This window comes from Pinisolibacter aquiterrae (assembly GCF_019160155.1).
GTDB classification, from domain to species: Bacteria; Pseudomonadota; Alphaproteobacteria; order Rhizobiales; family Ancalomicrobiaceae; genus Pinisolibacter; species Pinisolibacter aquiterrae.
Genome location: NZ_JAFNIH010000018.1, coordinates 170157 through 252582 on the forward strand (window position 1 = coordinate 170157; position 82426 = coordinate 252582).

The 82426-nt window shown below is 68.7% G+C and carries 80 protein-coding genes, 2 tRNA genes and 1 pseudogene (1 of these 83 running past the window's edge); 40 read left to right on the forward strand and 43 right to left on the reverse strand.

Annotation, left to right across the window (positions count from 1 at the left end; genetic code table 11):
• Nucleotides 1-183: the 3' portion of an HP1242/YdcH family protein gene (locus tag J3S89_RS03835; protein WP_217926150.1), read on the forward strand. 75 nt of this gene lie to the left of the window's left edge; 183 of the gene's 258 nt are visible here — the last part of the coding sequence; the start codon falls outside the window, past its left edge; the stop codon is at nucleotides 181-183.
• Between the two features lie 23 nt (nucleotides 184-206).
• Here J3S89_RS03835 and J3S89_RS03840 read toward each other — a convergent pair whose 3' ends face one another.
• The 15 genes from J3S89_RS03840 to J3S89_RS03910 all read right to left on the reverse strand — a co-directional run bounded on the left by J3S89_RS03840 (nucleotide 207) and on the right by J3S89_RS03910 (nucleotide 9529).
• The gene (locus J3S89_RS03840; RefSeq protein WP_217926151.1) at nucleotides 207-800 is read right to left on the reverse strand and encodes a phage tail tape measure protein; all 594 of its coding nucleotides are present in this window, start codon (nucleotides 798-800) and stop codon (nucleotides 207-209) included.
• A gap of 18 nt (nucleotides 801-818) precedes the next feature.
• The gene (locus J3S89_RS03845) at nucleotides 819-980 is read right to left on the reverse strand and encodes a phage tail assembly chaperone (RefSeq protein WP_217926152.1); all 162 of its coding nucleotides are present in this window, start codon (nucleotides 978-980) and stop codon (nucleotides 819-821) included.
• On the reverse strand, nucleotides 980-1396 hold the full coding sequence (locus tag J3S89_RS03850; protein ID WP_217926153.1) for a gene transfer agent family protein: 417 nt from the start codon (nucleotides 1394-1396) through the stop codon (nucleotides 980-982). The genes J3S89_RS03845 and J3S89_RS03850 overlap by 1 nt, the downstream gene beginning before the upstream one ends.
• A gap of 14 nt (nucleotides 1397-1410) precedes the next feature.
• Nucleotides 1411-1824, reverse strand: coding sequence for a phage major tail protein, TP901-1 family (locus tag J3S89_RS03855; protein WP_217926154.1), 414 nt, complete (start codon nucleotides 1822-1824; stop codon nucleotides 1411-1413).
• A gap of 19 nt (nucleotides 1825-1843) precedes the next feature.
• Nucleotides 1844-2245, reverse strand: coding sequence for a DUF3168 domain-containing protein (locus J3S89_RS03860; RefSeq protein WP_217926155.1), 402 nt, complete (start codon nucleotides 2243-2245; stop codon nucleotides 1844-1846).
• On the reverse strand, nucleotides 2242-2577 hold the full coding sequence (locus tag J3S89_RS03865) for a phage head closure protein (protein WP_217926156.1): 336 nt from the start codon (nucleotides 2575-2577) through the stop codon (nucleotides 2242-2244). Before J3S89_RS03865 ends, J3S89_RS03860 begins: the two co-directional genes overlap by 4 nt.
• Nucleotides 2574-3149 carry a head-tail connector protein gene (locus J3S89_RS03870; RefSeq protein ID WP_217926157.1) on the reverse strand — a complete coding sequence of 192 codons (576 nt, stop codon included), beginning with the start codon at nucleotides 3147-3149 and terminating at the stop codon, nucleotides 2574-2576. Before J3S89_RS03870 ends, J3S89_RS03865 begins: the two co-directional genes overlap by 4 nt.
• A gap of 145 nt (nucleotides 3150-3294) precedes the next feature.
• Entirely contained in the window at nucleotides 3295-4566 is a 1272-nt protein-coding gene (locus J3S89_RS03875) for a phage major capsid protein (protein WP_217926158.1), read from the reverse strand.
• Between the two features lie 7 nt (nucleotides 4567-4573).
• Nucleotides 4574-5176, reverse strand: coding sequence for an HK97 family phage prohead protease (locus J3S89_RS03880; RefSeq protein WP_217926159.1), 603 nt, complete (start codon nucleotides 5174-5176; stop codon nucleotides 4574-4576).
• 1 nt (nucleotide 5177) lies between these two features.
• Nucleotides 5178-5315 carry a hypothetical protein gene (locus tag J3S89_RS03885; RefSeq protein ID WP_217926160.1) on the reverse strand — a complete coding sequence of 46 codons (138 nt, stop codon included), beginning with the start codon at nucleotides 5313-5315 and terminating at the stop codon, nucleotides 5178-5180.
• Nucleotides 5316-5334: 19 nt separating this feature from the next.
• The gene (locus tag J3S89_RS03890; RefSeq protein ID WP_217926161.1) at nucleotides 5335-5523 is read right to left on the reverse strand and encodes a hypothetical protein; all 189 of its coding nucleotides are present in this window, start codon (nucleotides 5521-5523) and stop codon (nucleotides 5335-5337) included.
• Nucleotides 5520-6650, reverse strand: coding sequence for a phage portal protein (locus J3S89_RS03895; RefSeq protein WP_230488942.1), 1131 nt, complete (start codon nucleotides 6648-6650; stop codon nucleotides 5520-5522). The genes J3S89_RS03890 and J3S89_RS03895 overlap by 4 nt, the downstream gene beginning before the upstream one ends.
• A gap of 141 nt (nucleotides 6651-6791) precedes the next feature.
• Complete coding sequence (locus J3S89_RS03900) at nucleotides 6792-8045, reverse strand: DNA-packaging protein (protein ID WP_217926235.1); 1254 nt, start codon at nucleotides 8043-8045, stop codon at nucleotides 6792-6794.
• A gap of 79 nt (nucleotides 8046-8124) precedes the next feature.
• Complete coding sequence (locus tag J3S89_RS03905) at nucleotides 8125-8610, reverse strand: hypothetical protein (RefSeq protein ID WP_217926163.1); 486 nt, start codon at nucleotides 8608-8610, stop codon at nucleotides 8125-8127.
• 388 nt (nucleotides 8611-8998) lie between these two features.
• Nucleotides 8999-9529 carry a YcgN family cysteine cluster protein gene (locus J3S89_RS03910; protein WP_217926164.1) on the reverse strand — a complete coding sequence of 177 codons (531 nt, stop codon included), beginning with the start codon at nucleotides 9527-9529 and terminating at the stop codon, nucleotides 8999-9001.
• Nucleotides 9530-9634: 105 nt separating this feature from the next.
• Here J3S89_RS03910 and J3S89_RS03915 point away from each other — a divergent pair, with 105 nt between their 5' ends.
• The 3 genes from J3S89_RS03915 (at nucleotide 9635) to J3S89_RS03925 (ending at nucleotide 13205) form a co-directional block, all read left to right on the forward strand.
• Nucleotides 9635-11926 (forward strand): transglycosylase domain-containing protein, encoded by a 2292-nt coding sequence (locus J3S89_RS03915; RefSeq protein ID WP_217926165.1) that lies wholly within the window; start codon nucleotides 9635-9637, stop codon nucleotides 11924-11926.
• 158 nt (nucleotides 11927-12084) lie between these two features.
• Complete coding sequence (locus J3S89_RS03920; RefSeq protein ID WP_217926166.1) at nucleotides 12085-12657, forward strand: DUF1214 domain-containing protein; 573 nt, start codon at nucleotides 12085-12087, stop codon at nucleotides 12655-12657.
• Nucleotides 12654-13205 carry a DUF1254 domain-containing protein gene (locus J3S89_RS03925; RefSeq protein WP_217926167.1) on the forward strand — a complete coding sequence of 184 codons (552 nt, stop codon included), beginning with the start codon at nucleotides 12654-12656 and terminating at the stop codon, nucleotides 13203-13205. The genes J3S89_RS03920 and J3S89_RS03925 overlap by 4 nt, the downstream gene beginning before the upstream one ends.
• A 29-nt stretch (nucleotides 13206-13234) precedes the next feature.
• Here J3S89_RS03925 and J3S89_RS03930 read toward each other — a convergent pair whose 3' ends face one another.
• Complete coding sequence (locus tag J3S89_RS03930) at nucleotides 13235-14038, reverse strand: hypothetical protein (protein WP_217926168.1); 804 nt, start codon at nucleotides 14036-14038, stop codon at nucleotides 13235-13237.
• Nucleotides 14039-14522: 484 nt separating this feature from the next.
• Between J3S89_RS03930 and J3S89_RS03935 the strand changes: the two genes are divergently transcribed.
• Nucleotides 14523-15806, forward strand: a complete 1284-nt coding sequence (locus J3S89_RS03935; RefSeq protein WP_217926169.1) for a DUF2336 domain-containing protein — start codon at nucleotides 14523-14525, stop codon at nucleotides 15804-15806.
• Nucleotides 15807-15814: 8 nt separating this feature from the next.
• Here J3S89_RS03935 and J3S89_RS03940 read toward each other — a convergent pair whose 3' ends face one another.
• The 3 genes from J3S89_RS03940 to J3S89_RS03950 are packed head-to-tail and all read right to left on the reverse strand — an operon-like array spanning nucleotide 15815 to nucleotide 19086.
• Entirely contained in the window at nucleotides 15815-16204 is a 390-nt protein-coding gene (locus J3S89_RS03940; protein WP_217926170.1) for a DUF1491 family protein, read from the reverse strand.
• Between the two features lie 19 nt (nucleotides 16205-16223).
• Nucleotides 16224-17264 carry a peptidoglycan-binding domain-containing protein gene (locus J3S89_RS03945; protein WP_217926171.1) on the reverse strand — a complete coding sequence of 347 codons (1041 nt, stop codon included), beginning with the start codon at nucleotides 17262-17264 and terminating at the stop codon, nucleotides 16224-16226.
• 1 nt (nucleotide 17265) lies between these two features.
• The gene (locus J3S89_RS03950) at nucleotides 17266-19086 is read right to left on the reverse strand and encodes a sensor histidine kinase (RefSeq protein WP_217926172.1); all 1821 of its coding nucleotides are present in this window, start codon (nucleotides 19084-19086) and stop codon (nucleotides 17266-17268) included.
• 332 nt (nucleotides 19087-19418) lie between these two features.
• On the opposite strand from J3S89_RS03950, the gene J3S89_RS03955 reads away from it, so the two are divergent.
• Together J3S89_RS03955 and J3S89_RS03960 are read left to right on the forward strand one after the other, a co-directional pair.
• Nucleotides 19419-19853: a DUF5330 domain-containing protein gene (locus tag J3S89_RS03955; RefSeq protein WP_217926173.1), complete on the forward strand. Its 435-nt coding sequence runs from the start codon at nucleotides 19419-19421 to the stop codon at nucleotides 19851-19853.
• A gap of 134 nt (nucleotides 19854-19987) precedes the next feature.
• Nucleotides 19988-20416: a SufE family protein gene (locus J3S89_RS03960; protein WP_217926174.1), complete on the forward strand. Its 429-nt coding sequence runs from the start codon at nucleotides 19988-19990 to the stop codon at nucleotides 20414-20416.
• Nucleotides 20417-20432: 16 nt separating this feature from the next.
• On the opposite strand, the gene J3S89_RS23030 is transcribed toward J3S89_RS03960, so the two are convergent.
• Together J3S89_RS23030 and J3S89_RS03970 are read right to left on the reverse strand one after the other, a co-directional pair.
• Complete coding sequence (locus J3S89_RS23030) at nucleotides 20433-21266, reverse strand: DUF6456 domain-containing protein (protein ID WP_230488937.1); 834 nt, start codon at nucleotides 21264-21266, stop codon at nucleotides 20433-20435.
• Nucleotides 21263-21676 carry a helix-turn-helix domain-containing protein gene (locus J3S89_RS03970; RefSeq protein ID WP_338020044.1) on the reverse strand — a complete coding sequence of 138 codons (414 nt, stop codon included), beginning with the start codon at nucleotides 21674-21676 and terminating at the stop codon, nucleotides 21263-21265. Before J3S89_RS03970 ends, J3S89_RS23030 begins: the two co-directional genes overlap by 4 nt.
• 222 nt (nucleotides 21677-21898) lie before the next feature.
• On the opposite strand from J3S89_RS03970, the gene J3S89_RS03975 reads away from it, so the two are divergent.
• Nucleotides 21899-22306, forward strand: a complete 408-nt coding sequence (locus tag J3S89_RS03975; RefSeq protein ID WP_217926176.1) for a hypothetical protein — start codon at nucleotides 21899-21901, stop codon at nucleotides 22304-22306.
• A gap of 37 nt (nucleotides 22307-22343) precedes the next feature.
• Here J3S89_RS03975 and J3S89_RS03980 read toward each other — a convergent pair whose 3' ends face one another.
• Complete coding sequence (locus J3S89_RS03980; protein WP_217926177.1) at nucleotides 22344-22763, reverse strand: Ros/MucR family transcriptional regulator; 420 nt, start codon at nucleotides 22761-22763, stop codon at nucleotides 22344-22346.
• A 653-nt stretch (nucleotides 22764-23416) separates the two neighbouring features.
• Between J3S89_RS03980 and J3S89_RS03985 the strand changes: the two genes are divergently transcribed.
• Nucleotides 23417-25534: a S9 family peptidase gene (locus J3S89_RS03985; protein WP_217926178.1), complete on the forward strand. Its 2118-nt coding sequence runs from the start codon at nucleotides 23417-23419 to the stop codon at nucleotides 25532-25534.
• Nucleotides 25535-25652: 118 nt separating this feature from the next.
• On the forward strand, nucleotides 25653-27431 hold the full coding sequence (locus tag J3S89_RS03990; protein ID WP_217926179.1) for a B12-binding domain-containing radical SAM protein: 1779 nt from the start codon (nucleotides 25653-25655) through the stop codon (nucleotides 27429-27431).
• A 104-nt stretch (nucleotides 27432-27535) separates the two neighbouring features.
• Here the strand turns inward: J3S89_RS03990 and J3S89_RS03995 are convergent, their stop codons facing one another.
• The 5 genes from J3S89_RS03995 to J3S89_RS04015 form a co-directional block, all read right to left on the reverse strand.
• Nucleotides 27536-27739, reverse strand: a complete 204-nt coding sequence (locus tag J3S89_RS03995; protein WP_217926180.1) for a YgaP family membrane protein — start codon at nucleotides 27737-27739, stop codon at nucleotides 27536-27538.
• Nucleotides 27740-27846: 107 nt separating this feature from the next.
• Nucleotides 27847-28575, reverse strand: coding sequence for a Crp/Fnr family transcriptional regulator (locus tag J3S89_RS04000; protein WP_217926181.1), 729 nt, complete (start codon nucleotides 28573-28575; stop codon nucleotides 27847-27849).
• 31 nt (nucleotides 28576-28606) lie between these two features.
• Complete coding sequence (locus J3S89_RS04005; RefSeq protein ID WP_217926182.1) at nucleotides 28607-29233, reverse strand: response regulator; 627 nt, start codon at nucleotides 29231-29233, stop codon at nucleotides 28607-28609.
• 158 nt (nucleotides 29234-29391) lie between these two features.
• On the reverse strand, nucleotides 29392-29991 hold the full coding sequence (locus tag J3S89_RS04010) for a superoxide dismutase (protein WP_217926183.1): 600 nt from the start codon (nucleotides 29989-29991) through the stop codon (nucleotides 29392-29394).
• Between the two features lie 142 nt (nucleotides 29992-30133).
• Complete coding sequence (locus tag J3S89_RS04015; RefSeq protein WP_217926184.1) at nucleotides 30134-31000, reverse strand: branched-chain amino acid aminotransferase; 867 nt, start codon at nucleotides 30998-31000, stop codon at nucleotides 30134-30136.
• 239 nt (nucleotides 31001-31239) lie between these two features.
• Here J3S89_RS04015 and J3S89_RS04020 point away from each other — a divergent pair, with 239 nt between their 5' ends.
• Complete coding sequence (locus J3S89_RS04020) at nucleotides 31240-31902, forward strand: haloacid dehalogenase type II (RefSeq protein ID WP_217926185.1); 663 nt, start codon at nucleotides 31240-31242, stop codon at nucleotides 31900-31902.
• Between the two features lie 92 nt (nucleotides 31903-31994).
• On the opposite strand, the gene J3S89_RS04025 is transcribed toward J3S89_RS04020, so the two are convergent.
• Nucleotides 31995-33353, reverse strand: a complete 1359-nt coding sequence (locus J3S89_RS04025; RefSeq protein WP_217926237.1) for an esterase-like activity of phytase family protein — start codon at nucleotides 33351-33353, stop codon at nucleotides 31995-31997.
• A 157-nt stretch (nucleotides 33354-33510) separates the two neighbouring features.
• Here J3S89_RS04025 and J3S89_RS04030 point away from each other — a divergent pair, with 157 nt between their 5' ends.
• The gene (locus tag J3S89_RS04030; protein ID WP_217926186.1) at nucleotides 33511-34545 is read left to right on the forward strand and encodes a CorA family divalent cation transporter; all 1035 of its coding nucleotides are present in this window, start codon (nucleotides 33511-33513) and stop codon (nucleotides 34543-34545) included.
• Here J3S89_RS04030 and J3S89_RS04035 read toward each other — a convergent pair.
• The 4 genes from J3S89_RS04035 to J3S89_RS04050 all read right to left on the reverse strand — a co-directional run bounded on the left by J3S89_RS04035 (nucleotide 34535) and on the right by J3S89_RS04050 (nucleotide 39028).
• Nucleotides 34535-34960 (reverse strand): hypothetical protein, encoded by a 426-nt coding sequence (locus tag J3S89_RS04035; protein ID WP_217926187.1) that lies wholly within the window; start codon nucleotides 34958-34960, stop codon nucleotides 34535-34537. The genes J3S89_RS04030 and J3S89_RS04035 overlap by 11 nt on opposite strands.
• 11 nt (nucleotides 34961-34971) lie before the next feature.
• Nucleotides 34972-36357, reverse strand: coding sequence for a M20/M25/M40 family metallo-hydrolase (locus J3S89_RS04040; RefSeq protein ID WP_217926188.1), 1386 nt, complete (start codon nucleotides 36355-36357; stop codon nucleotides 34972-34974).
• A gap of 14 nt (nucleotides 36358-36371) precedes the next feature.
• Nucleotides 36372-37898, reverse strand: a complete 1527-nt coding sequence (locus tag J3S89_RS04045) for a helicase HerA-like domain-containing protein (RefSeq protein WP_217926189.1) — start codon at nucleotides 37896-37898, stop codon at nucleotides 36372-36374.
• 119 nt (nucleotides 37899-38017) lie between these two features.
• A complete protein-coding gene (locus J3S89_RS04050) occupies nucleotides 38018-39028 on the reverse strand; it encodes a purine-nucleoside phosphorylase (protein ID WP_217926190.1) in 1011 nt (336 codons plus the stop codon).
• A 463-nt stretch (nucleotides 39029-39491) separates the two neighbouring features.
• On the opposite strand from J3S89_RS04050, the gene J3S89_RS04055 reads away from it, so the two are divergent.
• Together J3S89_RS04055 and J3S89_RS04060 are read left to right on the forward strand one after the other, a co-directional pair.
• Nucleotides 39492-39959 (forward strand): hypothetical protein, encoded by a 468-nt coding sequence (locus J3S89_RS04055; RefSeq protein ID WP_217926191.1) that lies wholly within the window; start codon nucleotides 39492-39494, stop codon nucleotides 39957-39959.
• A gap of 167 nt (nucleotides 39960-40126) precedes the next feature.
• Nucleotides 40127-40531 carry a DUF4332 domain-containing protein gene (locus J3S89_RS04060; protein ID WP_217926192.1) on the forward strand — a complete coding sequence of 135 codons (405 nt, stop codon included), beginning with the start codon at nucleotides 40127-40129 and terminating at the stop codon, nucleotides 40529-40531.
• 152 nt (nucleotides 40532-40683) lie between these two features.
• Here the strand turns inward: J3S89_RS04060 and J3S89_RS04065 are convergent, their stop codons facing one another.
• Nucleotides 40684-41397: a helix-turn-helix transcriptional regulator gene (locus J3S89_RS04065; RefSeq protein WP_217926193.1), complete on the reverse strand. Its 714-nt coding sequence runs from the start codon at nucleotides 41395-41397 to the stop codon at nucleotides 40684-40686.
• Between the two features lie 411 nt (nucleotides 41398-41808).
• Here J3S89_RS04065 and J3S89_RS04070 point away from each other — a divergent pair, with 411 nt between their 5' ends.
• The 8 genes from J3S89_RS04070 (at nucleotide 41809) to J3S89_RS04105 (ending at nucleotide 53970) form a co-directional block, all read left to right on the forward strand.
• A complete protein-coding gene (locus J3S89_RS04070; RefSeq protein WP_217926194.1) occupies nucleotides 41809-43638 on the forward strand; it encodes a methylmalonyl-CoA mutase family protein in 1830 nt (609 codons plus the stop codon).
• Nucleotides 43639-43771: 133 nt separating this feature from the next.
• On the forward strand, nucleotides 43772-45934 hold the full coding sequence (scpA, locus tag J3S89_RS04075) for a methylmalonyl-CoA mutase (protein ID WP_217926195.1): 2163 nt from the start codon (nucleotides 43772-43774) through the stop codon (nucleotides 45932-45934).
• A gap of 154 nt (nucleotides 45935-46088) precedes the next feature.
• On the forward strand, nucleotides 46089-46712 hold the full coding sequence (locus J3S89_RS04080) for a DUF1131 family protein (RefSeq protein WP_217926196.1): 624 nt from the start codon (nucleotides 46089-46091) through the stop codon (nucleotides 46710-46712).
• A gap of 446 nt (nucleotides 46713-47158) precedes the next feature.
• Nucleotides 47159-48100, forward strand: coding sequence for an NADH-quinone oxidoreductase subunit B family protein (locus tag J3S89_RS04085; protein ID WP_217926197.1), 942 nt, complete (start codon nucleotides 47159-47161; stop codon nucleotides 48098-48100).
• A gap of 1 nt (nucleotide 48101) precedes the next feature.
• Nucleotides 48102-49631, forward strand: coding sequence for a nickel-dependent hydrogenase large subunit (locus tag J3S89_RS04090; RefSeq protein ID WP_217926198.1), 1530 nt, complete (start codon nucleotides 48102-48104; stop codon nucleotides 49629-49631).
• A complete protein-coding gene (locus tag J3S89_RS04095) occupies nucleotides 49628-50116 on the forward strand; it encodes a hydrogenase maturation protease (protein ID WP_217926199.1) in 489 nt (162 codons plus the stop codon). Before J3S89_RS04090 ends, J3S89_RS04095 begins: the two co-directional genes overlap by 4 nt.
• On the forward strand, nucleotides 50109-52832 hold the full coding sequence (locus J3S89_RS04100; protein ID WP_217926200.1) for a sensor domain-containing protein: 2724 nt from the start codon (nucleotides 50109-50111) through the stop codon (nucleotides 52830-52832). The genes J3S89_RS04095 and J3S89_RS04100 overlap by 8 nt, the downstream gene beginning before the upstream one ends.
• A gap of 151 nt (nucleotides 52833-52983) precedes the next feature.
• A complete protein-coding gene (locus J3S89_RS04105) occupies nucleotides 52984-53970 on the forward strand; it encodes a zinc-dependent alcohol dehydrogenase family protein (RefSeq protein WP_217926201.1) in 987 nt (328 codons plus the stop codon).
• 14 nt (nucleotides 53971-53984) lie between these two features.
• On the opposite strand, the gene amrS is transcribed toward J3S89_RS04105, so the two are convergent.
• Genes amrS through amrB form a run of 3 tightly spaced genes read right to left on the reverse strand, consistent with a single transcriptional unit; the run spans nucleotide 53985 to nucleotide 56429 of the window.
• On the reverse strand, nucleotides 53985-55061 hold the full coding sequence (gene amrS, locus J3S89_RS04110; protein WP_217926202.1) for an AmmeMemoRadiSam system radical SAM enzyme: 1077 nt from the start codon (nucleotides 55059-55061) through the stop codon (nucleotides 53985-53987).
• Nucleotides 55058-55669 carry an AmmeMemoRadiSam system protein A gene (gene amrA, locus J3S89_RS04115; protein WP_217926203.1) on the reverse strand — a complete coding sequence of 204 codons (612 nt, stop codon included), beginning with the start codon at nucleotides 55667-55669 and terminating at the stop codon, nucleotides 55058-55060. Before amrA ends, amrS begins: the two co-directional genes overlap by 4 nt.
• Nucleotides 55635-56429: an AmmeMemoRadiSam system protein B gene (gene amrB / locus J3S89_RS04120; protein WP_217926204.1), complete on the reverse strand. Its 795-nt coding sequence runs from the start codon at nucleotides 56427-56429 to the stop codon at nucleotides 55635-55637. The genes amrA and amrB overlap by 35 nt, the downstream gene beginning before the upstream one ends.
• A gap of 350 nt (nucleotides 56430-56779) precedes the next feature.
• Here amrB and meaB point away from each other — a divergent pair, with 350 nt between their 5' ends.
• Together meaB and J3S89_RS04130 are read left to right on the forward strand one after the other, a co-directional pair.
• Nucleotides 56780-57874, forward strand: coding sequence for a methylmalonyl Co-A mutase-associated GTPase MeaB (gene meaB / locus J3S89_RS04125; RefSeq protein ID WP_217926205.1), 1095 nt, complete (start codon nucleotides 56780-56782; stop codon nucleotides 57872-57874).
• Nucleotides 57875-57888: 14 nt separating this feature from the next.
• Nucleotides 57889-58491, forward strand: a complete 603-nt coding sequence (locus J3S89_RS04130; RefSeq protein ID WP_217926206.1) for a pyroglutamyl-peptidase I — start codon at nucleotides 57889-57891, stop codon at nucleotides 58489-58491.
• Nucleotides 58492-58632: 141 nt separating this feature from the next.
• Here J3S89_RS04130 and J3S89_RS04135 read toward each other — a convergent pair whose 3' ends face one another.
• Nucleotides 58633-59115 carry a MarR family winged helix-turn-helix transcriptional regulator gene (locus tag J3S89_RS04135; RefSeq protein WP_217926238.1) on the reverse strand — a complete coding sequence of 161 codons (483 nt, stop codon included), beginning with the start codon at nucleotides 59113-59115 and terminating at the stop codon, nucleotides 58633-58635.
• 103 nt (nucleotides 59116-59218) lie between these two features.
• Between J3S89_RS04135 and J3S89_RS04140 the strand changes: the two genes are divergently transcribed.
• Nucleotides 59219-60055, forward strand: a complete 837-nt coding sequence (locus J3S89_RS04140; RefSeq protein ID WP_217926207.1) for an EamA family transporter — start codon at nucleotides 59219-59221, stop codon at nucleotides 60053-60055.
• Nucleotides 60056-60070: 15 nt separating this feature from the next.
• Here the strand turns inward: J3S89_RS04140 and J3S89_RS04145 are convergent, their stop codons facing one another.
• Complete coding sequence (locus J3S89_RS04145) at nucleotides 60071-61090, reverse strand: asparaginase (protein ID WP_217926208.1); 1020 nt, start codon at nucleotides 61088-61090, stop codon at nucleotides 60071-60073.
• Between the two features lie 119 nt (nucleotides 61091-61209).
• Between J3S89_RS04145 and J3S89_RS04150 the strand changes: the two genes are divergently transcribed.
• From J3S89_RS04150 to J3S89_RS04160, 3 genes are all read left to right on the forward strand, one after another.
• Nucleotides 61210-61470, forward strand: coding sequence for a hypothetical protein (locus J3S89_RS04150; RefSeq protein ID WP_217926209.1), 261 nt, complete (start codon nucleotides 61210-61212; stop codon nucleotides 61468-61470).
• A gap of 409 nt (nucleotides 61471-61879) precedes the next feature.
• Entirely contained in the window at nucleotides 61880-65329 is a 3450-nt protein-coding gene (gene pyc / locus J3S89_RS04155) for a pyruvate carboxylase (protein WP_230488939.1), read from the forward strand.
• A gap of 292 nt (nucleotides 65330-65621) precedes the next feature.
• Nucleotides 65622-65930 carry a hypothetical protein gene (locus tag J3S89_RS04160; RefSeq protein ID WP_217926211.1) on the forward strand — a complete coding sequence of 103 codons (309 nt, stop codon included), beginning with the start codon at nucleotides 65622-65624 and terminating at the stop codon, nucleotides 65928-65930.
• Between the two features lie 46 nt (nucleotides 65931-65976).
• Here the strand turns inward: J3S89_RS04160 and J3S89_RS04165 are convergent, their stop codons facing one another.
• Entirely contained in the window at nucleotides 65977-67299 is a 1323-nt protein-coding gene (locus tag J3S89_RS04165) for an ATP-binding protein (protein ID WP_217926212.1), read from the reverse strand.
• Entirely contained in the window at nucleotides 67296-68015 is a 720-nt protein-coding gene (locus J3S89_RS04170; RefSeq protein WP_217926213.1) for a response regulator, read from the reverse strand. The genes J3S89_RS04165 and J3S89_RS04170 overlap by 4 nt, the downstream gene beginning before the upstream one ends.
• Before the next feature lie 234 nt (nucleotides 68016-68249).
• On the opposite strand from J3S89_RS04170, the gene J3S89_RS04175 reads away from it, so the two are divergent.
• The gene (locus J3S89_RS04175) at nucleotides 68250-68717 is read left to right on the forward strand and encodes a hypothetical protein (RefSeq protein ID WP_230488940.1); all 468 of its coding nucleotides are present in this window, start codon (nucleotides 68250-68252) and stop codon (nucleotides 68715-68717) included.
• A gap of 16 nt (nucleotides 68718-68733) precedes the next feature.
• Here J3S89_RS04175 and J3S89_RS04180 read toward each other — a convergent pair.
• Nucleotides 68734-68808, reverse strand: a tRNA-Gln gene (locus J3S89_RS04180).
• Between the two features lie 204 nt (nucleotides 68809-69012).
• On the opposite strand from J3S89_RS04180, the gene J3S89_RS04185 reads away from it, so the two are divergent.
• Nucleotides 69013-69089: transfer RNA gene (locus tag J3S89_RS04185), tRNA-Pro, on the forward strand.
• A gap of 278 nt (nucleotides 69090-69367) precedes the next feature.
• Here the strand turns inward: J3S89_RS04185 and J3S89_RS04190 are convergent.
• Both J3S89_RS04190 and J3S89_RS04195 read right to left on the reverse strand, forming a co-directional pair.
• The gene (locus tag J3S89_RS04190) at nucleotides 69368-70699 is read right to left on the reverse strand and encodes an RNA-dependent RNA polymerase family protein (protein WP_217926214.1); all 1332 of its coding nucleotides are present in this window, start codon (nucleotides 70697-70699) and stop codon (nucleotides 69368-69370) included.
• Between the two features lie 704 nt (nucleotides 70700-71403).
• Nucleotides 71404-71979: a hypothetical protein gene (locus tag J3S89_RS04195; RefSeq protein ID WP_217926215.1), complete on the reverse strand. Its 576-nt coding sequence runs from the start codon at nucleotides 71977-71979 to the stop codon at nucleotides 71404-71406.
• A gap of 32 nt (nucleotides 71980-72011) precedes the next feature.
• On the opposite strand from J3S89_RS04195, the gene J3S89_RS04200 reads away from it, so the two are divergent.
• The 10 genes and pseudogenes from J3S89_RS04200 (at nucleotide 72012) to J3S89_RS04245 (ending at nucleotide 81967) form a co-directional block, all read left to right on the forward strand.
• Nucleotides 72012-72563: a hypothetical protein gene (locus tag J3S89_RS04200; RefSeq protein WP_217926216.1), complete on the forward strand. Its 552-nt coding sequence runs from the start codon at nucleotides 72012-72014 to the stop codon at nucleotides 72561-72563.
• Nucleotides 72564-72752, forward strand: a pseudogene (locus tag J3S89_RS04205) (RES domain-containing protein); the annotation flags it as partial.
• 181 nt (nucleotides 72753-72933) lie between these two features.
• On the forward strand, nucleotides 72934-74061 hold the full coding sequence (locus J3S89_RS04210) for a hypothetical protein (protein WP_217926217.1): 1128 nt from the start codon (nucleotides 72934-72936) through the stop codon (nucleotides 74059-74061).
• Entirely contained in the window at nucleotides 74058-74456 is a 399-nt protein-coding gene (locus J3S89_RS04215) for a hypothetical protein (RefSeq protein WP_217926218.1), read from the forward strand. Before J3S89_RS04210 ends, J3S89_RS04215 begins: the two co-directional genes overlap by 4 nt.
• On the forward strand, nucleotides 74453-75508 hold the full coding sequence (locus J3S89_RS04220; RefSeq protein ID WP_217926219.1) for a site-specific integrase: 1056 nt from the start codon (nucleotides 74453-74455) through the stop codon (nucleotides 75506-75508). The genes J3S89_RS04215 and J3S89_RS04220 overlap by 4 nt, the downstream gene beginning before the upstream one ends.
• A 144-nt stretch (nucleotides 75509-75652) precedes the next feature.
• Nucleotides 75653-77395: a type I restriction-modification system subunit M gene (locus J3S89_RS04225; RefSeq protein ID WP_217926220.1), complete on the forward strand. Its 1743-nt coding sequence runs from the start codon at nucleotides 75653-75655 to the stop codon at nucleotides 77393-77395.
• Nucleotides 77392-77766, forward strand: a complete 375-nt coding sequence (locus J3S89_RS04230; protein WP_217926221.1) for a hypothetical protein — start codon at nucleotides 77392-77394, stop codon at nucleotides 77764-77766. Before J3S89_RS04225 ends, J3S89_RS04230 begins: the two co-directional genes overlap by 4 nt.
• A complete protein-coding gene (locus J3S89_RS04235; RefSeq protein ID WP_217926222.1) occupies nucleotides 77763-79088 on the forward strand; it encodes a restriction endonuclease subunit S in 1326 nt (441 codons plus the stop codon). The genes J3S89_RS04230 and J3S89_RS04235 overlap by 4 nt, the downstream gene beginning before the upstream one ends.
• Nucleotides 79085-80188 carry a Fic family protein gene (locus tag J3S89_RS04240; RefSeq protein WP_217926223.1) on the forward strand — a complete coding sequence of 368 codons (1104 nt, stop codon included), beginning with the start codon at nucleotides 79085-79087 and terminating at the stop codon, nucleotides 80186-80188. Before J3S89_RS04235 ends, J3S89_RS04240 begins: the two co-directional genes overlap by 4 nt.
• A 411-nt stretch (nucleotides 80189-80599) precedes the next feature.
• Complete coding sequence (locus tag J3S89_RS04245; protein ID WP_217926224.1) at nucleotides 80600-81967, forward strand: type I restriction endonuclease; 1368 nt, start codon at nucleotides 80600-80602, stop codon at nucleotides 81965-81967.
• The last annotated feature ends 459 nt before the right edge of the window (nucleotides 81968-82426 follow it).

Sequence of the window (82426 nt, forward strand, 5' to 3'; positions counted from 1 at the left end):
GTCGATGGAAAGTTCTCCAAGGCCGTACAGAGCTACGGTGAAGTCAACCTCGAGATCCTGCGGATCGAAAACGAACTCGAGACCGCTTCGGATGAACACCTCGAGACGCTGAAGAAGAAACGACTCCACCATCTCGACATCATTCAGCAGGCTCTCCAGCCGATCGAACACACCGGAACCTGAGCCCCTCCTCGTTGGGTCCGGTGTCAGAGCCCGCGCCGTCCCCGTCCGACGGCGCGGGCCAACATACTCGTCACCTGCGCCTCCGATCGGCGGAAGCTCGCCGCATCGGGGGCCGTGACGTTGAAGGTGACGTTGGTGGTCGCCCCGCCGCCCTGGGCGGCGACCCCGAGACGCCCGTCGGCGCCGCGCGTCAGAGGCAGGATCGCCTCCGCGCCCGCCTCCCCCATCAGTCCGGTTCCGCCGCGCAGCGGGAAATAGGTCGGCGAGGACACGACGCCCCCGCTCGCGAAGGGCGTGACGCGACCGCCGGTGAAGACGCCGCCGTCGCGGAAGCCGAAGGCCCCGGTCAGGGACGACATCAGCGACGTCAGGCCCGATCCGAACGCCGAGGTGAGAGGGGCGAGCGCCGCGTCGAGCGCCCTGCTCGACAATCTCTCGACGATGCCGCGCAACACGCCGTCGAGCGACTTCCCCTGCACCACCGCGCCCTTGAAGGCGGTGGAGAGCGACGAGCCGACGGTCTTGGAGAGATCGTCGAGCGAGCTCAGGCGATCGGCGAGCGAGGCGCCGGCGGCATCGAGTTCGGCGAGTTGGTCGGTGGCGTCGGACGTGGACATGGCGGACCTCCGGGAGGATCAGGCGGACGCGTCGGGAAAACGGCGCATCAGGCGGTCGAGGGTGGCGCGGTCGGGGCCGAGGCCGGCACGCGGGCCGCCGAGGGCGGCGGCGAGTTCGCGCGGGGTCATCGACCAGAAGGCGGCCGGCGCCAGCCCCCAGCGGGTGAAGGCGAGACGCATCACGTCGTCCCAGGGGAAGGCGGCTCGACCGCCCCCGGGACCGACCGAGGGGACGGCGCGCCCTCCCCGGCCCGAAGCCCCTCCCCGGCCGCCCCCCCCACCGGCTCGTCGCCGCCGAAGGTGACGGCGAGGAGATCGGCGACCACGGCGGCGGCGCCGACGAGGCCACCGTCGATGCGCAGGGCGAGAACCTCGGCCTCGGTGGTCGGCGTGCCGCCACCGGAGAGGCCGGCGGCGAAGACACGGGCGACGTCGCGGGCCTTGAGGCGACCCGAGGCGAAACGTTCGGCGAGGCTCGCGAGATCGTCGACGGCGAAGGCCGCCTCCAGCTCGCAGAGCGCCCCGAGGGTCAGGCAGAGGACGCGCGGGCGACCGTCGACGATCGCCTCGACCTCGCCGCGGCGGCGATTGGCCATGGCTTCCCCTCCCCTCAGATCGCGGTGAAGGTGAGCGCGCCGGCCGATTCCAGCGTGAGATCGAAGGTCAGTTCGCCGTCGTGGGCGCCGGTGAATTCCAGCGCCGCGATCAGGAAGGCGCCCTGGATCACGCCGAAGTCGGGCAGTGCGATCTGCCAGGTCTTGAGCGCGCCGGCGAAGAAGGTCGACCGCACGGCCGCGTCCGAGGCGGCATCGCGGAAGACACCGGACCCGGAGACGTGGGCGCGGCGGACCCCGGCGCCGGAGAGGAGCTCGCGCCAGCGATCGGCGCTCTCGGTGGTGGTGACGTCGACCGCCTCCTCGGAGAAGGCGAGACGGCGGGTGCGCAGGCCGGCGACGGTGACGTAGACGCCGGTGCCGGTGTCGTCGAGCTTGAGGAGGAGGTCCTTGCCTCTCTGAACGGCCATGTCGGGGGTCCTCTTCGGATCAGGTGGGTTCGGTCAGCGCGACGAGGCGCACCACTGCCTCGGCGGTGCGGCGATCGCGCAGGATCCGCGTCTCGGAACTCTCGCGGCGCAACAGCACGACGCGGCGCCCGGCGGGCGCGAGCGCGGCCGCCGCCAGCACGGTCTCGGCCCGCTCGGCGAGCCGCGCCGCCTCGGCGCGGCCGCCCTCGCGAGAGGCGATCCGCAGCGCGAGCCGGGTCTCCTCGAGAGCCGCGTCGAGGCCGGAGCGGTCGCGGCTCGTCACGTCGTCGAGGACGAGGTGGGGGAAGCCGGGATCGCGCGGCGCGGCATCCCAGATCCGGCCGCCGAGCGCGGCGGAAAGGGTCGCATCGGCGCGCAGCGCGGCGAGCACGGCGGCGCCGAGCGCGAGTGAGGCACTCATCGGTTCTCCTCCTCGGCGTCGATCACGAGACGGGCGCGGCGCTCGTCGGGATCGCGCACGGCGACGAGGCGAAAGACGCGATCGGCCTTGCGCAGGCGGTCGCGGCTCGTGAGATCGTCGCGGAAGCGGATCTCGATGCGGTGAGTGACCCGGCCGCTCATGCCGCCGCCGACCTCGGCCTCGCCGCCCGAGAGCGGCTGCAGCGCGGCGAAGAGCCATCCGTCGGCGGTCCACACGGTCTCACCGTCGGGGCCGAGCGAGGCGCGCTCGAGGGTCAGTCGATGGCGCAGCGCACCGATCGGACGGGCCGAGAACGATCCGGCGCCGGTCATGCCAGCCTCATCACGCGATAGGGCGCGACCAGCGCCTCGAAGGCGTCGGCGACCGCCGAGGGGACGATGCCGAAGCCGGCGCCCTCGCGATTCTCGAACCAGCGCGCCACCAGCATCATGATCGCCAGTCGCAGCGGCTGCGGCACGGCGACGCCGGAGGGGCCGTAACCGGCGACGACGTCGATCTCGATGCCGTTGAGCGGGCGGCCCGGGGCGGGGCCGGTGCCGAGCAACCGGAGCCGCGCCGGCACGCTCGCCGCGTCGAGCGCCCAGGCGGCCGGGGCGAGCGTCGTCGGCTCGCCGTCGGCGTCATAGACGACGATCTCGACGATCGAGCGGACCGGGGCGACCGGGAGATCGATCGACCCGTCGGCCGGCCAGTCGTCGCGATAGACGCGCCAGGTCTGATCGATCAGGACGCGGCGGATCGCCGTCTCGACCTGGAGACGGGCGGCGACGATCAGGGCGGAGACGTAATCGTCGTCGTCGGATCCGGCGAGACGCAGATGGGCCTTGGCCTCCTCGAGCGAGACGGGCTCGAGGGTGGGCGGTGCGAGCAACGACACGGTCATCGGGGACCTCGACGTGACAGGACGAAGACGAAGAGAGGGGCGGCCCGGCGGGGCCAGGGAGGAGAACACCGCCGGGCCGCGACGGCACGGGGCCTTCGCGGTCGATCGAACGTGGGACGGGAGGAGGCGTCCGACCGACGGGCGGTCAGGCCGTGCCGAACTTCAGGAGCTTGATGGCCTCGAAGTCCTGGACCCCGCCGCCGACGCGCTTGGTGGTGTAGAAGAGCACGTAGGGCTTGGCGGAATAGGGATCGCGCAGGACGCGGACCCCGAGCCGGTCGACCACCAGATAGCCGCGGCGGAAGTCGCCGAAGGCGATCGGACAGGCGTCGGTGGCGATCGCCGGCATGTCCTCGGCCTCGACCACGGGGAAGTTCATCAGGGTCGCCGGCGACCCGGCGACGGCCGGCGGCTGCCAGAGATAGTGGCCCTGGGCGTCCTTGAGCTTGCGGATCTCGCCCTGCGTCTTGCGGTTCATCACCCAGGTGGCGTTCTGGCGATGGCCGGCCTTCAGCGCGTAGACGAGATCGACCAGCTTGTCGGAGGGGTTGGCGGTCGGCAGGCCGCCGGCGACGCCGGTGGCGACGTAGCCGAGGCTGCCCCAGGCCCAGGACGAATTCTCGACGCGGCCGTAGGCCATGAAGCCCTTGGGCTTCGACACGCCGTCGCCGGTAACGAAGGCGGCGCCCTCCTGTTCGGCGAAGGCCTGTTGCACCTCTTCCGCGATCCACGCCTCGACGTCGATGGCGGCGTCGTCGAGGAGCGCCTGGGTCGCGGCCGGCATGGCGTAGAGTTCCATGGTCGGGAAGGCGAGCTGCTGCAGGGTCTGAGTGGTGGTCTGAGCGCGGGCGCCGGTCTCCGCCACCCAGCCGACGGTCGCGCCGACCGGCGAATAGGGCTTGTTGAAGACGCTGCTCGAGACCTGGCGATTGCCGGCGATGGCGCGGATCGGCGAGATCTGGGCGAGGCGCATGGTCACCGCGCGCTCGAGCTCGGCCGGGGCGACGTAACCGCCGTCGGCGGCGGTGCCGACCGACAGGGACTTCGCCTCCAGCCGGTCGAGACGGCCGACGGCGCCGGAGCGGATGTAGCCCTCGAAGGCGGCCTTGTGCTCGCTCGCCACGATCGCCTCGCGGCCGTCGAGGCCGAGACGGGGCCGGGCCTGCTTCAGGGCGAGATCGTCGGCGCGGCGGCGGCTCTCGTCCATGGCGCGGTCGAGACGGGCGAGCTTCTCCTCGATCAGCGGATCGGCGGCACCGCGCCGCTCGATCTCGGCGAGACGACGGTCGTTCTCGTCGCGCCACTGTTCGAATTCGCTCATGAAGGTGCCGAAGGCATGGTTCACGTCGGCGTTGGGCGTCGGCGACGCCTTGGTCTCCGGCGCGGGTTCGTTCGCGGACATGTCGAAGTCGGTCATGGAAGGATCACCTCGGGGTTCTGAGAAGGGCGGCGGCGCGCCGGATGGTCGCCGCGAGGGCGGCGGGGGGAAGGTCGAGGACGGAGCGGGGGACGAGGTCGCGATGCGCCGACGCGCCGGCGAGGCCGCGCGCGGCCTCCACCGACGCCACGCGGGCGGCCGGCTGCATCGGGAAGGTCACGAGCGAGATCTCCCAGAGGTCGACCTCGGCGAGGCGGCGGATGCCGGAGCGGGCGTCACGGCGGCCCTTGACGGTGCGAAAGCCGATCGACAGGCCGTCGAGGACGCCGGCGCGCATCAGCGCCAGCGCCTCGCGACCGCGCGCGACCTCGGTGAGGATGCGGCCGCGCACGAAGAGGCCGCGGGCATCCTCGCGAATGTCGAGCCAGCGGCCGATCGGCTCGGCCGGGTCGTGATGCCAGAGCATCTTGACGCCGGCCGCGCCGCGCCGGGCGAGCGTCGCGCGGAACGCGCCGGGCTCGACGACGTCGCGGGCGAGGTCCTCGACGCCGAAGAGGCAGGCGTGTCCGGTGAAGGTTCCGTCGGCGTCGACGGAGGCGAGATCGACCGCGAGGCGTTTGACCTCGGGGCCGGCGAGCGGCTGCGTCATGTCACACCTCGCGGACACGAGGGGTGGCGAGGCGCGGCGAGCGGGCGGCGAGCGCGGCGACGAAACGGGCGAAGACGGCGCGATGATCGGGACGCGCGACGGCGCTCCCGTTCGCGAGACGAGCGATCCAACGGGTCATGGAACATCCTCGATGTGGGTCAGTCGGGATCGGCGAAGAGGCGCTCGAGGCGGGCGATCTCGGTGACGAAGTCCTCGAAGCGGCGGTTGGAGGCAGCGATCTCGCGCAGCGCCCAGACCAGAAGGCCGGAGGCGCCGCTCGCCCAGAGGAACAGGGCGAGATGGCCGAGATCGCCGCGCTCGACGAAGGTGGCGGTGAGGTCGGTCACGTCGGCAACCCCGGTTCGGCGGTCGCGCGCGGGCCGTAGCCGCAAGCCGAACGCTTCTCGTCCTCGGTGAGGAAGTCGGCCTTGCCGACCCGGCTCCACAGCGCCTCCCGGTCGGTCGACATGGCGTCGACCTGATCGGTGTCGAAGGAGAGGCGCAGATCCTCGGCCCAGAGCGGCGCGAGCCAGCCCTGCAACGCGGCGGCGGTGCGGACGACCAGCGGCAGCACGGTCAGGCGCCAGAAGGCGCGATTGGCCTCGGCATAGTTGGAATAGGTGTTGTCGCCGGGAATGCCGAGCATCATCGGCGGCACGCCGAAGGCGAGCGCGATCTCGCGCGCCGCCTCGCGCTTCGCCTCGATGAAATCCATCTCCTTCGGCGAATAACCCATCGCCTTCCAGTCGAGCCCGCCCTCGAGGAGGAGCGGCCGGCCGGCGTTGGCGGCGCCCTGGAACCCCTCCTCCAGCTCCTTCTTGAGCCGTTCGAACTGCTCGTCGGAGAGATTGGCGCCAGTGTCGGCGCGATAGACGAGCGCGCCCGAGGGCCGGGCCGAATTGTCGAGCAGGGCCTTGGTCCAGGCGGAGGCCTGATTGTGGATGTCGAGCGCGGTCTGCGCCGCCTCGAGCGGGGCGAGACCATAATGGTCGTCGAGCGGATGGAAGGTCTTCAGGTGCAGGATCGGCGGGGGGCCGTCGGGATCGGCGCGAAAGCGCACGCTGCGCTCGCCGGTGCCGTAGTCCCAGCCGTCGGGCCAGCCGTCGGCGCCGACCCGCACCTTCATGCGGTCGGGGCGCAGGGCGTAGAGTTCGCGCGGGACCCCGTCGACGACGACCAGCTCGATCCAGGCGTTGCCGGCGACGAGCAGGTGGCCGTAGACCTCCTCGAGGAAGGCGGGTCCCGCCTGATGCGGATTGGGCCGAGCGAGCAGCGACAGCATGGAGTGGCTGGTGACCTCGTTCTCCTCCTCGTAGAGGGTCCAGGGCACCGAGGCGGCGGCCTCGCCGATCAGACGCACGGCGCGATGGACGATCGGATTGCGGACGTAGCCGGCGCGGGCGAGCGCGGCGTAGTCGCGCGGGGTCCACACCGGCTGGCCGAAGGATTGCCAGGCGACCCAGGGTCCGGTCATCGAGGCGCGGGTCTCGGGCGGGGCGATCGGCGCGGCCGGGATCGGTCCGCCGCCGGGGGTGACCCGACGCCGGAGGCGGGAGAACAGGGACATGGGGAACCTCTCGAATGTCGCGAACGAGGGATCGCGGCCGGGCCGCCGTCAGAGATTGCGCACCTTGGGGCGGCCTCGCCCCTCGAGCATCAGGGCGGTGAGCGCCCAGACCAGGGCGTCCATTCGGTCGGGCGAGCGGCCGGACGACAGGCCCTCGGGGCCGAAATCGCAGAGTTCGTCCTCGAGTTCGGAGAGCGGCCCGACGTGGCGGACGCGGCCCTGCTGATAGAGCGCGGCGACCGGCTCGGCGCGCAGCCATTTGCCGCGCGTCGCCCGGACCGGCTTCACCGGCACCTCCGGGGCGACTTCGCGCAACACCGCCTCGACCATCTCGCCGCCCTGATTGACCTCGACCACCAGGGCGTCGGCCTCCAGCGTCTCGAAGAGCGCGACCGCGCGCGCCGCCCAGTCGGTCGGGCGCAGGCCGCGCGCGGTGGCGTCGGCCAGGACGTGACCGATGCCGGTCTCGCTCACCCCGGCGGCGACGATGCCGCAGGCGTCCGCCTTGGGGCCGGAGGTCGCGGGCGGGTCGACGGCCACGACGATGCGGGTCATCGGCGGGGCGGCGTCGAGGCGCAGGCGATCGATCTCGTCGCGCCGCCACAGGGCGTCGTCGCGATCCTCGATCAGCTCGCCGTCGAGCTCCTGGCGCCCGAGCCGGGTGCCCTGATAGCGGCCGACGACCGTATCGAGGAAGCGCGGCGCCAGATTGAAGGCGTTGGCGCGGGTCGAGGCGCGCGCCACCACGCAGGCCGGATCGGCGACCAGCCGTTTGACCAGCGGCACCGGGCGCGGCGTGGTGGTCGCGACCTGACGCGGGGCGTCGCCGAGGCGCAGACCGAACTGCAACATGTCCCAGACCTCCTCGGCATGGCGCCATTTGGCGATCTCGTCGGCCCAGGCGATCTCGAACTGGGGGCCGCGCAGGGCTTCCGGGTCTTCCGACGAGAAGGCCTGCGCCACCGCGCCGTTGGGCCATTCGAGCCGCCTGAGCGACGGTTTCCAGGTCGGCCGCTCGGCGCGGCGATGGATCCGCAGGAGGCCGGAGACCCCCTCGATCATCACGTCGCGGACGTCGGCGAAGGTCTCGCCGACCAGGGCGATACGGCCGGCGGGGCCGTCGGCGAAGGGCGGTCGCCCGAGCGCCAGCGCCTTCACCCATTCGGCGCCTGCGCGCGTCTTGCCGGCGCCGCGTCCACCCAGCAGCAGCCAGGTGGTCCAGTCGCCGGCGGGCGGCAATTGATCGGGGCGGGCCCACAAGGACCAGTCGTCGCGGAGACGATCGTGCTCGGTCGGGCTCATGGCGAGGGCGGCGAGATCCAATTCGTCGCGCTCGTCGCAGGCCCTGAGCGCGGCGCGAAGCCGCCCAGTAAGGTCGATCTCACTCGGCGCGGCGGAGACTTTCGAGGCGGCGCGCGAGGTCGAGACGGAACGCATCGATGTCGGGCTCCGGTTCGGTGGTGTCGCGGCCGGCCTGTTTCTCGAGGCCGATCAGAAGTTCGAGCGTGCGGGCGAGCGCGCCGAGGGTGCGCGCGTCCTTTTCCTCGAGGCTCGCCGGAGCGGCGCCGTCGAAGCGGCGCTCGACCTCGGCGATCTGGCGTTCGACCGCCCGGAACAGGCGGGCGACGAGCGTGCCGCGATCGAGCGGCTCGGTGGATTTCGCCGCCGTCCCCGGTTCGGCCCCGCGCCGTCGCGGCCAGGCCTCGCGGCGGGCGCGGCGCCAGATCCGTTCCGGCGTCACCGCATAGGCGCGGGCGATGGCGGCGACGGCGAGGTCGGATCCCTCGTAGGCGGCGCGGATCTCGTTCCAGGGCGGATCCGAGGGCGAAGACGGCGGGTCGAAGGGATCACTCGTATCGGCGGTCACGCGCGGTCCAACTCGTCTCGTCGACGCGCGGCGGCGCGACGCCGGGCCCGGTCGGAGCCCCGCGTCCTGCGCGAGCCTCGACGCGGCGACCGGATCGCGCATCCTGCGGGCATCGATGTGAAGGGGTCGATTTCGAGAGGTCGAAGTCGGGTTCGATCGGAGACGGCCCGACCCGCGGCGGCGAGCCCCGTGGTGCGGGCGCCGGCTACCGGCGAGATCCCACCGGAGGGCGAAGCCTCACCGGAGGGAGGAGCCCCGCCCCACCGACACGTCTGCGATCATGAGGAAAGCATGCCCGCCGAGCGTGACGCCGTCAAGCCTGCAACCCGATTTCAAGGCATAAATTCCTATCGCCGAGTCCAGCCTCGTCTCCGATCTGTTGAAATCGTTACGGTTTCTTCGGCGCGGCGGCCGGGCGCGGCGGCGCCGGATCCTCGCCCGGCCAGTCGCAGAGGTGGTCCTCGTAGCCGTCCTCGGGGATATTTTCGTCGGATATCACACGGCCACGCACCGAAATCCCGACGCGATGGATCATGTCCGGGTCGCCGCACACCAGCGGATGCCACCACGCCAGATCCTTGCCGGCGGCGAGGACGCGATAGGCGCAGGTCGGCGGCAGCCAGGTGTAGGTCTGGGTGACCACCTCCTCGACGTCGAGCTCGACGCAGTCGGGCACGAAATCGTGACGGTTCGGGTAGGACGAGCACAGGCAGGTGGTCGAATCGAGCAGGCGGCAGGCGACGTTGGTCCAATAGATCTCGCCGGTCTCCTCGTCCTCGAGCTTGTTGAGACAGCAGCGGCCGCAGCGATCGCACAGCCCCTCCCACTCCTCGCGGGTCATCTCATCGAGGCGCTTGGTCTTCCAATAGGGCTCGGTCACGGTCGTCGGTCTTTCTCGCGGAGGTCGGGGACGGCGCATGCGTCGCCCCTCGACCGAGGCATGCCGATTGCTTAAGATCTCGTCAACCATTTCGACCGTCCCGCGCCGGGACGATCGACACCGCCACGACACGGGACAGCCCCCTTGGCCGAGGATCGTCCGCCCTCCGTTACCCCGATCGAGCCTCCCGACGCGCCGCCGCCGGAGGGCGGTGAACCGCCGCGTCGCGATCTCGGCCGGCGCCTGCGCAACGCCGCGCTCGCCGCCGACGCTTGGCTCGACACGACGATCTGGAAGACCATCGACGGGGTCGCGGCCGGTTATCGCCGGCTGACGGTGGCGATGCGGGCCTTCCGGGTGCGCGGCGTCGCGCGCGGCTTCTTCGAGGTGGCCGGCGACGGGGTGACGCTGGGGACCGGCGGCCTCGTGGCGATGCTGGCGCTCGCCATTCCCGCGCTCGAGATCACCAAGACCGACTGGCGCGCCAATGCCGACTATGCCGTGACCTTCCTCGATCGCTACGGCAGCGAGATCGGTCAGCGCGGCATCCTGCTCAATGATTCGGTGCCGCTGTCCGAGTTTCCCGATCACCTGATCAAGGCGCTGCTCGCCACCGAGGACCGGCGCTTCTTCGAGCATTTCGGCATCGACGTGCTCGGCACGATGCGGGCGATCATCGCCAATCTGCGTCACCAGCAGGTACGCCAGGGCGGTTCGTCGCTGACCCAGCAGCTCGCCAAGAACCTGTTCCTCTCCAACGAGCGCACCTTCGATCGCAAGATCAAGGAGGCCTTCCTGGCGATCTGGCTCGAGACGCACATGAGCAAGCAGGAGATCCTGAAGCTCTATCTCGACCGCGCCTACATGGGCGGCGGCACCCACGGGGTGGCGGCGGCGAGCCAGTTCTATTTCGGCAAGTCGGTGCGCGACATCGATCTCGCCGAGGCGGCGATGCTCGCCGGCCTCTTCAAGGCGCCGACCAGCTACGCCCCGCACGTCAACCTGCCGGCGGCCCGCGCGCGCGCCAACGACGTGCTCTCCAACATGGTCGCCGCCGGGTTCCTCACCGAGGGTCAGGTGCTGGCGGCGCGGCGCCATCCGGCGACGCCGGTCGACCGGACCCGGACCTATTCGCCCGACTATTTCCTCGACTACGCCTTCCAGGCGATCCGCGACATGGCGCCGGCGGAACATTCGCTGGTGGTGCGCACCTCGCTCGACGTCGGCATCCAGAAGAAGGCCGAGGAGACGGTCGAGAACGCCCTGCGCCAGAACGGCGAGGAGCTCGACATCTCCCAGGCGGCGGCGGTCTTCATGACCCTGGACGGCGCCGTCCGGGCGATGGTGGGCGGGCGCGAATACGGCGCCAGCCAGTTCAACCGCGCCACCGACGCCGCCCGTCAGCCGGGGTCGTCGTTCAAGCCCTACGTCTATTTCGCCGCTCTCCTTTCGGGCAAGAAGCCGAACACGATGGTCACCGACCAGCCGATCTGCATCGGCAACTGGTGCCCGAAGAACTACGGCGGCAGCTATTACGGCCGGGTCTCGCTGACCGAGGCGATCGCCCGTTCGCTCAACTCCATTCCCGTCCAGCTCGCCCAGCAGGTCGGCCGCGAGCGGGTCGCCGACGTGGCGCGCGCCTTCGGCATCGATCTGCCGAAGAAGCCCGACTGGCCCTTCGTGATCGGCTCGGTCGAGGTCCACATGATCGACCACGTCGCCGGCTTCGCGACCTTCGCCAACGGCGGCTACCGGGTCCATCCGACGCCGATCGAGCAGATCACCGCGCGCGCCGACGGCCGCGTGTTGTGGGATCGCGCGCTCCATGCGCCGCCGCCGGAACGGATCTTCCCGCAGGACAAGATCGCCGAACTCAACTCGATGCTGAACTACGCCGTGGAGAACGGCACCGGCCAGCGCGCCAAGCTCGACGGCATTCCCGCCGGCGGCAAGACCGGCACCACCCAGTCGTCGCGCGACGCCTGGTTCTGCGGTTTCACCGGCAATCTGGTCGGCGCGGTGTGGGTCGGCAACGACGACTACCGGCCGATGGAGCGGGTGACCGGCGGCATGGTGCCCGCCCCGATCTGGCACGACGTCATGACCTATGCCCATCAGGGTGTCGAACTGAAACAGGCGCCCGGCTTCCCGGCGCCCCGGCGCGGGGTGCCGGTGGCCGCGAGCGGCGCCGGTGGTCTCGGCGCCCCGGAGCGGTCGTCGGCGGCGGAGCGGCCGCGTCCGCTCTCGGTCAAGGCGACCGGCACGATCGAGGATCTCACCGGCCGGCTCCAGGCGGCGCCGCCGATCTCCCGTCTCGAGGGTGGGCCGCAGCGTTCGGGCGCGCTGGCGCCGCTCGGCGGCCGGTCGACCCTCAGGATCGCCTCGCCCGGGTCGGGCTGGCGGGCGAGCGGGGACGTCCGGGTGCTGACCCGATGAGCGGGCGACGCTCCCGGCATTGACGCGAGGGAGCGCGGCGAAGAGGATCCGATCGGCCGAAGCGGCACGATTCCGTCCGGCGGCCACCGCTTCGGCCGCCGATCATTCCAGGCTCGCGAGCGTCGGCGAGCGCGTCCCCTCCGGCGAAGGTACGGACTTTGCGCTTTCTCCTGTCCCTTCTCCTCGCCATGGCCCTCAGCCTCGTCCTGGGGATCGGCTCGGCGTGGTTCATGCTCGCGGCGCCGCGAACCGGGACGGTGACGGTCGGCGGCTGGCGCGCGCTGCCGACGATCGACGCGGCCACCGCCGATCCCTACGTGCGGGCGCGGGTGGCGCGCACCGGCGAATTCGGCATGGGCGCCGGCGAGGGGCTGACCTTCGTCGCCGATGCCGACACCGCCGGCCGAACTCTCGAGGGGCGCTGCACCTATGTGCTCACCGGCGTCTCGCCGGCGGCGCGCCTGTGGACGCTGACGGCGAGCGACGCGAGCGGCCATCCGGCGCGCTCGCCGATCGGCCGCGCCCATCTCGACAGCCGCAGTCTGCTGCGCGACGGCGAGGGCCGTTTCCAGGTCGCGCTGTCGGCGACGGCCCGGCCGGGCAACTGGCTGCCGAGCCCGACCCATGGCGAGGTGGTGCTGACGCTCCGGCTCTACGACACGCCGATCACGCTCGCTTCCGACCGCGCGCTCCCGAGCCTGCCGACGATCGAACGGGAGGTCTGTCGATGATCGGGAAACTGGCGATGTGGCTCGCCGGCGTGGCGATGATGGCGGGCATCGTCCATATCGCCACGGTGTTCGGCGTGCCGCGCTACGCGGTCAACGACCCGTGGGAGGAGATCGCCCGTTTCGGTCCCGACGGGGCCTTCTCGATCCTGCCGCCGATCGGCGCCGAGGGACGCCTGCCCGGTCTCGATCCGGCGATGGCCCAGGCGACCTGCCGCTTCGTGCTCGACAAGGGGCCGATCCGGATCAAGGCGACGCCGCCGGACGTCTATTGGTCGCTGTCGCTCTACGACCGGCGCGGCCTGCACGTCTGGGGCTTCGACAATCGCGGCGCCGGGCAGAAGGCGGCCGACGTGCTGGTCGCCGACGAGGTCCAGGTGGCGCAGTTGCGGGAGAACCCGCCGGAGGAATTCGAGGACGTGGTGATCGTCGACTGGAAGGGCCGCGAGGGGATCGCCCTCTTCCAGATCTTCCGTCAGCAGCCGTCGATGGAGGCGGAGATCGGCAAGGCGTTGAAGGACGCCGAATGCCGCTCGGCGCCGCTCGGCTGAGTGACGGTCGAAACTTCACGCGTTCGGTATCACTTCTGCGGCACGACCTCGTGGATGCCGGCGCCCTCGCCGTAGCGCGAGCGGCGGGTCGGGCCGGCGACGCGGCGCGTCTCGGCCGGGAAATCGGCCTCGGCTTTCTCGATCGCCTGCCGCAGAGCGCCCCAGGTCTGGTTCGCCTCCCACAGACGATCGGACGGGGTCTCCACCATGATGCGGTCGATCGCCATGCGATAGGCGGCGAGGCGGAAGCGCAGCGCCCGCCAGGTCCAATCGACGACGCGGGCGTTCTCCTCGATGCGGGCGGTGGCGTCGCGCAACTCCTCCGCCGCCACGTCGTGACGGCCGTCGACCGCCCGCAGGCGCAGCTGGTCGTCCTGACGGACGCGCCGCGCCTCGTCCCAGAAGGGGCCGACGAGGCCGGTGTCGGCGCGCATGTCGGCGAGCAGTCGGTTCCACCGCGCCTCGCTGGAGCGGAACGGATCGCGGCGCAGATAGGCGTAATAGCCGCCCGGCTCGAAGCGGGAATCGATCTCCGGCAGGATGCGCGTGCGCTGCGCCTCGACCAGCCGGTTGCCGAACCAATCCTCGACGTGAGGGGCACGAACCAGCGCCCAGGCGCGATCGCGCAGGGTCGCCTCGCGATCGGTGCGATTGAAGTCGGAGACGAGTTCGCCGCGTCCGTGGCGGGCGACCGTGTCGCCGAGGAAGGGCATCACCCGGTCGTCGAGCGTGTTGGGTTTGGCGCGACCGAAGTCGCCGGTCTCGCGGGCGCAGGCCCCGAGCCCGACGGCGAGGAGGAGAAGGGCGGCGACACGGATCGGAGCCACGATCATGGGCGCGCCTCCCCGGCCGCTCGCAACACGGACGAGCCGCCCCCACGGCGGCCCGGTCCTCGATGTCCGCCGCGGGCACGGCGGGGTTCTCGCCTCAGCGCCCGCCGCGACGACGCGGAGAGCGCGGTCTCCGATCGGTCTCGACGCCGGTCCCATCGGTGGCGGGATCCTCCCACCGTTCGATGCGAACCCCGGTGAAGAGCACGATCTCGCCCAGGCGGTCCGAACGATCGGCCCGGGCCGGACGGATGCGGCGGCGTAGAGTCGCCAAGTTCACGACGTCTCCCATCGATCTCTCCTCGTGAGCCCAGGGCGTGGGAGGAAGGCATGAGCGCGTCGCCCGGAGGGCGCGCGTCGAACGCGAACGCGGGGAGCGGTCCGATCTTCCGCTCGTTTCGATCCATGCGCGATCATGGTTAAGAGAGCGTTAACCGCTCACGCCGATAGTGGGTCCGACGCCATTTCCGCTGCGACGAGACCCGCGATGCATCGTTCCGAGCCTGTGGTTCCCAACGCCGACGACCACGCCGTGCCCCGGCGCGGTCCGCACGACATGCTCGCCGACGTGGTCGACCTCTATCTGCGCGCGCCGACGCACGACAAGGGCGAAATCCGCGCCTTCGCCGCGCTCGTCGACGGCCTCCTCGACGCCGCCGTCACCCCGGCGCGCCGACGCGTCTCGATCGCGCTCTCCAAGCGCCCGGACACGCCGCCGGAGATCGCGCGCCGGCTCGCCATGGACTCGATCGAGGTGGCCGAACCGATGATCGTCGAATCGCCGGTCCTCACCTCCTCCGATCTGGTCGAGATCATGCGGCGCGGCCCCGAACACGTGCGCTGCGTCACCCGCCGGCTCGATCTCGCCCCCGACATCGCCGCCGTCCTCGTCGACAGCACCGTGACCGGCCCGACCCGGCCGGTGATCGTGCCGGCCAAGCGTCGCCGCGACGAGATCGCCGCCGCCCCCGCCGCGACGTCCTCCCCCCTTTCGGCGCGCGCGCCCGCCCCGGTGACGGACGCCCTCGACGGCGCCGACGCGGTGGAGCCGACGCCGGCTCCGGCCGTCGAGGCCCGCGTTCGTCTCACCCCGCCGCCCCTCTTCGACGTTCCGGTGCGCCCGATGCCCAAGACGACCGAAACCTCTCCGACGGTTCCCGCTCTCGACCGTTCGCCCGAACGGCTCGAGCGCGCCGAGACGACGTCCGCCTCGCGCAAGGGCCACGCCTTCGTGGCAATGACCTCGGCCGGCCGCTGGCGGGCGCTGCAGAGCGCCGCGCTGGAGACGGCGACGCGGACCGGCCCGGCGCGCGGCGGCGTGCGCGAGCCCGGCCTTCTCGGCGATCGGCTGCTGCGGGCGGCGACGGCGGAAGACGCCTCGGTCCTGGCCGAGGCGCTGACCGAGGCGCTCGGGCTCGAGCGCGGCCTCGTCGACGCGATCCTGGCGGAGCCGAGCGGCGAGGCGCTGGCGGTGGTGCTGGTCGCCTGCGGCATCGGCGAGATCCGCGCCACCTCGGTCCTGCTCCACCATCTCGGCCCGGCGGCGACGCTCGGGATGCTCCAGGATCTCGCCGCCCTGGTCGAGCGGACACCGCGCCGCGTCGCGGAACATCTGGTCCTGTCCTGGCGCGAGGATCGTCTCGCCCGTCGCGCCGGCGCACTGCGCCAGAGCGACGCGGCCGAACGGCGCGAGGCGGCGGGAACCCCGCGCGAGGCGGGCACCGGCGAGACCCGGATCGGTGCCACCGACGGCGCCAGCCGCCGCGCCTGAGGCGCGGCTCACATCTTCGGCGGCCAGACCGGGCGTTCCGGCGGCGGCGCGCGCGGATCCACCGGCGGCGGCTCGATGAAGGAGCGGCCGTCGCGATCCTCCACCTCGACCACCCACAGATCCGAATCGAACCGTGCCTCCCGGTCGATGCGCGTGCCGACCTCGGCGGCGGGCGCGCCGGCGAGCACGGTCTCGAAGCGCCGGTCGTCGGCGTCGGCGGTGCCGACCTCGCTCTGCGGCCGGGGGACGTGCAGATCGACGGTGCCGTCGAGACGGTCGACGACGACCCAGATCGCCCCGGCGGTGGCGTCGCCGCGTCGGCGCACCAACGCGGCCGCGCCGGCGGCGAAGGCGCGGCGGATCAACGCCGAAACCCAGATTTCCGAGGCGACGCGCATGGGCGGATCCCTTCGCCGATCAGCGCCGATGGCCCGCGACGGCGAGGGCCAGACCCGAGACCAGCCGTTCGCTCGGGCGTCCGGTGGCCGGCCAACCGTTGTCGGCCTCGAAGCGGCGGGCGGCGGAGGCGGAACGGTCGTCCCAACGGCCGTCGGCCTTGAGCGGGCCGTAGCCGGCGGCGATCAGGTTGCGCTGGATCTTCTGGAGGCGCGCCTCGCCGCCGGGCGCGAGCGGCTCGCGGGCGGCGCGGCGGATCGATCCGGTGAAGACCGGCGCCTCGATCTCGGCCTCGACCGTCGGCAACGTGCCATAGGCCTCCGGCGAGACCGGATGGGCGACGGCGTCGGCGGTGGCGATGCGCATCGAGGGCGTGTCGGAGGCAAAGGCGACCGGCTCGACCGGAAGGCCGCTGCCGGGCTGCGGCTGCGGCGCGGCTTCCACCCGGCGGCCGGGGGGCGGCGTCGAGGCGGTGGTGGCGGCGTCGCCGGGATGGAGGGCGCGGGCGGCGGCGAGCAGCAGGTCGCTCGGCTCGCCGGTCTGGGGCGCGCCGAGGCGCCGCTCGAAGGCGCGGATGGCCTCGGCGGTGGCAGGACCGAGGACGCCGTCGATCGGACCGGCATAGAGGCCGTGATCGCGCAGCGCCACCTGGAGATCGCGCAGGGCGCCCGGCTGTTCGACCGCCGTCATCGGCCGCGGTCGCGGCAGGACGGCGGGCGGCGTCTGGGCCGGGGCGGCGGCGGCCGGCGTCGCTTGCGCGGGCTGGGCGACGGGGGCGAGCGGCGCCGGCTGCGGCAGCGGGATCGCATTCGAGCCGGTGGTGGCCGGACCGTCGACGAGCCGGGTCTGGAACCAGGGATGGGGGTGGCGCTTCGGCTGATTGCCGAGGGCATTGCCGGCGATGACGCCGATCATCACCACCGAGAGGAAGATGCCGCCGGTGGTGACGGGGTGGCGCAGCGCGGCCTCGGCGACGCGGATGGGCAGGCTGCCGGCGGGGGTGCCGCGACCGGCGGGCTGGTCGTCCCAAGTGCGGGCGGTGGGGCGGGCGGATCTCGTCATGTCAGGCGCGTTTCTGCTCGAGGGGGCGCGATTCGGCGGCGACCGGGGTGATCAGATCGACCACGCGCGGAGACACGACGGGGACGCTCGCCTCGCTCGGATCGAGCGGCAGGCGGATGGTCACGCAGGTGCCCTCGCCGAGCCGGCTCTCGATCTTCATGGTGCCGCCGTGCAACTGGGTCAGTCCCTTGACCACCGACAGGCCGAGCCCGGTGCCCTCGTGGCGGCGGTCGTAGCCGGAATCGGCCTGGACGAAGGGGGTGCCGAGGCGGCGGATGTCCTTCTCGGAGATGCCGATGCCGGTGTCGCGCACGAAGATCGCGACGTGGTCGCCGTCGACACGGGCGCCGAGCGTGACGGTTCCCGCGCGGTCGGTGAACTTCACCGCATTCGAGAGGAGATTGATCAGGATCTGCTTGCAGGCGCGGCGGTCGGCGCTCAGTTCCGGCAGGTTCTCGGGCACCTGCAGGGTGAGGCGCAGACCACGCTCCTCCGCCTGCAGCGACATGAGCTGACACACGCCCTCGAGCAGCGGGCCGAGATCGAAGGGTTCGGCGACGACGTCGAAGGTGCCGGTCTCGATCTTCGACATGTCGAGGATGTCGTTGACCACCTGGAGCAGGTGATTGCCCGAATCGTGGATCAGATCGACGTATTCGCGCTGACGCGGATCGCCGAGCGGTCCGAAGATCTCGGCGCTCAACATCTCGGAGAAGCCGATGATGGCGTTGAGCGGGGTGCGCAGCTCGTGGCTGACGTTGGCGAGGAACCGGGTCTTGGCCTGGCTCGCCTCCTCCGCCGTCTCGCGGGCGCGCAGGAGTTCCTCCTCCTGGGCCTTGCGATCGGTGATGTCGCGGGTGACGGCGACGACCTTGGCGGAGCCGATCAGCGGATCGCGGGCGTCGAGCGGGCGGCAGCGCAGCTCGAGCCAGACCCAGCGGTGACGGCCGTTCTCGTCGTCGATCCGGGCGCGGAATTCGACTTCGGCGGCGCGGCCACGGGTGGCGGCCTCCGAAAGGGCGGTGAGATAGGCCGGGCGATCGCCGACATGGATCATCCGGAAGAGACCGTCGCCGCGCAGGCTGTTGGGCGCGACCCCGAGCACCCGCTCGACGGCCGGCGTCACGAAGACGATGTCGCCATCGGCGCCGTGGCCGGTGACGATGTCGGAAATGTTCTCCGCGACGAGGCGGAAGTGATGGGCGCGCCGCCGGGCGACCTCGTCGCCGGCGCGGGAGACGATCTCCATGCGCAGCGCCAGACCGCCGGCGTAGATGATCGCGAGACCGGGGATGAGCACCTCGAGGGCGCGGGCGCCGCCGCCGACCGGAGTCGGCAGGGCGCCGGCGAAATCGATGCCGGCCACGCCCGCGAAGGCGATCAGCGCGAAGGCGAAGGCGATGCGGGTGACGTCGCGGCGGCCGGACAGGGCCGCCTCCATCGGCACGACGCCGAGGGCGAAGAGCGCGTAGGAGGCGATGCCGCCGGTGAAGAGCGCGATCCAGGCGAGGACCAGCGCCGACACCGCCGCCGAGGCGACGTGGGCGCGGCGCAGCTCGCCGCCGTGCGCGACCCAGAGCGCGATCGGCGCCGGGGCGACGAGACCGATCAGCGCCACCGATTCGACCAGTCCGGTCGGCCCGGCCAGCACCAGCCACACCGGCAACAGGCCGAGCGCGGCGAGACCGGCGAAGAGATTGGCGGCGATGAAGGCTCTGTGACGGCGCCATTCGAGGCCGTCGCCGGCGACGCGCTGGGGCACGAGCCCATCGACGAAGCGCTCCAGATGCGCGAAGGGGCCTTGATGACGATACTCGGTCACTCGATCAACTCACCACTGAAGTGGGCCGGCCCTCCGACGGAGCGTCGACGGGGGCATGATGGCATCGCCGACTTAACAGCCTGTTGAGGGCCGGGGGATCGCGCGCCGAGGCGATCGCGCCAGAGCGGAAGAACGGCCGGAGCGAACCGAATAATCGTCCGACCCCACGACCAATCGTCGTCATGGTGAACGGCGAGCTAACGAAACCACCCGCTTTTTCGCTCAAATTCGAGGTTTCGGCTGAACCCGACCTTCAATCGTCTCCGCTAGGGTGATCCTCGAAGCGACGTCCGGGTCTTCCCCCGCGTCGCCGGTCTCCGGGGAGGCAACTCATGTTCTTTCTTCTTCGCGCCGCCTTCTGGCTCTCCTTGGTGGTGCTGCTGATTCCGGCCGATCCGTCGGAGACGGCGCGGCCGGGCGCCGCGCGCTCGGTCTCGACCTTCGAGGCGATCGGCGCGGCGCAGTCGACCTTCGAGGATCTGCGCGGCTTCTGCTCGCGCAATCCGAACGCCTGTGAGACCGGCAAGACCGCGCTCGACGGCTTCGGCGCCAAGGCGCGTACCGGCGCGCGCTGGGTCTACGAGCAGCTCGACGGCCGCGAACGCGACACCACCGGCTCGACCCCGAGCGAGGCCGCCGCCGCTCCGGCCGCCGCCGCGCCCGCTCATGCCGCCGCGACGCCGGCCCACGGCGCGCCGGCCGCCGCGCTGCCGGTTCCCCTGCGCGCCTCGATCGTGCCGATGCCGGCGCCGCGCCCGCTCTCCTGAGCCGCCCCTCGCCTTCCCCGCACGCCCTCTGCCCCCCGTCGGATCCTCGTCCGGCGGGGTCTTCGTTTCGATCGACGGTTTTCGAAGGGCCGCGCGGTCGTTATAGAGGAGCGAGCGAAGGGGAGGCTCGAGCCTTGGCGAGCATCGACGACATTCTGGCGGATTTCGACGTCATCGACGACTGGGAAGAGCGCTATCGCTACGTGATCGAACTGGGCAAGGCGCTGCCGCCGCTCGACGAGGCCGATCGGACCGACGCCAACAAGGTGCGCGGCTGCGCCTCGCAGGTGTGGCTGGCGACGCGCGTCGAGACCGATCCGGACGGCGTCCCGCGCCTCACCTTCAGCGGCGATTCGGATGCCCATATCGTCAAGGGACTGGTCGCGGTGATGCTGGCGATCTACTCCGGCCGCACGCCCGACGAGATCCTCGCCCTCGATCCGGAGCCGATCTTCACCGCCATCTCGCTGCGCGACCACATCACCCCGCAACGGGCGAACGGGGTCAACGCGATGATCGAGCGGATCCGCGCCGACGCCCGCGCGGCCGGCGCGGGCGCCTGATCTCGTCGATCGACGCTCAGTCGGGCGTCGCGCGCGAGGCGGACGGGCGATGGTCGCCGCTGCCCCAGGCGCGCAGGCGACCGGATCGATCGGCGCCACGGGCCTCGTCGCCGAGGCCGTAGTGATCGGCGAGGCGGCCGAGGGCGATGTCGAGCACCACCTTGGCGGACCGGACCGGCCAGCGGCGATCGCTCTCCACCTCCTCCAGGCCCTTCAGAAAGCAACAGACGTCGAGCAGGACCCCGGCGAGATCGGCACCGGCGGCGTCGAGCGCGCGGTGGACGCGTTCGCGCGCCGCCAGCGCCCGGTCGGTCAGATCGGCGAGACCACCGGCCCCCGCGTTTCCGGCCTGAACCCGGCCGCTCGACCAGTTCGAGGTCATCGTCGGCATCATCCGGGCGAGGGTGAAATCGGCGCGCAACCGCTCGCCGGCGGCGACACGGGCGGGCGACAGATAGGCTCGGCCGGAGCGATCGCGGCGGCGCGCGAGCCAGGCGAGCGGGCTCTCGGCGCGATCGACGACGATCGGATCGCCGCCGGAGACGGGGGCGACGTCGCCGTGCTGGAGGCGAAAACCGTCGACTTCGCCGAGGCGCCGTCCGCGCCGTGCCCGCGCCCGGCCCGCCGCGGTGAGGACGACCCGATCGGCGGGGTCGCCGTCGAGACGGATCAGCCCCTCGGCGATCAGGTCCGCCATCTGGTCCGGCTCGAACCGCATGCGGCGCAGGCCGTTCGGGCCGGTGAGGCGGATCGTGGCGCCGTCGCCCCCCTCGAGGTGGCCCTCGGAGGTCTCCAACAGGTCCAACAGGCGCGCGACGCGGCGCCCGGATCGGGTTTCGGACGTGGTCATGCCTGGCCCTCCAGACTGGCGACGAAGTCGTGCCAGAGGTCGGCGGAGGCCTCGATGGCGCTGATCACCCGATCGATGTGGGGGTCGTCGCGTTCCTCCTCCACCACCCGGCAGGCATGGGCGACGGTGGTGCGGTCGCGGCCGAAGCGGCGGCCGACCTCGCTCAGAGAGAAGCGGAACCAGACGTGGGCGACGTACATCGCCACCTGACGCGCGAAGGCGACCGGCGCATGGCCGCGGGTGACGCCGCGCAGATCCGGGACCGTCACGCCGAAGGCGCGCGCCACCAGCGCCTCGAGGAGCCGGCAGCTTTCGGCGCGGCGATCGACGTCGGTGCGCGGGGCGAGCGGCCGGCGGTTGCGTCTCCGCTCGCCGGGAAGCCGGCTGCGACATGGTCGTGAGACCGACACGGATCCGCGTCGATCGATCGAAGTGGGCTGCATGACGATCCCCCCGTCGCGAGAGATATAGGAATAAATACCTCTCGATTATCGGCGGCGCGGAGGGGGTGGGGATAACTGAAGATATATATGGTGAATTTCACCAATTTCTCGTTGCGGTGAGATCGGGTCGAGTTGTCCTCGGTGGGGTCGCATGGGGCGACACTCCTCCTCGAACACGAGGAGACCACCATGACCCGTCCCACGACCGATGTTTCCGACCGCCCAACGTCCCTCGACGAGCCGCCCGTGTGGCGCGCGGGCGAGCGCGAGCGGATCCTGCCGCGCCTCGTCCCGGTCACGCCGGGCGAACTCGCCGATCGCTCGCGCGAGGGACGCGCCCGGATCCTCGACCGGGTGGTTCGCGCGCTCGGCTCGGAGCGGCGGCGCGGCCGGGCGCGGCACTGGAGCTACAGTCTCGACCGGCACGTCGGGCTGATCCGGGCGTTGGCGGCGGAGGCCGATCTGTGGCGGCGCGAGAGCGGCTCGCCGTGGTGGCCGGGGCGCGCCGGAGGGCGGCCGCGCCCGTCGCGGAGCGCGGCGGCGGAGAGGCGTGCGCCGGCACGCCTGCCCGAAGACGCGAAACGCCGCGGATCGTGAGATCCGCGGCGCTCGAAGGCAGTCGAGGAGAGGTCGCTCAGCGCGCGCCGCGACGACGCTGCTGGCCGAGGCCCATCTTCTTGGCGAGATCGGAACGCGCCTGCGCATAGTTCGGGGCGACCATCGGATAGTCGGTCGGCAGACCCCACTTCTCGCGGTACTCTTCCGGAGTCATGTTGTACTGCGTGCGCAGATGGCGCTTCAGCGACTTGAACTTCTTGCCGTCCTCGAGACAGACGATGAAGTCCGGGTTGACCGACTTCTTGACCGGAACCGCCGGCTTCAGCGGCTCGGGCATCGGCTCCGGGGCGACGCCGGTGGAGGTGCGCTGCAGGGCACCGTAGACCTCGGCGATCAGGCCCGACAACTCGGCCGCAGGGACCGTGTTGTTGCTCACGTAGGCCGACACGATGTCGGCGGCCAGATCGATGAGGTTGCTGTTGGCGGTATCGGTCATCTTTCACCTTCTTGCCTGAGGCGATGCCTCGGGTCGGCCGGTCGGGCCGGGATTCATCGGCGAACTCGGCTTGATGCTCCGAAACGTGGGCATCAACTCCCGTAGTCGTTGATTGAATCACGGCCCTCGTAAATCGATTTCTTCGTATAGGCAGAGTTTTCGAGAAGCACAAGATGTCGCGCCGATTTTTATTTCAGATCGGCAGTCGACCACCTGCCGACGCATGTCCGCCTTGCATGGAAGCACAGCCGAACGGGCACATGAGGCGAGCAACACGGCGAAAAATGTGAACCAGGACCACCATCGTCGATCACGTTGTGGTGTGATTCACGACGAATCGATCCGATCCGGGGCGAATTTCCTCGGTTCGTCGCGGGGTCGTCGGGTGACGCGACGTCGCGCCCGGCGAGTGCGATTGTCGTCGCGGTCGTCGCGACCTAAAGTCCCGCGTCGCGGCATCGTGCCGCGCCGGGGACGCCCCCCGTCGAACGGATGCGGCGGCAGGATCGGCCGCGCGGATCCCGAGTAACGCTCGAGATCCGTGGAGTATCGCGCCGCGCGGTCGCGATCATCCGCCACCGCCGGCGACGGGACGATGTCCCCACGCGTCGACGAACCCGCTCTCGACCTCGCATCGGATCACGAAGCCCATCATGACCTTTCCCCGCCTCGCCCCCGCCTCGGCCCCGACCTGCCCCGCCCGGGACACCAGCCGCACCCTGCACGGCCGGGTGATCCATGACGAATACGCATGGCTGCGGGCCGAGAACTGGCAGGAGGTGATGCGCGATCCCGCCGCGCTCGCCGCCGACATCCGCGCCCATCTCGACGCCGAGAACGCGCACGCCGCCGCCGCCCTGACCGAGACCGAGGCGTTGCAGGCGCTGCTCTTCGAGGAATTGAAGGGGCGCATCGAGCAGGACGACAGTTCGGTTCCGGCCAAGGACGGCGCCTTCGCCTATGCGGTGCGCCACGTGCCGGGCGGCCAGCATCCGATCCACGTCCGTACGCCACGTGACGGCGGCGCCGAGGAGATCCTGCTCGACGGCGACGCGCGCGCGGCCGGCAAGGCCTATTTCCGGCTCTCCGGCGTCGCCCATTCGCCCGATCATCGCCGCCTCGTCTGGGGCGCCGACGAGAACGGCTCGGAATATTTCACGCTGCGCGTCCGCGATCTCGCCGAGGGCCGCGATCTCGACGACGTGATCGAGGCGACCGGCGGCGACGTCGCCTGGGCGGCCGACGGCGAGCACTTCTTCTATGTCGCCGTCGACGACAATCACCGGCCGTCCAAGGTCTTCCTCCACCGCGTCGGGACGGCGGCGAGCGCCGACGTCCTCGTCTACGAGGAGGCCGATCCCGGCTTCTTCGTCGGGCTCGGCAAGACGCTCTCCGGCCGCTTCGTCCTGATCGCGATCCACGATCACGAGACCTCGGAGGTCCGGGCGATCGAGGCGAGCGACCCGTCGGCGCCGCCGCGTCTGGTGGCGCCGCGCGTGACCGCGGAGGAATACGACGTCGAGCACGTCGGCGACGTCTTCACCATCCTCACCAACGGCGGCGGCGCCGAGGACTTCCAGATCGTGACGGCCCCGGTCGAGGCGCCCGGCCGCGAGAATTGGCGCCCCCTGGTCGCCCACGCGCCGGGTCGGCTGATCCTGTCGCAGACCGCCTATCGCGATCATCTGGTCCGGCTGGAGCGGGTCGAGGGGCTGCCGCGCATCGTCGTGCGTCGTCTCGCCGACGGCGCCGAACATGCCATCGCCTTCGAGGAGGAGGCCTATTCGCTCGGGCTCTCGGGGGGCTTCGAATTCGCCACCACCGAGATCCGCTTCTCCTATTCCTCGCCGACCACGCCGGCGCGGATCTACGACTACGACATGGAGAGCCGCGCGCGGACCTTGCGCAAGGAACAGCGGGTGCCGAGCGGCCATGATCCGGCGGCCTATGTCGCCGCGCGCGTGTTCGCGCCGACCGCCGACGGCGAGACCGTGCCGGTCACGCTGCTGCGCGCCCGCGCCACGCCGCTCGACGGCACGGCGCCGCTGCTCCTCTACGGCTACGGCGCCTATGGCATCAGCATTCCCGCCGCCTTCTCCACCACCGCGCTGTCGCTGGTCGATCGCGGCTTCGTCTACGCCATCGCCCACATTCGCGGCGGCAAGGACAAGGGCTTCCGCTGGTATGCGCAAGGACGGCGCGAGGCCAAGACCAACACGTTCGACGACTTCGTGGCGAGCGCCCGCCACCTGATCGCCACCGGCGTGACCCGGGCCGACCGGATCGTCGCCCAGGGCGGCTCGGCCGGCGGCATGCTGATGGGGGCGATCGCCAATCGGGCGCCGGAACTCTTCGCCGGGATCGTCGCCGAGGTGCCCTTCGTCGACGTGCTCGCGACGATGTGCGACCCGACCCTGCCGCTGACCCCGCCGGAATGGCCGGAATGGGGCAATCCGATCGAGGACGAGGCGGCGTTCCGCACCATCCTCGGCTACAGCCCCTACGACAACGTCGAGGCGAAGGCCTATCCGCCGATCCTGGCGCTCGCCGGGCTCACCGATCCGCGCGTCACCTATTGGGAACCGGCGAAGTGGATCGCCCGGCTGAGGGCGCGGGCGAGCGGCGGGCCGTTCCTTCTGAAGACCAACATGGACGCCGGCCACGGCGGCGCCGCCGGCCGTTTCGATCGGCTGAAGGAAGTGGCTCTGATCCAGGCCTTCGCGCTCGCGGTGACGCAAGGTCGGGCCGAGACCGCCGATCCGACCACTTGAGCGTTGCGCCTGCGGGCGATCCGAGACACAGTCGCCCCACGAAGGGCTCCATCGAGCGCCGTCGGCAGCGATCTTCGGCGGATCGCCCGAGGCCGCGCGCCGAGCGGAAGGAAACCGCATGACGCGATACGACATCCATCTGATCAAGCCGACGCGTTACGACGACGACGGATATCCGTTGCAGTGGTACCGCTCGCTGATCCCGTCGAATTCGCTCGCCTGCGTCGCCGGGCTGGTGCACGACGCGATCGCGCGCGAGGCGCTCGGGGCGAACGTCGAGCCCCATGTGCACATCGTCGACGAGACCCACACGATGGTCGATCCGGACCGGATGATCGCTCGCCACAGGCAGGGCGGCGGGCGCACCGTCGTCTTCCTGGTCGGGGTCCAGTCCAATCAGTTCCCCCGCGCGGTCGACATCGCGCGGCCGCTCCGGGCCGCCGGCATTCCCGTGGCGATCGGCGGTTTCCACGTCTCCGGCTGCGTGTCGATGCTCGACGAGATGCCGGCCGATCTGAAGGAGGCGCAGGCGCTCGGCATCTCCTTCTTCACCGGCGAGGCCGAGGAAGGGCGCATCGACGAGGTGCTGCGCGACGGTTTCGACGACGCGCTGAAGCCGATCTACGACCATCTCCCCGACGCGCCCGGGCTCGCCGGCCAGCCGACGCCGTTCCTCGAGGCGGACGAGATCCGGCGCAACATCTCCGCCTATGCCAGTCTCGATCTCGGCCGCGGCTGTCCGTTCGAGTGTTCGTTCTGCTCGATCATCAACGTCCAGGGCCGCAAGAGCCGGTTCCGCACGCCCGACGATCTCGAGAAGATCGTCCGCGAGAACGCCGCCAACGGCATTTCGCGGTTCTTCCTGACCGACGACAACTTCGCCCGCAACAAGAACTGGGAAGCCTTCGTCGATCGTCTGCTGCTCCTGCGCAAACAGGGGCTGCGGGTGCGCATGGCGGTGCAGGTCGACGCGCAGGCGCACAAGACGCCGCGTTTCATCGAGAAGCTCTGCGCCGTCGGCGCCGATCAGATCTTCATCGGGCTCGAGAACATCAACCCGGACAATCTCGAATCCGTCAAGAAACGCCAGAACAAGATCGAGGATTATCGCAAGACGATCCTCGCCTGGAAGCGCTACTCGGTGGTTATCATCTGCGGCTACATCGTCGGATTCCCGAACGATACGCGCGAGTCGATCGGCCGCGACATCGAGACGCTGAAGCGCGAGCTGGCGATCGACATGATCTACCTGAACTATCTGACGCCTCTGCCGGGCAGCGAGGACCATCAACGCCTCACCCGCCAGGGCGTCTGGATGGATCCGGACATGAACCGCTACGATCTCAGCCACCGGGTGACGCACCATCCGGTGATGAGCGACGCGGAATGGGAAGGCGCCTATACCGACGCCCACCGCGCCTTCTACGACTGGTCGCACATGCGCACGATCATCCGCCGCATGGTGGCGATGAAGTCGACCAAGCGCTACACGACGCTGATCCGGCTGGTTCTCTATCGCGAGGCGGTCAGGCTCGAGAGCGTCGCGGCGCTGGAGGCCGGTTATGGCCGGATCCGCCGGCGCCGGCAGCGCCGACCGGGCCTGCCGCTCGAGAACCCGCTCGTCTTCTACACGCGCCACTGGTGGCGGTTCGTGCGTTCCGGTGCCACCGCGCTCGTCACCTATGGCCGGCTCTACCGCTTCATGGTCAAGACCCAGCGCGATCCGAAGCGGTTCGACTATGTCGACGACGCGATCCGGCCGATCTCGGAGGACAACCCCGAGGCGCTGATCGCGGCGACCCGGGCGACGCCGATCTCACTCAAGCGCCAGCAGCGGGCGGCGGCCGCGCACGCCGACCATCATCCCCCGACCGAGGCGGCGAGCGGAACCCGCTGAGCGGCCCGCAGTCCCATCGAGGGATCCGAAACGACGAACGGCCGCGACATGTCGCGGCCGTTTTTGTCATCGAAGACCGATGCGCTCCTCGCCAGGAGCGGGTCTCACTTCTTCATCGGGCAGGTGTTGATGCCGAGAAGCGTGTAGGCCGGGCAGAAGCCGAGCAGCGCGGTCGCGAGCGGAACCACACCGATCCAGCCGATCCACCTCCAGGAAATGGTCGCCGGAGCGAGCAGGGCGAAGGCGATCAGGGCCAGCCCGACCACGATGCGCAGGATCTTGTCGAGTCCACCGACGTTGGCAGTCATGTTCGTCACCTCGTCTCGTTCGTTGTCGCGGCCGAAGGAGCCCCTCCCCATCGTCCACCGCAATCGATCGAGGCCACTCTAGACCCACGGCGCCGATCCGTCGGTGATCAAGTCACCGGAACCGATCGCGCGACCGTCTCGCCGATCACCTCTCGGTGATCGGCGCCGGCGCGATCCTCGAGATCGGCGTAGCGCATGAGCCCGGCGCGATCGACGACCTCGACGGCGCCGCGTCCGAGGCGGACCACACCGCGCTTCTCGAAGGCCTTGAGGTGGCGGCTGATCACCTCGCGGGCGGTGCCCAATTCGACCGCGAGATCCTGATGGGTGACCTCGATCGGTCCGGGTCCCCGGGCGGCGAGATGGCGGGCGAGGCGGGCATCGATGCGATGGAACACCGCCGCCTGCATGGTCGCCAGGATCTCGGCGACGCGGCGGCCGTAGCCGGCGAAGACGAAGCGGCGGAAGGCGTCCGAGCGGGCGATCAGCTCGTCGAAGACGGCGACGGGAACGGCAACCCCGAGGGTCGGCTCCTCGACGATGCCTTCCGCCGAATAGACGTCCTCGCCGAGCAGGCAGGCCGTGGTCAGGACGCAGCTCTCGCCGCGCCGAACCCGGTAGAGCACGATCTCGCGGCCGGTGTCGGCGATCATCTGGACCCGCACCGAGCCCTCGAGCACCAGCAGGTAGACGCCGCAGGGCGCGCCGGGCGAGAACACCGTGGTGCCGGTCGGCAGCGCCGTCACCTGGGCGCGTTCGGCGAGACGATCACGATCCGCCGGCGCCAGACGCGCGAGGCCGGCGAAGGCGTCGATCCAGCTCGATTGGGGCGGCACGCGACCTCCGGTGGACCGCCGAACGCGGCGATCAATCGATGAACAGGGCGTCATGGTAACGCGTCCGATCGACGATCTCCACATCGAGACCGGGAAGGGTGAGCGCGTGGTCGGGACGCCGGGCCGGCGGCGGAGGCGAGGGCGGCGCCACGAAGGTGGGACGCGGACGGCGCTCGCCGTGTTCGATCCGATGCAGGCGCAACCGCGTCTCGCGGCTGTCCGGCCCCCAATAGCCGTCGGCACCGGCGACATAGGCGTCGCGCTCGACGAGGGCGTGGCGGGCATGGCGGGCGAGTGCGTCGGCCGAAAGCGGCTTGACCAGGAAGCCGTCGACCCCGGCGGCGACGGCCGGTTCCAGCACGGCGCGCACCGCCAGGCCCGACACCATGACGATCGCCATGTCGGGATTGGCGATGCCGACGAGGCGGCGCACGCGGCGGACCCATTCGATCCCGTTCTGCCTCGGCATCACCAGACCGACGAAGGCGATGTCGACGCCGACCTCGGTCACATGGGTCAATGCATCGGCGGGATCGCCGAACACCTCGACCCGGCGAAATCCGAGCTGCCGCAGCAGGGTGCGCATCAGGTTCTGGAAATTGCGATTGTCGTCGAGGACGGCGACCCGGGCGCGGGCGAAGGTGTCGACGATGGTCATCCGCGCCTCCCCTAGCGTCAGATCCCTCGCCCGTCAAATTGCGCAGAGAAGTCCAACAAGCCGTTAACGTTGGGTCATCTCACGTCATGGTCATAAAAACACATCGGCCGGGCACGAGGCCCGGCCGAAGATCGTCGCGCGTCGCGAAACGGGGGCGATCAGGCCGCCTTCTCGTAGCACTCGAGCACGTAGTCCCAATTGATCAGGTGATCGACGAAGGCCTCGAGGAACTTGGCGCGCAGGTTGCGGTAGTCGATGTAGTAGCCGTGCTCCCACACGTCCGCCGTGAGGATCGGGGTGGCGCCCGAGGTCAGCGGATTGTCGGCGTTCGAGGTCTTGGTGATCGTGAGCTTGCCGTCCTTCAGCGCGAGCCAGGCCCAGCCCGAACCGAACTGGGTGACGCCGGCCTGGATGAAGTCGGCGCGGAACTTGTCGTAGCCGCCGAGGTCGCTGTCGATCAGGGCCTGGATCTTGGCCGGGATCTTGGTGCCGCCGCCGTCCTTCTTCTGGAACTTCCAGAACTCGGCGTGATTGAAGTGCTGAGCGGCGTTGTTGAACACCGGAGCGTTCTTGCCGGCGGAGGCGACGATCACCTCCTCGAGCGACATGCTCTCGAACTCCGTCCCCTTGATCAGATTGTTGAGGTTGGTGACGTAGGTCGCGTGATGCTTGTCGTGATGGAACTCGAGGGTCTCGGCCGAGGTATAGGGCGCGAGCGCATCATAGGCGAAGGGAAGCGGGGCGAGTTCGAAAGCCATCGGGGGAATCTCCTGACGAGAAACGGGCCGTTCCCACCTTCGGGGAACGGCCGGGAGGGGCCGAGAGGGAACATAAGCAGCTCTACTGATCCCGGCAACCGCCGTCTCGGAATTCTTCTCGAGTGTGGAGCGCACGGCTCCCTCAGGCGTGAGCGAAGTCCCAATAGAGGCGCCGGGCGAGACGATAGACCGGACCGGGCTCGAGCGCGCGGGTCTCGAAGCGGGTGATCGGCATCACTTTGGTGTAGTTGCCGGTCGAGAACATCTCGTCGGCGGCGAGGAAATCCTCGTAGCGCAGGGTCTTCTCCACCACCGGCGTGCCGGCCTTGCGCAAGAGGTCCATCACCCGGGCGCGGGTGATGCCGGCGAGATAGGTGCCGTTCGCCGAGGGCGTCATGGCGATGCCGTCCTTGACCATGAAGACGTTGGCGGAAGCGAGCTCGGCGACGTTGCCGAGGAGGTCGAGCACCATGGCGTTGTCGAAGCCGCGGTCGCGCGCCTCGCGGGCGGCGCGGGCGTTGTTGGGATAGAGGCAGCCGGCCTTGGCGTTGGTCGGCATGCATTCGATCGTCGGCCGGCGGAAGCGCGACAGCGTCACCGAGATGCCGGTCGGCTCGTGCATCGGCGCTTCCCAGAGCGACAGCGCGAAGCGGGTGGAGGCGGGATCGGCGCCGATCACCAGGCTGGGATCGTCGTCCTCGCCCCAGTAGCTCGGCCGGATGTAGAGCGCGGCGTCGCGATCGAAGAGTTTCAGCCCGTCGCGGGCGAGTTCGAGGATCTCCTCGTCGCGCATGGTCGGGGCGAGCCCGACGGCCTCGGCCGAGCGATTGACGCGGGCGCAGTGGCGATCGAGGTCGGGGGTGACGCCCTCGAAGGCGCGAGCGCCGTCGAACACCGACGTGCCGAGCCAGAAGGCATGGCTGCGCGGCCCGATCAGGGGCGGGTTGCCCTCGATCCAGGCACCGTCGTACCAGGTCCAGGTCTTCGGAATCGGGGTGCCATGCGCCATGAGAGTGCCTCGCGGATCGAACAAGGAGAAGCTCGAATGGTATTCTCTGACGATCGTTCAGGAAAGAGTGTTTCGCGCGGGCATGGCGGCTCTGCGAGGCCTCGGCGCGGCTTGTTCGGGGCAATCCGGGGGAGAAACGCCGGAGGCGGCCGTGAGAAAGGCGTGAAAGCGGTCCAAAGAGCGGTTTCCTCGCGGCTCTGATCGGTTCATTGTCGCGAACCCCACGAGCGGAGCGACGCATGGCCCACGCGATCTATGTCTTCGACGGCTACGGAACTCTCTTCGACGTCCACGCAGCGGTGCGCCGGCACGCCGACGAGGTCGGCCCGGAGGGACAACTGCTTTCGGCGCTGTGGCGCGCCAAACAGCTCGAATATTCCTGGATGCTGACCATGATGGGTCGCTACCGGGATTTCTGGGTGCTGACCGAGGAGGCGCTCGACTATGCGTTCGAGCGGGTTCCCGAGGCCAACCGGGCGTCGCGGGCGGCGCTCCTCGACGCCTATTGGACCTGCGACGTCCACACCGACGTGCCGGAGGTGCTGAAGCAGCTGAAGCTGCGCGGCGCCAAGATCGTGATTCTCTCCAACGGCACGCCGAAGATGCTGGACGCGGCCTGTCGCTCGGCCGGGATCGACGACGTGGTCGACGAGATCATCTCGGTCGACGAGATCAAGGTCTACAAGCCCGATCCGCGCGTCTACGATCTGGTGACGACGCGCTTCCGCTGCTTCCCGGAGGCGGTGTCGTTCCAATCCTCCAACCGCTGGGACGCGGCCGGAGCGACCGCCTTCGGCTTCCGCTCGGTCTGGGTCAACCGCAACGGTCTGCCGGAGGAGTACCACGACTTCCGCCCGGCCGCGGTCCTGCCGAGCCTCGAGGGCCTGTTGGCGCTCGGCTGAGGCCGGACGACCGAGACGACCCCGAGACCGACACGGCACCCCCCCGAGATCGGCGAGATCCCGGGGGGCCGTGTTCGATCCGTGTCGGACGATCACTTCGCTTTCAGGAACTCCGGCACCTCGAGCAGGACGAATTCGTTGTCGTCGTTGCGATCGAGCGCGCGGCCGGCGGAGAAGGGGAAGTTGTTGTCGTTGCCGACCACGATGTGGGTGGCGTCGACCACGTCGACGTTCTCGATGGTCACGAAGGGGAAGGTGAGCTTGCCGTCCCGGCCGCCCTGGCGGGCGAGCTTCTTCGGATCGGCGATGTTCATCAGATCGAGGAAACCGATCTTGCGGGCGATGCCGTCGTCGCCGAGTTCGATCTTCCAGACGCGCTTCAGTTTGGCCGGGCTGGTGAAACAGTCGGCGGCGGGCTTGTCGGCCGGACAGGCCCGGGCGGGATCGCCCTCACCGTTGTCGCGCTCCAACACCAGGCCGGTGCGGTCGTCGATCATGTTGAAGTCGCCGATGGCGTCGCCGTTCTGGTCGAGGGCGTAGGTCCAGGACCGGCCGGTCCAGGCGCGCTTCTCGACGGAGAATTCGACGATGCGCAGCACCTCCTTGCCGTCGATCGCCTCGGGTTTGCCGTCGGTCCAGACCGGGCCCTCGAGCAGGGCGTAGAGGGTCTTGCCGTCCTTCGATTGGGCCATCCCCTCGAAGCCCTTGGAACGGGCGAGATTGTGGACGAGTTTGCCGTTCGGGGCGGAGGGGGTGGCGAGCGCCGGATTGTCGGGCGAGCGGACCGGCTTGCCGTCGAGGGTGGTGTCGAACACCTGGAGCACCTTGCCGTTCGCATCGGTCTCGATCAAGAAGGGTCCGAGTTCCTCGCCGAACCAATAGTGATCGCCGATCGGCTGGATCGACTCGATGTCGAAGTCGGCGCCGGTCAGATACCGCTCGGCGGTCGCCTCGTTCATGATCCGGAACGGCACCTTCTCGTCCGGGTCGGTCAGGAAGGTGGTCGCGAGGCGCTCGACCTTGCCGGAGGCGAAGTCGATCTTCAGGCGATGGAACATCAGCGCGGCATCGGGGGAATTGGCCTTGGAGCCGAAGCCGTTGTCGGTCAGCACCAGGAATTCGCCGTTGCCGAGGGAGCGGATGCCGGAAAAGCCCTGCACCGATTGACCCGCGATCGGTAGAGCGTAGCCGGTGAAGCGCGGGAAGTCCTTGTGCGAGAGGCCGGTCTTGCCCTTCAGCGCGCCGATCGTGTCGACGCGGCGATTGTCGGGGCCCGTGAACTTGCCGGTGACCTTCAGATCGGCGGGCGCGTCGGCGGGCGGCATCACCGTGGCGTCGGCGGGCAGGATCGCGTGGCCGGCGAGAACCGCGGGATATTCCGGCGCGGCGGCGCGCGCCGGCATCGCGGCGGCGGCGAGAAGACATGTGAGCACGAGAGACTGTCGAAGCATCGTCATCGGGGACCTCCTCGGTGGGATCGCCTCCCTTGTCGAAGACCTTCATGTCGAGGACATCTCGAGATCGTAATGGTTCGGTGACGATCGCCGGACGGCTCGACAGAACCCGCGAACGGGTGCATGACGGCGGCACGGCGGGACGAGGCGATCGATGGCGGAAACGAAGGCGGCCGCGCGCGGCGCGGTGGAAGCTCTGGGCGGACTGGCGGAAACCCTGCCGGGTCTCGTCTTCGGTTATGCATTCGACGAGGAGGGGCGCGCGACGCCCCTGACGAAGGCGAACGTCGAGGCGGCGCTGATCGCTCGCGACGGCTGGGTGTGGCTGCACTTCAACCTCGCCGACGGACGCGCCCGCGACTGGATCGAGCGCAACGCGCGTCTGCCCGAGGCGGCGACCGACCATCTCCTCGAGACCGACGACCATCTGCGCCTCTCCGCCGAGGACGACGCGCTGATCGGCGTCTTCGCCGACTTCCGCCGCGAGCTCGCGCGCGGCACCCAGGACATCGCCCATCTCAAATTCGCGCTGGCCGGGCGGACGCTGGTCACCGGCCGGCGGCAGTCGCTGCAGTCGATCGAGGACGTGCGGCGGGCGCTCGGGCGCGGTGAGCACATCGAGAGCGGTGAGGCGCTGCTCGAGTGGATCTTCGACCATTTCGCCGATCAGGTGACCCTGATGAACCGCGAGTTGGCGGAACGGCTCGAAGTGATCGAGGACCGGGTGGTCGACGACACGGTCGACCCGGAGGATCTCCGCGTCGGGCCGATCCGGCGCACGGCGCTGCGGCTCAACCGTCAGGTCGGCGCGCTGCGGATCCATTTCACCGCGCTGGTCGACAATCCCGAACGCGATCTGCCCGACGACGTCTTCGCCATGACCGAGCGGGTGGCGCTTCGGCTCACCTCGATCGGCCGCGACATCGAGGCGATCCAGGAGCGGGCGCGGATCATCCAGGAAGAGGCGACCGCCAAATCGGCCGATCACATGAACCGACAGCTCTCGACGCTCTCGGCCCTGACCGCGCTGTTCCTGCCGGCGACGCTCGTCACCGGCCTCTTCGGCATGAACACCAAGGGATTGCCGTTCGACGCCCACGACCAGGGCTTCTGGCTCGCCGCCTTCGTGGCGCTGGCGGGCTCGGGCGCGGTCTATCTGATCCTGCGCCGGCTCGGCATCATGAAGTGAGCGCCGCCTCGAGATCGGCCTGAACGGCCGGTTCGAGGTCGATCTCGAGATCGAGCCAGACGAGACCGGGCATCGTGACCGCGACGACGTTCGCGGCGACGATGATCTCGACCTCGAGGCCCTCGCCCGCCGCCGCCTCGATGCGGCGATCGAGCCGGTCGATGTCGGCGGGCGCGGTGACGTGGGCCGCGACCGCCTCGAAGGCAGCCCCGGGATCGGCGGCCTCGCTCTCGGAGAGCCGCCACCAGAACCAGATCCGCGACTGCGGACCGAGCTTCGAGTAACGCGACCAGCCCGAGCGGACGATCTCCAACCGGAAGCGCTCGACGAGCGGCGCCAGCAGAGCGCGGGCGCCGGCCTCGTCGGGCGCGTCGAGGATCGCCGCGCAGGGCGCGATGGGGCGCGCGGCGGGCATGGCCCCTCCCCTCACGCCAGCTTCTTCAGGATCCGCGCCCAGGAGCGCAGGCCCTTGTGGAAGCTCTCGAGGTCGTATTTCTCGTTGGGCGAGTGGATGCGGTCGTCGTCGAGGCCGAAGCCGACGAAGAGCGTCGGCATGCCGAGAATGCGGGCGAAGGCGTTGCCGACCGGGATCGAGCCGCCCGAGCCGATCAGGAGCGCCGGGATGCCCCATTCCTCGGCCAGCGCCTCGCGCGCGCCGGTCAGCCACGGGCTGTCGAAGGGCATCGAGAAGCCGGGCGAGCCGCCGTGCGGGTGGAACGAGACCTCGGCGTCGGGCGGCAGCATCTCGGCGACACGGGCGCGGAAGGCGGCGCGGATCGCATCCGGGTCCTGCGCCCCGACCAGACGGAACGAGACCTTGGCGGAGGCCTTCGCCGGCAGCACGGTCTTGAAGCCGTCGCCGGTGTAGCCGCCGGTGATGCCGTTGAATTCGCAGGTCGGACGGGCCCAGACCTGTTCGAGGATCGAGCGGCCCGCCTCGCCGGCGGCGGTCTTCAGCCCGACCGGGCGCAAGAAGGTCTCCGCCGTGGTGCCGAGCGCATCCCAGGAGGCGCGCACCTCCTCGGGAAGATCGGCGACGCCGTCGTAGAAGCCCGGCAGGGTGACGCGGCCGGCGTCGTCGTGGAGCGAGGCGAGGATCTTCGTCAGCACCCGAATCGGGTTCCAGGCGGCGCCGCCGAAGATGCCGGAATGGAGATCGCGGTTCGAACAGGCGACCCTCACCTCCTCGCCGACGAGGCCGCGCAGCGAGGTGGTGATGGCCGGACGGCCGCGCGCCCACATGTTGGTGTCGCAGACGAGCGCCACGTCGTGGGAGAGTTCGGCGGCGTTGGCGGCGAGGAAGGGCTCGAGCGAGGGCGATCCACTCTCCTCCTCGCCCTCGAGCAGCACCGTGACCTTCACCGGCAGGCGCCCGTCCTCGGCGAGGAGCGCGCGCAGGGCCTCGAGGAAGATCACCACCTGGCCCTTGTCGTCGGCCGAGCCGCGGCCGGTGATCACCTTCACCCCGTCCTCGATCGTCTCGATCTTCGGATCGAAGGGATCGGCGCGCCAGAGGTTCAGCGGATCGACCGGCTGGACGTCGTAATGGCCGTAGAAGAGGACGTGCTTGTCGGCGTTCTCGACCGGGCCGGTCCAATGGGCGACGACGATCGGGTGGAGCGGCGTCTCGCGCAGGGAGGCCTCGAACCCCATCTCGGCGAGGAGCGCGACGCAGTGCTCGCCGGCGGCCCGCACCTCCTTCGCGAAGGCGGGGTCGGCGGAGATCGACTTCAGACGGAGGAGATCGAACAGGCGATCGAGGCTCTTCGGCAAATCGGCATCGATGCGGTCGAGGACGCGCGCGAGGGTCATGGGAGGACTTCCGATCAACGTTTCAGGAGCGAGCCGAGGACGCCGCGCACCAGGGCATTGGTGATCTGGCGGCCGGCGGTGGAGGCGGCGGAGCGAGCGGCGGATTTGACGATCGCCTCGCCGAGGGTCTGGGAGCGCGGACCGCCCGTCTTCATCGAGGCGACGCCGCCGACGCTCGACAGGATGCCGCCGAGAATGCCGTCGAAGAAGCCGCCGCCGGAGGGCGCCGGGCCGGCGCTGCCCGGCTGGGCGGGATTGGCCTCGACCTTGCCGCGCAGCTTCTCGAAGGCGGAGGCGCGATCGGCCACCTCGTCGTATTTGCCGGCGAGGGGCGAGGTGTTGACGAGGGTGGCGCGCTCGGTCGGGGTGAGCGGGCCGACGCGGGCCTCGGGCGGACGCACGAAGGTGCGCTGGACGACGCTCGGCACGCCCTTGCCGTGGAGCATGGAGACCAGCGCCTCGCCGACGGCGAGCTGGGTGATCGCCTCCTCGGTGGAAAACTTCGGGTTCTGGCGGAAGGTCTGGGCGGCGGCGCGCACCGCCTTCTGCTCGCGCGGCGTGAAGGCGCGGAGCGCATGCTGGACGCGGTTGCCGAGCTGGGCGGAGACGGTGTCGGGCACGTCGAGCGGGTTCTGGGTGACGAAATAGACGCCGACGCCCTTGGAGCGAATCAGCCGGACCACCTGCTCGACCTTCTGGATCAGCGCCGGCGGCGCCTCGTCGAAGAGGAGGTGGGCCTCGTCGAAGAAGAACACCAGTTTCGGCTTGTCCGTGTCGCCGACCTCGGGCAGTTCCTCGAACAGCTCCGACATCAGCCACAAGAGGAAGGTCGCGTAGAGGCGCGGGTTCGACATCAGGTCGTCGGCGGCGAGGATGTTGATCCGGCCGCGGCCCTGCGCGTCGGTCGCCATGAGGTCGGCGAGTTCGAGGGCGGGTTCGCCGAAGAAGGCGTCGCCGCCCTGCTGCTCGAGAACCAGCAACTGGCGCTGGATCGCGCCGACCGAGGCCTTGGAGACGTTGCCGTAATCGACGGTCAGTTCGTCGGCGCGCTCGGCGACATGGCCGAGCACGGCGCGCAGATCCTTCAGGTCGAGGAGGAGGAGGCCCTCGTCGTCGGCGAGCTTGAAGACGATGTTGAGGACGCCCTCCTGAACCTCGTTGAGGCTCATCAGGCGGGCGAGGAGGAGCGGCCCCATCTCCGAGACGGTGGCGCGGATCGGGTGGCCCTGCCTGCCGAAGAGATCCCAGTAGATGGTGCCGAACTTCTTCGGCTCCCAGTCGTCGAAGCCGATCTCGTGGGCGCGCTTGGCGATCCAGTCCTTCTCGGTGCCCATGGCGCCGACGCCGGAGAGATCGCCCTTGACGTCGGCGGCGAAGACCGAGACTCCGGCCTCCGCGAGACCCTCGGCGAGAACCTGGAGCGACACGGTCTTGCCGGTGCCGGTGGCGCCGGTGATGAGACCATGGCGGTTGGCGAGCTTCAACTCGAGGAATTCGTCCTCGATGCTCTTCCCCAGATAGACGCCGCCTTCGATCCGCATCGTATCGTTCCCCCGTCGCTGCCGTAGCCGTTTCTATAGGCCGCGAGCGCGAGGATGGAAACCGAGACGGTCCGATCCCTCGTCGCGAGGGATCGACCGCCGTCGCTCGTCTCCGGCGATCACGGCGCCGGCAGGGGCGGCACACCGTTTTCCCATTCGGTCCAATGAGAGACGATGTGATCGGTCAGGCGCGACCCCACCCGTTCGACGTTCTCCACCGTCTCGGCGAAACCTCCGGCGGTCTCGCCGGGCTTGGGATCGAGATGCTGGAGCGTGGTCTCGCCGGGATTGCCCTGGTCGAAGTTGACGGCGCCGCGCAACGACAGGAACCGATCGATGCCGAGGGTCCGTTTGACCACCAGGGCGACCGCCGCCGCCTCCATTTCGGTGATCACGTAATCGTCGGCCCCATAGAGCTTGGCGATGTACTGGGCCTGGGCCGACATGCCGGGACCGTGGAAGAAGGTATCGCCGGTCATGTGGGTGCCGGTGCCGACGAAGGGCGCTCTGTTGGCGGCCGCGTCGGGATAGCGCTTGCGGTACGTGCGAGCGGCGTCGGAATCCTTCAGCGGCGTATCCGCCGTCAGACGCATCGCCCAGCCGACGAGCGTCGGATCGATCCGAAAGAGGCGATAGGTCTCGTAGCCCTTGCGCGGCATGAAGGTCGGCGCCCCGGGGGTGTTCTCCTCCGGCGCCCAGCGATGGCCGAGATCGTAGTCGACGAGCCACGTCGCCCAGTTCACTTCGCCGATGGTGCCACGCGAGGGCGGCGTCCCGGCGACGCCGGAGACGATGAAATAGGCCCGGGACAGATCGAAGGCCGGGTCGAGCAGGATCGCCTGCATCGAGGCGGAGGAATTGACCTTGCCCATGCCGAGCACCGAGCCGCAGACCCCGTCGGCATTGCAATAGACGGGGTTCATCGCCCCTTTGACCACGACCGGCGTGGCGTTCGACCAATAGCGTTCGTACCAGTGCTGAAATTCACCGGCGCGATCGCCCGTGTTCTTGCCGATCTCGAACATCGCGGCGACGAACACCTTCACCTTGATCGGCTCCGCCGCGGACGCGGCCGCCGCCGACGCCCACATCAGCGCCGCCAAGAGACCCGTTGCAAAGCGCCTCGACATGTCTTCACTCCTCTCACGACGCCGGGGTCATGGATCATCACGGTATGGTGGCGATCGACTTTTCCGACCCGACTCTCGAATTTCACGGTAGGGGGAGCGAGGGGGGGTCCGAAGCGCAAATGCGGGGCACGGCGGCTCAGAAGGAGAGCACGAGGAGGAGGGATCACCTCTTTCGAGCGAAGGGGCGCCACGATTCGAACGATGGGCGGTCTCGCAATCCATGCCGCGCGGTGACACGCCTTGTCCGGGGCCCCTCTCGTGTGGCAGGGTCGCGGCGTCGGATCCTCGGGTGGCGTGCGGCGGGCGAGGACGACTCGCCGGCTGCGACGAGGGCCCCGACCCGTTCCCGCCCGCGGACGGGTCCCCGCAGAGAGGTCGTTCGAGACCCCCGGGAGACCCGGTCCGTCCTTCCCCCAAGCGGCCCGCGCCGATCGAGTTGCCGGCCGTTCTCCAGGATCGCCCCATGCAGGACATCATCGACACGATCGCCGCCCAGGTCGGCATCGATCCGGCGCTCGCCCAGAAGGCGACCTCCATGATCGTCAATTTCATCGCGACCCAGGCTCCGGCCGAATATGTCGACATGATCAAGCCCTACGTCCCGGGCTTCGACGAGGTCGCCGCCGCCGGCGCCGCCCATGCGGAGGCTGCCGAGGCGGGCTCGGGCGGCGGCCTGATGGGCGCGCTCGGCGGGCTGATGGGCGGTGGCGGCATCGCCGGCGCGCTCGGCAGCCTGATGGGCGGCTCGCAGGGCAACCCGATGGCGGCGGCCATGGCCATGCTGGGCGACCTCCAGAAGGACGGGCTCGACATGAGCCAGGTCAAGGATGTCGCCGGCAGCCTGATCGGCCAGCTGCGCAGCGTCGCCGGCGACGAGAAGGTCGACGAACTGCTCGCTCACGTACCCGGCGCGAGCCATCTCCTCGGGTGATCGACGACACCCCCGCCCGGTCCGGGCCGGCGCCTCGACCTCCCCTTGCGTGATCTCGGCGGGGGGATTGAAGAATCGGGGATTTCGCGCTCAACTCGCGCGCGTCATACGACGCCGCGAGGCCGCGAAGAAGACGAACGGGCCGGGCGCAACCGGAGGACGGACACATGGCCAACATCGCCACCATCGAAGGAATCGGGCCGGTCTACGCCGAGAAGCTGACCGCTGCGGGCGTCAAGACGGTCGAGGCCCTGCTCGAGGCCGCCAAGGACCCGAAGGGCCGCAAGACCCTCGCCGAGGCCACCGGCATCGACGACAGCCGCATTCTGAAGTGGGCCAACATGGCCGATCTGATGCGGATCAAGGGTGTCGGCGAGGAATATTCCGAGCTGCTCGAGGCCGCCGGCGTCGACACCGTCAAGGAACTCAAGCACCGCAAGCCCGAGAACCTCCATGCAAAGATGGAGGAGATCAACGAGGCGAAGAAGCTGGTGCGCCAGACCCCGAGCCTGAAGTCGGTCACCGACTGGGTCGAGCAGGCCAAGGAACTGCCGGCGGTGCTCACCTACTGAGGGCACGTCGCATCGCGATCGAACTTCGACGACCGGATCGGCCCCACCGCTCCGGTCGTCGTCGTTTCGGGCGCGACGACCGTCGCGCCGGCGCGCGCTCCCGGAGTCGAGGGTGCGAAAAAAGCGGCCGTCTTCGACCAAAGAAGGAGAAATCAGAGCCGGATCTGGCCGTAGCGCAGCGCCTCGACGACGGTGTGCGTCTTGTTGGAGGCGTTCATCTTCTCGCCGGCGTTCTGCAGGTGCGCGTGGACGGTGCGCTGGGAAATGGCGAGGAGATCGGCGATCTCGGCGGCGGTCTTGCCGATCGCCGTCAGTTGCAGGACGTGCCGCTCGCGCTCCGACAGATCGCCGGGGCGGGCGACGTCGACCCGGCCGAAGGCCATCAGGGAGCGGATCGCGCCTATGCAATAGAAGAGGATCTCGTCGAGCAGCGCCGGCCCGGTGGCGAGATCGGGTCCCGCCATCAGCACGCAGCCCTGCCAGGGGGCGAGATCATGGATCGGGATCGCCACCACCACCGCCTTGCGGCCGCCGGCGGCGGCGACCAGTTCAGAACCGACCGGCTGCGGCAGGTCCCGCTCCGAGGTGATCACCGTGCCGCAACGCGCCATCGAACGGCCGTCGTGGACGACGAAGGGGCGATGCTCGGCGAGGCAACAGGCGAGCAGAGGATCGAACGGCGACACGTCGAGGAGATGCCCGCCCGACCGCAGATCCGGCCAATCGATCCGAACCACCAGCTTGGCCATCGAGCGGCGCGGCAGCGGCAGACCGGAGACGAACAGATGGGTCGCGCCGCAGCGTTTGAGCTGCGCCTCGAATCGGTCGAGGACACGGTCGGCCTCACCGTCCACGGAAAAGCGCATTGCTTCTCCGTAGAGCCCTGCATTCACTCCCCGATCCATCTCGTTCTTCTCCGGCTCTGCGGACAATGTGGACCGTTCACTAAATCGATCAATTGTCTGTTTTGACGGGGGGTGCGACTTTCAGCATCATACGAACGTCAAACAGCAATACTGCGAATTGCACCCCCACCCTACCATCGTCTAATTCCAGAAATCACGGAAATCGCCCCTATCGGGGCTGTTGCGCCGTTCCGTCTCCCGCCTCCTCGACGGGGTGGAAGGGGCACGACGCGGTTCGCCTTTCCCGTGACGGGAGACGCGGGCCTCGCATCGCATGACGGCCCTGCTCGGCGCGCCGGGCGGGCCATCACACTCAGTCGCCGCCGCCGGCTCGATGAGCCACTCGGCGCGGTGAGACCTCGGGAGACGACGGTGAGCTCGAAGGCACTCGGATTGATGGGGTCGTTCGACCCTCGCGGCCACGACGACTGGGTCGGTGTGGCGACCAAGGCACTCAAGACGACGCCGTTCGAGCGGCTGAAGTCGACCACTGCCGACGGCATCGTCATCGAGCCGATCTACGAGGGCAATCCCGATCCGAAACCGCTCGGCGTCCGTCCGGCGGGCCAGCCCTGGGCGGTCGTCGCGCGGATCGACATTCCCGGCAACAAGACCGCCAACGCGCAGATCCTCGAGGATCTGGTCGGCGGCGCCTCGGGTCTCGATCTGGTCTGCGCCGAGAGTCCGGTCGCCTACGGCTGGGGCCTCACCATCTCCTGCGACGGCTGCGTCAAGACGCTGCTCGCCGGGGTGCATCTCGATCTGATCCCGATCCGCGTCGACGCCGGTCATCGCTCGGCCGAGGTGGCGAAGCTGCTCCTCGCCGTCGCCGCCGAACAGGGCAAGACGGTCGATCTCGCGGTGATCCAGGATCCGGTCGGCCTGCTCGCCGCCACGGGCAAGCTCGGCGCCAAGGCCGAGGACGCGATCGCCGCCGCCGCGGAGGATGCCAAGGCCTTCCCCGGCACCGCCTTCGAGGCGGACGGGCGCGTCTGGCATTCGGCCGGCGCCTCCGAGGCGCAGGAGCTGGCCGCGATGCTCGCGACCGCCGTCACCTACCTGCGCGCGCTCGAGGCGGCCGGGTTCGATCTCGAGGCCGCCGCCGCCAAGATCGGCTTCACCGCCGTCGCCGATCAGAACCAGTTCCATTCGATCGCCAAGCTGCGCGCGCTGACCCTGCTGTGGGGCCGGGTGCTCGAAGCCTGCGGCGTGACGCCGAAGGCCCCGCGCCTCCACGTCGAGACCGCCCGCCGCATGATGGCGCGGCGCGACAGCTTCACCAACATGCTGCGCACCACCATCGCCACCTTCGCCGCCGGCGTCGCCGGCGCCGGCTCGGTGACGGTTCTGCCGTTCACGCAAGGGATCGGCCTGCCCGACGCCTTCGCCCGCCGGGTGGCGCGCAACACCCAGTCGATCCTGATCGAGGAATCGAACCTGCACCGGGTCGCCGATCCGGCGGCCGGTTCGGGTCTCGTCGACACCGAGACCGAGGATCTCGCCGAGATCGCCTGGGCGCTGTTCCAGGCGATCGAGGCGGAGGGCGGCATCGTCGCCTCGCTGCGCTCGGGCGCGCTCCATGCCCGCGTCGCCGTGACCGCCCGGTCGCGGTTCGACGCGATCGCCAAGCGCCGCGAGCCGGTGACCGGCATCTCCGAATTCCCCAACATCGCCGAGGGCGCCGTCGCAGTGATGGACACGCCCGCCCCGACGCCGCGTGTCGCCGCCCCGGTCGAGCACGTCGCCGCCTTCGCGCCGCGTCCGCTCGGCGAGGCGTTCGAGGCGCTCCGCGACCGCGCCGACGCCGCCGGCGTGCGGCCGAAGATCTTCCTGGCCAATCTCGGCCGCATCGCCGACTTCACGGCGCGGGCGACCTGGGTCAAGAACCTGTTCGAGGCGGGCGGCATCGAGGCCCTGACCAGCGACGGCTTCGCCTCGATCGAGGCGCTGACCGCCGCCTACAAGGCCTCCGGCGCGCAAGCCGCGGTGATCGCCTCCTCCGACGCGGTCTACGAGACCGAGGCGGTGCCGGCGGCGACGGCGCTCGCGGACGCGGGCTGCGAGATCCTCTATCTCGCCGGCAAACCGGCCGACGCGGAGAAGAAGACCGCCTACGAGGGCGCCGGCGTCACCGGCTTCGTCCATGTCGGCATCGACGTGGTCGCCACCCTCTCCGACACGCTCGACCGCCTCGGCGCCTGAGCGACCGGACGGGCGCCGAGCCCGTCCCCCGTTTCGATCGTCGGTCTTGCCCCGGAGGCGGATCGGCGGGATCCTTCGGAAGGAGACGAGGGCGCGCGACGCGACCCGTCTTCCGGAACTCGAGGAGAGGCCGATGAGCCGCATCCCGGACTTCAGCAGCGTTCCCTTCTCCACCGTCGCGGTGCCGGCCTCCGCCGACGGCGCCTCGATCTGGACGACGCCGGAAGGCATCGACGTCAAGCCCGTCTACGGCGCGGCCGATCTCGAGGGCCTCGACTTCCTGAAGACCTGGCCGGGTCTGCCGCCGTTCCTGCGCGGCCCCTACCCGACCATGTACGTCAATCAGCCCTGGACGATCCGCCAATATGCCGGCTTCTCCACGGCCGAGGACTCCAACGCCTTCTACCGCCGCAACCTCGCCGCCGGTCAGAAGGGCCTGTCGGTCGCCTTCGATCTCGCGACCCATCGCGGCTACGACAGCGACCATCCGCGCGTGACCGGCGACGTCGGCATGGCCGGCGTGGCGATCGACAGTATCTACGACATGCGGACGCTGTTCTCCGGCATCCCGCTCGACCAGATGTCGGTGTCGATGACGATGAACGGCGCGGTGCTGCCGGTGCTCGCGCTCTACATCGTCGCCGCCGAGGAACAGGGCGTCGACCAGTCGAAGCTCTCCGGGACCATTCAGAACGACATTCTGAAGGAGTTCATGGTCCGCAACACCTACATCTACCCGCCGGCGGCCTCGCTGCGCATCATTTCGGACATCTTCGCCTATACGTCGAAGCACATGCCGAAGTACAATTCGATCTCGATCTCCGGCTACCACATGCAGGAGGCCGGGGCGACGGCGGATCTGGAACTCGCCTATACGCTCGCCGACGGCATCGAATACATCCGCGCCGGCAAGGCGGTGGGTCTCGACGTCGACGCCTTCGCGCCTCGCCTGTCGTTCTTCTGGGCGATCGGCATGAATTTCTTCATGGAAGTGGCGAAGCTGCGCGCCGCGCGTCTCCTGTGGGCGAAGCTCGTGCAGGAGAACTTCCATCCGAAGAACGACAAGTCGCTCAGCCTGCGCACCCACAGCCAGACCTCGGGCTGGTCGCTGACGGCGCAGGACGTCTTCAACAACGTGGTGCGCACCGCCGTCGAGGCGATGGCGGCGACGCAAGGGCATACCCAGTCGCTGCACACCAATGCGCTGGATGAAGCGCTGGCGCTGCCGACCGACTTCTCGGCCCGCATCGCCCGCAACACCCAGATCCTGCTGCAGCAGGAGAGCGGCACGACCAAGACGATCGATCCGTGGGGCGGCTCGGCCTATGTCGAGCGGCTGACGGCCGAGCTCGCCGCCAAGGCGCTCGCCCACATCGAGGAGGTCGAGGCGCTCGGCGGCATGGCCAAGGCGATCGAGGCCGGCATTCCGAAGCTCCGCATCGAGGAGGCCGCCGCCAAGACCCAGGCCCGCATCGACTCCGGCTCGCAGACGGTGGTCGGCGTCAACAAGTACAAGCCGGACTCGGAAGCCGCGATCGACGTGCTCAAGGTCGACAACTCGGCGGTGCGCGCGGCGCAGATCGAGAAGCTGAAGCGTCTGCGCGCCGAGCGCGACGAGGCCGCGACCCAGGCCGCGCTCGCCGAGCTGACCACCCAGGCGACCGCCGGCGGCAACCTGCTCGACCTCGCCATCAAGGCTGCGCGGGCGAAGGCCACCGTCGGCGAGATCTCGATGGCGCTCGAAAAGGTGTTCGGCCGCCACAAGGCCGAGATCCGGTCGATCCAGGGCGTCTACAAGCGCGAGGTCTCCCGCATGAGCGATGCCGTCGAGAAGGTCCAGAAGCTGGTCGCGGAATTCGAAGCGAACGACGGCCGCCGGCCGCGCATCCTGGTCGCCAAGATGGGCCAGGACGGCCACGATCGCGGTCAGAAGGTGATCGCCTCGGCCTTCGCCGACCTCGGCTTCGACGTCGACATCGGGCCGCTGTTCGCCACGCCGGAAGAGGCCGCCCGTCAGGCGGTCGAGAACGACGTTCACATCGTCGGCGTCTCCTCGCTGGCCGCCGGCCATCTCACCCTGGTCCCGGCGCTGAAGGCGGCACTGGAGGCCGAGGGCCGAGGCGACATCATGATCGTGGTCGGCGGCGTGATCCCGCCGCAGGATTTCCAGGCGCTGATCGATTCCGGCGCCGCGGCGATCTTCCCGCCCGGCACGGTGATCGCCGACGCCGCGGTGAAGCTCCTCGCCGACCTCGCCGCCAAGCTCGGCTACGGCCCGGCCCAGGCGGCGGAGTGATCGTCAACTCGCCGTGATCGAGATCGAAAGCCCGCCGCGTCGGCTCGCGGCGGGCTTCTTCGTTCGCGCCGCCCGACCGAGCCACCGTGGACAGGGCGCGCGTCTCGGCCTACTCGATGGGACTTCGCCGCGACAGACGATTCGGGAGAGCGCGATGGTCGGGAAAGGCTTCTTCGGCAGAGGCATCGTCAGCTGCAGCAGCGCCGCCGCTCTGGGCGCGATCGTCGCCTGCGCGCCGACCGCCGACAGCTTCCGCCCGGCGCCGGCGGCTCCGGCCTTCCGGGCGACGTCGGACACGTTCCTCCAGATCACCGCGCAGGGAGCCGGGCCGATCGGGACGGCGACGCCCTACTCCTCGAAGGCGATCCTGGCGAACCTGCCCGGCTACGACACCGGCCACGTGACGATCGGACTCGAAACCTCGACGCCGGACGCGCTCGTCCTCTTCAAGGAGGCCTATGGCGGACGCATCCAGGTGCTGCACATCCTGGGCTCGGGCAACCGCATCACGCAGATCCACGGCGTCACCCACCACGTCGTCGGCCCGGCCGGCGAGCGCCCGGGCATGAGCTTCCGCGAGGCGGGCACGGATCCCTCGACCTGCCGGATCGGCACCGACCTGTGGCTCGGCATGGCGATCTGCCGGTCGCGCGGGGCGCCCAACGTGACGCTGACCTATTCGTTCCAGGGCGAAGCGGCGATGTCGACCTCCCTGCCCTCCCGCGCCGTCCTCGACACCGGCATGCTCCAGAGGATCATCTGGACTCCGCCGAGCTGATCCGAGTGATCGGCTCTTCGCCGAGTCCGAGGCTTTCCAGCGGTTCTTGACGTTTGTCCCCCCCCGGGAGGCAAGAGCGGAGGTCCTGACGGACATCGTCGAGACCCGGGGGCGGCGCGAGGCGAGGCCCTCGCTCGAGACCCGATACCTCGCCGAAGCCGTGCGGCCCACGTCATGGCCGCGTCCGTCGAGACGATGAAGCGGCGCGACGACCGTCGCCGTCACCACTCCGGCGACCACCGCGCTCGGCTCCTCTGCGACGTTCGATGAAATTTCACTATACTTTCGGACCGGGCCATACTGCGCGCCACCCGAGAGATACTCGCGCATCGGTCGTCGGTGAATGCACGCCGTTTACCTTTCCAGACGGGTCGATTTCATACATCCTCAACTGAATAATGGTATTCGCTTCATCGGGATCATACGAAGAATGGTGCAGGTCACCGATGGCGACGCTCTATTGGATGCAGACCGGCGCGTGTGGAGGCGAGACCCTGGCCATTCTGGGGGCGCAGTCGCCCAGCTTCGAGATGCTCGTTTCGGATTTCGGGATCGAACTCCTCTGGCATCCCTCCTTGTCGCACGTCTCGCCGCGCCGGCATGAGGAGATCCGTCACGAGATCGTCGCGGGATCGATCCCGCTCGACATTCTCTGCGTCGAGGGCAGCATCGTCACCGCGCCGCGCGGCACCGGCCTCTATGACAGCCATCACGGGCGCGCGCGGATGGAGATCGTGCGCGAGCTCGCCGAGCGCGCCGGCGTCGTCGTGGCGATGGGGACCTGCGCCGCCTTCGGCGGTGTTCCCGCTTCGGGGCCGAACCCTTCGGATTCGATCGGTCTTCAGTTCCTCCACGACGCGCCCGGCGGGCTCTTTCCGCCCGACTGGCGGTCGCGCCGCGGGCTGCCCGTCGTCAACGTCTCAGGCTGTCCGACCCATCCCCACACGATGACGCAGACGCTGGCCGCACTCGCCGCCGGAAGTCCGCTCGAGCTCGACGCGATCAACCGCCCGAAGGCGTTCTTCAACACCCTGGTCCATCAGGGCTGCACGCGGAACGAATACCACGAGTACGACGTCGAGGACGGCGCCCTCGGCGGCCGGGCCTGCATGTTCTTCAACCTCGGCTGCCAGGGGCCGATGACCCAGGCCGTGTGCAACGACGATCTGTGGAACGGCGTCGGCAGCAAGACCCGCGCGGGCGTTCCCTGTTTCGGCTGCACCGCGCCGAACTTCCCCCGCGAGGGAGATCTCTTCGCGACCGACAAGATCGGCGACGTCCCGCATCGTCTGCCCGCCGGCGTCGAGCGGGCGCGCTACATGGCCTACAAGAATCTGGCCCGCGCCGCCGCGCCGGAGCGCGTCAAGAACAAGACGATGGACGTGTGAAATGGCGCGTCTGGAGCTCAACGTCGATCTGAACCGAGTCGAGGGCGACCTCGAGATCGGCCTCGTCCTCGAGGACGGCGTCGTCGTCGAGGCGCGGACGATCGGGACGATGTATCGGGGCTTCGAGCAGATCCTGCTGGGGCGGGCGCCGCTCGACGCCCTGGTGTTGACGCCGCGTGTCTGCGGCATCTGCGGCACCGCCCATCTCTTCGCCGCCGTCACCGCGCTCGAACACATCGCCGCGACGCCGGTCCCTCCCAATGCCACCCGGATCCGCAATCTCTGCCTGATCGCGGAAGGGCTCCAGAACGACCTCAGGCAGACCTTCCTGTTCTTCGCTCCCGATTTCTGCAATCCGCGCTACGCGGCGGAGCCCTGGTTCGAGGACCACATCCGCGCCTTCGAACCGTTCGCGGGGGCGATCTATCGCGAGACCCTCGCCATGACCCGGCGGGCGGTGGAGATCGTGGCGCATTTCGGCGGGCAGTGGCCGCACTCGTCCTACATGACCCCCGGCGGCGTCACCCGTCCCGCCGACATCCGCCGGCTCGCCGCCTGTCGCACCGTGCTCGCCGAGGTTCGGCGCTGGTACGAGGAGCGCATCGTCGGGATGCCACTCGACGCGTGGCTGGCGATCCCCGACGCCGAAGGATATCTCGCCCGGCTCGAGGAACCCGGCCACGGCTCCAGCGCGCTCGGACTGCTCGCCCGGTCGGCGCGGGCACTCGGGCTCCATCGCACGGCCGGCGGCGTCGCCGACATGATCTCCTACGGATCCTGGTGCGATCCGATGCATTGGACCCCGACGGCCGACGTCCGGATCCTGCCGTCGGGTTTCTACGACGGCACCGCCGGACGGGTCGAACCGCTCGACCAGTCGCTGATCAACGAGCACGTCCGCCATTCCTGGTTCCGCCCCTACGAGGGCGGTCGCCATCCGTGGAAGGGCGAGACCATCCCGAATTATCAGCCGCATTCCGATCGCTACACCTGGGCCAAGGCGCCCCGCTACGGCGACCGTGTGGTCCAGACCGGCCCGCTCGCCGAACTCGTCGTCGCCGGTGATCCGCTCACCGTCTCGCTCCACCGCGCCGAGGGCAGCAGCGCCTGGCTGCGCCAGTTCGCCCGGGTTCGGCGGATCGCCTTCGAACTCGAGCAGGCGCGCGTCACGCTCGACGAGCTGGCGGCCGATCTCGGCGGCGAACACGTCCTCACACCCGCCGGAGGTGGCCTGCCGGACGGCGAGGGCCACGGACTGGTGATGGCGGCCCGCGGCGGTCTCGGCCATTGGGTCCGGATCGAGAACGGCGCCATCGCCGGATACCAGATCGTCACCCCGACGAGTTGGAACGCCTCGCCGCGCGACAGCGAGGGGCGGCCCGGACATTGGGAGCAGAGCCTCGTCGGCATCGCCGTTCGCGATCCCGACGACCCCGTCGAAATCGGACACGTCATCCGCTCGCACGATCCCTGTCTGGTCTGCACGGTCCACATGCTCGACACCGGCCGACGGATCGGATTCGGGCCATGACGGCGCCATCGGCCACCGGGGCCGCGCGACGCCGGCACATCGTCTTCTTCGGCAATCCGCTCCACGGCGACGACGGGTTCGGTCCCGCCGTCTACGAGCGCCTCGCCGCCCGCCGCTGGCCGGACGGCGTGAGCCTCAGCGACGCCGGAACCGCCGGACCGACGGCCCTCGCCCTCTTCGAAGGGTTCGACGAGATCGTCGTCGTCGACGCCTCCTCGCCGGCGGGGCGGCCGGGCCGGATCTGGCGGCCGTCGCGCGACGAGGTCTTCGCCGAAACCGTGTCCGCCGGCCACGGGGTCGGGGTCGGTCATCTGATCCGATGCGTCGAGGCGACGTTCGAGCCGGTGCCGGCGATCTCCTTCGTGGCGGTCGAGGCGGCGTCGACGACGTCGTTCCGGATGGGGCTTTCGGAGCCCGTCGCCCGAGCGGTCGAGGCGGTCGCCGATCTCCTTCTTCGCGAGCACGGCGAGGTGGCGCATGGCTGAGGACGATCCCCGCGCCGTGATCGAGCGCCTCTCCTTCGAGGTCGAGACGCTCCGGATGGCCAATGACGCCATTCAGGACCAGATGAGCCGCGACGCCGCGCGCAACGACGAGATCCTGCGCGCCATGGAGGAGCAGGCGGCCGCCCTCAGGGCCGCCACCTGGCGTCATGCCAAACAGGCGGACTTCACCCAGCGCGTCATGGACACGTCGAGCGCCCTGATGATCGTGCTCGAGGCCGACGGGCGGATCCGGCAGGTCAATCGCCCCTTCCTCGCGGTCTTCGGGATCGAGGCGGCGGCGGCCGGCGGGCGCGTCCTCGACGATTGGCTGGTCGCGGAGGAGCGAGAGGCGCTCGCCGTGGCGCTGCCGCCGCTTCCCTGGGCGATCCGGTCGCCGCTCTACGAGACCCTTCGCGCGACCGGGACCTATGCGGCCGAGCATCGGCTCGTCGACGCCAAGGGGCTTCCGCGCGTCTATTGGCTCGAGGCGAGCCTCCAGTATGATCCCTCCGGCAAGGAGGAAGGCGCGGTCTTCTGCGGCACCGACATCACCCCACTGAAGGAACAGCAGGCGGCGCTGCGGCGGAGCGAGAACCTCCTGCGCGAGGCGCAGAGGATCGCCCAGCTCGGGCATTGGGAACTCGACGTCCAATCGCGCTCGATCACCTTCTCCGAGGACATCGGGGCGCTCTTCGAAACTCCCCTGATCCCGCGCGACGAAGTCGAATTGCTGGAGCTCGTCCATCCGGAAGACCGCGAGAGCGTGCGGCGGGCGATCGAGACGGCGATCGCGACGGGGGGCCGCTTCGGCTTCGCCCATCGTCTACTCCTCGCCGATGGGCGCATCAAATGGATCGAGGCGCGCGGCGTCGTTCAATGCGATGCCGACGGACGGCCTCGGCACGTGCTCGGAACCTCCCAGGACGTGACGGTGCAGCGGCTCGCCGACGAGGAACTGAGCATCGCGGCGAGCGTGTTCGAGACGAGCCTCAACGGTGTCGTGATCACCGACGCCCAGGCGCGAATCCTCAAGACCAACGATTCCTTCTCCCGCATCCTCGGCTATCCGGCCGAGGAGATGCTGGGCAAGAAGACGAACCTCTTCAACTCCCGCCGCCACGACGCCAACTTCTACCGCGAGATGTGGCGCGCACTCGAACAGGACGACGAATGGCAGGGCGAGATCTGGGACCGCCGCAAGGACGGCGAGATCGTTCCTCTGTGGCAGAGCATCACCACGCTTCGTGACGCCGAGGGGCGGGTGAAGAACTACGTCGGCGTCTTCTACGATCTCTCCGATCAGAAGCGCTCGGCGGCGCACATCCACCACCTCGCCTATTTCGACGCGCTGACCGATCTGCCGAACCGCATGTTGTTCAACGATCGTTGCGCGCAGGCGCTGGAGATGGCGGAGCGCGAGGGCCGGCCGCTGGCGCTGCTCTTCCTCGATCTCGATCGCTTCAAATACGTCAACGACACGCTCGGGCATCAGGTCGGCGACGAACTCCTGTGCAAGGTCGCCCGGCGCCTGACCCGTGGGCTGCGTCGCAGCGACACCGTGGCGCGGCTCGGCGGCGACGAGTTCATCGTCTTGATGCAGAACTGCCGTGATCACGACTGTGTCCGGCGTCTGGCGAGCAAGATCATCACGCTCTTCGAGAAGCCCTTCGTCGTGATGGGGCATCGGCTCGACATCCGGACCTCGATCGGCATCAGTCTCTATCCGAACGACGGCGCCGACACCGAGACGCTCGTCAAGAATGCCGATCTGGCGATGTACAAGGCCAAGGAACACGGGCGCGGACAGTTCCTGTTCTACGAGGCGAAGTTCGGCGAGCAGGTGAAGGAGCGGCTCTTCCTCGAGAGCGAGCTGCGCGACGCGCTGCGCCGCGACGAACTGACCCTCCACTATCAGCCGCAACTGGACCTGAAGACCGGGCGGATCATCGGCTCGGAGGCGCTGTTGCGCTGGCACCACCCGGTGCGCGGCATGATCTCGCCGACGAAGTTCATCCCCGTGGCCGAGGACACCGGGCTGATCGTCGAGATCGGCGAATGGGTGTTGCGGACCGCCTGCCGTCAGACCGCCGCGTGGCTCGCGGAAGGGCTCGGGCCGCATCGCATCGCCGTCAACCTCTCCGGCGCCCAGATCGAGCGCAGCGACGTGGTGGCGCTCGTCGGCCGCGTTCTCGAGGAGACCGGCCTGCCGGTGGCGTCGTTGGAGCTCGAGGTCACCGAGACCTACGTGATGCGCAAGGCCAAGCAGAGCATCCGCGTCCTCGAGGGCCTTCGCGACCTCGGCGTCGGCCTCGCCATCGACGATTTCGGGACCGGGCATTCCTCGCTCGCCTATCTCCAGCGCCTGCCGGTGGACAAGCTGAAGATCGACCGCTCCTTCGTCACCGATCTCACCGAGGGCGACAGTCAGGCGGCGATCGCCCGCGCGGTGATCGCGCTCGGACACAGCCTGCGCCTCCAGGTCCTGGCGGAGGGGGTGGAGACGACCGAACAGGCGCGCTTCCTCCTGGAACACGGCTGCGACGAGGTGCAGGGGTTCCTCTACGGCCGGCCGATGGAGGCGGACGCGCTCCGCTCCCGCCTCGAGGTACAGGTCGCCGCCGATCACGCCTCGAACATCACCGGGCTCCGCGAGATTCTCCGCCGGCTGGAGGATCGCCCCGAGGAGACCACCGGCGCGTCGAGGCTCCGCATCTAGGTGCCGCCGGCGCCGAAGACGGCAGGCCTCACGCCCCCCGTCGAGGAACGGCCGGATCCGACCCGATCGCACGGCTCCGGGGCAATACGTCTGCTGTTCGACCTCGCTCGGGAGTAGTCTGTCCCACTCCCGACCGCCGGAGGCATCGACGATGCGCGCCATGGTTCTGAAGGCCCCCCACACCGCTCTCGTCCTCGAGGAACGACCCGATCCCCTGCCCGGCCCCGGCGAGATCCGGGTGAAGGTCGCCGCCTGCGGCGTCTGCCGCACCGATCTCCATGTCGTCGACGGCGATCTGCCGCCGCATCGCGCCTCGATCGTCCCCGGTCACGAGGTCGTCGGCCGGGTCGACGCGCTCGGCCCCGGCGTCACCGCGCCCGAACTCGGCGCCCGCGTCGGCATTCCCTGGCTCGGCCACACCTGCGGGCACTGCCCCTATTGCGAGAGCGGCGCGGAAAATCTCTGCGATGCCCCGACCTTCACCGGCTGGGACCGCGACGGCGGTTTCGCCACCCATGTGATCGCCGACGCCGCCTTCGCGGTTCCCCTCGGCGGGCTCGATCTCGACGACGTCGCCGCCGCGCCCTTGATGTGTGCCGGGTTGATCGGCTGGCGCTCGCTGGTCAAGGCCGGCGACGGGCAGGCGCTCGGCCTCTACGGCTTCGGGGCGGCCGCCCACATTCTGGCGCAGATCGCCCGCCATCAGGGGCGGCGGGTCTACGCCTTCACCCGCCCCGGCGACCTCGAGGCGCAGGCCTTCGCGCTCTCGCTCGGCTGTGTCTGGGCCGGCGGTTCGGACGAGCAGCCGCCCGAGTTGCTCGACGCGGCGATCCTCTTCGCCCCCGTCGGCGAATTGGTGCCGCGCGCCCTGAAGGCGGTGCGAAAGGGCGGGCGCGTCGTTTGCGGCGGCATCCACATGAGCGACATTCCGGCCTTCCCCTACGCGCTGCTGTGGCAGGAGCGCGAGGTGGTCTCGGTCGCCAATCTGACCCGCGACGATGCCCGCGCCTTCCTCGCCGTGGCGGTGGAGGCGCGGCCGCAGATCGCCATCCGGACCTATCCGCTCGAACAGGCGAACACGGCGCTCGACGATCTGCGCGCCGGGCGCTTCTCCGGGGCGGCGGTGCTGGTGCCCTGAGCGCGGCCGATCCCTCAGCCGGCGATCGTCACCGGGATGCGGCGGCGACCGAAATGACCGACGGCGTCGTCGAAACGGCCGGCGATGGCGGTGCCGCAGCGCGGGCAGAAGCCGCCCTGCGCCAGCGAATGGCGCTCGATCTCGTACCAGTCGCGCACGATCAGCGGTTCCCGACAGGTCGGGCAGAAGGTGGTGTCGCCGTCGGCGTCGTGGACGTTGCCGAGATAGACGTAGGCGAGCCCGGCCTTCTCGGCGATCCGGCGCGCGCGTCGCAGCGTCTCCGGCGGGGTCGGCGGCGTGTCGAGCATCTTGTGGGCGGGATGGAACGCGGAGAAATGCAAGGGTACGTCGCGCCCGAGTTCACGCGCCACCCATTCGGACAAGGCCGCCAGTTCCTCGTCGGAATCGTTGGCTCCGGGAATCAGGAGGGTGGTGATCTCCAGCCAGACGTCGGTCTCGTGCTTCAGGTAGAGGAGCGTGTCGAGCACCGGCTGGAGATGGGCACTCGCCAGCTTGAAGTAGAAGTCGTCGGTGAAGCCCTTGAGGTCTATGTTGGCGGCGTCGATCTTCGCATAGAAGTCGCGGCGCGGCCGATCGTGCATGTAGCCGGCGGAGACCGCGACGGTCTCGATGCCTCGGGCATGGCAGGCGTCGGCGACGTCCATCGCGTATTCGAGGAAGATCGTCGGATCGTTGTAGGTGAAGGCGACGCTGCGACAGCCGTGGCGGGCGGCGGCGGCGGCGATCTCCTCGGGCGAGGCCCGGTCCATCAGGCGATCCATGTCGCGGGTCTTGCTGATGTCGGCGTTCTGGCAGAAGCGGCAGGCGAGGTTGCAGCCGGCGGTGCCGAAGGAGAACACGCTCGAGCCGGGGTGGAAGTGATTGAGCGGCTTCTTCTCGATCGGGTCGATGCAGAAGCCGGACGAGCGCCCATAGGTCGTGAGGACGATGCGATCGTCCTCGCGCATGCGGACGAAACAGGCGCCGCGCTGGCCCTCGTGGAGCTTGCAGTCGCGCGGGCAGACGTCGCATTGGACGCGCCCGTCGTCGAGGCGGTGCCAATGGTCGGTGGGATGATGTTCGGACGTCATGACGTCATCGGCCCGGGTTCGGGCTCGCTCCATTTTTCGACGTGATAACGGGAGAGGCGCAGATCGTCGGCCCAGAAGTCGCTCGGCAGACCGGCCTTGAGCCGGAGATGGGCGAGGAAGGCGCGCGGGTCGGGGAGATCGTCCCAGACCTGCGGCAGGAAGGTGCCGCGATGGCGCCCCCATTCGAGCACGAGCCCGTCGACGTGCGGCCGGATCTTACGCAGGGCATCCGCCTCGGAGGCGACCGGCAGCGGCTCCAGCGGCGCGAGGAGCGAGACTTCGACCCGCACGCGCTCGAACTCGTCGCGGGTCAGCGGCGGGAAGCGCGGATCGTCGAAGGCGGCGGCGCGGGCATTGGCGGCGACGTCGTCGCGGAGCGAGCGGCGCGGCACCAGACTGCCGATGCAGCCGCACAATTCCCCGTCGAGGGTCAGGGTGACGAAGGTGGCGCCGGCTTCGCCCAGCCACGAGGCCGAGGCGTCGACACGGTTCGGCCGGCCGAAGGCCTCGGCGATCGCCGCGCGGGCGAGCGCCAGCAGGACCGGCCCGCGCGCGTCGATCGGGGGAGCGGCGTCAATCGGCGGGTTCGGCGAATTCGATGGCTGCATAACCGACGACCCTCCTTCGATCCCCGGCCGTATCGCCCGAGTTGCAGCGGGCGAGGAGCTTCGGGGTCAGACGATGGCGACGCGCGGCCGCGAGCAATCCGTCGATCGGCAGGGCGCCGCAGGCCTGTTCGTGGCTCGCGAGCAATTCGCCGCGCAGGATCCGCTCGACCGTGTCGCGGTCGCGCGCCTCGGCGGCGGCATAGGGCAGATAATGCGACAGGTCGGAGCTGACGACGATCAGCGTCTCCGACCCGCCCCACAGGATTTCCAAGACCTCGGCGACCTCCGCGACCGAAGCGTCGCCGACGGCGAGCGGCACCAGCGTGAAGTCGGAGAGGACGCTCTGCAGGAAGGGGAGCTGGACCTCCAGCGCATGTTCGAGCTCATGGGCGGCCCCGTCGACCACCACCTGCGGCAGAGGCGCGAGGAGACGCCTGGCCTCGGCATCGACAGGGACCTCGCCGAGCGGCGTCGCGAAGACGTCCGCCTCCGGCAGGGCGAGCCCGCGCACCGGCACCCGGTGCACCGGCCCGAGCAGGACCACCCGGCGAACCACCCCGGCCAGCGGACGCAGCCGGGCATAGGCCGCTCCCGCGACGCCACCGGAATAGATCCACCCGGCGTGCGGAACGATCAGCGCCTTGGGGATTTCGCCGGCCGCTTCCGGCACCGAGGCCGGCACCAGCGCGGCGACGGTCTCGCGAAGGATCCCGGCCTCGGCCGGATAGAAGGCGCCCGCCACGGCAGGGTGACGAATCATGGCTCGCTGTCCGTGCTCGATATCCGTTTCGATCGGCTCCGACGTCCGTCGCGGGAGGGCCGGATCGCGGCCTTGCCTTCGGCTCTGCGCGCTCGGCGCGGACCCTCGCCGGCCCGGTCCGGGCGGCCTCCCGTACGTTTTCCAATATGGGAATGCGCCGATGGGAATGGAAGGGCACCGCCGACGAATCACACGCGGGGCGGGCTTCGGCGCAGCGCCGGGCGCGACGATCAGCCCCTTGAAACAAAACGTGTTTTCCCCGTCGCGACGAAAAGCGTCTGGACTCCGCCGCCGGGAGCGGGCAGGACTGGAACCAGGGCGCCTCGGGCGCCGCCTCTCGAGAGACCGCCATGTCCACCTCCTCCTTCGCGCCCCCCACCGCCGGTCTCGCCCATGTCTCGGTCGACGCGGCCGGCGACGTCTCGACGACGCCGCCCTCGGCCGCGCACGCGCCGGTCCATGCGGCGCGCGACGTTCCGATCGAGGTGCTGGCGGAGAAGATCCTGGCCGGCGACCGCTCGACTCTGGCGCGGGCCATCACGCTGGTCGAATCGAAGAAGCCGGAGCATCAGGCCAAGGCCCGCGCGCTGGTCCAGGCGCTGCTGCCGGCGACCGGGCGAGCACATCGGGTCGGCATCACCGGGGTGCCCGGCGTCGGCAAGTCCACCACGATCGATCAATTGGGCGCCAATCTGACGGCGGCCGGCCACAAGGTGGCGGTGCTGGCGGTCGACCCCTCCTCGACGCGCACCGGCGGCTCGATCCTCGGCGACAAGACCCGCATGGCCAAGCTCGCCGTCGACCGCAATGCCTTCATCCGCCCCTCGCCCTCCTCGGGCACGCTCGGCGGCGTCGCCGCCAAGACGCGCGAGACGATGCTGCTCTGCGAGGCGGCGGGCTTCGACGTGATCCTGGTGGAGACGGTCGGCGTCGGCCAGTCGGAGACCACGGTCGCCGGCATGGTCGACTTCTTCCTGGTCCTGATGCTGCCCGGCGCCGGCGACGAGTTGCAGGGCATCAAGAAGGGCGTGCTCGAGATCGCCGACATGATCGCCGTCAACAAGTCCGACGGCGACAACGCCAACCGGGCGCGGCAGGCGGCGTCGGAATATCGGGCGGCGCTCAACATCATGGCGGCGAAGTCGTCGGCCTGGACGCCGCCGGTGGTGCTGGTCTCCGGCCTCGCCAACCAGGGCCTCGAGGCGATGTGGGAACAGGTCGAGACCCACCGGGTCAAGCTCGAGGCGACCGGCGAATTCGCCGAACGGCGGCGGGCCCAGCAGGTCGCCTGGATGTGGTCGATGCTGGAGGAGCGGGTGATGCAGGCGCTGCGTCACGACACCCGCGTCGCCGGGCGTCTCCACACGCTGGAGACGGGCGTGCGCGAGGGCACCGTCTCGGCCTCGATCGCCGTCGACGAGATCGCCGGACTGATGGGGATCTGAGCGGAGGAGCGCCGATGCGTCGTCCGCGTCTGCTCCTGACCGGCTTCGGGCCGTTTCCCGGCGCCCCGCGCAATCCGACCGAGGTGGTGGTCGCGCGTCTCGCCGCGCGCGCCGATCTCGCGGCGCGGATCGAGATCGTCGGCCGGGTGCTGCCGGTGACCTGGGACGCGATCGCCGGGTTCGAGACGATCCTCGTCGAGACCGACCCCGACGCCGTGCTGCTGCTCGGCCTCGCCCGGCGCGCGAGCGTGGTGCGGGTCGAGGCGCGCGCGCGGAACCGGATCCTGACGGCGGTGGTCGATGCCGCCGGGCGACATCCCCACGCGCGGCTCGACGGCGAGGACATGCCGTTTCGTCCGGCGCGGGCACCGATTCGGGCGATGACGGCGGCGATCGCCGCGCTCGGCCTGCCGGCCGCCGTCTCCGGGGATGCCGGTGCCTATCTCTGCAACGCGTTGCTGTGGCGCGCGCTCGGCGCCCGGCCGGCGCGGCCGACCGCCTTCGTGCATCTGCCGCCGACCCGGGAGGTCGCGCCGCGCAGCCCTTGGCGCGCGGTCGATCTGGAACGGGCGGTGGCGGCGGCGATCGGCCCGCTCACGGCGACGATCGGGCGCTGATGCCAAAGGCCGAAGGTGCTGACGCACCCGGCCTTTGAAGAAACGCGAATTTCTCATCTGCGTCAGAGGCATGAGAAATTCGCGTCAGGCATACCATCGGTCATTTTCAATGCCCGATGGTATGACGCCCGCTCCCGGACCTCACTCGAACCGGGCGAGCCAGCCGCGCAGCAGCGCGTCGAGCGCCTCGCGATCGGTCTCGGGCATCTCGGCGGTGAGGCGGATCTGCGTCTCGACATGGGCCGTGACCGCCGCCTCGATGCGCTCGAGCCCGATCGCCGTCAGGGCGACGAGCACGCCGCGCCCGTCCTCCGGATTGGGCAGGCGTTCGACGAGGCCGATCTTCTCCAATTGATCGATGCGATTGGTCATGGTGCCCGAGGTCACCATCGCCGTCGCCAGGAGATCGCCCGGCGACAGCCGATAGGGCGCCCCGGACCGGCGCAACGTGGCGAGAATGTCGAAGCTCGAGGCGGTGAGGCCGTGACGGGCGAGCGTGTGCTCGATCTCGCGGCGCAGATGCGTCGTCAGGCGGACGAGGCGGCCGAGCAGCCCCATCGGCGCCACGTCGAGTTCGGGCCGCTCACGGCGCCATTGGGCGAGGATCGCATCGACGGAATCCATGTCCGCGACGTGACCGCAGGCGCGGCGGAAGGTCAAGCCGCGATTCGTCTCGACATCGAGATGGTTTCATATATCTTGACGTCGAGATAAATGGAGATCCGCGATGGCCCTTCTCGACCTCGCCGCGACCGCCGCCGCCCCGGCGATCTGGGGCAGCACCTATCTCGTCACCACGCTGTGGCTTCCCCCCGACCGGCCGCTGACGCTGGCGCTGCTGCGGGCGTTGCCGGCCGGGCTGCTGCTGCTGGCGGTTGTGCGGCGGTTGCCGACGGGCGTGTGGTGGGGGCGCGTCGCCGTTCTCGGGGCGCTCAACTTCTCGATCTTCTGGGCGTGTCTCTTCGTCGGCGCCTATCGCCTGCCCGGCGGCGTGGCGGCGACGCTCGGCGCGGTCCAGCCGCTCCTGGTGATCGCGCTTCAGCGCCTGATCGTCGGCACGGCGGTGCGCGCGCGCCAAGTCGTCGTCGGGGTGGTCGGACTGATCGGCGTGGCGCTCCTCGTCCTCACGCCGGCGGCGGCGCTCGATCCGATCGGCATCGTCGCGACGCTCGCCGGCGCGGCGTCGATGGCACTCGGCACGGTCCTGACCCGCCATTGGCGGCCGGCCGAGACGCCGCTGACCTTCACCGCCTGGCAACTGGTCGCCGGCGGGCTCCTCCTCGCGCCGGTGGCGCTCGCGCTCGAACCGCCTCTGCCGCCGCTCGGCACGGCGAACGTGCTCGGCCTCCTCTACCTCGGCCTGATCGGCGCCGCCCTCACCTATTGGCTGTGGTTTCGCGGGCTCGCCCGGCTCGAGCCGACGGTGGTCGCGCCGCTCGGCTTCCTCAGCCCCCTGGTCGCCGTCGCGCTCGGGGTGGTGGTGATGGGCCAGACGCCCACGCCGGCCCAGGCCTTCGGCATGGTCCTGGTGCTCGGGAGCGTCTGGGCGAACATGCGATCGTGACCGCCCTCCCCGCGCTCAGGCGCCGGCGATCGCCGCGCGCCAGCCCTCGGCGGCGCGCACCGCGCCGACTTCCGCGCCGTTCCAATCGCGCAGGGTCTGCGACAGGAAGGGGGCGAGCGCCGGGTCGTCGGCGCGGCCGGTCAGATGGGCGACGAGGGTCGCGACCGCCACTTCCGCCGCGCGGGCCGCGCCGTCGGCGCATTTCAGCGCCACCGCCAGACCCAGCTCCGGCAGGCTCGCCACATAGACGCCCTCGGCGCCGATCTTGACGTAGATCCGGCCGTCGAAGGCCTCGATCAGCTCGGTGCAGGTCCGCCCGGTTCCGGCGATCATGAAGGGCTCGGCGCGGGCGGCGGCGAGGAGCCGGTCGGCGGCGGCGGCGCGGGTCGGGGCGAGGCCGACTCCGGTGGTCAGCTTGGCGAAGCCATGGGCGAGCGCGCGCAAGGGGATCGCCCAGGTCGGAATCGAACAGCCGTCGGTGCCGCGCGGCATCGCCGAGAGATCGACCCCGGTGACGTCGGCGAGCGCGGCGGCGATCTGCCGATGGAGCGGGTGATCGACCCGCTCGTAGCCGGCGGGGTCCATCTCCTGATGACAGGCGGCGCAGACGAAGCCGGCGTGTTTGCCCGAGCAATTGTTGTGGAGCCGCGACGGCTGGCGCCCGGCGACGTGGAGGCGGCCGCGATCGGCCTCGCGGCCCGGCCATTGCGGCCCGCAGGCGAGGCAGGTCTCGTCGCGGCCGACCTTGGCGAGCATGGCGCGGGCGCCCTCGACGTGGGGCGCCTCGCCGTTGTGGGAGGCGGTCGCCAGCGCCAGCTCGGCGGTGGTGAAGCCGAGGGCGTCGGCGGCCCCGCTCTCCACCAGCGGCAGCGCCTGGATCACCTTGATCGCCGAACGCGGAAACACCGGCCGCTCGACGTCGCCGCGCGTCGCGACCAGCCGACCCTCGGCATCGGCGATCGCGAAGGCGATCGGGTGACGGCTCTCGACATGACCGCCGCGAAGGGCTTCGACGAACACTGGATGACCGCTCACGGAAGATTCCCTCTCTGATATTCTTCGCAGAATCTCACGGTGACTTGCGAATACTCAATGACCTCGATCCGATTCGTGGTAAATTTTCCGTAAACAAGACTGACCCGGGAGGACGAACCATGATCTCGAAGGACGACATTCTCGGCCTGTGCGACCTCGACGTGGACGAAATCGAGGCGATCGCCGAACACGAACACATTCCCGACGTGGCCGCCGCCGCGCTCGGCGACTACTTGGTTCATCAGGCCAACGGCGCCGAACGGGTGCATGCGATGATCGTCGACGACATCCGCGAGGCGCTCGACCGCAAGGACGGCCCGCATGCCGCCTCGCTCTATGTCACCCTACAGCATTTCATCGCCCATCACCCCGCTCCGTGACGCGCAAATCGCCTGCGCCGGCTCCCCCTCGTCGGCGACCTCGCGATCGGCGAGACCGCTCCGGCGCGCGTGGCCCGACGTGTTTTCACCCCGGCGGCCCGTCGCACGGCGTGATTTGGCCGACCGACGGGGTTGCGATGCGACGGTCGATGTGTGAAGAGCACCTCGACCTCCTTCGAGGGTGCCTTTATTTTCGATATTTTGTAAAAATTTCGATATTCACGTCTTTTTTTGCCGCATTGCGGTACGCCTGCGTCTTTTTCCCATTCCGCGAATGGTCCATGGTTTGCTACGACGTTCGTAGGATCGTCGCCGAAGGTTGCGACGGTCGGTTCGAGAGATGCCACGCGGTTTTTGCGTCTCTCGAATTCTAATCGTTTCGTACCAGGACCGAGAGGACGCTTCGCCCGTGCCGAAGATCAAGAAATTGCTGGTCGCCAATCGTTCCGAGATCGCCATCCGCGTGTTCCGCGCCGCCAACGAGTTGGGGCTGGAGACGGTCGCGGTCTTCGCGGAGGAAGACAAGCTCGCCCTGCACCGTTTCAAGGCTGACGAAGCCTATCAGGTGGGCAAGGGCATGGGGCCGATCGAGGCCTATCTCTCGGTTCCCGAGATCATCCGCGTCGCCCGGCTCTCCGGCGCCGACGCGATCCATCCCGGCTACGGCTTCCTGTCGGAGAGCCCGGAATTCGCCGACGCCTGCGCGGAGGCCGGCATCACCTTCATCGGCCCCTCCGCGGAGACGATGCGTCGTCTCGGCAACAAGGTCGCCGCGCGCAATCTCGCCATGTCCGTCGGCGTGCCGGTGATGCCGGCGACCGAGCCGCTGCCCGACGACATGGAGCTCGTCAAGAAGGCCGCTCTGGAGATCGGCTATCCGGTGATGCTGAAGGCGTCCTGGGGCGGCGGCGGACGCGGCATGCGCGTCATCCGTGACGAGGCACAATTGATGCGCGACGTGGTCGCCGCCAAGCGCGAGGCCAAGGCCGCCTTCGGCAAGGACGAGGTCTATCTCGAGAAACTGGTCGAGCGCGCGCGCCACGTCGAGGTGCAGATCCTCGGCGACACCCACGGCAACGTCGTTCACCTGTTCGAACGCGACTGCTCGGTGCAGCGGCGTCATCAGAAGGTCGTCGAGCGCGCGCCGGCGCCCTATCTCGATCAGACCCAGCGCGACGAACTGTGCGGCCACGCGGTGAAGATCGCCGAGGCGACCAATTACGTCGCCGCCGGCACGGTCGAATTCCTGATGGATGCCGACACCGGCAAGTTCTACTTCATCGAGGTCAATCCGCGCATCCAGGTCGAGCACACCGTCACCGAACAGGTGACCGGCATCGACATCGTCAAGGCGCAGATCCATCTGATCGAGGGCGAGCGGATCGGCGCGCCGGCCTCCGGCGTCCCGCATCAGGACGCGATCCGGCTCAACGGCCATGCCCTCCAGTGCCGCATCACCACCGAGGATCCCGACAACAACTTCGTGCCCGACTACGGCCGCATCACCGCCTATCGCGGCGCGATGGGCTTCGGCATCCGCCTCGACGGCGGCACCGCCTATTCGGGCGCCGTGATCACCCGCTTCTACGATCCGATGCTGGAGAAGATCACCGCCTGGGCGTCGACCCCGGAGGAGACGATCGCCCGGATGGATCGCGCCCTGCGCGAGTTCCGCATTCGCGGCGTCGCCACCAATCTCGCCTTCGTCGAGAACGTGATCACCCATCCCGCCTTCCGCGACTGCACCTACACCACCCGCTTCATCGACGAGACGCCGGAGCTGTTCCGGGGGCAGAAGCGCAAGGACCGCGCGACCAAACTCCTCACCTTCATCGCCGACGTCACCGTCAACGGGCACCCGGAGGTACGCGGCCGCACGACCCCGCCCAAGGATGCGCCGAAGCCGGTCGTGCCGCGCTTCGACCGGCCGATCGTGCCGGGCACCAAGCAGATCCTCGACGCGCGCGGCCCCAAGGGGCTGGCCGACTGGATGCTCGAACAGCGGCGGGTTCTGGTCACCGACACCACGATGCGCGACGGCCATCAGTCGCTGCTGGCCACCCGCATGCGCTCCTTCGACATCGTCCACGTGGCCGAGGCCTATGCGCAGGCGCTGCCGCAGCTCTTCAGCCTCGAGTGCTGGGGCGGGGCGACCTTCGACGTGGCCATGCGCTTCCTCACCGAGGATCCGTGGGAGCGCTTGGCCGCGATCCGCGAGAAGGCGCCCAACATCCTGCTGCAGATGCTGCTGCGCGGCGCCAACGGCGTCGGCTACGCCAACTATCCCGACAACGTCGTCAAGTTCTTCGTCCGTCAGGCGGCCCAGGGCGGCGTCGACGTCTTCCGCATCTTCGACGCGCTCAACTGGATGGAGAACATCCGCCCGGCGATCGAGGCGGTCGCCTCCGAGAACAAGGTGGCGGAAGCCGCCGTCTGCTACACCGGCGACATTCTCGATCCGGATCGGGCGAAATACTCGCTCAAATACTATGTCCAGCTCGCCAAGGAGATGGAGAAGGCCGGCGCCCACATCCTCGGCGTCAAGGACATGGCCGGGCTCCTCAAGCCGCCGGCGGCCAAGGTGCTGTTCGGGGCGCTGCGCGAGGAGATCTCGATCCCGATCCATTTCCACACCCACGACACCTCGGGCATTTCCGCCGCCTCGGTGCTGGCGGCGGTCGATGCCGGGGTGGACGCGGTCGACGCGGCGATGGACGCCTTCTCCGGCCTCACCTCGCAGCCGTGTCTCGGCTCGATCGTCTCGGCGCTGAAGGGCACCGAGCGCGATTCCGGGCTCGATCCGGCGGTAATCCGCAAGCTCTCCTTCTATTGGGAGGCGGTCCGGACGCAGTATCGCGCCTTCGAGAGCGACCTGCGCTCCGGTGCCTCGGAGGTCTATCTCCACGAGATGCCGGGCGGCCAGTTCACCAACCTCAAGGAGCAGGCGCGCGCGCTCGGCCTCGAGGCCAAGTGGCACGACGTCGCCCAGGCCTATGCCGACGTCAACCGGATGTTCGGCGACATCGTCAAGGTGACGCCGACCTCCAAGGTCGTCGGCGACATGGCGCTGTCGATGGTGGCGGCCGGTCTCACGGCGGCCGAGGTCGAGGATCCGGCCAAGGACGTCTCGTTCCCGGAGAGCGTGGTCCAGCTCTTCCGCGGCGATCTCGGCCAGCCGCCGGGGGGATGGCCGAAGGCGCTCCAGACCAAGATCCTCAAGGGTCAGCCGGCCTATACCGACCGGCCCGGCTCGTTGATGGCCGACGCCGATCTCGAGGCGGTGCGCGCCGACGCGGCCAAGACGACGGGGCGCGAGCCGGCCGAGATCTCCGACACCGATCTCGCCTCCTATGTGATGTACCCCAAGGTCTACACCGACTTCTCGCGCATGCACGACCTCTACGGGCCGACCTCGGCGCTCCCCACGCCCACCTATTTCTACGGGCTCCAGCCCGGCGAGGAGGTGATGGTGGAGATCGAGAAGGGCAAGACGCTGGTGGTGCTCGCCCAGGCGATCGGCGAGACCGACGACGGCGGCATGGTCAAGGTGTTCTTCGAGCTCAACGGCCAGCCGCGCATCGTCAAGGTGCCGAACCGTTCCGCCACCGCCAAGGTGGTGGCGCGGCGCAAGGCCGACGAGGCCGACGAGACCCATGTCGGCGCGCCGATGCCGGGCGTGGTCTCGACCGTCGCGGTCAAGGCCGGCCAGGAGGTCAAGGCCGGCGACGTGCTGCTCTCCATCGAAGCGATGAAGATGGAGACGGCGATCCACGCCGAGCGCGACGGCAAGATCGCCGAGGTGCTGGTCTCGACCGGCACCCCGATCGACGCCAAGGACCTGCTCGTCGTCTACGCCTGAGGCCGCCGATCACCGTCGGTTTCGAAAAGGGGGGCTCCGGCCCCCCTTCTTCATTTTTTTCCGCGAATTGGCCGCAAGCCGATTCGGCTTCGTTCACTCTCCACCGAGATCACCGGGCCGGCCGGCGGCGCGCTAAGGTTTCCTTAGGCGGCATCCGGCGATGGTGACGGCGTCGAAACGGGCCATCCGTGCCCGCTCGGGCCTCGAAGACGGGCGCGGAACCTTCGCGTCAATCTTTGGTTAATCATTGCGACGGAGCATGAGTCCAATGCCGCTGCGGGGAGATGAGATCGTGTCGCTGCTGGTCTGCCTCTCGCTGCTCGCCGGTCTGGTGGTCGGGCTGCGGTTCAATGTCCGGATGTTGGTGTGGGTCTGCCTGGCGACGATCGTCACCGGCGCCCTGCTCGGCTCGACCGGAACCGTCGCCGGCGGCCGCAGCATCCTGATGACCACGGTCGCGGTGGTCGCGTTGCAGGTCGGCTATTTCGTCGCCCTGGTGATCGGCGCCATGCGGCTGACCGAGGAGCCCGCCGCCGCCGCCCAGGAGGCGGCGACGAGCCGCGAGCCCCATCCGCAGGGCTCCCGCCCCTCCGGCGCCTGAGCGCCCCTCTTCTTCCCGACGCGAGACGCCCGGCGGACCCCGTCCGTCAGGCCGGCAACACGATGCGCACGGAGAGGCCGCCCATCGCGGCGGTGCCGAGTTCGATCGTGCCGTGATGCCCCTCCACCACCGAACGCGCGATGGCGAGGCCGAGGCCGAAGCCCTGGGCGTCGTTGAGATTGCGGGCGACGTCGCCACGCACGAAGGGGCTCAGCATGCGTTCGCGCTCCGCCGCGGGGATGCCGGGGCCGTCGTCCTCGACCGTGATCTCCACCGCCCCGCTCCGCGCCGCCAGCCGGACGCGGGCGGTCGTTCCGTATTTCAGGGCATTGTCGATCAGATTGGTGAGAGCACGGTTCATCGCCTGCGGCCGCAGCCGCCAGGAGAGATGGCCGGGGCCTTCGTAGGCGACCTCGCGGCCGAGGTCGGCGGCGCGGTCGCATTGGGTGCCGATCAGGGCCGCGAGATCGACCAGCGCGAGCTTCTCGCCGTGGCGCCCCTCGCGCAGATAGGTCAGCGCGCCCTCGATCATGTCGTTCATCATGCCGAGATCGCGCAGGAACTCCTCGCGCAGCGGCTCCTCGGCGACGAATTCGCTGCGCAGGCGCAGCCGGGTGATCGGCGTGCGCAGATCGTGGCCCATGGCGGCGAGCATGCGGGTGCGGTCCTCGACCAGATCCCGGATGCGATTGCGCATCGCGTCGAAGGCGCGCGAGGCCACCCTCACCTCCTCCGGTCCGGCATCGTCCAGGGGGCGCGGCTCGCCCTCGATGTCGAACTCCCGGGCGGCGGCGGCGAGCGAGCGCAAGGGCCGCACGAGGCCGTGGGCGGCCCAGAGCGCCAGCAGGACGGAGGAGATGCCGGCGAAGGCGATCCCGCCGATCAGCGGCGCCGCGAAGGGCGGCAGCGGCGGCACCGGCGGCAGTTGCGGATCGAGCAGCAGCCACTCGCCGCCGTCGAGCGCGAGCACCAGATGCGGCGTCTCGTCGTTCTCGACCGGGGGGACGCCGCGGATCTCGCGCACCCAGGGCGCGATGTCGTCGAGCAGGGGGCCGTAGGGCCAGCGATCGCCGCGCCCGCGCTCCAGCGGCAGCGCGTGGGGCGGCATGGCCGTCACCAGGTCGATCTCGAGCTCGGGAAAGGCGCGGCGCATCTCGGCGATGCGGGCGCGGCGCACCTCGCCCGCCGGCAGCGAGGCGAGCAGGCGCACCAGCGCATCCACATGGATGACGTCGCCATGGCCGTAGGATCGCACCAGGAAGAAGGAGGCGGCGACGATGATCTGGATCAGCACCACCGAGACGCCCACCACCACCACCAACTGAGCGGCGATGCGGCGGGGTTTCAACCGGCGGGCCAGGGACGTCATGTGCTCTCGACTTCGGCGGCGAACAGATATCCCCCCGAGCGAACCGTCTTGACGATCTCGGGATGGTGCGGATCCACCTCGATCTTACGCCGGATCCGGCTGATGAGAATATCGATCGAACGCTCGAACGGGCCGGCGGCGCGGCCCTGGGTGAGGTCGAGCAGGCGATCGCGCGACAGCACCCGGCCGGGACGCTCGACGAGCACCAGCAGAAGATCGAATTCGGCGCCGGTCAGGGCCACCTCGGCGCCCTCGGCGTTCTCCAGCCGGCGCGCCAGCACGTCGAGCCGATGGCCGGCGAAGGCGTGGGTCTTGGGCGCGCCGTCGCCGGCGCGGTCCTCCTCGGTCTCGCAGCGCCGCAGCACGGCGCGAACGCGGGCCAGCAACTCGCGCGGATTGAAGGGCTTGGCGAGATAGTCGTCGGCGCCGAGTTCGAGGCCGACGATTCGGTCGAGTTCCTCGCTCTTGGCGGTCAGCATGACGATCGGGATGCGGCTGGTGCGGCGGATGCGCCGGCAGATCGACAGGCCGTCCTCGCCCGGCAGCATCAGATCGAGAACGATCAGGTCGAAGTGACCGTCGGCGAGCTGGCGATCCATCTCGCGCGCGTCCGCCGCGACGGCGACGCGACAGTCGTTGGCTCTGAGATAACGCGCCACCAGGGCGCTGATCTCGCGGTCGTCTTCGACGACGAGGATGTGCGGGGTCACGTACATGTTCGTCTCATGCCATACTCTTCGACTTTCGCATCGGCCTTTTTTGTTTCCATTTGTTTCCATCTCAGGAGAGGAAACAACAGGACACCCGATCGTCGAAATCATCAAGGAATTATAAACTCGCCCGGCGCCTGCTGTCTCATGACGAATGCGACCACGTATTCTCATGTAGAAAGGAAGCAGACAACAATGTCGACGATTTCTTCCATGCCGTCTCGGCCACCGATTGTCTCGATGCAGGAACGTCTGCAACAGGAGCTTCAGAGCGAAGTCTCGAGCGGAACGGTTTCGACCAGCGACGCCGATTCGATTTCCGATGCGCTCGACGCGATCGACGAATCGATGCGGGCCGACGCCCAGTCGAGCGACGCCGGCTCCACGCCGAAATCGCCCGACGAGATGCGGGACAAGATCCAGTCGTTGATCGACGATCAGGTCGAGGCGGGAACGCTCACCTCCGATCAGGCCGAGACGCTGTCGAAACTGTTCGAGAGCGCGGCGCCGCAGGAGGGCGGTGCCGGTGGACCGCCGCCGCCGCCCGCCGACGGGGCCGAGAGCAGCTCCTCGACCGGCGACGCCTCGCAGGCGCTCGACGACTTCCTGAGCGCGCTCAAGACGTCGCAGACGAGCGGGTCGACCTACGGATCGAACGGGTCGACGACGTCGAGCGCTTCGTCGCTGGTGCTCGACATGACGGCCTGACGGGCGCGGAGAGACTTGGTTGGGGCGGCAGGATTCGAACCTACGGATGGCGGAATCAAAATCCGCTGCCTTACCACTTGGCGACGCCCCAGGACGGCGAACGGCGGTGAGCCGTCGCGTCGGGCCACCCCTATAGCGATTCCGCATGTCGCGGGCAACAGATCCCGTGTGTTTCGGCCGCGGCGGCCACGCCCCGCGACCCCTTCCCGGCCTGCGATCGGGTGCGTCATCCACAGATCCGCAAATCGGGGCTTGCGGGGTCGGGAGGAGGTCTATATACAGCGCCTCGCGGTCACGGAGTGTAGCGCAGTCTGGTAGCGCACCTCGTTCGGGACGAGGGGGTCGCAGGTTCAAATCCTGCCACTCCGACCACCGCCTCCTTGTAGGTCAAGGAGTTATCCCGGAACCTGAGAGCACATTTGCTTTCCCGGCAGGTTCCTCGGCAGAATTCTCGGCAGCTTTGATGCCAGACATTCAAACGAAGCGCCGGATCCCGATGCTCAGCAGCGTCAATCATGGCAGAGCGAGCATCCGTTCCCGCCTCATTTTGCCACCCAGCACGCCCTACCCCATCGTTGCATTTTGGGCGGACCCGTCTCCCGCCTCCAAGATGAATGATTGAGTATATTATCGATATTCAAATTCATCGCTCATTCGATACCACTTCCTGAGAATTCAGGCTTCTCGCTATCGAGGTATTGAGTAGACGCCTTCTTGATGCCACTAATTGAAATTCCTATATTTTTTGCCAATGAAGAAATCGTCTCCATTGCAATTTCAATGTATGTATATGCATCGTCGGAATGTTTATAGAAAACTCCAAAATTTTTTATATATGCGTAATATCTAATTATTTTTTCTTTTATATAGATTTTTTTGCTGACGCTATAATGAAATCCAATGTGATTAGTGAGAGCACTCTCCATCTCCAAGAGCTTCGATCCCTGCGAATATCCGACAAGTGTGTGAAGCTCCCCGTTCGACACCTGAAATATATGACCGAGGAAGACCATCCCGGCTTCACCAGTTTTCTTCAGCGGGGGCTTGAAGGAAAATGTCCCGCCTGGGAGCTGCGCCAGGGCCCATTTCAGCTTCTCGATCTCCTCCTGCAGAGACCCTTCGTCGGTTGCAAGCAGGAGGAAGTTGTCGACGTAGTTCACCAGTTTCACTGCCGGTGTCGGAGACCACGGCAGTCGAGAAAGGCAAAGCTCCGTGACGATCGGGGAGCAGATGGAACCCTGGGGCAGTCCCAGGCGGGCTTCGTCCGCGATGGACACAGGTAGGGGGCTGTAGGTTGGATGCGGTACTCCGTGAGTGGAGTGTGATCCAGAGCCAGGGGGCCCCGCCATCACGATGTGCCGTCCTACGACGGCGTGCTCTACCACCTCCCACGGGAGGGGTAGTTCGGGAGCGAGCTTCTCCAATTCGAAGTGGCCGAAGAAGTCGCTGATGTCGAGCTGAGCCATATGGACATACCCAGCTTTAAGAAAATTCTGAACCTGGAGCACGGCGGCGTGCACGCCCCGCAAAGCATACTGGAATGAGCGCGGCTCGAACTCATCTGTAAGCACTCGACGGACGATTTCCTGCTGGGTCCGATGGATCGGCCCGAAGGTGTGGATGCAGCGGTGCCCGCCGGCAGGCTTCGCTTTGACCCTCACGACAGAGACCTCGTCGATGGGCTGCCCGAGTTTCAGAGTGTCTCGGATCTTGAAGCACATCTCGAGAGTAGGCCGATCAGCAACAGGCCTCCTTCCGCCGGCGTCGAGAGCGGCAGCCAAGACACAGGCAGGATGGGTAAGGCGCTGCATTCGGAGAAGTTCGACGACGCTTTCTTGGCCGGCGGCGACGGCCTGAGCGTATGCCGTCTCCAGCTCGTTCCGCAGCACGAAGGCGGCGGATACCGATGATCGCGCCGCCTTCAGCGCGGCATATGGCAGCGATGTTTTGAACTCCTGGTCGTTGATCAAGACCTTCGCCATGGGGGTCGCCGTCTCGCGTACGGGCGCGTAGCCCTCCGAGATCGGAGATCTTATGCGCTCCCGCGTTGTCTCTGCTATCGCCACATACCTTAAGGCGGCGTGCATCTCCGAGGCTGAGGTGCGACATGATGACCAAATATTTGCGAGGCCTTCGGTCAGATTTGCAATCAATTGCACGCCCGATTACTGGCTCTGCCTTCGTCCCTCAGTGCGTCCCCCGGGGATCGGGGGAGTCTCCGCAAGGCAATCCCACCCTCGATCGCCAACCGCCAATTCACGAGGTTTCCAGCCACTCTCACGGCCATCTCAGTGGTCGTTCATCCCTTCCCCACACGAGGACGAGATGAGCGTCTCCGACGCGTCCTCCAGACGGAAGCGACATCTTGTGGGGACCGCGTCGGGACAGGAGCATAGCCTACAGCTCGTCGCTCATATGCAATGAATTCAGTAGGTTGTCTTCGCCTCGCGTAACCGGGGTCTGTCCCCGAAGCCAAGAAGTTCGGTGCGACAGCGTCGTTGCACGGTTCGCGGCGGGAGGCGGATCGGCAGACGTGGCGCGGTGAAAAGGGCTGCGGAGAGCCCCAAAGGTGACCGGCCGACGGGAAGGGGTCGACGCCGCCATGAACTGCAATCAATTGCAATGATCGATCAGGGTAGCCCAGCCTTAACCCGCGCGCGTCATGATCGACCGTCACTACCGGAGATCATGAGGGCGAGATGGACACGCCGAGGGATTCGACAAGCGCGAGACGGCGCGCCTGGAGCGTGCGGTCCGCCATCTCGTCGGCTCGCGAGACGCTACGCCGTTCGACCTCGCCGAACAGCTGCTGAAGCTGAAGGCAGCTGCACCCGCAGACTTCGGGCGGATCGTCTCCGAACTCGATGCGACCACCAGGGCGACCGGCGCACGCGGCGCGAGCCGGCAGCGCCTCCTCTATCTCGTCGATGTCGCGGAGGTGCTGCCGCTCGACCAGTACCGAGGTCGGCTCCGTCGGATCGGTTGGACCAAGGCGGCGGTCATCGCCGACGTCGTCAAGGCACACGGTGCCGACGTCGACCTCGACCACCTCTTTCATCTCGCCGAGACCCATACCGTGCCGAACCTGCGTCGCATCCTCGCCGAGGGTGAGGCGATCATCGGCATGCGCTGCGTCCAACTCCGGTTCACACCGCAAGAGTACGAACAGGTCGCGACGGCTCTCCGGCGTCACGGCGCCAAGCCCGCAGGTGGTCGCGGCCTGCGGGGCATGGAAGACGCACTCCTCCATTTGATCGAGCACACCCAGCCAATGCCGGCGCGAACCGTGGCGACATGATGTCGAGCTATTCGGAGAAGGCCCAACCTTACCTCGATGTCATCGCGGCCGGCGTGTTCGCTTCGCAGTCCGTGCGGGACTGGTTGATCGAGGGCACCCCGGCCGCGGCGGCTTACCGTGGGGCCGAAGCCCTGACCGACGAGCAGAGAGCCGTCCGCTGGTGGAGCAAACCGACGAAGCAGCCGTACTGGGCGAACTACTGGTGTGGGCGCGATCGTCGATGCACCTGTCGGATCGAGGGCAGCAAGGGGTTGGAGACCGATGCGCTGTTCTTCCTGAGGAACCGCAGCGGTCGCATCCTTGCCGTTCACGTGGAGTTCAAGCGCCCGAGCGAGGCATTCGGTTTCGGTCAGGCACAAGCCTACCCGCTGCGTGCGGCGTGTTTCGTCAGGACGTGCGACCAACGTCCGACCGTCAACCATCACGACGACTGGACGACGGTGCTGTTCTGCGGGGCAGAGAAGCTCGGAGATCCCGAGTTGTCGTGCTTCCAGCGCGTCATCACCCATGACGAGGCCGGCACGAGGCTCACAGGCTATCCCCGCTGAGCGAGCGGCGAAGCCCGAACCCAGGTCTTCGCCCGGCGGCTGATCCGCTCCGGCCATCCCGGCCTTCTCGTTCGCAGCTTCGCGCCGGGGACGTCCGACGACGACCTGAACCTCGTTCTCTGGCTCTGGGGCGACGGAGCACCATCCCGGGTGCGGTTGATCGACGACGAGGGGCGGCTGTCGCGGTGAGCCGGCGTGCTGCGAGCGCCATCGAACGATCACTCCTCGTTGTGCAATCGATTGCACTGTGATCGACGTTCCTCTCACCGATTTCCTCTCGACCCCCGCCGTCCCGGCGGACGCATTCTCATTGTCTCATGTCAGATGGCAGTTAACGTCAAGTGCGGCCTCCACTTTTCAGGACCGCACCATGTCTCGAACCCTCTCCCTGCTCACCTCGAACCCTCTCGGTCTCGGGAATGAACCACCCCCTTCGATCCCGCCTCTCGACGTCGACCAATGGCTTTCCGCGTCGATCCTTCAGAAGGCGATCCGCCGTGGTCTGCCCGATCTCGCCGAGCGTGCCGCCGTCACGCTGTGGCGCCACCGTGGCGCTCGGGTCTGGAACCGCCTCGTGGTGATTGCCGTCGAGGACGTCGGCCTCGCCTCGATCGACACCGTCGTCGACGTCGTGCGAACGGCGCGAGCCATGAACCGGCGCGGCGGTCACCAATCGGCGTGCGAGACAGCACTCGCCGTCAGGAAGGCGGCGCGAGCGCTCGCCGAGGCACCCAAGGATCGCGGAACCGATTACGTCGCTTCCATCGCCATCCACGACGTCGGCGTCGCATGGTTCCGGGCCGAATGCCTTCGTCTTCCCCCCGGAGAACGCAGCGCTGCTGCGTTTGCTCCCGACCTGCCGACGAACCTCCGTTTCGTCGCGGCCTGGACCGCTGCTGGTCTCGGCCTCGGCCGCGAGCCTCGTCTCGACGGGGGTGATCGACCCGGCTTCTTCAGGGCCTGCGTCGATGCCGGCTTGCCGCGGGTTCTCGTCACCGCCATGGCCGAGGCGACGGCCATGACGCGCGAGGTGATCGCCGTTCTGTTGCTGCCGCTCTGGGCGGCGTGGCGTTCCGAAGGTCGGGTCGTCCGCGTGGTCGACCAGCCGATCTCCGAGGCTCCGATGCTCGGCGACGTGCCGGCATGGGCTCTCGACAAACACACCCGAGCCGGCAAGACCGCGATCGGTCGCTTCGCCGTCGAGAACGCCGAGGTTCGCAAGGTTCTGACCGAGGCCGCCGGGCCGAAGCGCGTCAGGGACGCCGCGCTGATGGGGGCCTTCTACACCGACGCCATCCCGATTGCTCGCCGCCTCGATTGGCCGCTCTCGGCCTCTCTGGAACACGAGGGCCGCCGGATCGACATGGCCAAGGTCGGCGTGCCGCATGACGGCGTCGACCCGATCCTCGACGTCATGCGGGCGCACTATGATCACCTGAACGCGTTGCGGGCCGAATGTTTCCGCAAGACCGCCGGGCAGAAGGAGGCTCGGTCATGATGAAGGCACCGGACTGGCTTCCTGCCGTCGCCGCCGGCGACTTCTCGGCACTGCCGACCCCGCTGCTCTGGGCAGAGACGGCCGACTTCGCCCTCCTGGTCGACGGCTACGGTCTCGCTGGTAATCACGAAAAGGCCGGGATCATCTTCCGCGACGTGCTCGGCGAACTCCGACGGACGGACACCTCGACGGCCTCGGCGCGTGAACTGTGGGTCGCCTTGTTCTTCTCCTGGCGGCGGCTGCGCTTCGTCATGGGAGACCAGACCGACGAAGACGTCGCCCTCCTCGACCGCCTCTGCGGCCTTCTCCGACAGCGGCTCCTGGATCTCACCCCGACCGAGCGGGCCGAGATCGACGCCGCCATGGAGGCCTCACCATGGAAGGGTCGGCGATGAGCGGGCTCGGTCGATTGCATCCGCTGCTGCAATTCGGGACGCTGCGGCCGGCGATCCCGCACGCCGTCCTGGAGGATCCAACCCGCGATAACACTCTCTTCTCGGAGCCCACAAACGAACCGGCGAACGCCTCCGACATTCGTGCAATCGATTGCAACGACGTCGACGACGAGGTTCGCGCCTACGTCCGGCAGGCCCTCGCGCCGTCGACGCTGCGGGCCTATCGCGTTGACCTCGACCACTTCACGGCCTGGGGCGGCACGATCCCTTCGCCCGACGTACAGGTCGCCGCCTACCTCGCCGCGCACGCCGAGACCCTTGCGGTGGCGACCCTCGTCAGACGTCTGGCGTCGATCTCGCAGGCCCACTCCATCCTCGGCCTCCCGAGCCCGACGGGGTCGGCTCTCGTGCGCGCGACGCTTCGAGGCATCCGGCGCGCACGCGGTGTCGCTCAGCGACAGGCCAAGCCGCTGCTTCGAGACGACCTGTTCCTCGTGCTCGACCGCATGGGCGACGACGTCCGATCGATCCGGGACAGGGCGCTTCTGCTGCTCGGCTTCGCGGGTGGGTTCCGACGTTCCGAACTTGTTGCAATCGATTGCACAGCCATCGAACCCGTACGCCAGGGTCTGATCGTGACCCTCCGCCGATCGAAGACCGATCAGGAGGGCGCAGGCCGAAGGCTCGGGATCCCGCTCGGGCGAACCCCGTGGTGTCCCGTCGCCGCCGTCGCGCGATGGATCGACGTCGCCGACATCACTGCCGGTCCCGTGTTCCGCCCGGTCGATCGTCACGGCAACGTCGGCGCGGGGCCGCTTTCCGGGGAGGCGGTGAGCATCATCGTCCGGGAGCGCGTCACCGCCGCCGGCATCGACCCCGCCGGGTACTCCGGCCACTCGCTCCGCGCCGGCTTCGCCACCAGCGCCGCCCAGGCCGGGGTCTCGACGCTCAAGATCCGCGCCCAGACCGGCCACGCCTCGGACGCCATGCTTGCCCGCTACGTCCGCGATGGCGAGCTGTTCGTCGGGAACGCCGCCGGGACGTTGCTCTGAGATCCTGCTCGTGCTCGTTGTCGCGGATGTGGCCTCTCGGCTTGTCGCGCGGAGGGCGACCTCATAGTGTCCGTGGGCTGTTCGCGAGTGGCGACTGCGTCGTCTGCTCGCCGCTCGCGCGGCCCATGAGGATCCCGGAACTCCATGAACCAGCAAGCTCTTTCGGCGTTCATCTGGTCGGTCGCCGATCTCCTGCGCGGCGACTACAAACAGTCCGATTACGGCAAGGTGATCCTGCCCTTCACCGTTCTGCGACGCCTCGACTGTGTGCTCGCCCCGACCAAGGACGCCGTGCTGGCCGAACTGGCGGCGAAGCAGGCGCTCGACGTCAACCCCGAGCCGTTCCTGCTGCGCAAGGCCGGGCAGAGCTTCTTCAACACCTCGCCGCTCGACCTGCCCAAGATCGTCGGCGACGCCGACCACGTCCGCGACAACCTCTTCGGCTACATCGCCGGCTTCTCGGCCTCGGTGCGCGACATCTTCGAGCGGTTCGAGTTCGCGGTGCAGATCGAGACCCTGGCGAAGGCGGGGCTCCTCTACCTCGTCACCGAGAAGTTCGCCAAGGTCGACCTTCACCCCGATGTCGTCGACAACCACCAGATGGGTCTCGTCTTCGAGGAGTTGATCCGGCGGTTCGCCGAACTCTCCAACGAGACGGCCGGTGAGCACTTCACCCCGCGCGAGGTCATCCGGCTGATGGTCGACCTGCTCTTCGTCGAAGACGACGAGGTGTTGTCGAAGCCGGGCGTGGTGCGCTCGATCTACGACCCGACCGCCGGCACCGGCGGCATGCTGTCGGTCGCCGGCGAATATCTCGCCGAGCACAATCCGAAGGCTCGCCTCTCCGTCGCCGGCCAAGAGCTGAACCCGTCGTCCTATGCGATCTGCAAGGCCGACATGCTGATCAAGGGGCAGGACGTCGAGGCGATCGCCTTCGGCAACACCCTCTCCGACGACGGCCACCCTTACGAGAAGTTCGACTACATGCTGTCGAACCCACCGTTCGGGGTGGAGTGGAAGAAGGTCGAGAAGGAGGTGCGGCGCGAGTATGAACGCGACGGCTTCAACGGTCGCTTCGGGCCGGGACTGCCGCGCGTCTCTGACGGTTCGATGCTGTTCCTCTTGCACCTCGTGTCGAAGATGCGGGCTCCGGCGCAGGGCGGTTCGCGCTTCGGCATCGTGCTGAACGGCTCGCCGCTGTTCACCGGCGGGGCGGGGTCGGGCGAGAGCGAGATCCGCCGCCACATCCTGGAGAACGACCTGCTCGAGGCCATCGTCGGCCTGCCGACCGACATGTTCTACAACACCGGCATCTCGACCTATGTCTGGATCGTCTCGAACCGCAAACCGGCGCACCGCAAGGGCAAGGTGCAACTGATCGACGCCTCCGCCATGTGGCAGAAGATGCGGAAGTCGCTCGGCGCCAAGCGCAAGGAGCTGTCGGAGGCGCACATCGAGGAGATCACCCAGCTCTTCGGCGACTTCGCCGAGGCCGAGAAGGACGGCCGGCCGATCAGCCGCATCTTCGACAATGCCGACTTCGGCTATCGCACCATCACGGTCGAACGCCCGCTCCGCGACGAGAAGGGCAAGGTCGTCGTCGGCCTCAAAGGCAAACAGAAGGGCAAACCCCAGCCCGACACGTCGCTTCGCGACACCGAGAACGTGCCGTTGAAGGAGGACGTCGAGGCCTATTTCGCCCGCGAGGTGAAGCCGCACGTCGCGGACGCCTGGATCGATCACGACAAGACGAAGATCGGCTACGAGATCCCGTTCAACCGCCACTTCTACGTCTTCGAGCCGCCGCGCCCGCTCGCCGAGATCGACGCGGACCTGAAGGCGGTCACGGACCGCATCAAGGCGATGATCGAGGGGTTGGGGGCATGACCGGCGAAGAATTCCGTGACGCCATCCTGGCGCTGATCGACGCTCATCCGGCATTGTCGCCGTCGAAGGCGGGGCACGCGAAACATGCCTTGCGCTTCGTGACGACCTCCGGTCAGCCGCTCGCAATCGAACCCGACCGCCAGTCGTTCCAGAACCTGTGGGTTCGAGCCGACGGGGTGAATGCGCGCCGGCTTTCCGACATCGAGAGCCGGCTCTACGACCACACCACCTTCGAGGAGAGCAAGCCGAACCACAATCTGTTCGGCGAAGCCGCATTCAAGGACGCGGATCTGATCTGCTTCAAGGTGGTGACGATCTGGGAGGCGGTGCGCGTCATCGCGGAGGTGGCGGGCATGGGAGATCGCCGATGACCCTGCCGCGCTATTCCGCCTATCGCGACAGCGGCGTCGAATGGCTGGGCGAGATGCCGGCGCATTGGACTACGGTCCGACTGGGCGCGCTCTTTCGGGAGGCGGTCGAGGAGGGGTGCGAGGGACTGCCCATCCTCAGTGTCTCCATCCACGATGGGGTGTCCGATCGCGAACTGGCCGAAGAGGAGATGGACCGCAAGGTCACCAGGAGCGACGACGTCACCAAGTATCGTCGCGTCGAGCCGGGTGACCTCGTCTACAACATGATGCGCGCTTGGCAGGGCGGCTTCGGAACTGTCACCGTTTCCGGCATGGTCAGTCCCGCCTATGTGATCGCACGGCCGACGACGGGCCTCGCCACGAGCTTCGTGGAACAACTTCTGCGGACTTCGGCGGCGGTGGAGGAGATGCGGCGACTGTCCAAGGGCGTGACCGACTTCCGCCTTCGCCTCTACTGGGACGAGTTCAAGACGCTGAAGATCGCGGTTCCCCCCGAGCACGAGCAAGCCACCATCGCCTCCTTCCTCGACCGCGAGACGGCGAAGATCGATGGGTTGGTGCGCGAGCAGGAGCGGCTGATCGAGCTTCTCGCCGAAAAGCGCCGCGCCGTCGTCTCCCACGCCGTCACCAAGGGCCTCGATCCCAACGCCCCCATGAAGGACAGCGGCATCGACTGGCTCGGCGAGGTGCCTGCGCATTGGGAGGCTTACGCTCTCAAACGGTTCTGGTCGGTCTTGGACTGTAAGCACGTCACGGCGGAGTTCGTCGACGAGGGGATCCCTGTCGCCAGTATCCGTGAAGTTCAAAGCCGCTATGTCGATCTCGGCACGGCGAAAATGACGACGGAGGCTTTCTACGAGCTGTTGATCGGCGAGGGGCGGCGACCCGAAGTTGGCGATCTGCTCTTCAGCCGGAACGCGACCGTTGGTGAGGTGGCCGAGGTCGCCGATTGGCATCCACCCTTCGCGATGGGGCAGGACATCTGCCTGTTGCGCAAATCGGCTCCCGAGTTTTCGAGTGCCTATCTTCGACACGTACTGAAGGCGGCGAGCACCATCGACCAACTGGCTTGCGTGATGATCGGGTCCACGTTCAAGCGGGTGAATGTGGAAGAAATTCGCGCTCTCATGGTGCCGATGCCACCTGCCGACGAGCAGCACGCCATTTCCACTCATCTCGATGCGATCACCGCCAAGTTCGACGCCCTCACGACCGAAGCCGAGCGCGCTGTCGCCCTCCTGAAGGAGCGTCGCGCCGCGTTGATCTCGGCCGCCGTCACCGGCAAGATCGACGTGCGTGGGTTCGTCGAGGAGGCGGCATGACACCTTGGGAACCGAACGACCTGCCTCTCTCCGGTCTCGATCTCGGCCGTCTCGTGCGCAAGATCGGCCCGGCCAATGCCGCGCTGGCGCGTTACGACGGGCTCCTGAAGAGCGTCATCAATCCCTCGGTCATGCTGTCGCCGCTGACCAACCGTGAAGCCGTGCTGTCGTCGAAGATCGAGGGCACCCAGGCCACGGTCGACGAGGTGCTCGAATACGAGGCCGGCATCGACTTCACCGGCGAGAAGGTCGCCGACATCCAGGAGATCGTGAACTACCGTCAGGCGCTGATGGAGGCGCGCGAGGTGCTGGCCGATCGGCCGATCACCCTCGGGCTGATCCGCCAGATGCATCGCGTCCTGATGAACTCCGTGCGCGGGCACGACAAGACGCCGGGCGACTTTCGACAGGATCAGAACTGGATCGGGGCGCCGGGTTGCACCATCGATCAGGCGACCTTCGTGCCGCCCGCACCGCTGCGGCTGCGCGACCACCTGGAGGCGTTCGAGACCTATATCGCATCGGACGACATCGACGTCCTGGTGCAGGTGGCGGTGGTCCATGCGCAGTTCGAGTTGATCCATCCGTTCAAGGACGGCAACGGGCGCATCGGGCGGCTGCTCATCCCGCTGTTTCTCTTTCAGAAGAGTGCGCTCGGGAACCCGATGTTCTACCTCTCCGAATATCTCGAGGCCCATCGGGAGGTTTATTACGAGCGTCTCAGGGCGATCAGTCGTGAGGGAGACTGGACCGGATGGATCGATTTCTTCCTCGAGGCGATCATCCGGCAGGCGCAGAACAACATCGATCGGGTGCAGCACATCCTGTCGCTCTATGAGGACATGAAGCATCGTCTGGAAGAGCTGACGCGCTCGCAATACACGATCCGTATCCTCGATGCGCTGTTCGATCGGCCGGTGTTCCAGTCGAGCGACTTCATCGCCCGGACCGGGATCCCCAAACAGACGGCCTTGCCGTTCCTGCGCAAGATGCGGGAGGCCGGCATCCTGCATCCGCTGCGCGAACAGAGCGGCCGGCGCTCCGCCATCCTGGCATTCAAGGAGCTGCTCAATTCCGCCGAAGGTCGGCGCGTTCTGTGACACGAGTATCGTCGGCCATACGAGACGGGTCTCGTGTACCGAAAAAGCGGAAATGCGATACTCAAGAGGACGCCCTGGGACGACAGCGGACGTGTACCAGCCACCATACACGACGTCGCTCGTGTATGGATTTTCTGGAAATCTAATAAACAAATGGGTGTGCATCTCCATTTGACGGCCATTTGATCGGAGGGGCAGGGGTGCCCGAGGTCGTTGCGAAAAACGCAAAAAATCAAAGTCGGTCGAACCGCGCTTCATTTGATGGCCATTTGCGGAAGAGGGACGAAGAAGGAACAGTCACGACGAGAACGTCGACCTCCGCCTCCCCGCGGTGACGCGGGTTCGCGTCGAGGTTAAGAAAGGCGAAGCCACGTTGCTCTACGGGTATCGGAGGTGGAGTGGGAGGTCTCGATGAGCCTGCACAAGGAAGTCGCCTTCGAGATCGGGATCTGCGAGGCCCTGGCGAGGGGCGGCTGGCTCCATGCCGAAGGGGACGCCTCGGCCTACGACCGCGAGCGCGCGCTGTTTCCCTCCGACGTCGTGGCCTGGGTTCAGGCGACGCAGCCTCGGGCCTGGGACGCTCTGGTGAAGGGCAACGGCTCGAACGCCGAGCGCGTTTTGCTCGACCGTCTTCGTCAACAACTCGACCAGCGCGGGACGCTCGACGTCCTGCGGCACGGCTTCGAGGTCGTCGGTCTGCGCCATCCGATCGCGATGGCGCAGTTCAAGCCGGCGCTCGCGATGAACCCGGACCTTCAGGCGCGCTTCGCCGCCAATCGTCTGCGCGTCGTTCGGCAGGTGCGGTACTCACTCGCGAACGAGAACGCGCTCGATCTGGTGCTGTTCCTCAACGGTGTGCCGGTTGCGACCGTCGAGTTGAAGAGCGACTACACCCAGCGCGTCGAGGACGCCGTCGATCAGTACCGCTTCGACCGAGATCCCGCGCCGAAGGGCAAGGCACCGGAGAGGCTGCTGTCGTTTCCGAACGGTGCGCTCGTCCACTTCGCCGTGTCGAACTCGGCGGTGCGGATGACGACGTGGCTTCAGGGCAAGGACACGTTCTTCCTGCCCTTCGACAAGGGCAACGGCACGGCGGCGGGCAATCCGCCGAACCCGAACGGCGCCCCCACCGCCTACCTCTGGGAGGAGGTCTGGGCGCGTGACAGTTGGCTCGAAATCCTGGGGCGCTACATCGTCGCCGAACGCGACGCGAAGAAGCAGGTCAAGAAGCTGATCTTCCCGCGCTACCACCAGCTCGCCGCGACACGGAAGCTGGTCACCGCCGTACTCGCCGAAGGGCCGGGGCAAAAGTACCTGATCCAGCACTCGGCCGGGTCGGGCAAGACCAACTCGATCGCCTGGACGGCGCACTTCCTCGCCGACCTGCACGACGGGGCGAACCACAAGCTCTTCGACACCGTGCTGGTCGTCAGCGACCGCACCGTGCTCGACGCTCAGCTTCACCGAAGCCGGGGCCGGGGCCGTTCAGGACAAGGCCCGGGCACTCCTCGACGAGATCATTGCGAGGGTCAACGACCTCTTCGCCGGCGAGATCACCGACGAAGACAAACTCATCTACGTGAACGGCGTCATCAAAGGGAAGCTGTTGCAATCCGAGATGCTCGTCGAGCAGGCGATGAACAACTCGAAGGAGCAGTTCGGCAACTCCCCCGACTTGGCGCAGGAGATCATGGACGCCATCATGGACGCCTTCGCCGCTCACTCCAGCATGAGCAAGCAGGCATTGGGGTCCGAGCACGTTCGGCAGGGCATCCGTGACGCGCTTCTGGGGCCGGGACAGCTTTGGGAGGAGCTTCGTGCGCGGGGCGGAGCTTCACCCGAGGCGTGACCCTCGGAGAGGGCCGCTCCCCTAGAGATGTGCAATCAATTGCATTGATCCGGGATCGATGCGACGTTCACGGTATCGGGGCGCCACGGCTTCACGTGGCCCTTGCACTTCTCGGCACGATTTCCGCGGCATCTTTTGCAATTGATTGCAATGCAAGGAAATTCTACGCGACTTCAAAATCTTGCATTCGGTCGCCCAACGAGTACGCTCGCCTCAAGTCATTACCGGCACCGTGGCAGGGATGTTACGGGCGAGATTGCTCGTGACGTGCTCCCCATTTTCCTGCCGGTCATAAGTTTGGTCCGGCGGTGATCTGGCCCTGATCGGACCGGGTGGCGAACACCGACGGCGCGAGGCCGCCGAGGCTCGAATGGGGGCGGAGGGTGTTG

What these genes read in the sequence shown, in the direction of transcription:
- J3S89_RS03840 (WP_217926151.1), bottom strand. Translation starts at nt 800, where the DNA reads ATGTCCACGTCCGACGCCACCGACCAACTCGCCGAACTCGATGCCGCC.
- J3S89_RS03845 (WP_217926152.1), bottom strand. Translation starts at nt 980, where the DNA reads ATGCGTCTCGCCTTCACCCGCTGGGGGCTGGCGCCGGCCGCCTTCTGG.
- J3S89_RS03850 (WP_217926153.1), bottom strand. Translation starts at nt 1,396, where the DNA reads ATGGCCAATCGCCGCCGCGGCGAGGTCGAGGCGATCGTCGACGGTCGC.
- J3S89_RS03855 (WP_217926154.1), bottom strand. Translation starts at nt 1,824, where the DNA reads ATGGCCGTTCAGAGAGGCAAGGACCTCCTCCTCAAGCTCGACGACACC.
- J3S89_RS03860 (WP_217926155.1), bottom strand. Translation starts at nt 2,245, where the DNA reads ATGAGTGCCTCACTCGCGCTCGGCGCCGCCGTGCTCGCCGCGCTGCGC.
- J3S89_RS03865 (WP_217926156.1), bottom strand. Translation starts at nt 2,577, where the DNA reads ATGACCGGCGCCGGATCGTTCTCGGCCCGTCCGATCGGTGCGCTGCGC.
- J3S89_RS03870 (WP_217926157.1), bottom strand. Translation starts at nt 3,149, where the DNA reads ATGACCGTGTCGTTGCTCGCACCGCCCACCCTCGAGCCCGTCTCGCTC.
- J3S89_RS03875 (WP_217926158.1), bottom strand. Translation starts at nt 4,566, where the DNA reads ATGACCGACTTCGACATGTCCGCGAACGAACCCGCGCCGGAGACCAAG.
- J3S89_RS03880 (WP_217926159.1), bottom strand. Translation starts at nt 5,176, where the DNA reads ATGACGCAGCCGCTCGCCGGCCCCGAGGTCAAACGCCTCGCGGTCGAT.
- J3S89_RS03885 (WP_217926160.1), bottom strand. Translation starts at nt 5,315, where the DNA reads ATGACCCGTTGGATCGCTCGTCTCGCGAACGGGAGCGCCGTCGCGCGT.
- J3S89_RS03895 (WP_230488942.1), bottom strand. Translation starts at nt 6,650, where the DNA reads ATGACCGGACCCTGGGTCGCCTGGCAATCCTTCGGCCAGCCGGTGTGG.
- J3S89_RS03900 (WP_217926235.1), bottom strand. Translation starts at nt 8,045, where the DNA reads ATGAGCCCGACCGAGCACGATCGTCTCCGCGACGACTGGTCCTTGTGG.
- J3S89_RS03910 (WP_217926164.1), bottom strand. Translation starts at nt 9,529, where the DNA reads ATGCGCCGTCCCCGACCTCCGCGAGAAAGACCGACGACCGTGACCGAG.
- J3S89_RS03925 (WP_217926167.1), top strand. Translation starts at nt 12,654, where the DNA reads ATGATCGGGAAACTGGCGATGTGGCTCGCCGGCGTGGCGATGATGGCG.
- J3S89_RS03930 (WP_217926168.1), bottom strand. Translation starts at nt 14,038, where the DNA reads ATGATCGTGGCTCCGATCCGTGTCGCCGCCCTTCTCCTCCTCGCCGTC.
- J3S89_RS03935 (WP_217926169.1), top strand. Translation starts at nt 14,523, where the DNA reads ATGCATCGTTCCGAGCCTGTGGTTCCCAACGCCGACGACCACGCCGTG.
- J3S89_RS03940 (WP_217926170.1), bottom strand. Translation starts at nt 16,204, where the DNA reads ATGCGCGTCGCCTCGGAAATCTGGGTTTCGGCGTTGATCCGCCGCGCC.
- J3S89_RS03945 (WP_217926171.1), bottom strand. Translation starts at nt 17,264, where the DNA reads ATGACGAGATCCGCCCGCCCCACCGCCCGCACTTGGGACGACCAGCCC.
- J3S89_RS03955 (WP_217926173.1), top strand. Translation starts at nt 19,419, where the DNA reads ATGTTCTTTCTTCTTCGCGCCGCCTTCTGGCTCTCCTTGGTGGTGCTG.
- J3S89_RS23030 (WP_230488937.1), bottom strand. Translation starts at nt 21,266, where the DNA reads ATGACCACGTCCGAAACCCGATCCGGGCGCCGCGTCGCGCGCCTGTTG.
- J3S89_RS03975 (WP_217926176.1), top strand. Translation starts at nt 21,899, where the DNA reads ATGACCCGTCCCACGACCGATGTTTCCGACCGCCCAACGTCCCTCGAC.
- J3S89_RS03980 (WP_217926177.1), bottom strand. Translation starts at nt 22,763, where the DNA reads ATGACCGATACCGCCAACAGCAACCTCATCGATCTGGCCGCCGACATC.
- J3S89_RS03985 (WP_217926178.1), top strand. Translation starts at nt 23,417, where the DNA reads ATGACCTTTCCCCGCCTCGCCCCCGCCTCGGCCCCGACCTGCCCCGCC.
- J3S89_RS03990 (WP_217926179.1), top strand. Translation starts at nt 25,653, where the DNA reads ATGACGCGATACGACATCCATCTGATCAAGCCGACGCGTTACGACGAC.
- J3S89_RS03995 (WP_217926180.1), bottom strand. Translation starts at nt 27,739, where the DNA reads ATGACTGCCAACGTCGGTGGACTCGACAAGATCCTGCGCATCGTGGTC.
- J3S89_RS04005 (WP_217926182.1), bottom strand. Translation starts at nt 29,233, where the DNA reads ATGACCATCGTCGACACCTTCGCCCGCGCCCGGGTCGCCGTCCTCGAC.
- J3S89_RS04010 (WP_217926183.1), bottom strand. Translation starts at nt 29,991, where the DNA reads ATGGCTTTCGAACTCGCCCCGCTTCCCTTCGCCTATGATGCGCTCGCG.
- J3S89_RS04015 (WP_217926184.1), bottom strand. Translation starts at nt 31,000, where the DNA reads ATGGCGCATGGCACCCCGATTCCGAAGACCTGGACCTGGTACGACGGT.
- J3S89_RS04020 (WP_217926185.1), top strand. Translation starts at nt 31,240, where the DNA reads ATGGCCCACGCGATCTATGTCTTCGACGGCTACGGAACTCTCTTCGAC.
- J3S89_RS04025 (WP_217926237.1), bottom strand. Translation starts at nt 33,353, where the DNA reads ATGCTTCGACAGTCTCTCGTGCTCACATGTCTTCTCGCCGCCGCCGCG.
- J3S89_RS04030 (WP_217926186.1), top strand. Translation starts at nt 33,511, where the DNA reads ATGGCGGAAACGAAGGCGGCCGCGCGCGGCGCGGTGGAAGCTCTGGGC.
- J3S89_RS04035 (WP_217926187.1), bottom strand. Translation starts at nt 34,960, where the DNA reads ATGCCCGCCGCGCGCCCCATCGCGCCCTGCGCGGCGATCCTCGACGCG.
- J3S89_RS04040 (WP_217926188.1), bottom strand. Translation starts at nt 36,357, where the DNA reads ATGACCCTCGCGCGCGTCCTCGACCGCATCGATGCCGATTTGCCGAAG.
- J3S89_RS04045 (WP_217926189.1), bottom strand. Translation starts at nt 37,898, where the DNA reads ATGCGGATCGAAGGCGGCGTCTATCTGGGGAAGAGCATCGAGGACGAA.
- J3S89_RS04050 (WP_217926190.1), bottom strand. Translation starts at nt 39,028, where the DNA reads ATGTCGAGGCGCTTTGCAACGGGTCTCTTGGCGGCGCTGATGTGGGCG.
- J3S89_RS04055 (WP_217926191.1), top strand. Translation starts at nt 39,492, where the DNA reads ATGCAGGACATCATCGACACGATCGCCGCCCAGGTCGGCATCGATCCG.
- J3S89_RS04060 (WP_217926192.1), top strand. Translation starts at nt 40,127, where the DNA reads ATGGCCAACATCGCCACCATCGAAGGAATCGGGCCGGTCTACGCCGAG.
- J3S89_RS04065 (WP_217926193.1), bottom strand. Translation starts at nt 41,397, where the DNA reads ATGCGCTTTTCCGTGGACGGTGAGGCCGACCGTGTCCTCGACCGATTC.
- scpA (WP_217926195.1), top strand. Translation starts at nt 43,772, where the DNA reads ATGAGCCGCATCCCGGACTTCAGCAGCGTTCCCTTCTCCACCGTCGCG.
- J3S89_RS04080 (WP_217926196.1), top strand. Translation starts at nt 46,089, where the DNA reads ATGGTCGGGAAAGGCTTCTTCGGCAGAGGCATCGTCAGCTGCAGCAGC.
- J3S89_RS04085 (WP_217926197.1), top strand. Translation starts at nt 47,159, where the DNA reads ATGGCGACGCTCTATTGGATGCAGACCGGCGCGTGTGGAGGCGAGACC.
- J3S89_RS04090 (WP_217926198.1), top strand. Translation starts at nt 48,102, where the DNA reads ATGGCGCGTCTGGAGCTCAACGTCGATCTGAACCGAGTCGAGGGCGAC.
- J3S89_RS04095 (WP_217926199.1), top strand. Translation starts at nt 49,628, where the DNA reads ATGACGGCGCCATCGGCCACCGGGGCCGCGCGACGCCGGCACATCGTC.
- J3S89_RS04100 (WP_217926200.1), top strand. Translation starts at nt 50,109, where the DNA reads ATGGCTGAGGACGATCCCCGCGCCGTGATCGAGCGCCTCTCCTTCGAG.
- J3S89_RS04105 (WP_217926201.1), top strand. Translation starts at nt 52,984, where the DNA reads ATGCGCGCCATGGTTCTGAAGGCCCCCCACACCGCTCTCGTCCTCGAG.
- amrS (WP_217926202.1), bottom strand. Translation starts at nt 55,061, where the DNA reads ATGACGTCCGAACATCATCCCACCGACCATTGGCACCGCCTCGACGAC.
- amrA (WP_217926203.1), bottom strand. Translation starts at nt 55,669, where the DNA reads ATGCAGCCATCGAATTCGCCGAACCCGCCGATTGACGCCGCTCCCCCG.
- amrB (WP_217926204.1), bottom strand. Translation starts at nt 56,429, where the DNA reads ATGATTCGTCACCCTGCCGTGGCGGGCGCCTTCTATCCGGCCGAGGCC.
- meaB (WP_217926205.1), top strand. Translation starts at nt 56,780, where the DNA reads ATGTCCACCTCCTCCTTCGCGCCCCCCACCGCCGGTCTCGCCCATGTC.
- J3S89_RS04130 (WP_217926206.1), top strand. Translation starts at nt 57,889, where the DNA reads ATGCGTCGTCCGCGTCTGCTCCTGACCGGCTTCGGGCCGTTTCCCGGC.
- J3S89_RS04135 (WP_217926238.1), bottom strand. Translation starts at nt 59,115, where the DNA reads ATGGATTCCGTCGATGCGATCCTCGCCCAATGGCGCCGTGAGCGGCCC.
- J3S89_RS04140 (WP_217926207.1), top strand. Translation starts at nt 59,219, where the DNA reads ATGGCCCTTCTCGACCTCGCCGCGACCGCCGCCGCCCCGGCGATCTGG.
- J3S89_RS04150 (WP_217926209.1), top strand. Translation starts at nt 61,210, where the DNA reads ATGATCTCGAAGGACGACATTCTCGGCCTGTGCGACCTCGACGTGGAC.
- J3S89_RS04165 (WP_217926212.1), bottom strand. Translation starts at nt 67,299, where the DNA reads ATGACGTCCCTGGCCCGCCGGTTGAAACCCCGCCGCATCGCCGCTCAG.
- J3S89_RS04170 (WP_217926213.1), bottom strand. Translation starts at nt 68,015, where the DNA reads ATGTACGTGACCCCGCACATCCTCGTCGTCGAAGACGACCGCGAGATC.
- J3S89_RS04175 (WP_230488940.1), top strand. Translation starts at nt 68,250, where the DNA reads ATGCAGGAACGTCTGCAACAGGAGCTTCAGAGCGAAGTCTCGAGCGGA.
- J3S89_RS04190 (WP_217926214.1), bottom strand. Translation starts at nt 70,699, where the DNA reads ATGGCGAAGGTCTTGATCAACGACCAGGAGTTCAAAACATCGCTGCCA.
- J3S89_RS04200 (WP_217926216.1), top strand. Translation starts at nt 72,012, where the DNA reads ATGATGTCGAGCTATTCGGAGAAGGCCCAACCTTACCTCGATGTCATC.
- J3S89_RS04210 (WP_217926217.1), top strand. Translation starts at nt 72,934, where the DNA reads ATGTCTCGAACCCTCTCCCTGCTCACCTCGAACCCTCTCGGTCTCGGG.
- J3S89_RS04215 (WP_217926218.1), top strand. Translation starts at nt 74,058, where the DNA reads ATGATGAAGGCACCGGACTGGCTTCCTGCCGTCGCCGCCGGCGACTTC.
- J3S89_RS04220 (WP_217926219.1), top strand. Translation starts at nt 74,453, where the DNA reads ATGAGCGGGCTCGGTCGATTGCATCCGCTGCTGCAATTCGGGACGCTG.
- J3S89_RS04225 (WP_217926220.1), top strand. Translation starts at nt 75,653, where the DNA reads ATGAACCAGCAAGCTCTTTCGGCGTTCATCTGGTCGGTCGCCGATCTC.
- J3S89_RS04230 (WP_217926221.1), top strand. Translation starts at nt 77,392, where the DNA reads ATGACCGGCGAAGAATTCCGTGACGCCATCCTGGCGCTGATCGACGCT.
- J3S89_RS04235 (WP_217926222.1), top strand. Translation starts at nt 77,763, where the DNA reads ATGACCCTGCCGCGCTATTCCGCCTATCGCGACAGCGGCGTCGAATGG.
- J3S89_RS04240 (WP_217926223.1), top strand. Translation starts at nt 79,085, where the DNA reads ATGACACCTTGGGAACCGAACGACCTGCCTCTCTCCGGTCTCGATCTC.
- J3S89_RS04245 (WP_217926224.1), top strand. Translation starts at nt 80,600, where the DNA reads ATGAGCCTGCACAAGGAAGTCGCCTTCGAGATCGGGATCTGCGAGGCC.